The 113,678-nt window shown below is 58.6% G+C and carries 104 protein-coding genes and 5 tRNA genes (2 of these 109 cut by a window edge); 54 read left to right on the top strand and 55 right to left on the bottom strand.

The genetic code is table 11. The features are described from left to right. The 9 genes from AB4N74_RS02985 to AB4N74_RS03025 all read left to right on the top strand — a co-directional run. Window positions 1-195, top strand: partial view of a cobyric acid synthase gene (locus tag AB4N74_RS02985; protein ID WP_460098151.1) — the end only. It extends 1,257 nt beyond the left edge of the window; only the last 195 of its 1,452 coding nucleotides appear in the window; its start codon lies beyond the left edge, outside the window; it ends in the stop codon at window positions 193-195. 149 nt (window positions 196-344) lie between these two features. Continuing rightward, a complete protein-coding gene (cobU, locus tag AB4N74_RS02990) occupies window positions 345-866 on the top strand; it encodes a bifunctional adenosylcobinamide kinase/adenosylcobinamide-phosphate guanylyltransferase (protein WP_460098153.1) in 522 nt (173 codons plus the stop codon). Beyond that, window positions 863-1,918, top strand: a complete 1,056-nt coding sequence (cobT, locus tag AB4N74_RS02995) for a nicotinate-nucleotide--dimethylbenzimidazole phosphoribosyltransferase (RefSeq protein ID WP_460098155.1) — start codon at window positions 863-865, stop codon at window positions 1,916-1,918. The genes cobU and cobT overlap by 4 nt, the downstream gene beginning before the upstream one ends. Then, on the top strand, window positions 1,915-2,490 hold the full coding sequence (gene cobC, locus AB4N74_RS03000) for an alpha-ribazole phosphatase family protein (RefSeq protein WP_460098158.1): 576 nt from the start codon (window positions 1,915-1,917) through the stop codon (window positions 2,488-2,490). Before cobT ends, cobC begins: the two co-directional genes overlap by 4 nt. Window position 2,491: 1 nt before the next feature. Continuing rightward, window positions 2,492-3,223, top strand: a complete 732-nt coding sequence (locus AB4N74_RS03005) for an adenosylcobinamide-GDP ribazoletransferase (RefSeq protein ID WP_460098160.1) — start codon at window positions 2,492-2,494, stop codon at window positions 3,221-3,223. Between the two features lie 175 nt (window positions 3,224-3,398). Continuing rightward, window positions 3,399-3,803, top strand: a complete 405-nt coding sequence (locus AB4N74_RS03010; RefSeq protein WP_007919794.1) for a MarR family winged helix-turn-helix transcriptional regulator — start codon at window positions 3,399-3,401, stop codon at window positions 3,801-3,803. Window positions 3,804-3,856: 53 nt separating this feature from the next. Then, complete coding sequence (locus tag AB4N74_RS03015) at window positions 3,857-5,065, top strand: MFS transporter (protein ID WP_093440060.1); 1,209 nt, start codon at window positions 3,857-3,859, stop codon at window positions 5,063-5,065. Beyond that, window positions 5,062-5,184 carry a hypothetical protein gene (locus tag AB4N74_RS03020; protein WP_256573964.1) on the top strand — a complete coding sequence of 41 codons (123 nt, stop codon included), beginning with the start codon at window positions 5,062-5,064 and terminating at the stop codon, window positions 5,182-5,184. The genes AB4N74_RS03015 and AB4N74_RS03020 overlap by 4 nt, the downstream gene beginning before the upstream one ends. Before the next feature lie 55 nt (window positions 5,185-5,239). Further along, window positions 5,240-5,800, top strand: coding sequence for a glutathione peroxidase (locus AB4N74_RS03025; RefSeq protein ID WP_460098163.1), 561 nt, complete (start codon window positions 5,240-5,242; stop codon window positions 5,798-5,800). A 149-nt stretch (window positions 5,801-5,949) separates the two neighbouring features. Here AB4N74_RS03025 and AB4N74_RS03030 read toward each other — a convergent pair whose 3' ends face one another. The 3 genes from AB4N74_RS03030 to AB4N74_RS03040 all read right to left on the bottom strand — a co-directional run bounded on the left by AB4N74_RS03030 (window position 5,950) and on the right by AB4N74_RS03040 (window position 8,349). Further along, complete coding sequence (locus AB4N74_RS03030) at window positions 5,950-7,221, bottom strand: OmpP1/FadL family transporter (protein ID WP_257357776.1); 1,272 nt, start codon at window positions 7,219-7,221, stop codon at window positions 5,950-5,952. 147 nt (window positions 7,222-7,368) lie between these two features. Then, window positions 7,369-7,851 carry a hypothetical protein gene (locus tag AB4N74_RS03035; protein ID WP_093440074.1) on the bottom strand — a complete coding sequence of 161 codons (483 nt, stop codon included), beginning with the start codon at window positions 7,849-7,851 and terminating at the stop codon, window positions 7,369-7,371. Between the two features lie 273 nt (window positions 7,852-8,124). Further along, entirely contained in the window at window positions 8,125-8,349 is a 225-nt protein-coding gene (locus AB4N74_RS03040) for a hypothetical protein (protein WP_003214941.1), read from the bottom strand. 962 nt (window positions 8,350-9,311) lie between these two features. Here AB4N74_RS03040 and AB4N74_RS03045 point away from each other — a divergent pair. Together AB4N74_RS03045 and AB4N74_RS03050 are read left to right on the top strand one after the other, a co-directional pair. After that, window positions 9,312-9,635, top strand: a complete 324-nt coding sequence (locus tag AB4N74_RS03045; protein ID WP_093440078.1) for an SEL1-like repeat protein — start codon at window positions 9,312-9,314, stop codon at window positions 9,633-9,635. A gap of 175 nt (window positions 9,636-9,810) precedes the next feature. Continuing rightward, window positions 9,811-11,175, top strand: coding sequence for a DNA recombination protein RmuC (locus tag AB4N74_RS03050; RefSeq protein WP_460101046.1), 1,365 nt, complete (start codon window positions 9,811-9,813; stop codon window positions 11,173-11,175). Between the two features lie 84 nt (window positions 11,176-11,259). On the opposite strand, the gene AB4N74_RS03055 is transcribed toward AB4N74_RS03050, so the two are convergent. Continuing rightward, complete coding sequence (locus tag AB4N74_RS03055) at window positions 11,260-14,730, bottom strand: hybrid sensor histidine kinase/response regulator (RefSeq protein ID WP_460098166.1); 3,471 nt, start codon at window positions 14,728-14,730, stop codon at window positions 11,260-11,262. 222 nt (window positions 14,731-14,952) lie between these two features. Continuing rightward, window positions 14,953-15,495: a TetR/AcrR family transcriptional regulator gene (locus AB4N74_RS03060; RefSeq protein WP_095119972.1), complete on the bottom strand. Its 543-nt coding sequence runs from the start codon at window positions 15,493-15,495 to the stop codon at window positions 14,953-14,955. 91 nt (window positions 15,496-15,586) lie between these two features. Between AB4N74_RS03060 and AB4N74_RS03065 the strand changes: the two genes are divergently transcribed. The 4 genes from AB4N74_RS03065 (at window position 15,587) to AB4N74_RS03080 (ending at window position 20,368) form a co-directional block, all read left to right on the top strand. Then, window positions 15,587-16,774: an MFS transporter gene (locus AB4N74_RS03065; RefSeq protein WP_257357786.1), complete on the top strand. Its 1,188-nt coding sequence runs from the start codon at window positions 15,587-15,589 to the stop codon at window positions 16,772-16,774. 51 nt (window positions 16,775-16,825) lie between these two features. Continuing rightward, complete coding sequence (locus AB4N74_RS03070; RefSeq protein ID WP_116256504.1) at window positions 16,826-17,137, top strand: cupin domain-containing protein; 312 nt, start codon at window positions 16,826-16,828, stop codon at window positions 17,135-17,137. A 105-nt stretch (window positions 17,138-17,242) separates the two neighbouring features. Then, window positions 17,243-18,394 carry a TDT family transporter gene (locus AB4N74_RS03075; protein WP_460101049.1) on the top strand — a complete coding sequence of 384 codons (1,152 nt, stop codon included), beginning with the start codon at window positions 17,243-17,245 and terminating at the stop codon, window positions 18,392-18,394. 99 nt (window positions 18,395-18,493) lie between these two features. Further along, entirely contained in the window at window positions 18,494-20,368 is a 1,875-nt protein-coding gene (locus tag AB4N74_RS03080) for an MFS transporter (RefSeq protein WP_116256503.1), read from the top strand. Between the two features lie 112 nt (window positions 20,369-20,480). Here the strand turns inward: AB4N74_RS03080 and sugE are convergent, their stop codons facing one another. From sugE to rdgC, 3 genes are all read right to left on the bottom strand, one after another. After that, the gene (gene sugE, locus AB4N74_RS03085; RefSeq protein WP_003223093.1) at window positions 20,481-20,795 is read right to left on the bottom strand and encodes a quaternary ammonium compound efflux SMR transporter SugE; all 315 of its coding nucleotides are present in this window, start codon (window positions 20,793-20,795) and stop codon (window positions 20,481-20,483) included. Window positions 20,796-20,914: 119 nt separating this feature from the next. Next, on the bottom strand, window positions 20,915-21,880 hold the full coding sequence (locus tag AB4N74_RS03090; protein ID WP_116256502.1) for a bile acid:sodium symporter family protein: 966 nt from the start codon (window positions 21,878-21,880) through the stop codon (window positions 20,915-20,917). A gap of 148 nt (window positions 21,881-22,028) precedes the next feature. After that, complete coding sequence (gene rdgC, locus AB4N74_RS03095) at window positions 22,029-22,949, bottom strand: recombination-associated protein RdgC (protein ID WP_064390914.1); 921 nt, start codon at window positions 22,947-22,949, stop codon at window positions 22,029-22,031. Between the two features lie 159 nt (window positions 22,950-23,108). On the opposite strand from rdgC, the gene AB4N74_RS03100 reads away from it, so the two are divergent. The 4 genes from AB4N74_RS03100 to AB4N74_RS03115 all read left to right on the top strand — a co-directional run bounded on the left by AB4N74_RS03100 (window position 23,109) and on the right by AB4N74_RS03115 (window position 23,643). Next, window positions 23,109-23,184, top strand: a tRNA-Val gene (locus AB4N74_RS03100). A 19-nt stretch (window positions 23,185-23,203) separates the two neighbouring features. Then, window positions 23,204-23,280: transfer RNA gene (locus tag AB4N74_RS03105), tRNA-Asp, on the top strand. Window positions 23,281-23,471: 191 nt separating this feature from the next. Further along, window positions 23,472-23,547: transfer RNA gene (locus AB4N74_RS03110), tRNA-Val, on the top strand. Between the two features lie 19 nt (window positions 23,548-23,566). Then, window positions 23,567-23,643 (top strand) — tRNA-Asp (locus AB4N74_RS03115). Window positions 23,644-23,757: 114 nt separating this feature from the next. Here the strand turns inward: AB4N74_RS03115 and AB4N74_RS03120 are convergent. Beyond that, entirely contained in the window at window positions 23,758-24,924 is a 1,167-nt protein-coding gene (locus tag AB4N74_RS03120; protein ID WP_460098170.1) for a catalase family protein, read from the bottom strand. Further along, the gene (locus AB4N74_RS03125; RefSeq protein WP_460098172.1) at window positions 24,921-26,729 is read right to left on the bottom strand and encodes a di-heme-cytochrome C peroxidase; all 1,809 of its coding nucleotides are present in this window, start codon (window positions 26,727-26,729) and stop codon (window positions 24,921-24,923) included. Before AB4N74_RS03125 ends, AB4N74_RS03120 begins: the two co-directional genes overlap by 4 nt. Window positions 26,730-26,999: 270 nt before the next feature. On the opposite strand from AB4N74_RS03125, the gene AB4N74_RS03130 reads away from it, so the two are divergent. The 7 genes from AB4N74_RS03130 (at window position 27,000) to AB4N74_RS03160 (ending at window position 34,887) form a co-directional block, all read left to right on the top strand. After that, on the top strand, window positions 27,000-27,716 hold the full coding sequence (locus AB4N74_RS03130) for an FKBP-type peptidyl-prolyl cis-trans isomerase (RefSeq protein WP_007919751.1): 717 nt from the start codon (window positions 27,000-27,002) through the stop codon (window positions 27,714-27,716). Between the two features lie 294 nt (window positions 27,717-28,010). Continuing rightward, window positions 28,011-28,508, top strand: a complete 498-nt coding sequence (locus tag AB4N74_RS03135) for a YkvA family protein (protein ID WP_460098174.1) — start codon at window positions 28,011-28,013, stop codon at window positions 28,506-28,508. Window positions 28,509-28,577: 69 nt separating this feature from the next. Continuing rightward, window positions 28,578-28,919 carry a helix-turn-helix domain-containing protein gene (locus AB4N74_RS03140; RefSeq protein WP_093440125.1) on the top strand — a complete coding sequence of 114 codons (342 nt, stop codon included), beginning with the start codon at window positions 28,578-28,580 and terminating at the stop codon, window positions 28,917-28,919. After that, window positions 28,916-29,287: a hypothetical protein gene (locus tag AB4N74_RS03145; RefSeq protein WP_003223109.1), complete on the top strand. Its 372-nt coding sequence runs from the start codon at window positions 28,916-28,918 to the stop codon at window positions 29,285-29,287. The genes AB4N74_RS03140 and AB4N74_RS03145 overlap by 4 nt, the downstream gene beginning before the upstream one ends. Continuing rightward, on the top strand, window positions 29,288-29,695 hold the full coding sequence (locus AB4N74_RS03150) for an SEL1-like repeat protein (protein ID WP_414926789.1): 408 nt from the start codon (window positions 29,288-29,290) through the stop codon (window positions 29,693-29,695). 241 nt (window positions 29,696-29,936) lie between these two features. Further along, complete coding sequence (locus tag AB4N74_RS03155) at window positions 29,937-34,583, top strand: RHS repeat-associated core domain-containing protein (RefSeq protein ID WP_460098176.1); 4,647 nt, start codon at window positions 29,937-29,939, stop codon at window positions 34,581-34,583. Beyond that, window positions 34,573-34,887, top strand: a complete 315-nt coding sequence (locus tag AB4N74_RS03160) for a contact-dependent growth inhibition system immunity protein (RefSeq protein WP_099758414.1) — start codon at window positions 34,573-34,575, stop codon at window positions 34,885-34,887. The genes AB4N74_RS03155 and AB4N74_RS03160 overlap by 11 nt, the downstream gene beginning before the upstream one ends. A gap of 95 nt (window positions 34,888-34,982) precedes the next feature. Here AB4N74_RS03160 and AB4N74_RS03165 read toward each other — a convergent pair whose 3' ends face one another. Beyond that, window positions 34,983-36,773, bottom strand: a complete 1,791-nt coding sequence (locus AB4N74_RS03165; RefSeq protein ID WP_320337251.1) for a bifunctional diguanylate cyclase/phosphodiesterase — start codon at window positions 36,771-36,773, stop codon at window positions 34,983-34,985. 134 nt (window positions 36,774-36,907) lie between these two features. After that, window positions 36,908-38,992, bottom strand: a complete 2,085-nt coding sequence (locus AB4N74_RS03170; protein ID WP_257357807.1) for a carboxy terminal-processing peptidase — start codon at window positions 38,990-38,992, stop codon at window positions 36,908-36,910. Between the two features lie 138 nt (window positions 38,993-39,130). On the opposite strand from AB4N74_RS03170, the gene AB4N74_RS03175 reads away from it, so the two are divergent. Continuing rightward, complete coding sequence (locus tag AB4N74_RS03175; protein ID WP_460098179.1) at window positions 39,131-40,093, top strand: zinc-binding dehydrogenase; 963 nt, start codon at window positions 39,131-39,133, stop codon at window positions 40,091-40,093. A gap of 145 nt (window positions 40,094-40,238) precedes the next feature. On the opposite strand, the gene AB4N74_RS03180 is transcribed toward AB4N74_RS03175, so the two are convergent. The 6 genes from AB4N74_RS03180 to AB4N74_RS03205 all read right to left on the bottom strand — a co-directional run bounded on the left by AB4N74_RS03180 (window position 40,239) and on the right by AB4N74_RS03205 (window position 45,596). Then, window positions 40,239-40,892: an HAD family hydrolase gene (locus AB4N74_RS03180; protein ID WP_460098181.1), complete on the bottom strand. Its 654-nt coding sequence runs from the start codon at window positions 40,890-40,892 to the stop codon at window positions 40,239-40,241. Between the two features lie 34 nt (window positions 40,893-40,926). Beyond that, complete coding sequence (locus AB4N74_RS03185) at window positions 40,927-41,916, bottom strand: ABC transporter ATP-binding protein (RefSeq protein ID WP_099758418.1); 990 nt, start codon at window positions 41,914-41,916, stop codon at window positions 40,927-40,929. Next, window positions 41,913-42,713, bottom strand: a complete 801-nt coding sequence (locus AB4N74_RS03190) for an ABC transporter permease (protein ID WP_007916333.1) — start codon at window positions 42,711-42,713, stop codon at window positions 41,913-41,915. Before AB4N74_RS03190 ends, AB4N74_RS03185 begins: the two co-directional genes overlap by 4 nt. Then, the gene (locus AB4N74_RS03195; RefSeq protein ID WP_177413149.1) at window positions 42,700-43,536 is read right to left on the bottom strand and encodes an ABC transporter permease; all 837 of its coding nucleotides are present in this window, start codon (window positions 43,534-43,536) and stop codon (window positions 42,700-42,702) included. Before AB4N74_RS03195 ends, AB4N74_RS03190 begins: the two co-directional genes overlap by 14 nt. Before the next feature lie 5 nt (window positions 43,537-43,541). Beyond that, complete coding sequence (locus tag AB4N74_RS03200; protein WP_093441617.1) at window positions 43,542-44,348, bottom strand: alkaline phosphatase family protein; 807 nt, start codon at window positions 44,346-44,348, stop codon at window positions 43,542-43,544. Window positions 44,349-44,528: 180 nt separating this feature from the next. Next, complete coding sequence (locus tag AB4N74_RS03205; RefSeq protein WP_093441622.1) at window positions 44,529-45,596, bottom strand: ABC transporter substrate-binding protein; 1,068 nt, start codon at window positions 45,594-45,596, stop codon at window positions 44,529-44,531. Between the two features lie 351 nt (window positions 45,597-45,947). Between AB4N74_RS03205 and AB4N74_RS03210 the strand changes: the two genes are divergently transcribed. After that, window positions 45,948-46,661 carry a UTRA domain-containing protein gene (locus tag AB4N74_RS03210; RefSeq protein WP_064121017.1) on the top strand — a complete coding sequence of 238 codons (714 nt, stop codon included), beginning with the start codon at window positions 45,948-45,950 and terminating at the stop codon, window positions 46,659-46,661. A 509-nt stretch (window positions 46,662-47,170) separates the two neighbouring features. On the opposite strand, the gene AB4N74_RS03215 is transcribed toward AB4N74_RS03210, so the two are convergent. From AB4N74_RS03215 to minC, 8 genes are all read right to left on the bottom strand, one after another. Further along, window positions 47,171-48,505 (bottom strand): amidohydrolase, encoded by a 1,335-nt coding sequence (locus AB4N74_RS03215; RefSeq protein WP_116256617.1) that lies wholly within the window; start codon window positions 48,503-48,505, stop codon window positions 47,171-47,173. 64 nt (window positions 48,506-48,569) lie between these two features. After that, window positions 48,570-50,723, bottom strand: a complete 2,154-nt coding sequence (locus tag AB4N74_RS03220; protein WP_116256618.1) for a mechanosensitive ion channel family protein — start codon at window positions 50,721-50,723, stop codon at window positions 48,570-48,572. A gap of 77 nt (window positions 50,724-50,800) precedes the next feature. Then, window positions 50,801-50,977 carry a hypothetical protein gene (locus tag AB4N74_RS03225; RefSeq protein ID WP_175559679.1) on the bottom strand — a complete coding sequence of 59 codons (177 nt, stop codon included), beginning with the start codon at window positions 50,975-50,977 and terminating at the stop codon, window positions 50,801-50,803. Between the two features lie 204 nt (window positions 50,978-51,181). Next, window positions 51,182-52,471, bottom strand: a complete 1,290-nt coding sequence (locus tag AB4N74_RS03230) for a M18 family aminopeptidase (RefSeq protein ID WP_007919200.1) — start codon at window positions 52,469-52,471, stop codon at window positions 51,182-51,184. Between the two features lie 116 nt (window positions 52,472-52,587). Next, on the bottom strand, window positions 52,588-53,223 hold the full coding sequence (locus AB4N74_RS03235) for an RluA family pseudouridine synthase (RefSeq protein ID WP_007960625.1): 636 nt from the start codon (window positions 53,221-53,223) through the stop codon (window positions 52,588-52,590). Window positions 53,224-53,313: 90 nt separating this feature from the next. Next, a complete protein-coding gene (gene minE, locus AB4N74_RS03240) occupies window positions 53,314-53,568 on the bottom strand; it encodes a cell division topological specificity factor MinE (protein WP_003223146.1) in 255 nt (84 codons plus the stop codon). Further along, window positions 53,568-54,380 (bottom strand): septum site-determining protein MinD, encoded by an 813-nt coding sequence (gene minD, locus AB4N74_RS03245; protein WP_007913953.1) that lies wholly within the window; start codon window positions 54,378-54,380, stop codon window positions 53,568-53,570. Before minD ends, minE begins: the two co-directional genes overlap by 1 nt. Window positions 54,381-54,549: 169 nt before the next feature. Beyond that, entirely contained in the window at window positions 54,550-55,287 is a 738-nt protein-coding gene (minC, locus tag AB4N74_RS03250; RefSeq protein WP_026000431.1) for a septum site-determining protein MinC, read from the bottom strand. A 117-nt stretch (window positions 55,288-55,404) separates the two neighbouring features. Between minC and AB4N74_RS03255 the strand changes: the two genes are divergently transcribed. Both AB4N74_RS03255 and AB4N74_RS03260 read left to right on the top strand, forming a co-directional pair. After that, window positions 55,405-56,337, top strand: a complete 933-nt coding sequence (locus AB4N74_RS03255; protein ID WP_093441635.1) for a lipid A biosynthesis lauroyl acyltransferase — start codon at window positions 55,405-55,407, stop codon at window positions 56,335-56,337. A gap of 35 nt (window positions 56,338-56,372) precedes the next feature. Then, entirely contained in the window at window positions 56,373-57,557 is a 1,185-nt protein-coding gene (locus AB4N74_RS03260) for a patatin-like phospholipase family protein (protein WP_093441640.1), read from the top strand. Window positions 57,558-57,678: 121 nt separating this feature from the next. Here the strand turns inward: AB4N74_RS03260 and AB4N74_RS03265 are convergent, their stop codons facing one another. From AB4N74_RS03265 to puuE, 8 genes are all read right to left on the bottom strand, one after another. Beyond that, entirely contained in the window at window positions 57,679-58,464 is a 786-nt protein-coding gene (locus tag AB4N74_RS03265) for an outer membrane protein OmpK (RefSeq protein WP_093441644.1), read from the bottom strand. A gap of 373 nt (window positions 58,465-58,837) precedes the next feature. After that, window positions 58,838-59,623: an outer membrane protein OmpK gene (locus AB4N74_RS03270; RefSeq protein WP_064118622.1), complete on the bottom strand. Its 786-nt coding sequence runs from the start codon at window positions 59,621-59,623 to the stop codon at window positions 58,838-58,840. Between the two features lie 160 nt (window positions 59,624-59,783). After that, entirely contained in the window at window positions 59,784-61,136 is a 1,353-nt protein-coding gene (locus AB4N74_RS03275) for a nucleobase:cation symporter-2 family protein (protein ID WP_099758423.1), read from the bottom strand. Between the two features lie 167 nt (window positions 61,137-61,303). Beyond that, the gene (locus AB4N74_RS03280) at window positions 61,304-62,617 is read right to left on the bottom strand and encodes a urate hydroxylase PuuD (RefSeq protein WP_116256621.1); all 1,314 of its coding nucleotides are present in this window, start codon (window positions 62,615-62,617) and stop codon (window positions 61,304-61,306) included. 51 nt (window positions 62,618-62,668) lie between these two features. Then, the gene (locus AB4N74_RS03285) at window positions 62,669-63,172 is read right to left on the bottom strand and encodes an ureidoglycolate lyase (protein ID WP_034151759.1); all 504 of its coding nucleotides are present in this window, start codon (window positions 63,170-63,172) and stop codon (window positions 62,669-62,671) included. 119 nt (window positions 63,173-63,291) lie between these two features. Next, complete coding sequence (gene alc / locus AB4N74_RS03290; RefSeq protein WP_007913974.1) at window positions 63,292-64,287, bottom strand: allantoicase; 996 nt, start codon at window positions 64,285-64,287, stop codon at window positions 63,292-63,294. An 87-nt stretch (window positions 64,288-64,374) separates the two neighbouring features. Continuing rightward, window positions 64,375-64,890: a 2-oxo-4-hydroxy-4-carboxy-5-ureidoimidazoline decarboxylase gene (uraD, locus tag AB4N74_RS03295; protein ID WP_064391195.1), complete on the bottom strand. Its 516-nt coding sequence runs from the start codon at window positions 64,888-64,890 to the stop codon at window positions 64,375-64,377. Then, a complete protein-coding gene (gene puuE, locus AB4N74_RS03300; RefSeq protein ID WP_099758426.1) occupies window positions 64,887-65,813 on the bottom strand; it encodes an allantoinase PuuE in 927 nt (308 codons plus the stop codon). The genes uraD and puuE overlap by 4 nt, the downstream gene beginning before the upstream one ends. Before the next feature lie 421 nt (window positions 65,814-66,234). Between puuE and uraH the strand changes: the two genes are divergently transcribed. After that, window positions 66,235-66,588: a hydroxyisourate hydrolase gene (gene uraH / locus AB4N74_RS03305; RefSeq protein ID WP_003223171.1), complete on the top strand. Its 354-nt coding sequence runs from the start codon at window positions 66,235-66,237 to the stop codon at window positions 66,586-66,588. 133 nt (window positions 66,589-66,721) lie between these two features. Here the strand turns inward: uraH and AB4N74_RS03310 are convergent, their stop codons facing one another. The 8 genes from AB4N74_RS03310 to AB4N74_RS03345 all read right to left on the bottom strand — a co-directional run bounded on the left by AB4N74_RS03310 (window position 66,722) and on the right by AB4N74_RS03345 (window position 81,087). Then, complete coding sequence (locus AB4N74_RS03310; RefSeq protein ID WP_093441811.1) at window positions 66,722-68,608, bottom strand: hypothetical protein; 1,887 nt, start codon at window positions 68,606-68,608, stop codon at window positions 66,722-66,724. A 50-nt stretch (window positions 68,609-68,658) separates the two neighbouring features. After that, window positions 68,659-70,503, bottom strand: a complete 1,845-nt coding sequence (locus AB4N74_RS03315) for a response regulator (protein ID WP_460098190.1) — start codon at window positions 70,501-70,503, stop codon at window positions 68,659-68,661. A gap of 80 nt (window positions 70,504-70,583) precedes the next feature. Next, on the bottom strand, window positions 70,584-72,257 hold the full coding sequence (locus tag AB4N74_RS03320) for a hypothetical protein (RefSeq protein ID WP_460098192.1): 1,674 nt from the start codon (window positions 72,255-72,257) through the stop codon (window positions 70,584-70,586). Between the two features lie 247 nt (window positions 72,258-72,504). Then, a complete protein-coding gene (locus AB4N74_RS03325) occupies window positions 72,505-74,349 on the bottom strand; it encodes a hypothetical protein (protein ID WP_460098194.1) in 1,845 nt (614 codons plus the stop codon). A gap of 150 nt (window positions 74,350-74,499) precedes the next feature. Further along, complete coding sequence (locus AB4N74_RS03330; protein ID WP_460098196.1) at window positions 74,500-78,045, bottom strand: calcium-binding protein; 3,546 nt, start codon at window positions 78,043-78,045, stop codon at window positions 74,500-74,502. A 234-nt stretch (window positions 78,046-78,279) separates the two neighbouring features. Further along, a complete protein-coding gene (locus AB4N74_RS03335; protein ID WP_038366975.1) occupies window positions 78,280-78,909 on the bottom strand; it encodes a LysE family translocator in 630 nt (209 codons plus the stop codon). 90 nt (window positions 78,910-78,999) lie between these two features. Further along, complete coding sequence (locus AB4N74_RS03340; RefSeq protein WP_007914003.1) at window positions 79,000-80,349, bottom strand: NCS2 family permease; 1,350 nt, start codon at window positions 80,347-80,349, stop codon at window positions 79,000-79,002. A gap of 291 nt (window positions 80,350-80,640) precedes the next feature. Further along, window positions 80,641-81,087 (bottom strand): MarR family winged helix-turn-helix transcriptional regulator, encoded by a 447-nt coding sequence (locus AB4N74_RS03345; RefSeq protein WP_093441687.1) that lies wholly within the window; start codon window positions 81,085-81,087, stop codon window positions 80,641-80,643. A gap of 82 nt (window positions 81,088-81,169) precedes the next feature. On the opposite strand from AB4N74_RS03345, the gene AB4N74_RS03350 reads away from it, so the two are divergent. After that, a complete protein-coding gene (locus AB4N74_RS03350; RefSeq protein WP_093441692.1) occupies window positions 81,170-82,336 on the top strand; it encodes an aminotransferase-like domain-containing protein in 1,167 nt (388 codons plus the stop codon). A gap of 161 nt (window positions 82,337-82,497) precedes the next feature. Here AB4N74_RS03350 and AB4N74_RS03355 read toward each other — a convergent pair whose 3' ends face one another. The 5 genes from AB4N74_RS03355 to AB4N74_RS03375 form a co-directional block, all read right to left on the bottom strand. Then, window positions 82,498-82,869, bottom strand: coding sequence for a glutathione S-transferase N-terminal domain-containing protein (locus AB4N74_RS03355; protein WP_093441696.1), 372 nt, complete (start codon window positions 82,867-82,869; stop codon window positions 82,498-82,500). A 104-nt stretch (window positions 82,870-82,973) separates the two neighbouring features. After that, the gene (gene folE, locus AB4N74_RS03360) at window positions 82,974-83,519 is read right to left on the bottom strand and encodes a GTP cyclohydrolase I FolE (RefSeq protein WP_003442011.1); all 546 of its coding nucleotides are present in this window, start codon (window positions 83,517-83,519) and stop codon (window positions 82,974-82,976) included. Window positions 83,520-83,596: 77 nt separating this feature from the next. Beyond that, on the bottom strand, window positions 83,597-84,154 hold the full coding sequence (locus AB4N74_RS03365; protein WP_064118637.1) for a Smr/MutS family protein: 558 nt from the start codon (window positions 84,152-84,154) through the stop codon (window positions 83,597-83,599). Window positions 84,155-84,228: 74 nt separating this feature from the next. Next, window positions 84,229-84,549: a hypothetical protein gene (locus AB4N74_RS03370; RefSeq protein WP_007914024.1), complete on the bottom strand. Its 321-nt coding sequence runs from the start codon at window positions 84,547-84,549 to the stop codon at window positions 84,229-84,231. A 130-nt stretch (window positions 84,550-84,679) separates the two neighbouring features. Further along, entirely contained in the window at window positions 84,680-85,270 is a 591-nt protein-coding gene (locus tag AB4N74_RS03375) for a cysteine hydrolase family protein (protein WP_007914026.1), read from the bottom strand. 239 nt (window positions 85,271-85,509) lie between these two features. On the opposite strand from AB4N74_RS03375, the gene prmB reads away from it, so the two are divergent. After that, a complete protein-coding gene (gene prmB, locus AB4N74_RS03380) occupies window positions 85,510-86,418 on the top strand; it encodes a 50S ribosomal protein L3 N(5)-glutamine methyltransferase (RefSeq protein ID WP_186624382.1) in 909 nt (302 codons plus the stop codon). Between the two features lie 137 nt (window positions 86,419-86,555). Here prmB and AB4N74_RS03385 read toward each other — a convergent pair whose 3' ends face one another. Both AB4N74_RS03385 and AB4N74_RS03390 read right to left on the bottom strand, forming a co-directional pair. Continuing rightward, on the bottom strand, window positions 86,556-87,347 hold the full coding sequence (locus AB4N74_RS03385) for a hypothetical protein (RefSeq protein WP_093441710.1): 792 nt from the start codon (window positions 87,345-87,347) through the stop codon (window positions 86,556-86,558). Window positions 87,348-87,446: 99 nt separating this feature from the next. Next, a complete protein-coding gene (locus tag AB4N74_RS03390) occupies window positions 87,447-88,400 on the bottom strand; it encodes an alpha/beta hydrolase (RefSeq protein WP_320337260.1) in 954 nt (317 codons plus the stop codon). 130 nt (window positions 88,401-88,530) lie between these two features. Between AB4N74_RS03390 and aroC the strand changes: the two genes are divergently transcribed. The 5 genes from aroC to mtnC all read left to right on the top strand — a co-directional run bounded on the left by aroC (window position 88,531) and on the right by mtnC (window position 92,753). Continuing rightward, window positions 88,531-89,622: a chorismate synthase gene (gene aroC / locus AB4N74_RS03395; protein WP_099758435.1), complete on the top strand. Its 1,092-nt coding sequence runs from the start codon at window positions 88,531-88,533 to the stop codon at window positions 89,620-89,622. 34 nt (window positions 89,623-89,656) lie between these two features. Beyond that, window positions 89,657-90,802, top strand: coding sequence for an MFS transporter (locus AB4N74_RS03400; protein WP_093441720.1), 1,146 nt, complete (start codon window positions 89,657-89,659; stop codon window positions 90,800-90,802). Beyond that, complete coding sequence (locus AB4N74_RS03405; protein ID WP_099758436.1) at window positions 90,799-91,425, top strand: methylthioribulose 1-phosphate dehydratase; 627 nt, start codon at window positions 90,799-90,801, stop codon at window positions 91,423-91,425. The genes AB4N74_RS03400 and AB4N74_RS03405 overlap by 4 nt, the downstream gene beginning before the upstream one ends. A 94-nt stretch (window positions 91,426-91,519) precedes the next feature. After that, window positions 91,520-92,065, top strand: coding sequence for a 1,2-dihydroxy-3-keto-5-methylthiopentene dioxygenase (locus AB4N74_RS03410; protein WP_460098204.1), 546 nt, complete (start codon window positions 91,520-91,522; stop codon window positions 92,063-92,065). A 4-nt stretch (window positions 92,066-92,069) separates the two neighbouring features. Further along, window positions 92,070-92,753 carry an acireductone synthase gene (gene mtnC / locus AB4N74_RS03415; protein WP_460098206.1) on the top strand — a complete coding sequence of 228 codons (684 nt, stop codon included), beginning with the start codon at window positions 92,070-92,072 and terminating at the stop codon, window positions 92,751-92,753. Between the two features lie 183 nt (window positions 92,754-92,936). Here mtnC and AB4N74_RS03420 read toward each other — a convergent pair whose 3' ends face one another. After that, window positions 92,937-93,215, bottom strand: coding sequence for a DUF3509 domain-containing protein (locus tag AB4N74_RS03420; protein WP_008080936.1), 279 nt, complete (start codon window positions 93,213-93,215; stop codon window positions 92,937-92,939). Between the two features lie 390 nt (window positions 93,216-93,605). On the opposite strand from AB4N74_RS03420, the gene AB4N74_RS03425 reads away from it, so the two are divergent. From AB4N74_RS03425 to AB4N74_RS03470, 10 genes are all read left to right on the top strand, one after another. Further along, complete coding sequence (locus AB4N74_RS03425) at window positions 93,606-95,444, top strand: long-chain-acyl-CoA synthetase (protein WP_460098209.1); 1,839 nt, start codon at window positions 93,606-93,608, stop codon at window positions 95,442-95,444. A gap of 97 nt (window positions 95,445-95,541) precedes the next feature. After that, window positions 95,542-96,060, top strand: coding sequence for an ankyrin repeat domain-containing protein (locus AB4N74_RS03430; protein ID WP_095050929.1), 519 nt, complete (start codon window positions 95,542-95,544; stop codon window positions 96,058-96,060). Between the two features lie 165 nt (window positions 96,061-96,225). After that, on the top strand, window positions 96,226-96,756 hold the full coding sequence (locus tag AB4N74_RS03435; protein ID WP_093441747.1) for a hypothetical protein: 531 nt from the start codon (window positions 96,226-96,228) through the stop codon (window positions 96,754-96,756). 77 nt (window positions 96,757-96,833) lie between these two features. Then, window positions 96,834-97,025, top strand: coding sequence for a PLDc N-terminal domain-containing protein (locus tag AB4N74_RS03440; protein ID WP_007914053.1), 192 nt, complete (start codon window positions 96,834-96,836; stop codon window positions 97,023-97,025). A 240-nt stretch (window positions 97,026-97,265) separates the two neighbouring features. Continuing rightward, window positions 97,266-98,141 carry a polyamine aminopropyltransferase gene (speE, locus tag AB4N74_RS03445; protein ID WP_093441751.1) on the top strand — a complete coding sequence of 292 codons (876 nt, stop codon included), beginning with the start codon at window positions 97,266-97,268 and terminating at the stop codon, window positions 98,139-98,141. 238 nt (window positions 98,142-98,379) lie between these two features. Next, entirely contained in the window at window positions 98,380-98,613 is a 234-nt protein-coding gene (locus AB4N74_RS03450; RefSeq protein ID WP_093441755.1) for a hypothetical protein, read from the top strand. A gap of 208 nt (window positions 98,614-98,821) precedes the next feature. Continuing rightward, a complete protein-coding gene (locus AB4N74_RS03455) occupies window positions 98,822-99,169 on the top strand; it encodes a ribonuclease E inhibitor RraB (RefSeq protein WP_093441760.1) in 348 nt (115 codons plus the stop codon). Between the two features lie 487 nt (window positions 99,170-99,656). Next, window positions 99,657-101,066 carry a circularly permuted type 2 ATP-grasp protein gene (locus tag AB4N74_RS03460; RefSeq protein WP_007914061.1) on the top strand — a complete coding sequence of 470 codons (1,410 nt, stop codon included), beginning with the start codon at window positions 99,657-99,659 and terminating at the stop codon, window positions 101,064-101,066. A gap of 12 nt (window positions 101,067-101,078) precedes the next feature. After that, window positions 101,079-102,029: an alpha-E domain-containing protein gene (locus tag AB4N74_RS03465; RefSeq protein WP_016982907.1), complete on the top strand. Its 951-nt coding sequence runs from the start codon at window positions 101,079-101,081 to the stop codon at window positions 102,027-102,029. Continuing rightward, window positions 102,026-102,829, top strand: coding sequence for a transglutaminase family protein (locus tag AB4N74_RS03470; protein WP_007914065.1), 804 nt, complete (start codon window positions 102,026-102,028; stop codon window positions 102,827-102,829). The genes AB4N74_RS03465 and AB4N74_RS03470 overlap by 4 nt, the downstream gene beginning before the upstream one ends. A gap of 113 nt (window positions 102,830-102,942) precedes the next feature. Here AB4N74_RS03470 and AB4N74_RS03475 read toward each other — a convergent pair whose 3' ends face one another. Both AB4N74_RS03475 and AB4N74_RS03480 read right to left on the bottom strand, forming a co-directional pair. After that, the gene (locus tag AB4N74_RS03475) at window positions 102,943-103,764 is read right to left on the bottom strand and encodes a c-type cytochrome (RefSeq protein WP_093441765.1); all 822 of its coding nucleotides are present in this window, start codon (window positions 103,762-103,764) and stop codon (window positions 102,943-102,945) included. Window positions 103,765-104,093: 329 nt separating this feature from the next. Next, window positions 104,094-104,288 carry a hypothetical protein gene (locus AB4N74_RS03480; protein WP_099758441.1) on the bottom strand — a complete coding sequence of 65 codons (195 nt, stop codon included), beginning with the start codon at window positions 104,286-104,288 and terminating at the stop codon, window positions 104,094-104,096. Between the two features lie 61 nt (window positions 104,289-104,349). Here AB4N74_RS03480 and AB4N74_RS03485 point away from each other — a divergent pair, with 61 nt between their 5' ends. The 3 genes from AB4N74_RS03485 (at window position 104,350) to AB4N74_RS03495 (ending at window position 108,539) form a co-directional block, all read left to right on the top strand. Continuing rightward, entirely contained in the window at window positions 104,350-105,555 is a 1,206-nt protein-coding gene (locus AB4N74_RS03485) for an acetyl-CoA C-acetyltransferase (RefSeq protein WP_093441775.1), read from the top strand. A 24-nt stretch (window positions 105,556-105,579) separates the two neighbouring features. Then, window positions 105,580-107,724, top strand: coding sequence for a 3-hydroxyacyl-CoA dehydrogenase NAD-binding domain-containing protein (locus AB4N74_RS03490; RefSeq protein ID WP_460098216.1), 2,145 nt, complete (start codon window positions 105,580-105,582; stop codon window positions 107,722-107,724). 92 nt (window positions 107,725-107,816) lie between these two features. After that, window positions 107,817-108,539 (top strand): amidotransferase, encoded by a 723-nt coding sequence (locus AB4N74_RS03495; RefSeq protein ID WP_093441785.1) that lies wholly within the window; start codon window positions 107,817-107,819, stop codon window positions 108,537-108,539. 108 nt (window positions 108,540-108,647) lie between these two features. Here the strand turns inward: AB4N74_RS03495 and AB4N74_RS03500 are convergent, their stop codons facing one another. The 3 genes from AB4N74_RS03500 to AB4N74_RS03510 form a co-directional block, all read right to left on the bottom strand. Then, window positions 108,648-109,619, bottom strand: coding sequence for a magnesium and cobalt transport protein CorA (locus AB4N74_RS03500; protein WP_093441790.1), 972 nt, complete (start codon window positions 109,617-109,619; stop codon window positions 108,648-108,650). A 134-nt stretch (window positions 109,620-109,753) separates the two neighbouring features. Next, a complete protein-coding gene (locus tag AB4N74_RS03505; protein ID WP_077571798.1) occupies window positions 109,754-110,476 on the bottom strand; it encodes a lysophospholipid acyltransferase family protein in 723 nt (240 codons plus the stop codon). A gap of 214 nt (window positions 110,477-110,690) precedes the next feature. Then, window positions 110,691-111,380 (bottom strand): crotonase/enoyl-CoA hydratase family protein, encoded by a 690-nt coding sequence (locus AB4N74_RS03510; RefSeq protein WP_034151725.1) that lies wholly within the window; start codon window positions 111,378-111,380, stop codon window positions 110,691-110,693. A gap of 295 nt (window positions 111,381-111,675) precedes the next feature. Between AB4N74_RS03510 and AB4N74_RS03515 the strand changes: the two genes are divergently transcribed. The 3 genes from AB4N74_RS03515 to AB4N74_RS03525 all read left to right on the top strand — a co-directional run. After that, a tRNA-Ser gene (locus tag AB4N74_RS03515) sits at window positions 111,676-111,765 on the top strand. A gap of 205 nt (window positions 111,766-111,970) precedes the next feature. Beyond that, window positions 111,971-112,189 (top strand): hypothetical protein, encoded by a 219-nt coding sequence (locus AB4N74_RS03520; RefSeq protein WP_460098220.1) that lies wholly within the window; start codon window positions 111,971-111,973, stop codon window positions 112,187-112,189. Between the two features lie 173 nt (window positions 112,190-112,362). After that, window positions 112,363-113,678 carry the 5' portion of an NACHT domain-containing protein gene (locus tag AB4N74_RS03525; RefSeq protein ID WP_460098223.1) on the top strand. The gene runs 493 nt beyond the window's last position, so only the first 1,316 of its 1,809 coding nucleotides appear in the window; its start codon is at window positions 112,363-112,365; the stop codon falls past the right edge of the window.

Genomic DNA, 113,678 nt, shown 5'->3' on the forward strand with positions numbered 1-113,678 from the left:
CAGGTGTTTGGCACGTATCTACATGGCTTGTTTGAATCGCCGACGGCGAGTGCAGCGTTGCTGCGCTGGGCCGGGTTGAGCGATGTGCAGCAGGTGGATTATCACGGCTTGCGCGAGCGTGATATCGAGCGCTTGGCGGATCTGGTGGAGAAGCATCTGGATACCGGCTTGTTGCGTCAGCTCTGTGGGATTTGAGGGGAATTTAATGGCCTCATCGCGAGCAGGCTCACTCCCACAGTGAATGCGGTTAACCATACATTTTGAGTACAACTCATAACCCTGTGGGAGCGAGCTTGCTCGCGAAGGGGCCAGTTGCCTCAACCCATAATTCTGTGGATAAAACCATGCTCCAACTGATCCTCGGCGGCGCCCGCTCCGGCAAAAGTCGTCTGGCCGAAAAACTCGCCAGCGATAGCGGCCTGGCGGTGACCTATATCGCCACCAGCCAGCCCCTCGATGGCGAGATGAGCGACCGCGTCGCCCACCACCGCGCGCGCCGTCCCGTCGAATGGGCGCTGATCGAAGAGCCGCTCGAATTGGCCCGCGTCCTGCGCGAATCCGCCAGCGCCGAGCGTTGCCTGTTGGTCGATTGCCTGACCCTGTGGCTGACCAATCTGCTGATGCTCGATGAAGCCGAACGTCTCGCCGCTGAGCGCGAAGCCCTGCTCGACTGCCTGGCCTTGCTGCCGGGGGAAATCATTTTTGTCAGCAACGAGACCGGAATGGGTGTCGTGCCGCTGGGCGAATTGACTCGCCGCTACGTCGATGAAGCCGGTTGGCTGCATCAAGCTCTGGCTGAGCGCTGTCAGCGTGTTGTCCTGACCGTCGCCGGCCTGCCCCTGACTCTGAAAGGACCTGCGTTATGACTCAAACCTGGTGGCTGAACCCGTGCAAACCGGTCGATCTGAACGTCGTTGAACAAGCGACGGCGCGGCAACAGCAACTGACCAAACCGGCAGGTTCGCTGGGGCGTCTGGAATCGGTTGCGGTGCAACTGGCCGGTCTGCAAGGCCAGGTCAAACCGACGCTCTCGCAAGTGTGGATCGCGATTTTTGCCGGTGATCACGGCGTAGTCGCTGAAGGTGTTTCGGCGTTCCCGCAGGAAGTCACCGGGCAGATGTTGCTCAACTTTGTCAGCGGCGGTGCGGCGATCAGTGTGTTGGCGCGGCAGCTCGGTGCGCAGCTGGAAGTGGTTGATCTGGGCACGGTGAATCCAGCGCTGAACCTGGCGGGTGTGCGCCACTTGAATATCGGCCGGGGCACGGCCAACTTCGTGCGGGGCGCGGCGATGACTCAGGCTCAAGGCGAGCTGGCGTTGCAGGCCGGTCGCGACAGTCTGCTGCGGGCGAAAGCCGCAGGCGCACAGTTGTTCATCGGTGGCGAAATGGGCATCGGCAACACCACCGCCGCCAGCGCCTTGGCCTGTGCCTTGCTCGATTGCCCGGTGGCACATCTGACCGGTCCCGGCACCGGGCTGAATGCCGAAGGTGTCAGCCATAAAGCGCAAGTGATCGAGCGCGCATTGGCGTTGCACGTCGCGCAACGTGGCGATGCCTTGCAGACCCTGTTCAATCTTGGTGGTTTTGAAATTGCGGCGCTGGTCGGCGCGTATCTGGCGGCGGCTCAAGAAGGCGTTGCAGTATTGGTCGACGGCTTTATCTGCACGGTCGCTGCGCTGGTTGCGGTGCGCTTGAATCCGGACTGCCGCGAGTGGTTGTTGTTCGGTCACCGGGGCGCCGAGCCGGGCCATCGCCATGTGCTGGAAACGCTGAAAGCTGAGCCGTTGCTTGAACTCGGTCTGCGTCTGGGTGAGGGCAGTGGCGCCGCGTTGGCGGTGCCGTTGTTGCGTCTTGCCTGCGATCTGCACGGGCAGATGGCGACGTTCGCCGAAGCGGCGGTGGCGGATCGTCCGGCATGACCCTGCAACTGGATCTGTTGCGTCATGGTGAAACTGAACTCGGCGGCGGTTTGCGCGGCAGCCTCGACGATGCGCTGACCGAACAGGGTTGGGCGCAGATGCGTGCGGCGGTAGTCGAAGGCGGGCCGTGGCAGCGGATTGTCAGTTCGCCGTTGCAGCGTTGTGCGCGCTTCGCCGCCGAACTGGGCGAACAGCTGAGTCTTCCGGTGCAGTTGGACCAGGATCTGCAGGAGCTGCATTTCGGCGCATGGGAAGGGCAGAGCGCAGCGGCGTTGATGGAAACGGACGCCGAGGCCTTAGGGCTGTTCTGGGCTGATCCGTATTCCTTTACGCCACCGCAAGGTGAGCCGGTCAGCGCGTTTGCGGCTCGGGTGTTGGCAGCGGTTGCGCACCTGCACACTGCATACGCCGGGAAGCGGATTTTGCTGATCAGTCATGGCGGCGTGATGCGTCTGCTGTTGGCGCAAGCGCGAGGGTTGCCACGCGAACAACTGCTCAATGTCGAGGTCGGGCATGGCGCAATGTTTGCGCTGACGGTCGAGGTTGACGGTTCACTCAAGGAAGGTCACTGACATGTTGCCGCTGTGGATCGCCCTGCAATTTCTCAGCAGCCTGCCGATTCGCCTGTCGGGGATGCCCGAGCCGGAACAGCTTGGGCGATCGTTGCTGTTTTATCCGCTGGTGGGGCTGTTGTTCGGGCTGATCCTGTGGGTGCTGAATCTTGCCTTGAGCGGCGCGCCGTTGCTGCTGCATGCGGCGTTGCTGCTGACGGTTTGGGTGGTGCTCAGCGGCGCACTTCACCTGGATGGTCTGGCCGACAGCGCTGATGCCTGGCTCGGTGGTTTTGGTGATCGCGAGCGTACGTTGACGATCATGAAAGACCCGCGCAGCGGGCCGATTGCGGTAGTGACGCTGGTGCTGGTGTTGCTGCTCAAGTTTGCTGCACTGCTGGCGCTGATCGAGCAAGGGCATGGGCTGATGTTGATCATTGTGCCGCTGCTCGGGCGGGCGGCGCTGTTGGGGTTGTTTCTGACGACGCCGTATGTGCGTGCGGGCGGGTTGGGGCAGGCGTTGGCGGATCATCTGCCGCGCAAGGCCGGGTGGCGGGTACTGGGCTTGAGTGCGCTGGGCTGCGTGTTGATCGCCGGGTTTGGCGCCGTTGTTGCGTTGGTGATTTCGGTCGTTGTGTTTGTCTGGCTGCGGCAAGTGATGATGCGGCGGTTGGGCGGGGCGACGGGCGATACGGCGGGGGCGTTGCTGGAATTGCTGGAGATGGTGGTGTTGGTTGGATTGGTTTTGATCTGACAGTTTTGGATTGTCTGTGCTGGCCTCTTCGCGAGCAGGCTCGCTCCCACAGGGGATCGCATTGCAAATGTAGGAGTGAGCCTGCTCGCGAAGGCGGTTTGTCAGGCAGCACAAATGTTATGGGTAAACTCATCTGTAACTTGATTTAACATAGTCGCGGGTATATACACGCATCATGCTTCCTTCTCAGTGTTTGTGCACCAACCTGCGTCGCGCCGCTCGTGGCGTCAGCAGGCATTACGACGGCGCTCTCGACGGCTTCGGGATCAACGTTGCCCAGTATTCTTTGCTGTGCAATCTGCAGCGTCTGGATCAACCGAGCATTTCCGAACTTGCCGAGGCGATGGGTCTGGACCGCAGCACCCTCGGGCGCAATCTGCGGGTATTGGAAGGCGAGGGGCTGGTGGCGCTGGCCGAAGGCGAGGACATGCGCAACCGCATCGTCAAACTCACCGAGACCGGCGTGCAACGCCTGGCAGCGGCACTGCCGGCCTGGGAAGCAGCGCAGCAGCGGTTGATCGACCGACTGGGCGCCGAGAAGCGTGAAACCTTGCTCAGATTGCTGGATGAACTGGCCTGAGGCCGGTTTTTTCCAAACTCAAGCGGGTATATACCCGCAAGCGGAGAATAACAATGACATCGATGTGGCGTACGTGCGGTTGGGTGTTGCTGGGGAGTGCGCTGATCCTGGCGTTGTCATTGGGCGTGCGGCACGGCTTCGGGTTGTTTCTGTCACCGATGAGCGCTCAGTTCGGCTGGGGGAGAGAGGTGTTCGCCTTCGCCATTGCCTTGCAGAATTTGATCTGGGGCCTGGCGCAACCGTTTACCGGTGCATTGGCTGACCGCTTCGGCGCGGCAAAAGTGGTGCTCGTCGGCGGCGTGCTCTACGCGGTGGGTCTGGTGTGCATGGGCCTGTCTGATTCGGCGGTAACGCTATCACTGAGCGCCGGCCTGCTGATCGGCATTGGTCTGTCCGGCACCTCGTTCTCGGTGATCCTCGGCGTCGTCGGCCGCGCGGTGCCGCCGGAAAAACGCAGCATGGGCATGGGTATCGCCAGCGCCGCCGGTTCTTTCGGCCAGTTCGCCATGTTGCCGGGTACCCTCGGCTTGATTGGCTGGCTCGGCTGGTCGGCGGCGTTGTTGGTATTGGGCTTGCTGGTGGCGCTGATCGTGCCGCTGGTGAGCATGCTCAAGGACAAGCCGTTGCCGGTGCTCGGCCATGAACAAACCCTGTCCGAAGCGTTGCGCGAAGCTTGCTCGCATTCCGGGTTCTGGCTGCTGGCGTTTGGTTTTTTCGTTTGCGGTTTTCAGGTGGTGTTCATTGGTGTGCACTTGCCGGCCTATCTGGTCGATCAGCATCTGCCGGCCAGTGTCGGCACCACGGTGCTGGCGTTGATCGGGCTGTTCAATATCTTCGGCACCTACACCGCCGGCTGGCTCGGCGGACGCATGTCCAAGCCGCGCTTGCTCACCGCGTTGTATCTGCTGCGCGCAGTGGTGATCGTGTTGTTCCTGTGGCTGCCGGTGACGACCACGTCGGCGTACCTGTTTGGCATGGCCATGGGTTTCCTGTGGCTGTCGACGGTGCCGTTGACCAACGGTACGGTGGCGACCTTGTTCGGGGTGCGAAACCTGTCCATGCTCGGTGGCATCGTGTTCCTCTTCCATCAGTTGGGATCGTTTCTTGGCGGCTGGCTGGGCGGGGTGGTGTATGACCGAACCGGGAGTTATGACTTGATCTGGCAAGTGGCGGTTCTGCTGAGCCTGCTGGCAGCCGCGCTGAACTGGCCGGTGCGTGAGCGTCCGGTCGCACGCCTGCAAGCCGCAGCGAGCGCCGCATGAGCCGATTCTGGCGACGATTGGCCATCACAGCACTCGGCGCCGCTGTGCTGGCGCTGGTGTGGTGGGGCTGGCAGCAGGGCGGCCTGGCCTTGATGCAGTTGGGCATGAGCATTTGCTAGAAGCGGGCATGACGAGTAACGTCGAATCCTGAACGACTGCTTAAGGATGCTCGACATGCTGATGCGCTGGTGTGCTGTTCCCACGTTGCTGATGGCGTTGACTGGTCTGGCCCAGGCTGCCGACTGTCCCGAATTGCTGCAAGGCTCGCTACCCAAGTTGCGAGCCAAGGAATCCATTGATCTGTGCCAGCAATACGCCGACAAGCCGCTGGTGGTGGTCAACACTGCCAGTTTCTGCGGTTTTGCGCCGCAGTTCGAAGGTCTTGAGGCGCTGAATAAGCGCTACGAAGGGCAAGGTTTGCAAATGCTCGGGGTGCCTTCCAACGACTTCAAACAGGAGTCCAAAGACAGCGCCGAGACTGCCAAGGTCTGCTACGCCAACTATGGCGTGACGTTCAATATGACCGAGCCACAAAAGGTTCGTGGTGATGACGCTACGCATCTGTTCCAGATATTGGCGGCACAGAGCAGCGCGCCGAAATGGAATTTCTATAAATATGTGGTTGATCGCCAAGGCAAGGTGATCGCCAATTTTTCCAGTCTGACCAAGCCGGATGATCCGGAGTTTATCGCCGCGATCGAGAAGGCTATCGCCTCGAAACCGCTGAAGCCATAGCGCTGTTTTTTTGTGGGAGCGAGTCTGCTCGCTCCCACGCGGGAAGTGTGTTGTGGTGGTGAGCAAAATCAAGGCATCAAAAAAGCCCCGCCTCTGCAAAGAGAGCGGGGCTTTTTTTGTCGGCGAGGGGTTAGCCTCGCTGTGCAGCATCAGAAGCGGTAAGTAGCGCCGACACCGAAACCGTTTGCCGAGTTTTCATACTTGGCATCGTAGGTCTGACCACGGTTGTTTTCGTTGCGGATCTTGACCGACTCTTCCTTCAGGTACGAGTAGGCGACATCGATGGTCAGGTCGTCGGTCGGGCTCCAGCCGGCACCGATACTGAAGATGGTGCGGTCGCCAGTCGGGATACGTGGCGAACGGTCTTCGTTATTGGTCGGCGACTGGTCGAACGTCAGGCCGGTACGCAATACCCATTCCTTGTTCAACTGATACGACGTACCCACGGCGTAGGCCCAGGAGTCATGCCAGTTCTGATCTTCGTTGATCGAACCGAACTGACCGGCCAGCAACGGCTGTACCCCGGAGTTCTTGACGGTGATTTTTTCCAGCTGGCTCCAGCGGGTCCAGGTGGTACCGGCATAGACGTTCCAGCGATCGTTGATTGCCTGGGTGACCGAGAAGTCGATGGATTCAGGCGTGGTGATCTTTAGCGAAGCATCGTACTTCTGGTTGGCGCCCAGACCGATCGCACCGAGCACACCGTAGTTGACCTTGGTGTTGCCTTCGAGCTTGTAGTCGACTTTCGAGTGGTAAGTCAGACCCAGACGCGTGGTGTCAGTGGCTTGTACCAGCACACCGATGTTGTAGCCCAGCGCGGTGTCGTCACCCTTGATCTTGACCTTGCCGTCCGGGAACGCCGGAGAAATCGACAGATTGGACTCCAGCGAGCCGTCGATGCGGTTGATGGTCGGACCGAAACCGATCGATACCTTGTCGTTGAAGGCGTAGCTGACAGTTGGCTGGAATGTGATCACTTGTACTTCGGACTTGCTGCCGAAGTAACGGCCGGCAAAGCCTTTTTCGTAGTCGGTAATCAGACCGAACGGCACGTAGACGCCGAGGCCGAATGCCCAGTGCTCATCAATTGGTTTGACGTAGAAGCCCATAGGTACAGCGGTGAAGGGCACCATGTCGCCTTTGTTGCTGCCGCCATTGGGGCTGGAACTGGCATTGCTGATATCGGTATGAGCATCGACAACCGCTACACCACCGGTAACTTGTTCACGCTTGAGGCGCGACATACCGGCAGGGTTGCCATAAACAGTGCTTGCGTCGTCGGCAGAAGAAGATCGCCCGGCAAAACCAGTCCCCATCCCACTGATGCTTTGTTCGTTTAGGGCAAAGCCGGCCGCAAAAATTTGAGTGGAAGCAAGGGTAACGGCGAGGCTAAGGGTGGTTTTGAGCATGACTTTTTTCATTATTAGAACTCCTGATGATCACCGGGGCGAAAATTACCAACATTTTCGTCCCAGCGCTATAGTCCGTATGCCTTGAGTTAGAGTGGTTTTGTAGGACAATCCGACCAGATTCGCGACCTGTTGGCCGATCTTCTGAAACCGGACGGATTAGCAAGCGATCTGATTCACCGTTGAAACACAGGTGTGCCAGGCGTAAGTGAAGTCGCGCAGACGACCTTGGGGTTGAAAGGTCTGACGCCAGATACGCGCCATTCCCAGCAAATCGTTGGAGTCGGGGAGAGTGGGGTTTTGTTCTTCTACCAGCAACCAGGCAATGGCTGTGGCGTAGCGCAGATTGACCGTCAGTTCCAGGTGCGGACCGGTCAGGAAGGCATGCTGACTGGCGAGGCCGCGAACCAGGCTGGCACGTTCCGGATCGAGCGCCAGATAATCATCCCAAAGGGCCTGGTGGCGATGCTCGGCGATACGGTAGAGGCCGTGGCCACGGCGGTCATGGAGGGCGGAACCCAGGGCAGACTGGCTGGCGGCGATGCCCAGCAGGAGAGATTCGGCGGTCGCGCTGTGGCGTCCCAGATAAATCAGCGTAGGACGGATCACGTAGCGGCACAGTTCGCTGGCAGCGATACCCATAAAACCCTCGGTTCTTGTTATTAATGGCGAGTCCTGAAGGGGGCTTGGCAGCTATGGATCGGTTCAGGCTCGCCGCAAGCGGATCATGCCGCTTGAGTTGAAGTGTAGTGTCATATTCGCGACGTAAAGGACTGTTTTTAAAATATTTCCCGCTGCGGGGAATATCCGTTATATCCGATGGTGCTTAGCCGCTGAGGGGTAAAAGCGAAACATCAGGCAATAAAAAGCCCCGCATTGTGTGCGGGGCTTTTGCTTTTGCAGCCTTTTCGGCTCTCAGGCAACCAGTGCCTGACGGGTACGATCGATCACGGCCTGCAGCGGTTCAGCGCTGGAGTACTGATCGGGGTACAGACGCTCGCTGTGGCGGGCGATACCGTGTTCGTTGACCAGTGTGAAGCTGAAGCAGCCTTTGCGAGCGGCCATGATCAGGCAGTTCATTGGTGCAAAAGCGTTGGTTAGGGTGCGAATGGCATCCTGAGTATGGATTTGAGTAGACATAGTTATTAGGTGTTCCTACAAATGACACGGATAAGAACCGTGCAACGTTAAAACGTTCCAGTAACGTCGACCACCATTGGTCGAACGAAGAACCCGACTGGAACAAAGCAGCCAGTTTGAAGCGCTATTAAGTTGGCGCGCTTGGGCTGGCAGGTAGGTACTTAGGAGGGCAGGCATCACAACGAGGGCAAAGGTTCTGGGCCCGGGGTGAAGATCCTGATCAATTTGCAGGTTGGTTCGGTCAGAGTAAGTGTTCTTCGCAACACCCTTCACGTCATTGGAAGGCTGTGTTGTCGCAAGATTTACCTGGAAACCATCGAGGGGTCGTTCCCGCTTTTTTCGGTAGGGCTTCTTGGAAGAAGGCAGACCGTGGGGATGTGTTCGACCGGAATTGACTTTCAGCTTGGTACTAACGCCGCGGATACTAACGGATCGAAACGGGTAAAGCAAACTTCGAGTAGAAAAACATTGCAGAGGCCGATTGAGTCTGCTTTGGGGGGCGCAGAATTGCCCGCATTTGGCGCAGCGCTTGACCGTCGGTCGGTGAAGATTTGTTCATCAAGCCGCGTGCCAGGCCGGTTTATCCCCAGACCGGTTAGCAAAACGACCCGAAAAAGCGCATCGATATAACCGGGTAACAGGTACTTGTGCACATTAGTTGCGCAAGCTGTAACGGCACTGTCATACCAATCCTGACTCCACTGGCTGCCTGCATCGAAAGTTTAAGTCAATGAAAAACATCGCTTTTTTTTGTTGGTGAAAAAATCGTCAGTTTGACTGCGAGCCCCATTCCATAAGGCTTTGCGGCGGTTGAAGGGCGGTTGTCCACTGAGTTATCCACAGCTTCTGTGGATTGTCCCGAGCGCTTGCTCTAGGACGGGCGTGCCGGGTTGTTTTTCGACTTTACCTGTAAGAAAAAGAGAGTAGAGTGGCGCGCCTTCCGATTCGTCCCACAGTGCTTTATGAAGTTTCGCTCAGTATCAGACTCTGTTACCTCACAACCTTCTCCTGTTACCCCGCCCAAGCGATTTTCCGTTCGCGTCGCAGAATGGCTGCTCGACAGCCCGCGCCTGAGCGACAGTCATAATGCCAAGCACATCGCAGGGCGCCTGCTCAAACAACCGGCGCGTGAAGGCGTGGTGGCTGCGCAAAGCCGTCTCGGTCAGTTGATGTGCCGTGAGTGCGGTAACGCCCGGGATCGTCGCATCGGTCAGGATCTGCTGCGCCAGGCCGCTCGTGCCGGTGACCGTCGTGCGCAACAGGAACTCGGTCTGCTCGAAGACTGAGCTGTCCAAGACCTGACACCTTGGTTAACCTTCAGGCTTTATAAGATCGGCGGGAGTGGCTATGGCGATGGACTTGACCAGCGTATTGCTGGGGCTTGCAGGGGCGGGATTGCCACTGCTGGCGCTGGCCTGGCAACTGCAACGCCGGGCGAGTAACGGCCAGGCCGAGGTCGCCTTGCTCGAAGAGCGGCTGGCCATGGCGCAACTGGCGCAGGACGGACTCAACGCGCAGCTCGACGCCAGTCGCGATGAAGTCGCCGATCTCGGCCAGGCCAACGCCGCCAAGCAAGCTGATCTGGCAGCGCTGCGCCGGGAAGTCGAGCTGCTGCAGATCGAGCGTGATGACGCCCGCGATGCTTCCCACGCCTGGAACCTCGAGCGCGCGAACAAGGAAGCTGAGCTGCGCCGCCTCGACGCACAAGCCGCTTCGCTGAACGCCGAACTGCGCGAGCAACAGGAAAGCCACCAGCAACGCCTCAACGACCTGCAAGGCTCGCGCGATGAACTGCGTGCGCAGTTTGCCGAACTGGCCGGGAAGATCTTCGATGAGCGCGAGCAGCGCTTTGCCGAGACCAGTCAGCAGCGGCTCGGGCAGTTGCTTGATCCGCTCAAGGAGCGCATCCAGTCCTTCGAAAAACGGGTGGAAGAAAGTTATCAGGCCGAGGCCCGCGAGCGCTTCTCGCTGGCCAAGGAACTGGAACGCTTGCAGGCGCTCAATCTGCGCCTGAGCGACGAAGCCACCAACCTCACCCGCGCCCTCAAAGGCCAGAAAACCCAAGGCAACTGGGGCGAGCTGATTCTTGAGCGTGTGCTCGAACACGCCGGTCTGGAGAAGGGCCGCGAGTATCAGACCCAGGTCAACCTCAAAGGCCCGGATGGCGAGCGCTTCCAGCCTGACGTGATCATTTACCTGCCGGGCGACAAGCAAGTGGTGGTGGACTCCAAGGTGAGTCTCACCGCCTATCAGCAGTACGTTGCAGCCGACGACGACAGCCTCGAGCAGATCGCGATCAAGCAGCATGTATTGTCGTTGCGCAATCACGTCAAAGGCCTGGCCGGCAAGGATTACAAACGTCTTGAAGGCCTGCACAGCCTCGATTTCGTTTTGCTCTTCGTGCCGATCGAGGCCGCATTTTCGGCAGCCTTGCAGGCTGAGCCATCGCTGTTTCAGGAAGCCTTCGACCGCAACATCGTGATCGTCAGCCCGACCACCTTGTTGGCGACGTTGCGGGTGATTGACAGTCTGTGGAAGCAGGAGCGCCAGAGCCAGAACGCCCGGGAAATCGCCGAGCGCGCCGGGTGGCTGTACGACAAGTTCGTGCTGTTCATTCAGGATCTGGATGAGGTCGGCAATCGCCTGCAGCAGCTGGACAAAGCCTACAGCTCAGCGCGCAACAAGCTGACAGAAGGACGCGGTAATCTGGTCAGTCGCAGTGAGCAACTGAAATTGCTCGGCGCCCGGGCGAGCAAGAGCTTGCCGGCGGATTTGCTGGAGCGGGCGATGACCGATGTCGATGGTCTCGTCGAACTCCCTGAATAAAGATCAAAAGATCGCAGCCTCCGGCAGCTCCCACAGGATGTACGCCATACCAATGCAGGAGCCGGAGGCTGCGATTTTTTGCTTCTACAGCGGTAAATACCGACTCAACAACGCCCGCAACGCCGCCGGCTTCACCGGTTTGGCCAGATAATCCAGCCCCGCCGCATGCACCTGGGCGACCATCTCCGGTCGCCCGTCAGCGCTGATCACCACCCCCGGCACCGGCTCACCCAGGCTCGTGCGCAACCACGCCATCAGCTCAGTGCCGGTATCGCCGTGGTCAAGGTGATAGTCGACCAACGCCAGTTGCGGTCGCACGCCGTCATTTAACAGTGCTGCACATTCTTCGCGATTGCGCGCTGTCCACACCTGACATCCCCAGCGACTGAGCAGGCTGTTCATGCCGATCAGAATGCTGTCTTCATTGTCGATGCACAGCACCCGCGCGCCGCTTGGCAACTTGCCATTCATTTCGGCTGCAGCGCTTGCCGGTTGGGCCTGCGAGCGGGCAAGCGGCACGCTGACGCTGAACACACTGCCGCGACCCGGCCACGAGCGCACCCGCAAGGTGTGACCGAGCACCCGGCACAAACCATCGGCAATTGCCAAACCCAGGCCGAGGCCTTTTTCAGCGCGGGTCTGATGACTGTCGAGGCGTTTGAACTCTTCGAAAATCACTTGCTGTTTATCTTCCGGAATCCCCGGCCCGCGATCCCACACCTCCAGACACAATTCGCCGCCGCGCCGCCGCACGCCCAGCAGCACCGGGCCTTTGGCGTAGCGGAAAGCGTTAGTCAGGAAGTTCTGCAAAATGCGCCGCAGCAATTTGATGTCGCTGTCGATGCGCAGATGGCTGCCGCGCACCCGGAACTTCAAACCCTGTTCCTGCGCCAGTGCCTTGAATTCCGCGCCGAGCGTGTCAAACAGTTCATTGACCGCAAACGCCTTGCGGTCCGGGTTGATCTTGCCGTTTTCCAGGCGGGAAATATCCAGTAGATCGCTGATCAAGTCCTCAGCCGAACGCAGTGAGCTGTCGAGGTGCTGCACCAGTTTCTGCGCCTCGCTGCTCAAGCCGTCGTCCTGATGGGAGAGGGCGGCGGAGAACAGCCGAGCGGCGTTCAGCGGTTGCATCAAGTCATGGCTGACCGCTGCGAGAAAGCGGGTTTTCGACTGATTGGCGGCTTCGGCGGTGCCCTTCGCCTCGGTCAGCGCGACGTTGAGTTGCGACAGTTCCTGAGTGCGTTCGCTGACCCGTTGTTCCAGCCCTTCATTGGCTTCGGTGAGTGCCTGCTCGGCTTCGCGGAACGCGGTGATGTCGGTGAAACTCATGACGAAACCGCCCCCCGGCATCGGGTTGCCGATCAGCTCGATCACTCGGCCGTTGGGGAACAGCCGTTCAGAGGTGTGCGCGCGGCCCTGACGCATCCAGTGCAAACGCCGGGCAACGTGGACTTCCGCTTCGCCGGGGCCGCACAGGCCGCGCTCGGCGTTGTAGCGAATGATGTCGGCAATCGGCCGGCCGACGCTGATCAGACCATCCGGGTAATTGAACAACTCCAGATAGCGCCGGTTCCAGGCCACCAGTTTCAGTGACTGGTCGACCACGCTGATGCCTTGGGTGATGTTCTCGATCGCACCCTGCAGCAAGGCACGGTTGAACTGCAGCACCTCGGAGGCTTCGTCGGCGATGCGCACGACGTCCTCCAGCTGCATTTCCCTACCTTCGATGGCGGCTTTTACCACTGCGCGCGTCGACGAAGCGCCGAGTACACCGGCCAGCAAGCGCTCGGTATGGGCGATCCATTCGCCGTCGGCATTCTGGTTGGGGTTGAAGCCTTTGCCTTGGCGATAGGCGAAGCGAATGAAGCTCTGGCGCGCACGTTCCTCACCGACAAAACGCGCGGCCAATTGCAGCAAGTCGTCGATTTGCACCGCCAGCATCGAGCGTGCGCTCGGCCGCGCACTGATCTCCTGACCGATGAAACGTCCGGCCTGCCAGTGTTCCGATACGCGGGTACGCGACAGCACCGAAACCCAGGCGAACAGGGTGAAGTTGCCGGCCAGCGACAGCACTACGCCTTGGGTCAGCGGGCTAATCGGCAGGTTCAGCGGATTGCTGTGCAACCACGCCAGCCCTGGAAAACTGCTTAACGACCAGCCGAGGCTGTGCGCGGCGATCGGCAAAATCAAGGTGTAGAACCACAGGAAAGTACCGGCCGCCAAACCGGCGAAAACGCCGCGCCGGTTGGCCTGTTTCCAGTACAGCGCACCAAGCATGGCGGGCGCCAGTTGAGTCACGGCGGCGAACGCGATCTGGCCGATGGTCGCCAGGCTTGCGGTCGAGCCGAGCAAGCGATAGCTGACGTAGGCCAGCAACAGAATCACCACGATGCTGACGCGGCGTACCGAGAGCATCCATTGGCGGAACACTTCGAACGGGCGCTCGGCGTTATTGCGCCGCAGCAACCACGGCAACAGCATGTCGTTGGACACCATGGTCGACAACGCCACACTGGCGACAATCACCATGCCGGTCGCCGCCGACGCGCCACCGATAAAGGCCAGCACCGCCAAAGCCGGGTGCGCCTGGGCCAACGGCAGGCTGATCACGAACGAGTCGGGCAAGACGTCGCTCGGCAGCAGCATCTGTCCGGCCAGCGCGATCGGCACGACGAACAGTGCGGCCAACGCCAGATAAGCGGGAAACACCCATTTGGCCAGCCGCAGATCCTGCGGATCGATGTTCTCCACCACCGTCACGTGGAACTGCCGTGGCAGGCAAATGATCGCCATCATCGCCACGCCGGTCTGCACCACCATCGACGGCCAGTTAATGGTTTCTTTCCAGTATTCCTCAAGCCGCGGGGCGAGCATCGCCTGGTTGAACAGATCATCGAAACCGTCATACAGGCCATAAGTGACGAAGGCGCCGACGGCGAGAAAGGCGAACAGTTTGACCAGCGATTCGAAGGCAATCGCCAACACCATGCCACGGTGGTGCTCGGTGGCGTCGAGGTTGCGTGTGCCGAAGACGATGGTGAACAGCGCCAGCACCAGCGACACGATCAGCGCGGTGTCCTGGGCGCGGGTGCCCATGGCGTCGGCACCGGCGCCGATCAGCAGGTTCACGCCGAGGACGATGCCTTTGAGTTGCAGGGCGATGTAGGGGAGGACGCCGACCAGACAGATCAGCGCGACGACCACCGCCAGCGATTGCGATTTGCCGTAGCGCGCGGCGATAAAGTCAGCGATGGAGGTGATGTTCTCCTGTTTGCTGATCATCACCATTTTCTGCAGGACCCACGGCGCGCCGACAAGAAGCAGGATCGGCCCGAGGTAAATCGGCAGGAATGACCACAATTGCTCGGCGGCTTGACCGACAGCGCCGAAGAACGTCCAACTGGTGCAATAAACTGCCAGCGACAGGCTGTACACCCAGGCACGCACGCGCGGCGGCAACGGCGCGCTGCGGCGGTCGCCGTAGAAGGCGATGGCGAACATGATGGCCATATAGGCCAGGGCGACGGCGGCGATCAGCCCGGTGGACAGCGACATGCAACACTCCCGACAAAAGACTCCCCGGCACTCCTGCCCGGGCGGACAGTCTCGCATGCGCGGGGCGGTTAGTCAGTGTCGACCAAGGTCGTGGCGTGGTGGGGTGTCGCAGGCGGGGAACCCCTCGGTTTCTGGGGTGATCGGGTGGGCCCCTTCGCGAGCAGGCTCGCTCCCATATTTGCGATGCATTCCACTGTGGGAGCGAGCCTGCTCGCGAAGGCGTCAGTCCTGACGCAGCGCAATATCGATCAGCCGATGCAGTTCATCCACCTCCAGCGCCGCTGCCGAAAACAGGATGCGGAACACCACCGGCGCCACCACCAGATTGATCAACCGATCAACACTCGGCGCCGCCTCATCGGGATGTCGCGCGATGATCGTCTGCAACTGCGCGCCAATGATCGTCACGCAATACCCCGGCGTAGCGCTCGCCTGCACGTCGCGCATCATGTTGCGCCCAGGCTCCGAACTCATCTCGTCGAGATATTGCTCGGCCCACGCACGAATATCACTGCGCAAGCTGCCGGTTTGCGCCGGTTCGCTGTCCGGACGCATGCGGGCGAGGGCGACGTCGGCCAACAATGCCGACAGGTCACCCCAGCGCCGGTAAATCGTCGACGGTGTAACGCCTGCCCGCGCGGCGATCTGCGGGACGGTCACGCTCGAGCGCTCCTGTTCTTGCAGGAGCGCACGGACTGCCGAATGAATTGCATCTTGCACCCGGGCACTGCGGCCGCCGGGGCGTAAACCTTCTTTAATAGCCATGCGGCAGACCTTAACACAAAGAATTTGCTTTAAGCGCAAGGCAGTAGCACACTCCGCAAAAGCAAAAAATTAGCTTTTGCGGAGTGTGCCCATGACCAGCCTTGCTTCCAATCGATCCAGCCTGTGGTTTCTGGCGATTACTTTACTGAGTTTTCTCGCAGCATCCACGGCGCCAACGCCGCTGTATCACCTGTATCAGGATCAGCTGCACTTCTCGGCAACCATGCTGACGCTGATCTTCGGCGTTTATGCGCTCAGCCTGTTGGCGGCGCTATTAACAGTCGGTTCGCTATCCGACCACTTGGGACGCAAACCGGTGATCTTCGCCGCCGTGCTGCTCAACGCGTTGGCGATGTTGCTGTTTATCTACGCCGACAGCGTGGCGTGGCTGATCAGCGCGCGTGTTCTGCAAGGATTTGCCACCGGCATGGCCACCGCTGTTTTAAGCGCGACCCTGCTCGACACGGATCGTCAGCAGGGGCCATTGATCAACAGTGTCGCGCCGTTGCTCGGCATGGCCTTGGGCGGCATGGGTTGCGGTTTGCTGGCGGAGTTTGCGCCGGCACCGTTGCAACTGACCTACTGGCTGCTGCTCGCGCTGTTTGTGTTGCAGGGCCTTTATGTCTGGCGCTTACCGGAAAGCGTCACTCCGCAAGCCGGGGCGTGGGCCTCGTTGCGGCCGACCTTGCACGTGCCGATTCAAGCGCGAGCCACTTTGTGGCGAGTGTTGCCGCTGAACACGGCAACCTGGGCGCTCGGCGGCTTTTATGCATCGCTGGCACCGTCATTGGTGCGCACCGCCACTGGCTCGGACTCGAATCTGATCGGCGGCGCCACCGTTGCGGCCCTGACCGTGACTGGTGCGCTGATGATTTTCACGATGCGCAATCGTCCTGCCGTCCGGGCCTTGCAGTTGGGCGCGAGCCTGCTGCCGATCGGTCTGGTATTGATTCTGCTGGGCGTGCACAGCGCCAGCCTGTCGCTGTTTTTCCTCGGCACGCTGGTGGCCGGTTGCGGCTTTGGCTCGGGATTCCTCGGCGCCGTGCGCAGCCTGGTGCCGCTGGCCTTGCCCCATGAGCGGGCAGGATTGATGGCGGCCTATTACGTGCTCAGTTATCTGGCGTTCTGCCTGCCGGCATTGCTCGCCGGGCACTTGTCGCGTAGCTACGGTTTGCTGGCAACCACCGATGGTTACGGGGTGGTGTTGATCGTGTTGGCCATTGGCGCGCTGCTGCTCAGCCTGCGCCCAGCCGCAGCCAAAGTGTGCCGCGCTCCATAACCCCCTCTATTTCGGTTAGCCTTGCCCAGCCTTCTTCTCACGGATCGACTCATGAAGATTATTCGCAGCAAGACCTTCACCGCCGAGCGCGCCTGGGGCGCTCTGGACATTGCCAACATGAACGGCATCACCACGCGCCTGCACTGGACGGATCAGCCGTACAAATGGCACATCAACGACGGCGAGGAAGTGTTTGTGGTGCTGGATGGTCAAGTGCTGATGCATTACCGCGATCTGGGCGAAGAAAAACAGGTGCAGCTTGATGTCGGTGACATCTTCTATGCGAGTGTCGGCACCGAGCACGTCGCCCATCCGCAAGGCGCAGCGCGGATTCTGGTGATCGAGAGCGAAGGCAGCGTCTGACGGCTTATTGGTAAAACAGATAACAGTTAGAGAAAATACCCGTTATATAGATATTCGATTCGGTTCTACCATGGACTCAACCTCACCAGAGGAGAGGACTCCATGATGACTTGCCCCAACAGCGCCAAACCCGGCATCAAACCGTTCCGCCAGCTTCAGCACCCGCGTGAAGTGATCCGCCAATTCACCCCGAACTGGTTCGCCGCGACCATGGGCACCGGGGTGCTGGCGTTGGCGCTCGCACAATTGCCGCTGGCCATTCCAGGCCTGCACGCCATTGCTGAAGGTGTGTGGTTGTTCAACATTCTGTTATTCAGCCTGTTTACCCTTGCCTACGCCGCACGCTGGATGCTGTTCTTTGATGAAGCGCGGCGGATTTTCGGCCACTCCACTGTATCGATGTTCTTCGGCACGATTCCCATGGGCCTGGCGACGATCATCAACGGCTTTCTGCTGTTTGGCCTGCCGCGCTGGGGTGACGGCGTGATTCACCTCGCCGAAGTGCTGTGGTGGATCGATGTGGCCATGTCGCTGGCTTGCGGCGTGTTGATCCCTTACATGATGTTTACCCGTCAGGAACACAGCATTGATCAGATGACCGCCGTCTGGTTGCTGCCGGTCGTGGCGGCAGAGGTGGCGGCGGCCAGCGGTGGTTTGCTCGCGCCGCATCTCACCGATGCCCACTCACAATTGGTGGTACTGACGACAAGCTACGTGCTCTGGGCCTTTTCGCTACCGGTAGCATTCAGCATTCTGACCATCCTGCTGCTGCGCATGGCCCTGCACAAACTGCCCCACGAAAATATGGCGGCGTCGAGCTGGCTGGCCCTCGGCCCGATCGGCACCGGTGCGCTGGGCATGTTGCTGTTGGGTGGTGATGCGCCGGCGATATTCGCGGCGAACGGTCTGCCCGGTATCGGTGAAATCGCCTCGGGTGTGGGGCTTATTGCCGGGATAACCCTGTGGGGCTTCGGGCTGTGGTGGATGCTGATAGCGCTGCTGATCACCGTGCGTTACTTGCGTGACGGCATCCCGTTCAACCTCGGCTGGTGGGGCTTCACCTTCCCGTTGGGCGTGTATTCGCTGGCAACTCTGAAACTGGCGAGCAGCCTGAACCTGACGTTTTTCAGCGTCTTCGGTACCGCGCTGGTGCTGTTGCTGGCGGTGATGTGGCTGATTGTCGGTAAACGCACCGTGCAAGGTGCGTGGCGTGGCGAGCTGTTTGTCTCGCCATGCATTGCAGGTTTGAAGAAATAACCGGAAAAGTTTAGGTAAGGTGTGGCCTGGATCGCTGTTCGAGAATCCAATAAGCAGTACCCAGGCCTCTCTACCTTAAACATCAGGGAAACACGGAAGATGAGTCACCCCTCACAGTTCAACCTGCTGCGCACCCGGCGCTTCTTGCCGTTCTTCATCACGCAGTCGCTCGGCGCGTTCAACGACAACGTGTTCAAACAGTCGCTGATCCTCGCCATTCTCTATCGGCTGACCATCGAGGGTGACCGTTCGATCTGGGTCAACCTGTGTGCTTTGCTGTTTATCCTGCCGTTTTTCCTGTTCTCGGCACTGGCCGGGCAGTTCGGGGAAAAATTCGCCAAGGACGCGCTGATCCGTCTGATCAAGCTCGCGGAAATCGCGATCATGGCCGTAGGATCGATCGGTTTTCTCTTCGATCACTTGTCGCTGATGCTGGTGGCGCTGTTCGCCATGGGGACCCATTCGGCGCTGTTCGGGCCGGTGAAGTATTCGATCCTGCCGCAGGCCTTGCGCGAGGATGAGCTGGTGGGCGGCAACGGCCTGGTGGAGATGGGCACGTTTCTGGCGATTCTCGCCGGGACGATTGGTGCCGGGGTCATCATGTCCTCTTCGCACTACGCACCGTTGGTGTCCTGCGCCATCGTCGGGATCGCCGTGCTGGGTTATCTGGCCAGTCGCAGCATTCCGCGCGCGGCGGCATCCTCCCCGGAGATGCGCCTGAACTGGAACATCTTCAGTCAATCCTGGGCCACGCTGAAGCTCGGTCTGGGCCAGACGCCAGCGGTGTCGCGCTCGATTGTCGGCAATTCGTGGTTCTGGTTTGTCGGGGCGATTTACCTGACGCAGATTCCCGCCTACGCCAAGGAATGGATGCACGGCGATGAGACCGTGGTCACCCTGATTCTTACCGTGTTCTCGGTCGGGATTGCGCTGGGTTCGATGCTTTGCGAGAAGCTGTCCGGGCGCAAGGTGGAGATCGGTCTGGTGCCGTTCGGTTCGTTCGGTCTGACCGTATTCGGTTTGCTGCTGTGGTGGCATTCCGGCGGGATTCCCGACAGCGTCAGCGGCCACAGCTGGATTGAAGTGCTGGGCTTCGTGCACACCTGGGCGGTGTTGGTCGACATCCTCGGTCTCGGCATTTTCGGTGGTTTCTACATCGTGCCGTTGTATGCCTTGATCCAGTCGCGCACCGCCGAGAACGAGCGGGCAAGGGTGATTGCTGCCAACAACATTCTCAACGCACTGTTTATGGTGGTCTCGGCCATCGTCTCGATTGTGCTGCTGAGCGTGGTCAAACTGTCGATCCCGCAGTTGTTCCTGGTGGTGTCGCTGCTGAACATCGGGGTCAACGCCTACATCTTCAAAATCGTCCCCGAGTTCAGCATGCGCTTCATGATCTGGCTGCTCAGCCATTCCATGTACCGCGTCGAACACCGCAACCTTGAGGCGATTCCGGATGAAGGCGCGGCACTGCTGGTGTGCAACCACGTGTCGTTTGTCGATGCCTTGCTGATTGGTGGCGCAGTGCGTCGGCCGATTCGCTTTGTCATGTACTACAAGATCTACAACCTGCCGGTGCTGAACTTTATCTTCCGCACGGCGGGGGCGATTCCGATTGCCGGACGGAATGAAGACATCCAGATTTACGAAAAGGCCTTCACGCGAATTGCTCACTATTTGAAGGACGGTGAGCTGGTGTGCATTTTCCCGGAAGGCAAGCTGACGGCGGATGGCGAGATGAATGAGTTCCGGGGCGGGCTCACGCGGATTCTCGAAGAGACACCGGTGCCGGTGATTCCGCTGGCGTTGCAAGGGCTGTGGGGGAGTTTCTTCAGCCGCGATCCGAACAAAGGGTTTTTTCACCGGTTGTGGTCGCGGGTGACACTGGTGGCAGGAGCGCCAGTGGGCGTTGATGCTGCTGAGCCGGCGAAGTTGCAGGTGTTGGTCGGGGAGTTGCGCGGGGCAGTCAGATAGCCGGCGATTTTAAGGGCCTCTTCGCGAGCAGGCTCGCACACATTCGATCGCGTTCCGTCAGAGGAATACGATCAACTGTGGGAGCGAGCCTGCTCGCGAAAGCGGTAGTGGCCTAAGCGCTGACCTTGAGGCCAATCAGCCCGGTAATGATCAACGCCACACTCGCCAGGCGAATCAACGCCATCGACTCGCCAAACAGGATGATTCCGGCAATCACCGTGCCCACCGCACCGACGCCGGTCCAGATCGCATAGGCGGTGCCCAACGGTAATTCCTTCATCGCAAGGCCGAGCAGGCCAAGGCTGATGGCCATGGCCGCAACGGTCAGAACGGTGGGGAGCGGGCGGGTGAAACCGTCGGTGTATTTCAGGCCGACGGCCCAGCCGACTTCAAACAGGCCGGCGAAAAACAGAATGATCCAGGACATGAAAGACCTCCATCGATAGACGGGGTCGTCCCCAGATTAATAACTCGATCGAGCCGCAGGGTCGTCCCCGCGTTGCGCAATAGTGTGACGAGCATTAACCCGGGGATCAAGTTTTCGCCTCAGTCTGCCGCTTGTTGCGCCAGCGACTCGCGATCTTCCTTTTCACTCATGCGCCGGAAGTACGTCGACAGCAGTGCCCCGGAAATATTGTGCCAAACGCTGAACAGCGCGCTCGGCACCGCCGCCAATGGCGAAAAATGCGCACTGGCCAATGCCGCGCCCAATCCGGAGTTCTGCATGCCGACTTCCAGCGCCAATGATTTACGCTGGGCCAACGGCAACTTGAACAAACGCCCAGTGAAATAGCCCAGCAGATAACCGAAGCTGTTGTGCAGCATCACCACGGCCATGATCAACAGGCCGGATTCGGCGATTTTCGCCTGACTGGCGGCCACCACGGCGGTGACAATGATCACGATGCTGACCACCGATACCAGCGGCAACACGTCCACCGCATGACGAACCTTGTCACCGAGCATGCGTTGGGCAACCACGCCGAGAATGATCGGCAGCAGCACCACTTGCAGGATCGACCAGAACAGCTCCATGAACGACACCGGCAACCACGCCGAAGCCAGCAGCCAGATCAGTGCCGGGGTCAGCAGCGGGGCGAGGAGGGTGGTCACGGCAGCAATGGCCACCGACAATGCCAGATCACCTCGGGCCAGCCAGGTCATCACGTTGGACGAGGTGCCGCTCGGGCAGCAACCGACCAGAATCACTCCGACAGCGATTTCCGGCGGCAGGTGAAATATCTGGCAGAGCAACCACGCCACACCGGGCATGATCACGAAATGTGCAACCACGCCCAGCGCTACGCGCCATGGATGGCGGGCGACAGCAGCGAAGTCGTCGAGTTTGAGGGTCAGGCCCATGCCGAACATCACCAGCCCGAGCAGCGGCACGATCGCGCTTTTCAGGCCGAGGAACCACGCCGGTTGCAGGAACGCAATCACCGCGAAAAGCAGAACCCAGTAAGCGAAGGTATTGCCGACAAAGCGGCTGAGTGCAGCCAGTGCGCGCATGGCCTGTTCCTTATTATTAAATGAACACCACAAAACAAATGTAGGAGTGAGCCTGCTCGCGATAGCGGTCTTTCAATCAACACATTAGTTGAATGTCAGTCCCTCATCGCGAGCAGGCTCACTCCTACAGTTTTGACATCACAAGGCTTTAGATGCCTTGAGGAGTCTCTTCCCCACCCAACGCTTCAACCAGCGCTGGCAGGAAATCACCGAAGGTCAGCATCATCAGCGTGAAGCTGGCATCCAGCTGACCCAGTGCCTCGTCGCCACCGTCCTGCTCCGCCTGATCCTGCAACAGATCTTCGAACTTCAGACGTTTGACCGTCATCTTGTCGTCGAGCATGAACGACAGTTTGTCCTGCCAGGCCAACGACAATTGAGTGACGACTTTGCCAGTGCTCAGGTGCAGCTGGATTTCTTCGCTGGTCAGATCCTGACGCTTGCAACGCACGATACCGCCATCTTCGTGGGTGTCGCGCAGTTCGCACTCGTCCAGTACATAGAAGTCATCAGCGGCTTTTTGCGTGGTGACCCAGTCAGTCATGACCGCAGTCGGTGCCATTTTCACGGTCAACGGACGGACGGGCAGGGTGCCGATCACTTCACGCAGGGTCGACAGCAGGTCTTCGGCACGTTTCGGGCTGGCCGAGTTGACCAGGATCAGGCCCTGTTTCGGCGCGATAGCGGCAAAGGTCGACGAGCGACGGATGAAGGCGCGCGGCAGGAACGCCTGGATGATTTCATCCTTGATCTGATCGCGTTCCTTCTTATAGACCTTGCGCATCTGTTCGGCTTCGATCTCTTCGACCTTTTCCTTGACCGCGTCGCGCACGACGCTGCCCGGCAGAATGCGTTCCTCTTTACGCGCGGAAATCAGCAGGAAGTCACCGCTGACGTGCACCAGTGGAGCATCTTCGCCTTTGCCGAACGGCGCGACGAAACCGTAGGTGGTCAACTCCTGGCTTGCACATGGACGCGCCAGTTTGGTGGCCAGTGCAGTTTCCAGCGCCTCGGCATCGACAGGCAGGTCTTGGGTCAGGCGATAGATAAGCAGGTTTTTGAACCACATGGGGTGAGTCTCTCCTTTATACAAAGGGGGGCATTATTGTCTTCGCCGTCCCATAGGCCAACCCTTCTCTAAGCCTTTGGAAGGCCTGAGAAAATTATTTAAAAAAGTGCTTGCCAGAGGTTGGGTCGCTCCGTAGAATGCGCGCCACACCGAAGCGAAGGGTGATTAGCTCAGCTGGGAGAGCGTCTGCCTTACAAGCAGAATGTCGGCGGTTCGATCCCGTCATCACCCACCATTCGTTTCAAGTGTTTAGCGCAGCGGTAGTTCAGTCGGTTAGAATACCGGCCTGTCACGCCGGGGGTCGCGGGTTCGAGTCCCGTCCGCTGCGCCATATTCGGTAACCTGGACCACTGAACGCCAGGTCACCACGGAAAAACCCGCCAAGGCGGGTTTTTTTCTGCTCCAAGGTTGTACCCGCGGGATGTGTCGTTTTATTGGTTTTCGGATTTATTTGAAAAAAACTTCAATTAAATCAACACTTTACGAAAACTTGTGGCATAATGCGTCCCGTAACGAAGCGAAGGGTGATTAGCTCAGCTGGGAGAGCGTCTGCCTTACAAGCAGAATGTCGGCGGTTCGATCCCGTCATCACCCACCATTCGTTTCAAGCGTTTCGCGCAGCGGTAGTTCAGTCGGTTAGAATACCGGCCTGTCACGCCGGGGGTCGCGGGTTCGAGTCCCGTCCGCTGCGCCATATTCGGAATCTGGAACACTGAACGCCAGATTTCACAGAAAGCCCGCCTTGTGCGGGCTTTTTTTTGTCCGGGATTTATTGATCCCATGTCCTCAAAGGTGCTTTGACACCGTTCTACTGCGCGGCATTCTGGCGATGCCGATAGTCGCTCACCGCCTCATACACCGCTTTACGCAAACGGTTGATCCCGCCAATCGGCCGATGCGCCTCAAGCCCGAACCACGGATTGAACGAAAGATTGTCACACGCCAGATTCAGCGCCGGTGTATCGAAGTCCTGCGGTGGCAGAGTGATCCGTGCCACGGTTTCAAACGGCGAATCCTGCTCGCGCCATTCGATGCTGGTGTCTTCGATCGGCATGTACTTGTTGGCATCCTGACGCTGGATCTGCAGGACGAAACACGCCGGTATCCGGTCCGTCGACAGTTGCTGGTTTAAGGCGCTGCGCAAGAAGTTCGGTAAATCATGATTCTGTTTTGGCAGTGTGTAGTCCGGGCAGTTGTCCGGGGCGGGCGCCACCCGAAACTTTGCATTGGCTTCACCAAATTTGTACGGCGATACCGAAAAATAAGTGGTCGCGGTCGGACTGTCCGGCGGCGGTGACAGGGTTGCCAGTGCAATAAACAAATGGCGGACCTGCCATGTGCGCGGGTCCCATCCCGGAAAAAATGCCATGACCTTTTTGCCGTCAGCCTGCGCCGACACGTTCTGACGATACTCGGCGACGTCACTGACAAAAAAGTTCGGGTGGCTGAACATCACAAAATCCTGCTCGCGCTGCTCCTGGCGGTCACGCAGCAAGGATTTTCCCGGCACATCGAGCAGTTTGATCGCCATCCCCCGGGCGTCGCGCAGACTGTCGAACTGTGGATAGGCATTGCCATTGGACAGGCGAATCATCGCTTGCCAGGTTTTTCCGGGCTCACTGAACACGCCCTGTCGCAGCGGTTGCGCCAGTTCCGGCAGCACTTGCACCTGCGCCTTCACGCAGCCATGGGCCTTGGCATGGGCGTCGCGCAGATAACGGGTGCTTTCTCGGTGTTGATCGACGATGCGTACGGCGGTCTGGATCACGTCCTGGGTCATCGCCGCTTCGCCGCTGGGAATCTGCTCCTGCGCCGACACCGGGCCACGGTGTTGCCAGGCAAACCAGACCGTAGCGATGGCCCAGCCGAACAGGCCGATGACGAGCGCTATCAACAGAACCTTGCCCAGTACACGACCCAGCCACAACCAGATTCTGGCCAGCAGCGACTGTTCTTTCTTGAAGGTTGAGATCATGGCAGTTGCGCCTCCAGTGGGCCGCCGAGGACTTTCAGGTACTCAAGAAGTGCCCAGCGTTCTTCGGGCTGTAATAGCCGGCCAATAACGCCGTTGCCACGTTCGCCGGCACGGAATTCATGGCCGCTGTTGTGGTTGCCGGTGATGCGCGTGTCGAACAGGAAGCCATTGGTAAACGCTTCGGTGCGATACCCCAAATGTCGCGGATCGTATTCGAAGGTGCCTTTGAAAAAGGTCGTGACGCGTTCATCCTGCGGCGACAACAACTCATAAATACTCGGCACTGAACCGTTGTGCAAAAACGGCGCGGTGGCCCAGACACCCGCCAGTGGGCGCGCCTTGTAAGCGACTTTTTCGCGTACGCCGATGGGTAGGGCGAAACCGTCCAGGCGTGGTTTTTCCTGCGGCGTGACGTTGGCTTCGCGATAGGCGCGGTCTTCGACGAAGGCGGTGACGTAAGCCAAGCCCTTGGCCACCGACATTTGGCTCAGATCCAGTGGCGCCTTGGGTGTCGGATGCAGTTTGACGTCCATTTTTTCCAGCTCTTTCAGATCCCACTGCAGGGCTGTCAGGTCGAAACGGTGGCTGGCGATATTGTTGGCGGCGGTCGGGTCGGTGCCGATGACAGCGGCCGGCAGCATGTGCAAAAGCTGCACCCGGCGCTCACCTTCCTGGGTCTGGCGCGGGACATGGCAACCGGCGCAATTCTCGGTAAACAGCGTGCGCCCCTTGGCTGCCAGGGGGGTGTCGATGGCGCCAAACAGATCCTCTGGCCAAGTGGGGGGCTTGAGCTTTTGCAGGGTTTCTTCGATTTTGTGCAGATCACGCACGCGCACGCTGGAGGCATAGCGTGCTTCGCCTTGCAGTGGCTGGCCGTTGTCATCGAAAAAATTCAGGGTGGCGCCGACGCCCAACGCTTCACCGATATTGCGTGCCATCGGCTGCTGCGCCGAGCCGTTCCACTGCACCCAGTCGAATGACCACATATCCCAGAGCTGTGGATAATCCACCGGGGCATTGGCCACGCGGTAGTTGGCGGGGGAAATCGCATCGCCAAACGTCGCGTTGGCAATGCGTCCGAAGGCATCGGCGCGGCCGGGGCCTTCTTCGGTCGGGTAGAGGCCGCGATGGGTATCGTTCCAGGCGACTTTGAGGAATGTATTCAGTGAGGTTTTGAAGTCTTTGCGCAATTGCTCGTGACGCGCGTCGTATTCGTCGCCCAGCACGGTTCTGGCGAAACGTTCGAATTTCCATGGGTTGTAGTAAGTCGCGGTCAGACTTGCCACCAATGCCTGTCCGAAACTGCCGCCGCGCAAAGTAGGCACACTGGACGGCAGCACATGTTGCGCGGTACCCCCGTCAATTCGCACGGCCTGACCTTTGAAACGCAATTCGCCGGTGTGGCAAGCGGCGCAAGTGATGTCCAGATATTGTTCGGTGCTGCCGGGGTTCTGATGTCGGGCAAAACCGACGGGGAGGTTGCCGGGGTTGGTCGTCGTGGCTTTCTGCTGCGGGTCGATCAGAAAACCGAAACGCGCCAGGTAATCAGGCGAGGCGAAACGTTGCGCCGAGAAGGGCAGTTCCAGCGCCTGGAACCACTCATAGCGCAGGCCTTTGACCTGCGTACCCTGGGGCGTGAAATAGTAGGTTTGCCGGTCTTCGTCACTCCACTGATTGAGGTAATGCACCTGCTCGGCGGGGGTGTAGAAGGGCAGTTTCGGATTGGCGACGTAATACAGGACCACGGCGAGAACCAGTCCCAGCAGCACGACGATCAGGGTCAGCACACGGAATAAGAGGCGCAAGATAAACATCCTTGTCGATTTGTTCCGCTGTTATGCCTGAGCCTGGCCCTGTGCGGCAAGTGGCCATTACGCCAGATGATGCAAGAAGAAACGACGCCGATTGCCGGGACGAGATGACAGAAGCTTCATCGTCGCTTCGCGCCAATGCGTTTTAATCCCTGAACTTATCGGAAGATTCCTGCTCTCATGCCGGTAGCCATTGGTCGTGGCGGCCTGATAAGCTCGCGGCTTTACTCGATTGCCCTTTCGGCGCATGAACAAGGAAATAGCATGAAACAGCATCGGTTGGCGGCGGCGGTTGCCCTGGTTAGCCTGGTCCTCGCGGGTTGTGATTCGCAGACCAGCGTAGAGCTGAAAACCCCGGCGCAAAAAGCTTCCTACGGTATCGGCCTGAACATGGGCAAGAGCCTGGCTCAGGAAGGCATGGATGATCTGGACTCCAAAGCGGTAGCCCAGGGCATCGAAGATGCCGTCGGCAAGAAAGAACAGAAGCTGAAAGATGAAGAACTGGTCGAAGCCTTCGCCGCGCTGCAGAAGCGTGCTGAAGAGCGTATGGCCAAGATGAGCGAAGAGTCGGCAGCCGCCGGCAAGAAATTCCTCGAAGAAAATGGCAAGAAAGCTGGTGTGACAACCACCGCTTCCGGCCTGCAGTATGAAGTCGTCAAGAAAGCTGATGGCCCACAGCCTAAGCCGACTGACGTAGTGACCGTTCACTACACCGGTAAGCTGACCAACGGCACCGTCTTCGACAGCTCCGTCGAGCGCGGCAGCCCGATCGATCTGCCGGTGAGCGGCGTGATCCCGGGTTGGGTTGAAGGTCTGCAACTGATGCACGTTGGCGAGAAGTACAAACTGTACATCCCTAGCGATCTGGCTTACGGCGCACAGTCGCCAAGCCCGGCAATCCCGGCCAACTCGGTTCTGGTCTTCGACCTGGAACTGCTGGCCATCAAGGATCCAGCCAAAGAAGCCGCTGCTGCCAAGTAATCGGTAACGGGTCTGTCAACAACGCCTCGCTTATGCGGGGCGTTGTTGCATCTGGACCTTGGCAAGGGTAAACAGAGCGAACCGATGGCGGTCGGGAGAGTCATAGCCAATGAGACTGCCATCGCTAGCCGCCCTGAGCAGCCAAGTCAATGAAATATTGGGGTTTTTTATGTGAGTAAAAAACGCCCGATCTGAGCGCAGCCCTTATGAAACGGGGCTTTCAGCGCTGAAATGCAGCTCTGTTCACAAGGTTATCCACAATTTGTGTGGATAACATTTCAACGGGAGGAATAGATGAAAGCTCCGTGGAATTTCGCTCGATTCCTGCCCTTGGCCGGCCGTCTGCTGGCGCGTGGCCGTTTACCGACCTTACTGTTTGCGGTTGCCAGCAAAGGCGCCGCGCAAGGCAATCGTCTCGGTAAACTCAAGGACGATTTACGCTTGCTTCAGGCATTGTGCCTGGCCTACTGGCGCGGCGAGTACCGCGCTATCAGTGGCAAAGCCCTGGTGTCGGTGGTGGCGGGTTTGATGTACTTCCTCAGCCCGGTGGACGCGATTCCGGATTTCATTCCCGTATTTGGCATGCTCGACGACATCGCCGTCCTCGCCTGGCTGATGAAAACCCTCGACGATGAACTCAATGCGTTTCGCCTGTGGCGCAACCGTCAGCAACCGGAAAAACTGGCAGTCGTCGAACGCCTGCCGGATACCCCCGAGCAACTGCAACTGCAGGGGCCGAAAAAACCTGATTCTCAGCACCCACCTACAGATAGATACCCCCCGCGACCTTAGCCGCTGTTAGGATTACACTTCTAGGGAAAAGTGCCGACTCGCTAAGTGTTGTTGTCCTACGGGGTAGTCATGGATATTCAGATAATTGCACGCGATGGCGAACCCGAATACGCGGTTCTGCCGTGGGCTCAGTATCAGGCTCTACTAAAAGCAGCAGGCATCAACGAAACACCGTCGCGTCCGGCAGCCACGCCGCTCGCGGCCTCACCAGACGCGATTCTTCCAGGTCTGGATCAACTACGCAGTTTGCGCGAAGGGAAGGGCATCGCCATTGAGGCGCTGGCCCGCACGGTAGGCATCAGCCCGTCTTATCTGGCCATGATCGAAAGTGGCGAGCGTCAGCCCGACGCCGCGATTCGCCGCAGCCTGGCCTGGGAATTGACGGTGCCAGGGTGGAGGGATGAATCGTGAGCGTACGCATCAGTCGTCAACATTGGGACGGATTGCTCGGGGAACTTGATCAGGCGCGTCGCCAGCGCCATCTGCTGACTTATCGGGCCTTGCTCGAGCGGTTGCAATTGCCGACGCCGGCCATGCAAACCCTGACGGCCGCGCTTGAACATCTGGCCGCGCTGGATGCCAAGGCCGAACAACCGTTGCGCAGTTCGCTGGTGATCAGCCAGGGCGCGAGTCGCCTGCCGCGCACGGGTTTCTTTGAATGCGTTGAACGTCTGGGGCGTTTTTCCGGGCCATCCGACGGCGTTGCCGCGGCTTCCTGGCATGCCTCGGAAGTGGTCAGGGTCTTCGAGTACGAGTACCCGGAATCGGCAGAGGCCTGAGTGTTTTTACGACTCAAGGCGCGGGCCAGTTACTGGCTGGCGCGCAGGCTGTTTCACTGGTCGTGGTTTGTCCGCCAACCGCGAGGTTGGCGCTGGCTCGAAGGTCAGTTTGCGCGCATGGCTAACCTTGGCGATGTCGGTGCACAAAGCTTCTACGGGCACATCCTGACCTTTCGTGGTGTCGGCCTGGGTGCACGTCAAGAAGGAGTGCGCCTGTTGCGGCTGGCCGCGCTCGCGGGTGATGGCAAAGCGGCTTATCAGGTCGGCGTGATCAGTTTGGCCGGAACGCCGAGCAAACCGCCGGATCCTGCCGAAGCCGCACGCTGGTGGGGCATGGCGGCCAAAGCCGGCCACCCGTTGGCGGAGCTCAAATTGAAAGAGCTGAGTACTCGCGACTCAACACTGTAAATCCATTTATGTCTGCCCGAACAAACGCGGCGTGAGGTTTTCCTCACGCCGCGTTTGCGTTTTTGCGCGGTTGTTTATCTGTGAGTTGTTTTTTACAGACAAGTCCTACAGTCATCGCCTACTTGCCTGACTTCTTTCCCGATTGATCCCCCGCACAGTTCCCGCGCCTAATTTTTTTGCGCGAGGGAACGCCCATGTTTGATCCGCTTATCCAGCCCACTTCGCCCACCCGCGTGCGTTGATGGACGCCCTCACCCGCATCGAGCAAGCACTCGACAGCTTTCCCGACACCCTCAGCGTTTACCGCGAACAGCTCAAGCATTGGGCCAGTCGCGCGGCGGACGAGGTCAGCCACGCGGCGGATCTGCCGTCACTGGTGGGCATGGAGCGGATCATTCGCTTCGGCTCCGATAGCACTGCCGTCAGCAGCACCGACAACGCGTTTTTCTCCGGTGTCGTCCAGTGCCCGAAGAGTGGCCCGATGCTGATCGAAAGCAAATTCGAGTCGGTCTACGACATTCCGCTGGGCAATATCGTGGTCGATGTGATCGCCATGGACAGTGGCGAAACCACCCCCATCACCCTTGATGCGCAAGGCAAGGGCTCATTCAAAGGAATACCTGGCAAATTCTACCGGGTGCAGGTGCACAGCGCTGTCACTTCGGGTCAGGTCGAGGACCTGTTCAAAGCCTATGACGGCCTGACTGCTGAGCTGGATGGCTGGCTGCGCAGTGAATGGCAGGGTTTAAAGCCGCAATGGTCGCAGTCGGTGGCGACGGCGGCGGGCAACGGCATGCTGGCCGGGAGTTGGGCGGCGATCGAGGGCGTGTGGGACAGCATTGGCTTGCTCTCGGACATTCTCAAGGATCCCGGTCAGTTTGCTGAGCGCTTGGGCAGTGGTGCGGCGGATCTGATCGAGCTGGCGAAAACCGCGCCCGAGGTCATGGAGAAGCTGCAACTGCTGGTCAGTGACGAGGCGGCGCTGTGTCTATTGCTGCGCACTGCCAGCCTTTGGCTGGAGATGCTGCCACCCAGTGAAATCGCCGGCAAAACTGCTGAAGCGGCGTCGATGATGATGGTGCAGTTGCTCATCGATGTGCTGATCAGCGTCGTCTTGACGTTCGTCAGTGGTGGCGCAGGCATCGCTTATCTGACGCTGCGTCTGGCGGACCGCGCCGTGCAATTGCTGTCGGCGGTAAAGCGTTTGGTGAAGGCGATGTTTGGCATCGTCGAAGGGTTCATCAAATACGTCGATCAATACAAAACCGTTGCCGCCCGTGGCATCGCCGCCGGGGTGAAAAAAGGCCGGATGCAATTGCGCTGGAATGCGCAGCGCAACACCTTGTTGAAGAAAGACGAGCATCACGACGACTCACCGGACCAGGCGAAAAACCCCAACGGCGACAGCGCCGATTGCGTGCCCTTTACCTGTACCAATGGCTGCCCGGTATCGATGGTCACCGGTGAAGAACTGCTGACCCTGAACGATGCGGTGCTCGATGGCGTGTTGCCGTTTGAGTTCACGCGCTTGTATCGCTCCAGCGCCGCCGAAATCGATGTTGGGTTGGGCTTTGGCTGGAGTCATTCGCTGGCGCATCGGCTGGCGTTTGAAGGCGAATTTGTGGTCTGGGTCGACCACGAAAACCGCCGCACCCGTTTTCCGTTGCCGAGCGTTGAACGACCGGCAATTCACAACAGCCTGTCGCGGGCGGCGATTTTCCTTGGCGATGAACCGGAGGAACTGATCCTGGCGCTGGCCGGCGACACGGCGCGCTTTTATCACTTTCGTGCAGGACGGCTGACGGCGATCAGCGATGCCTATGGCAATCGTCTGACGGTGCAGCGCGATCGGTCTGACCGGGTGCAGCGCCTGGACAATGGCGCCGGGCGTTCGCTGCTGTTGCGCTATGACCCCGCGCAGTTGCTGGGTGTTGATTATCAGGTGTTTCGCGAGGGTGCCTGGAGTACCGAACAGGCGCTGGTCAGTTACCGCTACGACGCTTATCGGCACCTGATCGAAGCGAGCAACGCCGTCGGTGACAGCGAGCGTTACGACTACGACGACGCTCACGTGATTCTGCAGCGGCAACTGGCCGGCGGCGCGAGCTTCTTCTGGGAGTGGGAGCGGTCGGGGAAAGCCGCGCGCTGCGTGCGTCACTGGGCATCGTTCTCGCAGATGGACACGCGCTACGTCTGGAACGATGACGGCAGTGTCGCGGTGCATTATGTCGATGGCACCGAAGAGACCTACGTCCACGACGAGCGTGCGCGGCTGGTGCGTCAAGTCTCGGCGGATGGTGGCGAGCAACTCAAGGCCTATGACGATGCCGGGCGCTTGATCGCCGAGCAGGATGCCTTGGGCGCTGTCACCGAATACCGCTACGACGAGGTCGGACGGCTGATCGCGCTGATTCCGCCGGACGAGGCGCCCACGTCCTACGAGTATCGCAACGGTTTCCTGTACCTGCGTTCACGCGGCGAGGCGGTGTGGATCTACCGGCGCAATGCCGAGGGTGACGTCACCGAAGCGGTCGACCCCGACGGTCAGGTCACCCATTACTACTACGACACCCGGGGGCAATTGCTGTCGATCCGCTACCCGGACAGCAGCCGGCATCGTTTGGTCTGGAACAGCCTCGGCCAGTTGACCGAAGAGACCTTGCCCGACGGTGGCGTGCGGCGCTTTTCCTACGATGCACTGGGGCGGCGGACCACAACTGCGGACGAACACGGTGCGGTCACCCGGCAACATTGGGATGCCGTCGGCCGGCTGGTCCAGACGACATTTCCTGGCGGCAGCACCCGCGCTTACAGCTACGGCGCCTACGGTCAGGTCACCGCCGAGCGCGATGAACAGGGGCACATCACCCGTTATGAGTATGACGACGATCTGCACCTGGTTTCGCGGCGGATCAACCCCGACGGCACGCGGGTGCAATACCGCTATGACCATGCGCAACTGCTGCTCACCGAGATTGAAAACGAATCCGGGGAAAAGTACCGACTGGACTACACGCCGACCGGGCTGATTCGTCAGGAAAGCGGTTTTGATGGTCAGCGCACCGCGTATGCCTACGACCTCAACGGGCATCTGCTGGAGAAGACCGAGTTCGGTGATGACGGTTCACAGTTAGTCACTGCTTATGAGCGCGATGCTGCCGGCCGCCTGCTGGTCAAAACCCTGCCCGACGGGATCAAGGTCACCTACCAATACGACCGACTCGGTCGTTTGATCAATGTCGACGACGGCCAGCAACATCCTTTGGCCTTCGAGTACGACCGTCAGGACCGGCTGATCACCGAGCATCAGGGCTGGGGCACCCTGCGTTACCGCTACGACGCCTGCGGCCAGCTCAAACGCATGCGCCTGCCGGACAACAGCGTGCTCGACTACCGCCACGCCAAGGGCGGCGCGCTGAACGGGATTGACCTCAACGGCGCGCCGCTGACCCGCCATGTCTACCAGTCCGGTCGCGAACTGCAACGCCAACAAGGTCTGCTGCTCAGCGAATATTCCTACGACGATCAGGGACGATTACTCGCCCACGCCGTAGGCCATCAGCGCGATGCGCTGTACCGCCGCGATTATGCCTACAGCGCCAACGGCAATCTCGCGCACATCGCCGACAGCCGCCACGGCCAGCGCACCTACGGCTACGACGCCCTCGACCGGCTGATCCGCGTCCGTCACTCACGCGACGAACTGCCGGAATCCTTCGCCCACGACCCGGCCGGCAACCTGCTGATGCAGGACCGTCCCGGCCCCAGCCAGATCCAGGGCAATCGCTTGCTGATGCAAGGCGATCGTCATTACGACTACGACGCCTTCGGCAACCTGATCCGCGAACGTCGCGGCCGCGCACAGACACTCGTCACTGAATACCGCTACGACTGCCAGCACCGCCTGATCGGCCTGACCCGCCCGGACGGCCAGACCGCCAGTTACCAATACGACGCCTTTGGCCGACGCATCAGCAAAACCGTCAACGGCGAGACCACCGAGTTCTTCTGGCAAGGCGACCACCTCGTCGCCGAAAGCAGCGAAAGCGAATACCGCAGCTACGTCTACGAACCCGGCACCTTCCGCCCCATCGCGCTGCTCGACGGCAAAGGCCCGAAAAAAGCCTGCCCGTTTTATTACCAACTCGACCACCTCGGCACCCCGCAGGAACTCACCGACTACAGCGGCGACATCGTTTGGTCCGCGCAATACGACGCCTACGGCAAAGTCGCCGCACTGACCCTCGCCGGCGACGACTACCTGAACCAGCCGCTGCGTTTTCAGGGGCAGTACTTCGACGGGGAAAGCGGGCTGCATTACAACCGGCATCGGTATTACGACCCGAGGCTGGGGCGGTATCTGACGCCGGATCCGATCAAGTTGGCGGGTGGGTTGAATCAGTACCAGTACGTGCCGAATCCGACGGGGTGGGTGGATCCGTTGGGGTTAGCTTGCACTCCGTGCCCTGGAGCGATACAGGCAGATGGGCCCTATAGTGAAATTGTTCCAGGTGGGGGATTAGAGGCCCACGAGTCTCGAGGTGGACATGCTATTGCAAGACATGTCAATAGATCGGAGGCTCAACTGAGAGCTAGACTAATGGCTGAGCCGAACATACCTATTGCGTCAACATTTCTTAATAGGGCAGAGGCTGAAGCTGCACTCTCGAATGTTATCAGGAACAACAAAGTCGATATTGATAATTTTCTAGCAGGTAACGCAAGTAAATTTGTGATCAATGAGCGAGTGTCTGCTCCTGCTGGTGTGGGTGTTCTGAGACAGAGTGGAACACTAGAACCGTTGTTTAGTATTAGATTAGTGCTGCGACGGGATGCAACTTCACCACTTGGTTACTTTATTTTGACGGGTTTTGTAAATGACAACTGAAGATTTTCCTAGCCTTTTCCAGTTTCTCGGAGCCTATTTTCATGAGGATTGGATGTGTGAGTTTGCCTTCGCAGATGATGTTGTCAGATCTTTCTTAGCCGATTCAGACTGTAGCGCAGTGGAGAGAGTGATAACGGAAATCGATGCCTTGCTGGCGATGAATATGACAGAAAATAAGTTTCGAGATTTCTTACTGAAGGAAATTGGATGTTGTTACTGCTATTGGCATGACTGGCAAGACGGAAATGCGTGGTTAAAGCACATTTCTGTACTTTTCAGAGAAGCTTCACGCAGTAACATTTAGGTGTTCCTGGATGAGCCTTCATCATTTTTGATCTACAGAGATATTGGTTTGTAAGTTGTCACTTCGCTAGCAAGTCCGCTCCCACAGGGCGCAAGTCAACGTTGTCCGATTAACTGTGGTGAATGGACGTCGGGAGTGGCAAGACTATCAATCACATGCACGCTATACCCCGGAATATTCTTCGCATGATGCTTCGCCTGCGATGCCATCTCGGCAAGTTGACTGGCATCAAGTTGTGCGCAGGCTTCGGGGTGTAGGTGCACCACACCGATGGACAGTGACAACAGCGGAAACTCCTGCCGCACCCCTTGGCGATTCGGCGCAATAAAACATCCCGCCTCAAGGTGTTCAGGGCGATAGAAGCGTCGGCACTGGCTCTGGAAGTCATCAAGCAGTTGATTGACACGTTTGCGCCAGTCTTCCGGACCGAGGACGAGCAGGAAGTCGTCGCCGCCAATATGGCCCACGAAGTCGCGGCTCGGGTCGACGCGCTCGTTGAGGCATTGCGCCAGACACAGCAGGACTTCGTCGCCGCGCCCGTAGCCATAAATGTCGTTGAAGGGTTTGAAACTGTCGATGTCGACGTAGCAGATGACCGACTCGCGACCCTGCTGTAACAGGCGAGTCAGGCATTGTTGAATCGGCACATTACCCGGCAGCAAGGTCAGTGGATTGGCATAACGCGCCTGTTGAATCTTCAGTTCGGTGATCAGTTTGAGTACGTCGATCACCCGGCCAAGACCCAGGTAGCCGCCGTTAAGAGTAATGATGAAGTCTTCTTCGATGCGTTGCCGCGCGCGGCTAGTGATCAGGCGGCTGACCTGTTGCAGCGACTGGCTCATTTCCACGGCGAGGAAATCGTCGTTCATCAGGCGGCTGATCGGTTTACGCGCGAACAGGTCGGTGGCGAACGGTTTGAGCAGGGCATCCGACAACGAGTGGCGGTGGACGATGCCGCAGGGTTGGCCTTGTTCGTCGAGTACCGCCAGTGAGTTGAGGTTGGCCTGGCGGCGGAAGGCCTCCAGCACGTTGGCGGTGGGTGTGTCGCGGTGCACGGCCGGTTGGTCGTTGAGCAGGGCGCTGAGGTCGCTGCCTTCGTCGTTCAGCGCAACGCTGTTGCTGTCGTGTTTGGGCATCAAGGCGCGGGCGTCGCGGGGCGGATGTTCCTGAGGACGACCGAGCAAGTAACCCTGCACCAGATCGACACCCATTTCCGTCAGCACCGCGAGCTCTTCCGGCAGCTCGATGCCTTCGGCGATGACTTGTGCGCGAGAGGCTTTGGCGATTTGCAGGATAGAGCCGACGAACTCTCTCTTCAGCGCGTCCTGATGAATGCCATCGATGAAGTGTCTATCGATCTTCACGTAGTCCGGGCGCAGCTCCGACCACAGACGCAGGCTTGAATAGCCGGCACCGAGATCATCCAGTGCAATGGAAAAACCCATGGCCCGGTAGTGATGCAAGGCGGTTTGCAGCAACTGGAAATCGTCGATGGGCGTCTGTTCGGTCAGTTCGATGACTACCTGACTCGGCGGAATGCCGAAATCCTGCAGCAGCTGTAACGTGCGCCCCGGTTGGTGGGCGGCTTCAAGCAAGGATTCCGGCGAGACGTTGAGGAACAGTTTGCCCGGCAGTTGTTGCTCGTTGAAGCGACGGCAAGCGCTTTGGCGGCAGGCGATTTCCAGCTCGCTCAAACGCCCGGCCTGACGGGCCACGGCGAACAGTGCGATCGGCGAGTGAAGAGGGCTGTTGGAAGGGCCGCGCGTGAGCGCTTCGTAGCCGAGAATGCGCCGTTCCGAGAGACAAATGATCGGTTGGAACAGGCTGTGTAAACCGCTTTGAGTCAGGATCGAGCTCAAGGCACTCAGCTGTTCGGTCGTGGTCATGGCAATCTCTGGCGATAAAAAAAGGACTGGGAGCGTTCTCGATGAAGAGAATGGCTCCCAGTCCTTTATTGCACGACAGAATGATGACTGTTTGATGACGATCCGGGGATCGTCAGCACTAAATTGCCATCACCTTACTTCTTGGCCACCTGATTGCTCAGCTTCAGGTAATCCAGCAGCACGCGCCCGGTTTCGCTCAGGTAGGCATCGTCTTCCGGTTTGACCTTGTCCGGGTCAGCAGCCGCAAGGGCGTCTTCGTCTTCCTTCTTCAACTCTTTGAGCGGCTCTTCGCCTTTGGCCTTGCGACGGATGTTTTCCATCGTCAGTTGCTTGGCATCGATGTCGTTGTGCTGGGCACGGCGCTCGGCTTCGTTGAGGCTGACGGTTTTTTCTTCCATCAGTTTCTGCGCCAGAGCCAGCTTGTCACGGATGAACACGAACTCGGCATCCTTGGCGGTGCGCGTGTCATGCTCGGACTTGAGCTGCGCCAGGAACGGCTTGAACGGATCGGCCGCCGGTTTGATCGCTGCGCGGATGGTGTCCCACGGCATGGCTTCCGGCAGAGCGCTCTCGCCGATTTCCTTGGTGTCGATCAGCGACGGGTAGTCGATGTCCGGCAACACGCCCTGATGCTGGGTGCTCTGACCGGAAACCCGGTAGAACTTGGCCAGAGTCAGCTTCAGTTCGCCATGGTTCAGCGGCTGAATGGTCTGCACGGTGCCTTTACCGAAGGTCTGGCCGCCGATGATCAGCGCGCGGTGGTAGTCCTGCATGGCGCCGGCGAAGATCTCCGAAGCCGAGGCGGACAAGCGGTTGACCAGCAACGCCATCGGGCCTTTGTAGAACGCGCCCGGGTTTTCATCTTCGAGTACGTCGACACGGCCATCGGCATTACGCACGAGGACGGTCGGACCCTTGTCGATAAACAGACTGGTCAGCTCGGTGGCTTCCTGCAGGGAACCGCCGCCGTTGTTGCGCAGGTCGATGACCACGCCGTCGACTTTGTCTTTCTGCAGTTCGGTCAGCAGTTTCTTGACGTCGCGAGTGGTGCTCTTGTAGTCCGGATCACCAGCGCGGAACGCCTTGAAGTCGAGGTAGAAGGCTGGAATCTCGATCACGCCGAGTTTGTAGTCCTTGCCGTCCTGTTTCAGGTTGAGCACGGATTTCTTCACGGCCTGGTCTTCAAGCTTCACTGCTTCACGGGTGATCGGCACGATCTTGGTGGTCTGGTCGTTCGGCGCATTGCTCGCCGGAATCACTTCCAGACGCACCACGGTGCCTTTCGGACCACGGATCAGTTTGACCACTTCGTCCAGACGCCAGCCGACCACGTCGACCATCTCTTTGTTGCCTTGGGCAACACCGATGATCTTGTCGGCCGGGGCAACCTGTTTGGTCTTGTCAGCCGGGCCTGCCGGCACCAGACGCACGACTTTCACCTGGTCGTTGTCGCTTTGCAACACGGCACCGATGCCCTCGAGGGACAGGCTCATGTTGATGTCGAAGTTTTCCGCGTTATCCGGCGACAGATAGTTGGTGTGCGGGTCGTACGACATGGCGAAGGTGTTGATGTACGCCTGGAAGATGTCTTCCGGACGGGTCTGGTCCAGGCGCGCCAACTGGTTCTTGTAGCGCTTGGTCAGGGTTTCCTGGATCTGCTTCGGCTCTTTGCCGGCAATCTTCATCCGCAGCACTTCGTCCTTGACGCGTTTGCGCCACAGGTCGTCGAGTTCAGCGGTGGATTTGAGCCAAGGTGCGTCCTTGCGATCGATCAGCAAGGTCTCCTTGGTGGTGAAGTCCATCTTGTCGACGCCTTTGTTCAGCTCGGCAAGGGCGAAGTCCAGACGCGCCTTGACGCGGTCCAGATAGCGCTTGTAGATGGTGAACCCGGCGTTGAGGTCGCCGCTTTTGAGGAAGTCGTCGAACTGGGTCTTCCACTTGTCGAATTCGGTGATGTCGCTGGCCATGAAGTAGCTGCGCGACGGATCCAGCAGCTTGAGGTAGCTGTCGTAGATGATCACCGAGCGCGCATCGTCGAGCGGCGGCTTGCTGTAGTGGTGACGCTTGAGCAACTCGACGACGTTCAGGCTGGCGATGACTTCATCGCGATCAGGCTGCAACTTGTCCCAGCTGTTGGCTGCGAATGTAGTGCCCGACACCGGCAACAAACCGATACCGATGAAAAGAGCTAGGGCGGTGCTGGGGAGCAAATGCTTCATGCTGATTCGACGCGGGGACAATTGATAACGCATATTAGGCCGTCTTTGAAGTCGCCGGTTCTACGAGAGCCGGTCGCATAATGCAAAAAGCCCGGCGCTACAGCTTCGGGCTCAGTCCAGACTCACTATGGAGGCACTGTGAAGGCATTGCAAGGCGTTGACGGTCAAGTGGCATGGGTTGAAGAGCCGAGTCCTACGTGCGATGTAGGACAAGTCCGCATCCGAGTGGCGGCAGCGGGCCTCAATCGCGCCGATTTATTACAGAAAGCAGGGCTTTATCCGCCCCCACCAGGTGCCAGCCAAGTGCTTGGGCTTGAGTGCTCCGGGGTGATCAGTGAGGTCGGCGCGGGGAGTGCGTGGCAGGTCGGTGATCGGGTTTGCGCCTTGCTGGCCGGGGGCGGGATGGCCGAAGAGGTGGTCGTCGACGGGCGGCACGTGCTGCCGGTTCCCGAAGGCGTCTCGCTGATCGAGGCCGCCGCATTGCCTGAGGTTTATGCAACAGTCTGGCTGAATGTGTTTCAACTTGCGGCGCTCAAACCGGGTGAGAAAGTTCTCCTGCATGCCGGCGCAAGTGGAATCGGTTCAGCCGCCATTCAGTTGTGCAAGGCGTTCGGCAATCCGTGCTGGGTCAGCGTCGGTTCGGTCGAGCGTCTGGCTTACTGCGAAGCACTCGGCGCGCAGGGCGGGGTGGTGCGCACCGATGATCTGGAGAGCCTGCGTGATTTCGGGCCGTTCAATGTGATTCTCGATCCGGTCGGCGGCAATTATTCGGCACTGAACCTCAAACTGATGGCGCTCGATGGGCGCTGGGTGTTGATCGGTTTGATGGGCGGCCGTGAGGCCAAACTGGATCTGGCGCAGGTCTTGGCCAAGCGAGTGCAACTGCTGGGCTCGACGTTGCGCAGTCGCGATGATCAGTTCAAGGCGGATCTGTTGAGTGATCTGGGTCAGCAGGTGTGGCCGTTGTTTGCGGAAGGGCGCTTGAGTCCGCAGTTGGCCAAGGCTTTTGCGGTGAAGGATGCCGAGGCGGCGTTTGCGGAGCTGGCGAGCAACAAGGTGGCTGGCAAACTGGTGTTGGTGATTGACGAAAGTCTGAGCTGAGACTAAGGCAAAAAGCCCCTCACCCTAACCCTCTCCCAAAGGGAGAGGGGACTGACTGAGTTGTTCTGTCGAGCTACATCGACCTGACACATGGAGTCGAACTCAGGTTCGGGGTGTCAGCCTGCAATTGCAGATTAAATCTTTGTCATTTCCAGAGGTGGATTGGCCAGTTGGCCTTTTCGGCGTGTTCCAGCAGTACTGGGTCCGGATTCACCACGTGTGGGAAATCCACCTTCAGCAACAGCGGCAGATCATTGCGCGAGTCGGAATAGAAACTCGCGCCCTCAAGGTTCTCCTCTTCGGCATCCAGCCATTCCAGCAAGCGTGTGATCTTGCCTTCGCGGTAGGTCAGGGTGCCGACGGTATGGCCGCTGTAAACGCCATGGGCGACTTCCAGTTCGATCCCCAGAATTTCATCGATGCCCAGTCGATCGGCAATCGGTTTGACCAGATGCGTGCCCGACGCCGAGATCACCAGAATCCGGTCGCCTGCCTTGCGGTGGGCGGCGATGGTCTTGGTCGCGTCGCTGAAGATGATCGGTTCGATAAAGTCTTCAACCCATGGCCCGACCAAGTGCTCGACTTCTTCCGGCGTGCGCCCGATGAGCGGTTCGAGGCTGAACTCCATGTACTCTTCCATGCGCAATTTGCCATGGCTGTAGGCGTCCATCAGCTCGTTGTTCTTGCGCATGAACGACTCGGGATCGACCCAGCCCAGGCGCCCCATCTGCTCGCTCCAGAGGGTGGCGCAGTCGCCGTGGATCAACGTTTCGTCCAGATCAAAAATTGCCAGGGCCATCAGTGCAGTTCTCTCTTCAACGTCAGCAAAGTCATCAGGCTACCTCACACAGGGCCGTTGGATCGATGGAAAGTGCCAGACGCTGACCGTCGGGATGCAGATCGGCGGCCGAGCGGTTGAGCACATCCACCACCAGTTCCACGCCGCGGGCTTCGATGCGATAGCGGATCACGTTGCCAAGCAGGCTGTGGCTGCGGATCTGCGCGTCGAGTTCGCCGTCAAGGCTCAGTTCGATGGCTTCCGGGCGAATGGCGATGCGGTGGTTGATCGGGCGCTGCAACAGCTTTGATGCGTCGTCGGCATCAAGCAGGTTGTAGTTGCCGATGAAGCCGGCGGCGAACACATCGACCGGTGCGGTGTAGAGGGTTTCGGCATCGCCGCTCTGGACGATTTTTCCCTGATTCATCAGGAAAATCCGGTCAGACATGGTCAGCGCTTCTTCCTGATCATGGGTGACGAAAATCGTCGTCAGGCCGAGTTCGCGTTGAATCTGCCGGATCTGTTCACGCAAGTGTTTACGAATTCGTGCATCAAGGGCCGACAGCGGCTCATCCAGCAGCAGCAATCGCGGACGCGTCACCAGCGAACGGGCAAGGGCAACACGCTGACATTGGCCGCCGGACAACTGATGCGGATAGCGGCTGGCGAAGTCGTTCAGTTCAACCAGTTTCAACACTTCCGAAACGCGTTTATGGCTGTCGTCGGCATTGACCTTTTGCATGCGCAAACCGAAGGCGACGTTTTGCTCGACGGTCATGTTGGGGAACAGCGCGTAGCTCTGGAACACCATGCCGATCCCGCGTTTCTGCGGACTCAACGGCACGATATCGACACCATCGAGCAGGATCTTGCCGCCATCGACTGGCGTCAGTCCGGCGATGCAACGTAGCAGGGTGGACTTGCCGCAACCGGACGGGCCGAGCAGGGTGACGAACTCGCCCTTGTTGATCTCGCAATTGATGTCGCTGAACACGGTCGTGCCAGCGTAGTTTTTCTGCAGGTGTTGGACGCTGACATAGCTCATTCGCTTTTGTCCTTGTTCAAGATGTTGGCGATCCAGGTCAGGACCAGCACGAAAAAGAAATATGAGATAACCAGGGCACTGGTGAAGTGGCCGCTGCTGTTGCGCATGTTGTTCAGGTACACCTGCAGGGTTTCGTAGCGCGTGCCGACCAGAATGTTGGCAAACACGAACTCACCGAACAGGAACGAGAACGACAGCAGCAACGCGACCATCAGGCCTTTGCGCAGGTTCGGCAGCACCACCAGAAACGCCGCCTGAAAGGTGCTGGCGCCGAGCAGTTGTGCGGCGTCCATCAGGTCGCGCAGGTTGATCGCTTGCAGGTTGTTGGTGATTGCCCGGTACATGAACGGCAGTGCCACGGTGAAGTAGCAGCCAATCAGGATCCACGGTGTACCGACCATGGCCATCGGCCCGGAACCGTAAAGTTGCAACAGTCCCACCGACGACACCACCGGCGGCACCGCGAAGGGCAGCAGGATGAGGATGTTCATCAGCGCATCGAGTTTCGGAAAGTGGTAATGCACCACGAACAGCAGCGGCAGGATCAGCACCACTGAAAGCACCAGTGCGCCGACGCAGACCAGCAACGATTGACCGAAGGCGTGCAGGAAACGTGGATCGCTCCACAACTGGATGTACCACTTGAAGGTGAAACCGCTGGGTAGGATGGTCGCTGACCAACTGCTGGCGATCGAATAAACCAGCGTGCCCACGAGTGGCAGCAAGAGGATGGCGAACAACAGATAAACCACGACGCGGTGGTAGAGGCCGGCCGGGCCGGATTCAGCGCGAGACATGGTAGCTCCTCTTCAACAGCAGTTGATGCACGACGGTGACGATGGTCATCAGCGCCACCAGCACCACGGCCAACGCGCTGGCCAGATTTGGATCGAGGGAAATATCGCCGGAGACCATCGCAGCAATACGGATCGGCAGGACGTTGAAGTTGCCCGTCGTCAGCGCATACACCGTGGCGTACGCACCGAGGGCGTTGGCCAGCAGGATCACGAACGTACCGAGCAGCGCCGGGGTCAGCACCGGCAAGCCGATATGCCGCCAGAATTGCCAGCCATTGGCGCCGAGCAATGCGGCGGACTCGCGCCAGTCTTCACGCAGCGCGTCGAAGGCCGGGTAGAGCAGCAACACGCCGAGGGGGATCTGGAAGTAGGTGTAAAGGATGATCAGGCCGGTTTTTGAATACAGGTTGAAATCCTGAATGATCCCCGACTGCTTCAACATGATGGTGATGCTGCCGTTGAAACCGAGCAGGATGATGAACGCGAACGCCAAAGGCACACCGGCGAAGTTGCTGGTCATGTTGGCAAAGGCATTCACGAAGTTGCGCAGTTTCGAATCGACCCGACGCAGGGAGTAGGCACCGAGAACGGCGATGACGATGCCGAACACGCTCGACCAGAAACTGATTTCGAGGCTGTACTGGATCGCCTGCAAATAGAACTTCGAGCTGAAGATCTTGCTGAAGTTGGCCAAACCCCAGCCGAACTCTTCCGATTGCAAGCTGTTGATCATCACCCAGACCAGCGGGGCGATTTCAAAGACGATAAAGAACAGCGCGAAGGGCACCAGGCACAGCGCCGCCAGCCATTTGCCGCGATTCATCGAGTTCACTTGAGCAACTCCCGGCACACAGGTTTGTCGTGGGGCACGCCGAGCAATTCGCAGACGGTGCCGCAGATTTCGGTCTGCTTGGGTGCGGCGCCAGCGTCGAGGCTGAACGCGTCACCGAGGACAAACAGCGGCACCTGGCGTTCTTCCGGCAACAGGCCGTTGTGCGAGCGATCGTTGTTCATGCCGTGATCGGCGGTCACCAATACCTGATAGCCAGCGTCGAGCCAACTCTGCAAGTAGTCGGCGAGGATAATGTCGGCCGAGCGGGCGCTGTTGCGGTATTGCGAGCTGTCGAGGCCGTGCTTGTGCCCGGCGTCGTCGATGTTCATCGGGTGGATCAGCAGGAAATTCGGATCGTGGCGCAGGCGCAGGTTTTCGGCGTCGGCGAACAGGTGCGAATCCGGGTAGTGATCGCTCCAGTAGAAATGCCCGTGCTGGATCGGCAGCGACAGATTGTCGGTGTGGCGGTCGCGGGCGGCGACGAAGGGCGAGCGGTTGTACAACTCGCTGACCCAGTGATACGCCGCCGCAGCGGTTTTCAGACCGGCGTCGCGCGCGTAGTGATAAATGCTGCGCTGGTTGGACAAGCGCGAGACGTTGTTGTGGACGATGCCGCTGTCGATCGGCGGCACGCCGGTGAGGATGCATTCATAAAGCGGTCGGGACAGGGCCGGCAGTTCGCACTCCAACTGATAGAGCGCGGCGCGTCCTGCGCCAACATAAGCCTGCAGATGCCCCATGGCGTGACGTGCGACCTCGTAGTTGAGACCGTCGAGCACGACAAGGATGACGTTGTGCTTCATAGGGGCAAAAACTCCGCGAAATTCAAATATTCCGAAATCAACTCAATCCCTTGTGGGAGCGAGCTTGCTCGCGAAGGCGTCATGTCAGCCAACATCAATGCTGAATGAATAACCGCATTCGCGAGCAAGCTCGCTCCCACATTTGGAACTCCAGCGGATCCCGAAGAGGGATCTACAGGCTTATTTCATCTCGACGATGACTTCTTCGTTCCACGCCTGTGGCAGGGCTTTCGAAGTCTTTTCCCACGCATCGGCGTCTTTGATCGGGGTGACCTTTTTGTACTGCTCGTTCGGCAGCAGCTTGGCCTTCACGTCTTCCGGCAGTTGCAGGTGTTCGGCGCGGATCGGACGGGCGTTGCCGCGGGCGAGGTTGGTCTGGCCGGCGTCGCTGAAGATGTATTCGCGGGTCAGCTTGGCGGCGTTCGGGTTTTTCGCGTACTTGTTGATGATCGTGGTGTAGCCGGAAATCACCGAACCGTCGGACGGGATCAGCACCACGTAGTCATCCGGGTTGGCCATTTTGGCTTTGTAGCTGAGGCCGTTGAAGTCCCAGACCACGCCGACTTCGATCTCGCCTTTTTCCATGGTGGCGATGGTCGGGTTGGCCATCGACAGGCGACCCTGTTTGGCGATGTCGGCGAACAGCAGCAGCGCAGGCTTGATGTTTTTCTCGTCGCCACCGTTGGCCAGTGCCGCAGCCAGAACGCCGTTGGCGGCTTGGGCGGCGGTGCTCACGTCACCAATGGAGACCTTGTATTTGCCGCCCTTGAGGTCAGCCCATTTGGTTGGCACTTCGGAGCCGTGCAGCAGCTTCTTGTTAACGATAAACGCGATGGTGCCCGTGTAGGCCAGTGCCCAGTTGCCGTCCTTGTCCTTGGCCCAGTCCGGAACCTGATCCCAGGTGCTTGGCTTGTACGGTTGCACCACGCCTTGCTTGACCGCGATCGGGCCGAAGGCCGCACCGACGTCGCCGATATCGGCAGTGGCGTTGTCTTTTTCGGCGGCGAACTTGGCGATTTCCTGGGCCGAGCTCATGTCGGTGTCGATGTGCTTCAGGCCATAGGTTTTGGCCAGGTCTTCCCAGGTGCCTTTCCAGTTGGCCCAGTCATCGGGCATGCCGACGCTGTTGACGGCGCCTTCCGCTTTCGCAGCGGCTTCGAGGGTTTTCAGATCGGTGCCGGCCGCCATGGCGGAGGTGCACATTGCAATGGTCGAGCCTAACAGTGTTGCCAGGAAAAGCTGTTTCATTCCGAAGCTCCTTGGTCGTGTTCAACGCTGCGATTGCGGTGTGTGTTGGTCTAGGTCAGCAATACCTGAGCCAATTTAAGGGGGCTGGATGACACTTTGATGTCGGTGGCCTTGTGTCAGGCCTTTTATTTGCCCGGTATTGGCGGCTGCCAGATAAGCGTAGACCATGCCCAAAGGCCCGGAGAGCAAGGGACTTGGCCGATGTATTGCAAGTCGTGAAGACGACCGTTCGGTAGTTTTGTCATCTCTTGGTCATCTGCACTGCCTAGGCTTGCAACATCAGGAAACGGCTTGATCGCCGTGCAGTTTTGCCCCGAAACAGTGCTGGTCTAGTCCAGATAGGTAACGTTGATGCGCGATGAGGCAACAAAAGCGGTGACAGCGATTGGCCAGGTGCTGCAAGAGCAGCTCGATCACGGGTTGCTGGCGGCGGGCAGCAAGTTGCCGGCCGAGCGCAAGCTCAGTGAGTTGTTCGGTACGACGCGGATTACTGTGCGAGAGGCGTTGCTGCAACTGGAGGCGCAGGGGCAGATTTATCGTGAGGAGCGCCGTGGCTGGTTCGTCTCGCCGCCGCGTCTGGCCTATAACCTGATGCAGCGCAGTCACTTTCACGCGATGGTCAGTGCGCAAGGGCGGGTGCCGTCGACCGAGGTGATTTCGGCGCGTTTGCAGCCGGCTTCGGCGGCGGTGTGTGCGTGGTTGCAGTTGCCGGCGTTGTCGAGCGTGATTCAGATTTGCCGGTCGCGGCGCATTGATGGGCGGTTGGTGTTGTATGTGGAGCATTATTTGAATCCGCAGTTTTTTCCGGGGATTCTTGAGTTTGATTTGAATCAGTCGATCACCGAGTTGTATGCGCGGCATTACGATTTGCACTATGGGCGGGTGCGCTTTGAGATTGTGCCTACGTCATTGTCGGTGGATGCGGCGGCGGCTTTGCGGGTGTCGGTGGGGAGCCCCGGGTTACGGATTGCTCGGGTTAATTATGATCAGCATGAGCGGTTGATTGATTGTGATCTGGAGTTTTGGCGGCATGATGCGATTCACGTTGGGGTTGATGTTGTTTGATCGTTTTGGGGGCATATCCGTTGCTGCGGTAACGGCGGCTTAGGGTTTCGCCCTTACGGCGACTCACTTTTTTTACAAACGCCTAAAAAAAGTAAGCAAAAAAACGCTTGCTCCTGCGTGCGGCCCGCTCGCTGGGGCTCGGGGTTCCTTCGCTGCGGGATTGATCCGGGCGCAGCGTCTACGGTTTGCTTCGCTGCACCTCCTCTCGCTGTGTTTGGCTGCGCCAAACGGTCGCTGCGCTCCCACGCCCGGATCAATCCCTCCACTCAGCCTTCCGACGTCGCCCGTGGATCAAGATCAAAAGCGGTACTCGAGCTAACGCTCATTGTGTTGAGTGGGGCGGCTTTGCCGCATGGGTGTTCGCAAATTAAAACTGTGGGCGCTGCGGTGCGACGGTTCGACCTGCCAGCGATGACGCCCTGACAGCCGACCTGTTTCTGGCAGGCTGTACACGGTCCAAATGTGGGAGCGAGCTTGCTCGCGAAGACGCCCCCACAGTCACCTCATTCCTACTTGCCCGCCCCCGCATTGGCATACAGATAATCCGTCGCCAACGAGGCCAATGTTCTCACGCCTACCACCAGCGCCGACTCATCGACAAAGAACCCCGGATTGTGATTCGGCGCTGCCTTGCTCATGTCCTGGTCTCTTGGCGTCACGCCGAGAAACACAAACAGTCCCGGCACTTCCTTGGCAAAGAACGAGAAGTCTTCCGCGCCACCCACCAGCGGTGCATTCACCACATCATCCTTGGCCGCCCACTTCAACGTCGGCAGCATTTTTTCCGTCAGTGCCGGGTTGTTGATGGTCGGGTCGTATTTTTCGATGATGGTGACGTCGGCTTTGGCGCCGCCGCTTTCGGCGATTTTTTCCACGGTCTGGCGGACGTCGGCATGCAGTTTCTGGCGGATGCCGTAGTCGTAGGAGCGGATCGTGCCGGTCATGTCGACGGATTCGGGAATGATGTTGTAGCGCGTCCCGCCGTTGATGGTGCCGATGCTGACCACTGACGGATAAGACGAGATATCGGTGCGGCGGCTGACCACGGTTTGCAGGCCGACGATGGTTTGCGCGCCGACGGTGATCGGGTCGATGCCGTCCCATGGGCGGCCGGCGTGGGTCTGTTTGCCGAGGATTTTGATGCGCAGGTCGTCGGAGCTGGCCAGGGTGGCGCCTGGGCGGAAGGCGATCTGGCCGGCGGGAACGCCGGCCCAGACGTGCAGGCCGAAGACCGCATCGGGTTTTGGTGATTTCATCACGCCTTCCTCGACCATCATTTTTGCGCCCCAGGTGTTTTTGCCGTCGGGGATGAAGTCGCTGGGGCCTTCTTCGGCGGGTTGGAAGTAGAACACCACGGTGCCGGGCAGGGTGTCGCGCATACCGGTGAGAATTTTCGCTGTGCTCAGCAGGATGGCGGTGTGCGCATCGTGGCCGCAGGCATGCATGACGTCGACTTCTTTGTCGAGGTAGGTGCCTTTGGCTTTTGAGGCGAACGGCAGGTCGGCGACTTCCTTGACCGGCAGCGCGTCCATGTCGGCGCGCAGAGCCACGGTCGGGCCGGGCAGGGCGCCTTTGAGGACGGCGACTACACCGGTGCGGGCGACGCCGGTTTTGACGTCCAGGCCCAGGGCTTTGAGTTGATTGGCGACCAGCTCGGCGGTGCGTTTTTCCGTGTTGCCGAGTTCCGGGTGGGCGTGGATGTCGCGGCGGGTTTCCAGCAGTTCGGGCTCGAGCTTTTGCGCTTGTTCGGCGATCGTTGTGCGGGTGCTTTCCAGCGTCGCGGCGCCAGCGTTGCTGGCGAACAGGCTGAGTAGAACGGCTTGGGCAATGCGCGTCAGTTGCATCGGGTTCTCCTTGCTTATTGTTGTCGGGCTTCCCTGCCTGTGACTGCAACCGCGTGCCTGAGTGCTATTCCTTCGGCTGGCCGCCACCGGCAGTGATCACTTGCACGCTCATGCGCGGCGTCGCCAGATCGAGTCCGGCTTCGTCGAGATGGCGTTTGAGCGACAGGTTGAAGGCTCGAGACACTTCCCATTGTTTGATCGGCGCGGTCTTGAACCGCGCGCGCAGAATCGCGCTGCCGGATTCGAAACTTTCGACGCCCTGAATCTCCAGCGGCGACCAGATGTTGCGCCGTTGCAGCGGATCGGTGCGCATCTTCTGGCCGACTTCGCGCATCAGTTTGATCGCGTCGTCGATTTCCATGTTGTACGGCACCGCGACACGGAAGATCGCGTAACCGAACTCCCGCGAGTAGTTCTTGATGCTTTTGATTTCGCTGAACGGGATGGTGTGGACGATGCCGTCGATATCGCGCAGGCGCACGGTGCGGATGGTCAGGCCTTCGACAGTGCCGAGGTGGCCGCCGACGTCGACGTAGTCATCGATGGCCAGCGAGTCTTCGATGATGATGAACAGGCCGGTGATCAGGTCCGCTACCAGCGACTGCGCACCGAAACCGATGGCCAGACCGATCACACCGGCACCGGCCAGCAGTGGCGTGACGTTCATGCCCATGTTGGCCAGCGCGACGATCAACGCAATGATGAAAATCGCCACGAACAGCACGTTGCGGATCAGCGGCATCATCGTTTGCGCGCGGGCATTCGCCAGACCTTTGCGCGAGCGGGTGAGGGCGTGGTGCACGGCCGTGTCGGCGAGGATCCAGATCAGCCAGGAGAAAATCAGTGTGCCGATCAGGCTGAACAGTTTGACGCTGACATCATGCCCCTCACCTTCGGCAAAACCGATCAGCGACTGGCCCCAGACGCGCAGGCCGAGTTCGATAAAGACCAGCCAGACCAGCAGGTGCGCGAGGGTATAAAAGAAGTTTTTCAGACGCTCGGAATACAGCGCGTGACGTTTCGGCCCGCGTTGCGGTTTCAGTGAGTGGCGGCGCACGAGGCCGTTGATCACCATGCACAACACCAGCAGCACGGTGCAGATCAGCGACTGACGCAGTGCGGTGCTGGTGTCGCCGGCGGAGACGAACGTGGCGAACAGCGAGATGCCGACCAGCACCAGCGCCGGCACGTACCAGAAGGTACCGAGGATTTCGATGGTATCGCTGAGGGCGCGGCGGGTCAGGCGTCGTGACAGCGGCTGGTTGCGAATCAAGTGCGCGATCGGCCGGCGGAAACGCAGGATAAACAGGCCGGTGGAGATTGCCGCGAGGACATTGGCGATGGTCGCGGCCGTGTGGGCCAGATGCACGCCGAGGCTTTCGATCAGGCGCGGATCGTTCAACGCTTCACCGAACGCGGCGAAGCTGCCGATCAGCCACAGCGGCCGGAACGCCTGATGACGCAGGATGTACAGCGCACGATGGCGGTGCGGGCCGTCGAGCAGGGAAAACGCGATCACGCAGATCGCCGAGAAACAGGTGCCGACCACCAGCGCATAGGCCAGCACCATCGCCAGGCTTTTGCCTAGCGACGACGGTAGCGCGTAGCTCATGTAGACGGTCATTACCAACGCGATCAGCCATGGCCCGAGCTTGCGTAATGCAAAGCGCAGCATGTCGAGGGCTTTGGGGTGTTGCGGCAGTTCTTCGGTGAGGCCGAAGCGCATGCGTACCCGGTGACTGAGCCAGATCAGCGCGGCGGCGAGCAGGCTCCAGACCATCAGGATCATGGCGAAACCGAAAATGATCGGCAGCCACTCGTTGGCCGGTAGCAGCATCGCGCTCAGTTCGTCCTTGGCCAGGTCGAACTCGTTGCCCCAGCGGTTGAGCGGGCTGTCGGCACCGGTGAATTGCTTTTCGAAGTTGGCGAGGGTCCCGCCGATCAGGCCGAGTACGCCTTCTTCGGGGCTGGCCTGGGCCTTTTTGGTGGCGTCGCGCAGCTTTTTCAGGTCGGTCAGCAGTTGCGCGCGTTGCTTGTCGTTTTCCAGCGACTTGATGACTTCGTCGAGGGACTGGCCGAGCGGTTCCTGGGCTTCTGGCTGGGCCTTGTTGGTGTTGAGCAGACCAGGCAAGCCGACCGCGTGGGCGGGCGCCATCGGCAGCAGTGTCATCAGGCAGACAAGGAACAGACTGGGCAAAGCAAAAAGACGAGCGAACACTAGGCGGTCAACCTCGCAAGGGGCGGATTCGCTGGAGTGTACGAGGCCCACCCATTCAATGCGAGCCGGGCGCGGATTTATTCGTTGAGTTTGGCGAGTATCTTGTAGACCACCGTGGCGAGGATCGTCAGCATGCCGACCCACATGGCAAATACCCCGGCGTTCTTGTCACGGAAGTTGAAACCGATCGCCAGCAGGATCATCCCGCTCAGAATCGGAATGAGCATGGCGTGGAACGAAGACATCGAGATCATGGAGACTGCCTTGTCGAAATGAATGATGTAAGTCTAGGTCGGTTTTGCTTGAGCTGTTCTGATGTGTATCAGAGTTGAGCCGGTTTCAAGATGAAATTTGTGCTGCCTGAACTGACGCTTTCGCGAGCAGGCTCGCTCCCACATTGGAATGCATTTCAAACTGTGGGAGCGACGGTGCGACGATTCGACCTGCTCGCGAAGCTTTTAGGGCAATTCGCGGCAGGCGTAGAACGCGCTGAGTACTTTGACCAGATGTGCCAGGTCATGGCTGCCGCACAGTTCGCGGATCGAGTGCATGGCGAAGGTCGGCAGGCCGATGTCGACAGTGCGCACACCGAGGTGGCTGGCGGTGATCGGGCCGATGGTCGAGCCGCAACCCATGTCGCTGCGCACCACGAAGCTCTGTACCGGCACTTCTTCGGCCATGCACAGATGACGGAAGAACCCGGCGGTTTCGCTGTTGGTGGCGTAGCGCTGGTTGCTGTTGACCTTGATCACCGGGCCGGCGTTGAGTTTCGGGCCGTGGTTGGCATCGTGCTTTTCCGCGTAGTTGGGGTGCACGCCGTGGGCGTTGTCGGCCGAGACCAGCAGGGACTTCTGGATGGTGCGGACGAACTCGTCACCTTCCGGCAGCAGACGACGCAGGGTTTGTTCGAGCATCGGGCCATCGGCGCCGCAGGCCGAGCAGGAACCGACTTCTTCGTGGTCGTTGCACACCAGCACGCAGGTTTCGTCGGTTTCGGCGGTCAGCAAGGCTTGCAGGCCGGCGTAGCACGACAGCAGGTTATCGAGGCGCGCGCCGGCTATGAAGTCGCCGTTGAGGCCGATCACTGCAGCGCTTTGCGTGTCGTAGAAACTCAACTCGTAATCGAGCACGACGTCGGCGTTCAAGCCATGTTCGCGGGCCAGTTGATCGGTGAGCACGGCGCGGAAGTCGACGCGCTCGTCACCGGCGAATTGCGCGAGGATCGGTGGCAGTTCGGTCTGCGCGTTGATCGCCCAGCCCTGATTGGCTTCACGGTTGAGGTGAATGGCCAGGTTGGGAATGATCGCGATTGGCGCCTTGAAGTCGATCAACTGGCTTTCGACTTTGCCGTCGCGGCGGAAGGTCACGCGGCCGGCCAGCGACAGATCACGGTCGAACCACGGCGCCAGGAGGGCACCGCCGTAGACTTCAACACCGAGTTGCCAGAAGCCCTGACGCTGCAGTTCCGGCTGCGGTTTGACCCGCAGGCACGGGCTGTCAGTGTGTGCGCCGACCAGGCGGATGCCGCCGTGCAGTGGCGAAGTGCGGCCCATTTTGATCGCGACAATCGAAGAGTCGTTACGGGTGACGTAATAGCGGCCGTTCGGCTCGGTGGTCCAGGGCTCGCGCTCGTCGAGGCGCACGAAACCGGCAGCCTCCAGACGCTGCACCAGACTGGCGGTGGCGTGGAACGGGGTAGGGGAGGCCTTGAGAAAGTCGATCAGGCCTTGGTTCAACTCTTCGCGCATAAGAAACTCCAGACAGCAGTGGGCGGGAGTTTAACGCATCGGCCGGGGAATTGAATCTGCACCGAACCCATGTGGGAGCGAGCCTGCTCGCTCCCACATGGGTTCGGTGGTGCTTGTCAGAACGGCGCAGGGCACTCGAAACGCAGGCGTTCGCCGGTTTGCGGATGGGTGAAGCTGAGCATGCTCGCGTGCAGGCACAGGCGTGGCCATGCCGCCAGCGCCTGCTCGTGGGCGTAGAGGCCATCACCGAGCAGCGGATGCCCGATCGACAGCATGTGCACGCGCAACTGATGCGAGCGGCCGGTGATCGGTGTCAGCTCAACGCGGCACCAGTCGCCGCAACGCTCCAGCACACGCCAGAAGGTCAGCGCATGCTTGCCGAATTCGTGGTCGACGACATGGCGCGGTTTGGTCGGCGGGTCGTAACGCAAGGGCAAATCGATGCTGCCACTGTCCAGTTCCGGCTGACCCCAGGCCAGTGCGGTGTAGGCCTTTTCAGTTTCGCGGTCATGAAACTGCCGGGACAGTTCGCGATGCGTATCGGCATCACGCGCCAGCAAAATGATGCCGGAGGTTTCCCAGTCCAGGCGATGGACGATGCGCGCTTCGGGGTAGCCGTTTTCCTGCAGGCGGGTAATCAGGCAATCCTTGTTGTCGTCGGCCCGACCGGGCACCGAGAGCAGCAACGTCGGTTTGTCGACCACCAGCACGGCGGCGTCCTGATGGATGATGCGGATGTTGGACAGCGGCATTAAAACAGCCTCGTAACAAATGCCAACGGCGGTTCAGGGCCATCCCGCATGGGGATGGCCCTGAACCGCCGTCGTACCTGCCGGATCGACTCAGCGATCAGGCAGGGTGATGTTGAGTTCCAGAATCGAGCAACTGCCCTGGCTTTCCAGTGCAACATGTACGTCGTCGTTGCCGATGTTGACGTACTTGCGGATCACGTCGACCAGTTCCTTCTGCAAGGCTGGCAAGTAATCCGGCGTGCTGCGCTGGCCGCGCTCATGCGCCACGATGATCTGTAGACGCTCTTTCGCTACCGAGGCGGTACTTGGCTTTTTGTTGGCACGAAAGAAGTCAAAAAGGTTCATTACCTACCTCCAAACAGGCGCTCGAAGAATCCCTTCTTCTCGACATCGAGGAAACGGTGGGCTTTTTCTTTGCCCAGCAAACGGTCGACGGTATCGCTGTAGGCCTGACCGGCATCGCTCTGGTCGTCGAGAATCACCGGGACGCCCTGGTTGGATGCCTTGAGCACCGCCTGGGATTCCGGGATCACGCCGAGCAGGGTTACCGAGAGGATTTCCTTGACGTCTTCAACGCCCAGCATTTCGCCCTTTTCAACACGCTCTGGATGGTAGCGAGTGATCAGCAAGTGTTCCTTGATCGGGTCTTCGCCACGTTCGGCGCGGCGCGATTTGCTGGCCAGCAGGCCCAGCATGCGGTCCGAATCTCGTACCGAGGACACTTCCGGGTTGGTCACGACGATCGCTTCATCAGCGAAGTACATGGCCAGGTGAGCACCTTTCTCGATGCCCGCCGGGGAGTCGCAGACGACGAACTCGAATTGTTCCTTGAGCTCCATCAGGACTTTTTCCACGCCTTCGACAGTCAGCGCGTCTTTGTCGCGGGTCTGACTGGCGGCCAGTACGTAGAGGTTTTCCAGGCGCTTGTCTTTGATCAGCGCTTGTTGCAGGTTGGCTTCGCCGTTGACCACGTTGACGAAGTCATACACCACGCGGCGCTCGCAACCCATGATCAGGTCAAGGTTACGCAAGCCCACGTCGAAGTCGACGATCACTGTTTTGTGGCCGCGCAGAGCGAGGCCGGTACCGATAGCGGCGCTGGTGGTGGTCTTACCCACACCACCCTTGCCGGATGTAACCACGAGAATCTTGGCCAAGGTGTTTCACCCCTAAGGAAGAAGGACTTTTTAGCCCCTGAAAAACATCTCTTGAAAACTACTGCAGTCGGACAGCCTTGGCTGGAATTCGGCATTGAGCCTTTTTCCTACTTCGTTTGAGCCGTTTTCGCTACGTTTTAGAGATGCTTGGAAAATGCGGCAGTATCCGTTAAAGCCGAATGATGTTCAACACGTCGCCCGACAGGCTGACCTGTACGCCCGAGCCCCACATAGGGTCGCGGCGCAAATCTTCGGAAACCTTGTAATGACCGGCGATGGAGATCAGTTCAGCGCTCAATTGCTGACAGAAAATCCGTGCCTTGGTGTCACCCTTCACGCCGGCCAGCGCCCGACCACGCATCGGGCCGTATACATGGATGTTGCCATCGGCGAGAAGTTCCGCCCCCGGACTGACCGAGGACACCACGACCAAATCGCCACCCTGGGCATATATCTGTTGGCCACCACGTACTGGCGTGGTGATGACGCGGGTCGGTTTGACCGTTGGCTCCGGCGGTTTTTCCGGCTTCTTTTTGACCTCGGCTTCGGGTGTTTCCAGCGGTCGTTCACGGGCGCCCGACGGCGGCAGCACCGGAATGTCGATAGCGATGGCGGCGGCGATGTCTTCGATACGGCTGGCGCGAATCGCCAGGGTGCGCAGGCCATGTTGACGGCAGACGCGCATCAGGCCTGGCAGATCGACGGCGCCTTCGCTTGGCGGCAGTTTGTCCAGCGCCAGAACCAGCGGCGCGTTGCTGAAGAAGTTCGGCGCCTGGGCAACTTTGGCGGCCAATTGCCGATCGAGGCTTTCGAGGTCGTTACGGGCCAGTTCCAGCACAGTAATGGCCAGCATGCTGCCCTTGAGCTGGAATACGGGATCTTGGTCTAACGGTTCGGTTTGGCTCATGTCGGCATACAACGGCTTGTCACTAAAAGTGCCGAGACTTATAACGAGAACGCCCGCAGGCCGCAAGCCGGGTCGAACGATGTAGAATGCGCGGCCACTGCATTTACGGAAGCTTTAATGGATCGCCCGCGTTTTCGAACAGCCTTTTTATCGCCACGCTTCTGGCCGCTCTGGTGCGGTCTGGGGCTTTTGTGGCTGATCGTCCAGTTGCCGTATCCGGTCTTGCTGACCATCGGTCGTGTTTTGGGTGCGTTGATGTATCGCGTGGCCGGCGACCGGCGGCGCATCGCCAAGCGCAATCTTGAACTGTGCTTCCCGGAAAAATCCGCCGCTGAGCGCAAACGCCTGCTCAAGGAAAATTTCGCCTCCACCGGTATCGCCTTTTTTGAAATGGCCATGAGCTGGTGGTGGTCGCGCGAGCGTCTGGCCAAGCTGGCCCACGTTGAAGGCCTGGAGCATTTGCAAAAGGCCCAGCGCGAAGGCAAAGGCGTGATTCTGATGGCCGCGCATTTCACCACGCTGGAAATCGGCGCGGCGTTGCTCGGTCAGCAGCACACGATTGATGGCATGTACCGCGAACACAAAAACCCGCTGTTCGACTTCGTCCAGCGTCGCGGTCGCGAGCGGCACAATCTCGACTCGCTGGCCGTGGAGCGTGACGACGTGCGCGGCATGCTCAAGCTGCTGCGTTCCGGTCGCGCGATCTGGTATGCGCCGGATCAGGACTATGGCGCCAAGCAGAGCATTTTCGTGCCGCTGTTCGGCATTCAGGCGGCGACTGTGACAGCGACGACGAAATTTGCGCGTCTGGGCAAGGCGCTGGTCGTGCCGTTCACCCAGGAGCGTCTGGCCGACGGCAGCGGTTATCGCTTGGTGATTCATCCGCCGCTGGAAGATTTCCCCGGCGAAACCGAAGAAGCCGACTGCATCCGCATCAATCAGTGGGTCGAGAGTGCGTTGCGTGCCTGCCCCGAGCAGTACCTGTGGGCGCATCGGCGCTTCAAGAGCCGTCCACCGGGCGAGCCGAAGCTGTACGCCAAACGCGGTTGATTCTCCCATCCTTTCAAGCACCATGGAGTGTTGCGATGAGCCCAGCTGAACCGGTCACAGGTTTGATTCTTTCCGGCGGCGGGGCTCGGGCGGCGTATCAGGTGGGCGTGTTGGCGGCGATTGCCGAATTGCTGCCGCTGGGTGCGGACAATCCGTTTCCGGTGATCGTCGGCACCTCGGCCGGGGCGATCAACGCCGTCAGCCTCGCCAGTGGCGCTAGCGACTTTCGCGCCGCCATCGAACGCCTGACCTTGTTCTGGCAGGGCTTTCGCAGCGATCGCGTGCTGCGCAGTGACTGGCCCGGGGTTATCCGTCAGGCCAGCCGTTTTGTCAGCCACAGCCTGCTCGGCCTCGGTCGGCAACTGCCGGTGGCGCTACTCAACAGTTCGCCGCTGCGCGCTCTGCTAAATGAAAAACTGCACATGCCCGGTATCGCCGAATCGATCGCGCGCAAGCAATTGCATGCGGTGGCGGTGACGGCGTTCGGCTACGAATCCGGGCAAGCGGTGACGTTCTATCAGGGCGGCGGCAAGATCGATTCATGGCTGCGGCATCGGCGCATTGGCGTGCCGACGGAGCTGACGGTGGAGCACCTGCTGGCCAGTTCGGCGATCCCGTTGCTGTTCGCGCCGGTCAAACTCGGCGATGAATATTTTGGCGACGGCGCGGTGCGGCAATCCGCACCGATCAGCCCGGCACTGCACCTGGGCGCGAGCCGAGTGCTGGTGGTGGGCGTCAGTGGCAACCCGCGCGGCTTTGATCCGCAGCAGCCGCTGGAACGCGCCTACACCGGGCAACAGCCTACGCTGGCGCAGATTGGCGGGCACATGCTCAACAGCACGTTCATTGACAGCCTGGAGAGCGACATTGAGTTACTTCAGCGTCTCAACCAGTTCAGCCATTTGATGCCCGCCGGCACGCCGACCCGCGAGTTGGGTGTGGCGCCGGTGGAGGTGCTGGTGATCTCGCCGAGCCAGCCGATCGATGAAATCGCGGCACGGCATCGCCAGGAGTTGCCGGCGGCGTTGCGCTTGTTCTTGCGCGGACCGGGCGCGACCAAGACGAGTGGGGCAGGGGTGTTGAGTTATCTGTTGTTCGAGGCGGGGTATTGCAGCGAGTTGATTGATCTGGGGCGGCGGGATGCGTTGGCCAAGCGCGAGGAGCTGTGCCGGTTTCTCGGGATATCCGAAACGGTGGCGTCCGCCTCGAATCTTGTTTGAACCCATTCGCGAGCAAGCTCGCTCCCACAGGGTTCGGCGTCGTATGCGGAATTCGCCTTCAACATAGAACCACTGTGGGAGCGAGCTTGCTCGCGAAGGCGTCCTTTCGGACGCCGCCGGATCAGAAGTGGTACTTCACCAGGAAGCTGGTGTTGCTCTGATTGGTCTTGAATGCACCGGTGTCGTCGATGCCGTACTTGTCTTTCCAGTAGTCGTATTCCACACCGACGTACAACTGCTTCTCGCCGAGACGCAGCGCTTTGCCCAGGTCATATTTGATCTGTGGGTTGAAGTGCAGGTTGGCGTGGTACTCGCCCTTTTTGTTGACGTCGTTGTCGCTGACCCAGTCCATGAAACCGTCGATCAGGATGTTCGAGTTGCCAACCGGAATGGTGTACGACCACACCGGGGTGATCTGCCAGACGTTGTCGCCCGCACGTGGGCCTTCGGTGTGGCGCTGATAGAAGTTCAACTGGAAGTAGTCGAAGCCCGGGATGGCCAGGTCGAAACCAGGGCCGATCAGGTAAGACTCGACATCACCTTCACCGAACTCGTAGGTCATCGCCAGCAGTACGTCTTTGATCGGGCCGAATTCGATCTTCTGGTCGAGGATCTTGCCCAGCGACAGGCGCGGGCTGAACTCGCCGTAATACGTGTTGTTGCCGACGCCGCTGTCAGGCTTGCCGTTGTAGAAGATCTTGTCGACGAACAGGAAGTTGTCCCCGTACTTCCACGCATCGGCGTGCTCGAAGGTGACGGTCTGCTGGATGCGCGGGTTGACCTGGAAGTCCTTGCCATAGAGGTAGGTCAGGCTGTTGTTCTGCCACTGCAGCAGGCCTTCGGCCATGGCCTGGCCGCCGGCCAACATCGATCCCGCGAGCATCAGGCTGGTGCACATACGTTTCATTCGGTTGCTCCCAAAGTAGGTGTTCCACGTTATTTTTTTAAGATCGGCGCTCTGGTGTGGCGCCTTTTTTCGTTGCTGCAAAAACTCATCCGATCGGTCAGCTTCGTTGCTGTTAGCAAGAGCTGAGCCAAGGCTTTCGAAAAGCAAAAAAACACCCGCTCGGCTGCTGAAAAACAGTCGATTGAGTGTGTTTTCGGGATGCCTCGGTACTGACCGGGGCCGGGATATGTTGGCTTTTCGGTCAGGAATTAAATCCGGGCTTTTTTTTAGACCGAATTCAGGAGGCCGCGGAGAATACTGACTCCTCGGCCAGCTCTCAAGTGCCCCGCAACAGAGCACCGACGACAGGTATGGGGCACGGTTGCGGGCCATCTTAGAAATGCACCTTCACCAGCAGGCTGGCGGTGTTCTGATTGGTGTCGAAGTTGTGCGTGTTTTCAACGCCGTATTTATTTTTCCAATAGCTGTATTCGGTACCGACATACAGTTGCTTCTGGCTCCAGCCCAAAGCTTTGCCCAGGTCATATTTGATCTGCGGATTGATGTGCAGGTTGGCGTGGTAGGTGCCGCGTGAGTTCTCATCGTTGTCGACTACCCAATCGAGGTAGCCGTCGATCAGCACATCGGAATTGCCCAGGGGAAAGCTGTAGGACCAGCCGGGGGTGATCTGCCATACGCCGTCGCCGGGGCGTGGGCCTTCGGTCTGGCGGCGAAAGATGTTCAGGGTGACGTAGTTGAAACCGGGCACCTTGAGGTCGAAACCTGGGCCGATCAGGTAGGCCTCGCTGTCGCCTTCGCCATATTCGTAGGTCATGGCCAGCAGGACGTCTTTGATCGGGCCGAACTCGAGCTTCTGGTCGAAGATCTTGCCGAACGAGAAGCGCGGGGTGAATTCACCGTAGAAGGCGTGCGGGCCTTTGTTCGCGTCTTCCTTGCCGTTGTAGAAGATTTTGTCGACAAACAGGAAGTTGTCGCCGTACTTCCATTTGTCGGCGTGCTCAAAGGTCAGCGTCTGCTGGATCGATGGGTTGATTGCGAAATTCTTGCCGTACAGATAGCTCAGGCTGTTGGTCTGCCACAGCAGTAAATCGCCGGCCATGGCCTGACTCGCGGCCAGCAGGCCGCCACTCAACAGAACGTTGGTTTGCGTGCGAATCATCTGTTGCTCCCTCTTGTTTTTATTGTTTGAGGCAGGGTGTTGCACAGTCCCTGTGGGAGCGAGCTTGCTCGCGAAAGCGGTGTGTCATTCAACAGTGATGTTGACTGACATGGCCTCTTCGCGAGCAAGCTCGCTCCCACAGGGATAATCAGTAATGCTGTTAATGCGCGTGGCAGTCATTGATCGCCGCGCGCTCTTTGCCGCCGAGAATGTTGAACAGCAGGTTCAGCGTCAGCGCGCTGAGCGTTGCCATGGCGATGCCGCTGTGGGTAATCGGGCTCATCCACATCGGCAAATGCGCAAAAAACTCCGGACGCACCACCGGGATCAGGCCCATGCCAATGCTCACCGCGACCAGCAACTGGTTGCGCCGGTCACCGATGTCGGCTTCCTGGAGAATCTTGATCCCGGTCGCGGCGACCATGCCGAACATTGCAATCGCTGCGCCGCCGAGTACCGCCGGCGGAATCGACGCCACCAGAAACGCTGCTTTCGGCAGCAGGCTCAACACGATCAGCAAGCCACCGGCAACGATGGTCACCGAGCGGCAGCGCACGCCGGTCATCTGCACCAGGCCGATGTTCTGCGCGAACGAGGAGTGGGTGAAGGTGTTGAAGAAACCAGCGACAAACGACGCGCCGGCATCACACAGCAAGCCGCGACGCAGCATGCGCGGGCAGACTTCCTGGCCGGTGATCTTGCCCAGCGCAAGGAACATCCCGGTGGATTCAACAAAGATGATCACCACTACCAGGCACATCGACAGAATCGGTGCCAGTTCGAATTTCGGCATGCCGAAATGCAGCGGAGTGACGAACTGAACCCATGGCGCGCTGGCCATGCCGCTCAGGTCGACCATGCCAATTGCACCGCACAACAAATAGCCAAAGCACATGCCGATCAGGACTGAGATGTTGACCCAGAAACCGCGCATAAAGCGGTGGATCAACAGAATGGTGCCCAACACCAGAGCGGCGATGGCCAGATAAATCGGTGAGCCGAATTGCGCAGCAGCGGCGCCGCCACCGGCCCAGTTCACGGCCACGGGGAACAGCGACAAACCGATCGAGGTGATGACCGTGCCGGTCACCAGCGGCGGGAAAAAGCGCACGACCTTGGACATGAACGGTGCGATGAGCATGCCGAAGAAGCCGGCAGCGATCGTCGCACCGAAGATGCCTTGCAGACCGATACCGGGCATGCCGGCCATGGCGACCATGCTGCCGACTGCAGCAAAACTGGCGCCCATCATCACCGGCATGCGAATGCCCATCGGGCCTATGCCCATGGATTGCACGATGGTGGCGATACCGGCGACCAGCAGGTCGGCGTTGATCAGGAAGGCAATTTCTTCACGACTCAGGCCAGCGGCCTGTCCAATGATCAGCGGCACCGCGATGGCACCGCCGTACATCAGCAGAACATGTTGCAAACCGACCAGGATCAGTTGCAAAAGGGGCAATCGCTGAATGGCGGGTGCGTCGGGGATGCGCGCTTTGGACAGCTCGGACATGCAACACCTCGGATCTTTTTATTCTTGTGATTGAACAGCTGCCGGGTTGCTCACAGCTGTTTCTTTGCATCAGGTAAAACCGCGTTAAGGCGATTCGCGAGCAGGCTCGCTCCCACAGGAAATGCGCGATCTCTGTGGGAGCGAGCTTGCTCGCGAAGCTTTGTTGCTTAGTTGGTCTGTGCTCCCTGGGCGATCCATGCACCGATCAGGTCACGTTCTTGCTGGGTCATCTGCGTGATGTTGCCCAGCGGCATGATCTGCGTGGTGATGGCTTGCGCCTGGATGCGCGCCGCGTTCTGGCGAATTTGCTCTGGGGTGTCGAACATCACACCGGCAGGCGCCGCACTGAACAACGGGCTGGTCGGTTTGGCCGAGTGGCAAACCGCGCAACGTTCCTGAATCACGTTGTGCACTTTGTCGAAGGCCGGACCTGCGTTGGAGGCTTGCGCCGGTGCTGCTGCAGGGGCTGCGGGTGCAGCAGGTGCCGCCGCTTCAGCCGGTTTCGCGCCACCGCCCAGTGCCGTTTCCGGCAGCGGTTGGTACTCGATTTTGGCTGGTGCCTTGGCCACTTCCGGTGCGGTCGACATCGGCGTTGGACCGGTGACGTACGCCAGGGTGATCATGCCCACCGCTGCAACCGGCAGAGTCCAGGCAAACTTGTGGCTGTCGTGACGGGTGTTGAAGTAGTGACGCACCAACACCGCCAACACCGCGATCCCGGCCAGGATCAACCAGTTGTACTGGCTGCCATAAGTGCTCGGGAAGTGGTTGCTGATCATGATGAACAGCACCGGCAAGGTGAAGTAGTTGTTGTGACGCGAACGCAGCAAGCCTTTGGCTGGCAGCGCCGGATCCGGCGTGCGGTTCTCGGCAATTGCGGCAACCAGTGCACGCTGCGCCGGCATGATGATGCGGAACACGTTACCGACCATGATGGTGCCGATGATCGCGCCGACGTGCAGGTACGCACCACGACCGCTGAACACTTTGCTGAAGCCATACGCTGCGCCGATGATCAGCACGAACAGAATGAAGCCGAGCAGAGCAGGGCGTTTGCCCAGTGCCGAGTCGCACAGGAAGGAGTAGATGAACCAGCCGATAAACAGCGAGCCAATACCGATGGCCACGCCTTCAGGGCCGCTCAGGGTGCTGCCCGGAGCCAGCAGGTAGAGCGTTGGGTTGGAGTAGAACACCACGCACAGCAGCGCGATACCCGACATCCAGGTGAAGTAGGCTTCCCATTTGAACCAGTGCAGGTTCTCCGGCATCGCCGGCGGGGCCAGTTTGTATTTTTCCAGGTGATAGATACCGCCACCGTGGATCGCCCACAGGTCACCGGCCAGGCCGGTTTTCGGGTTGACCCGGTTGAGGTTGTTCTCCAGCCAGACGAAGTAGAACGACGCGCCGATCCAGGCCACGCCAGTAATCATGTGAACCCAGCGCACGCTCAGGTTCAGCCATTCCAACAGATGTGCTTCCACAGTCTTTACCTCTCGCCTGTCACTCTTGTTGTCGAGTGATCAGACCTTCTCTTATTGGTGGGGGGCGAGGATCAAACGCTCATCCTCTTTGAAAAAATGCTCATCGCAGTTATTGCCTGTGCCACTGCGATCAACCACCAGGAAGTCATCCCGCTTTTCGATCGTCAGCACCGGATGGTGCCAAACGCCGCGATGGTAATTAATGCCCTGCCTGCCGTTGGTGACGAAGGCGCGGACCAAGCCTGATACAGGTTCATCGCCAACTGGCGCGACCACGATCAGAAAGGGATTGCCGAGCAGCGGAATGAAAGCCTGGCTGCCCAGCGGATGGCGTTCCAGCATGCAAACGGTCAGCGGCATGTCCTGCGCGTCGGCGCGGAAGATGCTGATGATCGCGTTGTCCTCAGGCTGAGCGGTTTCGACCGTCGCCAGTTTATGGAAGCGCATGGTCGAACCGTTGTTGATCATGAAGTGATCGCTGCCGTCGGTTTCGATCACGTCACCGAAAGGGGCGAAGGCTTCTTTGCTCAGCGGTTCAATCGTTAGTGTGCGCATGCTGTTCTTCTTATCCGAATTCTGTGTTGACTGTTCTGACGCCTTCGCGAGCAGGTTCGCTCCCACCTGTGGAATGCAATCCCTTGTGGGAGCGAGCTTGCTCGCGAATGGGTTCAACCTTATTTAGCGACCTTGCCCAAAACGCGCAGGCGACTCACACCACCATCCGGGAACACGTTCAGGCGAATGTGGGTGATCGGGCCCAGCGCCTTGATCTGCTCGACGAAGGTGTGTTCGGCGTGCATTTCCAGCTTCTGGCTTGGCAGCAGTTCACGCCAGAACAGCGACTGGGTTTCGATCTGGCTGTCAGTACCACCTTTGACGAACGCGCCCTGGATCGAGCAAGTGTCCGGGTAGTTGCCTTTGAAGTGCAGGGTGTCGACGACGATCTTCTCGATCTCGCCCGGGTGACCCAGCGCGACGATGACCCAGTCATTGCCTGGCGTACGACGGCGTGCAGTTTCCCAGCCGTCGCCCATGTTGATGCCACGGCCCGGGTTGAGGATGTTGCTCATGCGGCCGAAGTGTTCGTCGGAGCAGGCGAGGGCGCGGCCACCATTGAGGGCTGCTGCCAGATCGACTTGCTCGTTGTCACCCACAGCGGACCAATCGCGGAACGGAATGCCGTACACGCGCAGACGGGCAACACCTCCGTCCGGGTAGATGTTGAAGCGCAGGTGGCTGAACGCTTGGTCGTTGCTGATTTCGTGGTAGTGATGGCTGTTGCCCTGCAGCTCGACGGCCGACAGCACTTCAGTCCACTGGGTGTTTTCATCAGGCTCGCCCGACGCCAGGAAGCACGCTTCCAGAGAGGCCGATGGCGGGAAGTTGCCGGTGAAGAATGAAGTATCGATGTCCACGCCTTTGATCGAGCCCGGTACGCCCAGACGGATTACGGCGCTGTCGAAGCCTTCGAAGCGCTTGCGGCGTGATTCCCAGCCGTCCATCCACTTGCCGTTGTCATCGAACACGCCCTCCTTCCATACGGCCGGGGTCGGTTGGAACAGACGATTGGCGTCTGCGAACCAGTCATCGGTGACCGAAATGATTTTGGTGCCCAGACGGGCATCGGCCAGGTTGACGAATTTTTCGAAAGGTACGGCGTAAGCTTTCATTCTTCTTGTCTGCCTTTAAAAAAGTGGCTGGGGATGCTTGCAGGACCCTGGGTACTCTCCGCGTTTGATGTACTCGGGTCAGGCTTGCTAAAGAGTCAGTAAACGGAACAGGGCGATCTTGTTGATCTCCGCCAGCGCGCATTTGAACTCGGTGTCTTGCGAGTTGTGAATGCGCGTTTCGAACGCCGCGAGGATCTGATGCCGGTTGCTGCCTTTTACCGCCATGATGAAGGGAAACTTGAACTTGGCTTTGTAGGCGTCGTTCAGCTCGGTGAAGCGCTGGAACTCTTCGGCCGTGCATTGGTGAATACCGGCGCCAGCCTGTTCATTGGTGCTGGCTTCGGTCAGTTGGCCCTGGACGGCCGCTTTGCCGGCCAGGTCCGGGTGAGCGTTGATCAGTGCCAGCTGACTGGCGTGATCAGCGCTCAACAGGATGTCGCTCATGCGCTGGTGCAGGGTTTCGATCTCGTCGATCGAAGCGTCCGCACCCAGGTCGTAGGCCTTCTCGGCCACCCATGGCGAATGTTCGTAGATGTCGGCGAAGGCGTTGACGAAAGCGTCGCGGCTCAGGGTCGACGGTTGCAGGGTTTGAAAGCGGCTCATTTCGCGGCCTCTTGGTACGGGTGGGTTTCGTGCCAGTGACGCGCGATGTCGACGCGACGGCTGAACCACACCTGTTCATGACTTTTGGCGTATTCGATAAAGCGTTTGAGCGAAGCGAGGCGACCCGGACGGCCGATCAGGCGGCAGTGCAGACCGATCGAGAGCATCTTCGGCGCTTCGGCACCTTCGGCGTAAAGCACGTCGAACGCGTCTTTGAGGTATTCGAAGAAGTCGTCACCCTTGTTGAAACCCTGCACTTGGGTGAAGCGCATGTCGTTGGTGTCGAGGGTGTACGGGATCACCAGATGCGGCTTGCCGGTCGGGTTGTTCGGTTCCCAGTAGGGCAGGTCATCGTCGTAAGTGTCGCAGTCGTAGAGGAAACCACCTTCTTCCATGACCAGGCGACGGGTATTCGGGCCAGTGCGGCCGGTGTACCAGCCCAGTGGGCGCTCGCCGGTGATTTCGGTGAGGACGCGGATCGCTTCGAGCATGTGCTCGCGTTCCTGCGCTTCATCCATGTACTGATAGTCGATCCAGCGGTAGCCATGGCTGCAGATCTCGTGGCCGGCCTCGACCATCGCACGGATCACATCCGGGTGGCGCTGAGCGGCCATGGCCACGGCGAAGATGGTCAACGGAATGTCGAATTCCTTGAACAGTTTCAGAATCCGCCAGACGCCGGCGCGGCTGCCATACTCGTAAAGCGATTCCATGCTCATGTTACGCGCGCCTTGCAGCGGCTGAGCGGCAACCATTTCGGAGAGGAAGGCTTCGGATTCTTTGTCGCCGTGCAGGATATTGCGCTCGCCGCCTTCTTCGTAATTGAGTACGAACGACAGAGCGATGCGGGCATTGCCCGGCCAGTGTGGGTGAGGAGGGTTACTGCCGTAACCGATCAGGTCGCGTGGGTAGTCAGCGCTCACTGCAGTCTTCCTTCTTATTCGTTGACAGATGGGTGTGGCGGCCTGGCAGGCTGGCGTCACAGCGATGGGCTGATTGTATACAACTTTATTCGCAATTTGTAAGCCTGAATTTTCGCATTTTTCGCCGACTGTCATCTTTTCCTGGTATTGGCGTGAGCCTGCAAGAAACCTGCCTGACCAGTCAGTTAATGGATAGGAGGTGCAATGTATAGGCGTGTTGCTGGCAGAACGCGGGGAAAGCCCCGATTGGCGGGGGTGGTGTGAAAAATGTCGTTTTTATTGTGTACAATTTTTTTGAAAAGTGTCTTAATCAGTCGCTCGCCGCAGCTTTTCGTGCTCCGAATCGGTGCGGTCTCCTTTTTATCTGACTTCGGGAGGCGCGAGGTCTGACTGCTTCCACGCAGGCAGGCGCGCAGAATCAATGGGACGTTTGACAACACACGTTTTGGACGCTGCACACGGTTGCCCGGGCAGTTCGATCAAGGTCGAGCTGTACCGCGTTGAAGGTTCGCACCTGGAATTGGTCGCCAGTGCGATAACCAACAGCGATGGCCGGGTCGATGCGCCGCTGCTGCAAGGCGATGATTATCGTACCGGGGTTTATCAGGTTCAGTTCCACGCTGGCGATTACTACCGCGCCCGCGGCGTTCAGTTGCCGGAGCCGGCATTTCTGGACGTGGTTGTACTGCGCTTCGGCATCTCTGCCGAACAGGATCACTACCACGTGCCATTGCTGATTTCGCCTTACAGCTATTCCACGTACCGGGGCAGCTGACCCCCAAGCAGCTGCCCCCCACCGGGAAGCGACTGCGCATATAGCTTCTTTGGTCTTTCGCCCGCTCACACTGCGGGCTTTTTTATGCCTGAGTAATCTGCCCGCCTGTGCTGCAGAGAACTCCGGAGCTCATTCAGCTGTGTCGGGTGACAATAAGGTTATGTTCGTGAGTGGGGAGAGGCTCGTTGGTGCCCAGCAAAAAAACGATTCTGTTGGTGTGCAAATGCACCATCAACTCGTCTTTGACCTGTACGTCCATGTTGTCGACAAAGACTCTTTTCTTCAGCCAGGCAACTGGATCAGGGAGAAAAACAGTGTTGTTTTGAATCCTGTCCATGAACAGGATGAAAACAGGATCAACCCCCGTTCGCTTGATCAATAAGGCATTTCCCTGGTTGGCGCCGAAATCATGGGCAATGGAGTAGCCGTGCGCGCTAAGAAGATCTTTGAACAGTGTTCGCGTTGTTCGGCGACCCCTTTGGTGTTGCGAGCCGGAGAACAGTTTCGGGTTGAAGTCGATTCTTCGCAGACCTTCAGCGGAAGGTAGCGGCATACGCATGTAGCCATTTACGTCAGTCGCAAGCGGCGAGAGGAGCATCAGCGGGTCGCTCAAGTCTTGACGAGCGACTCTGTTATCGCCCGTGAAAATAGAGCGATTTTCCCAGTACTTGAACGTCTCGAACAATGCACTGATCCCGGACCCTGTCATTTTCTCGGAGTGATTAGCTCGATTGAACATCTCCCGTGCGGCTTTACTTGCAGAGTGATCGGAAAGATAGGGGAACTGATCGCTGACATATTGAGTCAGGCTTTTCTCAAATGGCCGACTCTCCACGATTCTCCATGCCTGACTGCCATGCCCCGTATTGCCCTCCCACTTCACCGCCGCCCTGGGTTGCAACTCAGGATTGCTCAGCAGCAACTGTTCGAAAGCATCGAAACGAGTAGCAGAAAACTGTGGCGGCTTGATGAAGGCAAAGGCGTCAATGGCGTGGCTCGGCTGGTCAAGTATCGCAAAGTGCTTGCCGCCGATTTCGATGGAGTCGCCGGCTGACGGTTTCGTCGTGGTTCCCCAGCCTTTCCATAATTCACTGATGCCCATGAGTACGAAGGGATTGAGAGGATCACTGTCTTCCGGCAGTCGAGGGCGTTTACTTGGGCTCGGGCCGGGCTTTTCTGACCGGGGCAGGGCACGGGAACTGCCTGCTTGTGGAGCTTGTTGTGTATCTGTAGTCGTCTGCAATTTACGGCGCCAGACGAATTGCCCGGGAATCTGCTCGAACGCTATATCCGGCACATTGATCGTTGTTGCTGAAGCCAGTTTGTATTCGCCTTGTTCGTTCCTGCGAACCAGGACGGTTCCTTCGGCGATATCGACATAGGTTTTCCCACGCGGCCCTTTACGAATACCGTCCAGGGACTCCCGCGCGGCAGGGAGAAGGGTCGCCAGGTGCGGGTCGACGAGGATGATTGCTTGTAGTGGTTCGGCAGTCCGTGGCTGCGCAGACAGACTCCTCTGTCTGGAGTGAGCCGCGTACCACTGTGCCTCGATGCGCCAACGTGACTGGCCGTGGATTTTTTTCAGAATGGGTGGTGTCACGCCCGGAGCCGCGGGCCAGGGAATCTGGTAGTGACCGGCGGTGTTGAGTTCAACCCGGTAATGCCGGCCGTCTTCCAGGTGCGCGTAAATCTGGCCGCCCGGGGCCACGAATAACCCGTCGACGGAATTGTGCGGCTGTAGAAGAGCGGCTTGTAATACCGGCAGGGATATCTCGGCCAGTCTGGCATTGGTTTCGGTGAGCAGCGGATCCGTTATGTAACTCACCACCACGCGTGGGGCGCCTGCCATTTCACTGCCAGACGTACCGGCAGTGGAAGTGTCGGGCAGTTGTTTCGTACCTGGCGCAAAAATGTCAGAACCCTGGGTGTTTTTGAGGCTGCCATTGCCAGCGGCAGATCTGTTGATCGCCGAGGTGTCGGGCGAAGCAGGGCGGACTGTAGTCTTTGTGGGTTTGGTCATTTGAAGTATCTCTAAGCTGTTCATGTTTTTTGGTTGACTGTCCTGCGCGGTCATTGGTCTTTGAAAATGAACAGCGTTGTCTGCCCCAGAACATCTGTCTGGGTGCCGCCGAGCAGGTAGCTGATCTTTTTTTCTGTGCGGTAAGTCGACAAAGGCTTTGATTCGCTGCTGGATGTTTGCAGCACGACTTCATTGTTCTCAAAACGCTCAGGCCGAAATCGCTGCAGGCGCCCGTCGTTAAGAGGTGGCAGTTTCAGTACGAACACGTGATCGATTTTCTCGCGGTGAAACAACAATTCGTTTTCCGCAAGCGTGTTTGTCGGGTTGCTCACCACGTAATCGTCATCCTCCAGAATCTGCCTGAACAGCCTGCGCAGATTGGCCGCAGTGGGCATCGTGGCGTACTCGTTCCAGTGGCGAGAGAAGCGCCCGGGATCAAAATCCAGGCGCATCAGGCCTTCACCCAGCGAAGCAGGAATCGCCAGGGTGGGTTCCGGTCCGGACAGAGGGCGCAACATGAGGAGCGGGTCGGCCAGCTCTCGATTCGGTGCTCTGCGCCGATCCCTGTTGGCCCAGTAACCAAACACCTGGTTCATCAGCGCCAGACCAGGGGCAATGATGATTTCCGATCGGTTTGCCTGATTGAACATGGCCCGGGCGAGTGAATTGACGGATTGATCCGACAAGTACTTGAAGGTTCTGGCGATGTACCGGGTGATCGGCATCTCGAAGGGCACGACACTGTCGAGGACCGTCCATTGGTGGTTTTGTTTAACCGCCCACTTGGGCTGCAGCGACGGGTTGTCCCGCAGCATGTATTCGAAAGCGTCATACAGGGCGGGCGAGAACAACGGATGCTGCAGGTAGACCAGTCGCGGGTTGGCATTCAGGTCTTGTTGCATCACCCGGTAATACTGCCCGTCGATCTCGATATGCTGACCCAACGCTGGTCGGACACGGTGTCCCCAGTTTCGCCATAAACCGAAACTCAAGTTGATCGCGTCAGGGTTGTCCGAGAGCAGGCTTTCGGTCAGCGCCCGGGTGGCGTCTGTCCCTTCTTCCTGATGCGGGCGTTTGCTGGGGCCGGCCATGGGGTCCGACGTCTCGGTCGAGGTTTTGCGTTTTTCCTGCGGCGGGCGTTGCGCAGGCAAATCGGTTAGCCCGGTCTTGCGGCGCCACAGTCGCGTCCCGGGAATCTGTTCGAACAATAGAGCGGATACTTCGCGCGCCGTCGCGGAGGTCTGCTGATAGTGACCGTTGGCGTTTTTACGCACCATGACGGTTCCTTCTGCGGTATCGATATAGGTTTTTCGGTGCTTGTCGTAGCGAACGCCGTCCGGTGTTTGCAGGCGGGGGGAGAGCAGGGCGGCGGCATCGGGGGCGAGGTAGATCGGCTGTTCCCCGGGGTTACGTTCAGCGGCTGCAGCTGGCCCGTCATTGTCTGGGTTGTGCGCCAGCCAACTGGGTCGTTCGAAGGTCCAGACTGGCTGGCGCTCGGTTTTGATCAGGAAAGGACCCGCCAGATGCGGAGTGAAGTTGAAGGGAGTCCGGAAGCGGCCATCGTGATGGATTTCGACCAGCAGATGCCCCGCATTTTCAACATGGGCGTACAGTTTTCCCTCCGGGCTGGTGAACAATCTGCTGTCGGGATCCAGCCGTTGTAGCAGGTGCACTTGATCGGCAGGCCAGCTGATGGCGCGCAGAGCGGCCGCTACCGACACGGGGTAGACGGCAGATGCCTCGTGGACCTGCACTGGCTGTTGACGCCCGGAATTGCTCGGCAGGTCTGCAGAGGATTGCGTGGTTTCGCCGGGGATTCTGGGGACAATGCCAGCGGCATTTGGGCGTGTGTCAGGCGCAATAACACCGGCCACACGCTTTGGTGGTTTGACCATTAACTGAATCTCTTGATTTGGATTGTGGGTGTGCAGGTGTCCGGACTTGCGGACGTACCGTTCAGGCGTTCAGCAGCGGCTCAGCCCTCTCTCACAATGAACAGCGTCGGGTAATCAGCGGATATGGGTTGTATACCCCCCACCAGATGGATGACTTCGGTGTGAGCCAACTGGCCCTCCAGCATCTGTTTTTGCGACACGCTGAGCCTCGTCAGATAGGCGGGGTCGATGAGTTCGGTACCTGCGGGTGTGGTGCGAGTAACCTGATTGCCAGCGATGGGTGGCAGCTTCAACACGAATAGAGCGGCAACGCCCGGGCGGTAAAAAATCAACGCACCTTCACTGAGTCGGTGCGTGGTCGGATTAATGCTGTAGCCGTTGTGTTGCAGGATGGTCGCCATCAATCCGCGCAGGTTTCCTGGCGTCGGCGCTGCTGCATAGGAGGCCCACTCCTGAGGAAACCGTTGTGGGTCGAAATCCAGGCGCTGTAATACGGCTGAGTTGTGCGCAGGCAGTGTGAGCAAGCGGCCGCCTGCCAGATGGCCGGGCGATGTCGGCAGTTTTGGCAGCATCATCAAAGGGTCCGCCAGTCCGTGTAGCGGGGGCTCGTGATTCACCCTGTCCAGCCAGTGGCGGAAGGTCAGCGCCATCGCCGAAAGTCCATGGGCGTTGATGCCCTGAGGCAGTGAAAGCCGATCGAATACCGCCCGCGCGAGGTTGCTGGTCGCCTGTTCGGACAGATAGTTGCAGGCGGCGGAAACATATTGAGTGGCGGACATTTCGAACGGTGGAGCGTTGTCCAGAACCCTCCATTGGCCTTCGCGTTTCAGTGCCCATTTCGGTTGGCGCGAAGGCTCGTGACGCAGCATGTTTTCGAACGCGTCATAGCGGTCCGGTGCAAATCCCGGGTGTTGCAAATAGACCAGTTCGGTATCGGCACTGACACCTTGCGTGACGATCCGAAAGTGTTGCCCGTCGATCTCTATCGACTCGCCTGAATCGGGTTTTGTGGACTTCCCCCAGTTTCTCCACTGACCGGCGGAAAGATCCAGGGCAACGCCCGGCTGGGCTAACAGATGTTCGACCAGCGTGCTGGTACCGGTCGCAACATGGCTCTGTTCGTCCAGGCGTTGGCGCTTGCTCGGGCCGGGTACGGCATCGGGCCTTTCGGTGGACAGTGGATTGATTACGGCTGGGTCGCCTTGCTGCGGCGTGTCGATTTCACGCCAGAGTTTTGTCCCCGGAATCTGTTCCACTCTTTGTCCCGTCGGGGTTGATTCCCCGGCATGTGTCTGTCGCCAGCCTTCCGCAGTTTTGCTCACCATGACCATGCCGCCGAGCATTTCGACGTAGGGTTTCTTGCGTTTGTCGTAGCGAAACCCTTCTTCAGAGCCTGGTTGCAGCTTCAGTCGGGTTGCCGACTCGGGGTCGATATAGACCGGATGTGCTGGTCTTTCGCTGCTGGAAGCACCGGCCAGCGCAGACGGTCCGGTCTCGATGGATTGCTGCCTCACCCAGTCAGAGGTTCGCGCTTCGCTCAATTGGCGATGCCGGGTGAACGGACGACCGACGATGACGCTGGGGCGGTCGGCGGGTGCTTCTGGCAACGCGTGTGATGAAGTGGCTTCGGTGTGCGGAGTGGAATGACCCGGTTCACCGGGAAGTGCTGCCAGTGGAACAGGTAAAGGATTGGTTGCTCGGCCAGACGGCTCCGGTGACGCCGTGCGAGGAATTTTCCTGGGTGGTTTTGCCATGGACTTGCTCCGATGAATCGCTGATCAGTGATGCGGCCGGATATTCGGGAAGCGGATTCGATGTGCAATTGCGCGGCATCGTGTTTGCCCGACCCATTGGCTTCAAAGGCGTGATGTTCGGCAAAAACTCGCCACGGCGTGCGGTATATATGTATGGCGATGAGGGTAAGTGCTGCAGGGTGTTTCGAGGCGTTCGAAAGTCATGCCGACTCGCGCCGGCAGGGCCGGTGCGAGTCGTAGCGGGATCTCAGCGCTCCCTGAGCACGAACACCGAATCCGGAGTCGACTCAACCTTCAATACGCCCCCGATGAGCCAGACCACTTTGTTTTCCATGGTCGCGGTGGCCAGGGCGTGAAACGCCTCGTTGCCTATCCTGGCCGGCAGGCTGGGTTCTGCCAGTTCATTGCCCGGGGTGTGGGACAGGCCGACATGATCCACCACACCCAGTTTCATGAAATAAATCCGCTCACTGGTTCCGCGCCTGAATACCAGCGTTGGCATGCGGTGTTCGTATGTCAGGGGAAATATGTCATAGCCGCTGCGAACCAACAGGGCGCCAAGCAGGCGTCTGAGGTTCAGATCGGTCGGGTAGGTTTTGTAGTGGTTCCACTCGACGGGAAAATGCTTGGGATCGAAGCTGAGTCGTTGCAGTTCGCCGTCGACCTGGGAGGGTATGCGGATGAGTTTTTTTCCGTTGAAATCGATGGCGGGTGCCACTGCCAGCATGTTCAGCGGGTCGGCATACGCAGGTGCGGTGGGAAATGGCCGTTGTTTCCACTGATGCAGGACTGCCTGAATGTTGACCAGCCCGGTGCCGGTAATCGTCGGTGTGTTGTCCGCGAGTTCGAACAGCCTTCTGGCGACGGCCCGTGCCGTGTCATCAGAGAAATCAGGGAATGTCTTGGCTACCGACTGCGAGATCGGTTCATCGAAGAAACGTTTTCCAGGGTGTATTTCTCCCGGATCGTTACCGATGCGAAATGTTGCAACAGGCTGCATCGAGGGCGCCGTACGGAGCATTTGTTCAAACGCATCGAAGTGTGTTGGCACAAAGTCAGGATGTTGCACAAAGAAGACTTTGGGGTTAGGGGTGGAACCCTTCGGCACCACCGGATAATGAAACCAGCCGAGCTGCACCGACTCCACCTGCGCGGGTTTGTTCAGATGGCCCCAGGGTAGCCAGAAAAACGGTGTCTGCTCGGCTGGAGCGCTGGCGTCGAAGGTTATTGGTGCTAGTGGTTGTTCGGGGACGTTGACCCGCGCGCGTTTGCTTGGGCCGGGTTGCGGTTCGTCTGCTTCGGCCATTGGCCGCGACCTGCCTGCAGCGGGATGGTCGGGGGTTGGCAAGTGCGGATGCTTGCGGCGCCAGAGCACCGTTCCGGGAATCTGTTGAAAATATACATCGGGCAAGTCTCTGTTTGTAGTCGAGGTCAGTTGATATTCACCTTGCTGGTTTTTCCGAACCATGACTGTGCCGTCTGCGGTATCGACGAAGGTATGTTTGAGTTTGTTGTATCGGAGTCCCCCCGTTGAGAGTTCTGCTCTGGTCAGTGTTTTTGCGTCATCGGGCGCAAGGTAGGAGAGGGACGGTGGCGTGGCAGGGGTGTCAGGGCGAGACTGTATTGATTGCCAGCCGGGGCGCTGGATGTGCCAGCTGGCCTGGCCTTCAATCCTTGTCAGTACCGGGCCGGGAACACCCGGTGCAAAGGTCAGCGGAACGTAATAGTTGCCTTGCAGATCCCGTTCGACGACAAACCGGCCTTCGTTGCCGATTTGCGCGTAGGTTCGTTGATCCGGGCCGGTGAACAGACCCGTGTTTTCTCCGCTTGGTATCAGCTCGTGCAATCGATCCTGTGGCCAGGCGATTGCACTGCGGGCGGCACGGTAGGTATCGGGCATATCACTGACGATGACGGCGGGCGGGCGAGTGGTGGCGATACCGGGAGGTCCCGTGGTCGCGTCGACGCCCGGCAGCGCTGGGTCAGGCAGGTTTGCAGTGACGCGAGTCCCCGAGCCTGGCTGTGCAGGTCTGGTTGTAACAGGGGTATCTGCTGCCACTGTCACAGGAACTTTTTTGGGTGGTTTGGCCATGTGAAGTTACTCGTTGAGTGATGATGCGCGGGCACGTAAGTGCCTCAGCGCATTTTTCAGGCGCACTCGTCCGCATCCCCGTGGAGATGTTCGGTTACTGCACTTCGGAGTGCGCACGCGGTTATCGGTTTTTGACGGGTGTGTGGCGCGTCAAGCAGGGGGAACAGTCATCAACGGCGGCTGTGCAAAGAGGGTGAGGTCTTGATGGCTGCACCGATTGACCACTTGCAGTGCTGAGTATTCAACGCGAGATTTGTCTCTGCGCAGGATCCAGCCGTGTGCGGGAAAGTTGTAGCTCAGCGCCTCGGGACGATTGTCGGCGAGCACGATGTTTCTCACTTTGATCTCTTGATTGGCCATTGCTGCAAGGGCCTCGGGCAAGTCTTTTGCCGAGTCGGGGTCTTCAAAGAAGCGGGCATCGAGACCATCCAGGTAAACCCTGTCGAAAGAAAGATCGACGGTATGGACAACCCCTTTCTCGGTAATGACACGGACCTGATCGATCAGGTCTTCGCTTTCGTACTCGGGCAAATGAATAATGCAGGTGCCGATGTGCAGCTGGTTATTTTCCAGCCTGATCTCGACCTTGCCGAGTTTCGTCGCGTCGAGGTCCCAGGTGGAAGAGTAAGGCAGTCTGGCAGGGGCGTTCGCGAGTGCTCCCGGGGTAGACAATCTGATCGCTATATCGGCAACCAGATGAATCAGGTAGGTGGAACCAGTACCTTCAAGATTCTGGATCGAGGTTTGCTCGGGGTAGGAAAAAAGCGAACCGCATCCCGCCCTGTCGAATTTGAAGGGTTTGGTTTCAGGTAACTCAAAAGGCGTCTGATCTGTGCGCCGTGGCAGTGGTAGTGAGAGCTGCGTCGTCCAAGTATCAAAATCATTCGGATTATGGCTTTCAAGGGGGCAAACATCGGTTTCCGGTGTCAGCTGCAAATTGACCGTGACGCCACCTTTAAAAATGAGCACGACCCGGTAGTTGGGACGTGCGGCCATGATTCGCAAGATCCTGATCATGTTTCTGGGGTCAAATCCACCTTCCGCATAGGCGAACAAGCCAAATTTCAGTGTGTTTTGGCCGAAGTGATAAATCAGGTCGCATCCCGCAAAAAGTTCTCCATTTGACTTCTTCTCTCCCGAGGTAAAGTGCGCTTCAACCTGTGTCAGTTCGCTGATGTCGTAATCAAGATGCAGACGAACCACCGCTTCAGCACGTTTCACCAACCGGAGTGTCGTGTTTTTCCTGGACCTTGGCAGGTAGTAACTCGCATCACGCTGATGATCGATCAGGCACTCGGGAGCGTGGAGGATAAGGGGGCTTTCGGGTGTTCCTTTTTTTACAACGACGACTTCGATTTCGAGGTTGTGGCCATTTTCGATGCTGTCGGGCAGGTCGGGGGCGTCAGGCAGTTTTAACGAGTAGCCGTCGCCGGTCATGAACGTGAATTTATTATTCTGCAATACGAAGTTGTTTGCGTCTTTCTTATACAGGCCTTGAATGATCACGACACTTTTCGGGTCGTCCGCAAATGCGAATCGGGAACTGATGATCAGCGCGCCATTCTCGATTGCCCAGCTTTCGATCAGTTCGTATTTCCAGTTGAGCAGAACAATACTTTCTTCTGTGCCGTCTTCGATGATGGCAATACGGCCTGGTTTGTGGTCAATGATGTATTCGTCAATGCCAGCCTCACCCGAGGCTGTTGCTCCGGGATACGTCAGATGGATTTGATCATTTCCGGGCCCCGCATTGATGGTGTCCTGGCCGCGCGAATTAATGATGTTGCGTTTATCCGAACCGGTCACAACACTGATGGCCCCGCTGACCGTTTCAACATTCTCGATACTTTCCAGAAGGCTGTGGAGAGTATATTTTTCACCCTCTTCGGCAGACGGATCGGTTGCGATTACCTGCAGGGTTTGGGCCAGCAGATCGACGTCATAGCCTTTTCTATCGGTGCGGCGGGTGTAATTGCTTCCAGCCAGAACAAGCGTGTCGTTGCCTGCGCCGCCTTTCAGTGTTGAATACTCAGAAATCTGGGCATCCTGTACAAGCAGATCCCCTGCACCCTCGAACACGAAGCGGTCGTCTTTCTCACCCCCGGTCAGCTGTTTTTTTCCCGATCGGTAGTGAAAGCTGTTGGGTTTGTTTTCAACGCCCTTGATTGAGTCCTGGCCCTCGCTGATGAACCAGAGAATGCCCTTGTTTTCGCCAACCGTACCCAACTCTGCACCAGGCGTATCCTTGGAAACCCCGTTGCGGGCGTCAATGATGTCATCGCCTCCCTTGATCTCGGGAACCTGGATCGTTTCCCAACTGTCTCGTTTGGTCCACCAGTTACGCTTGCGCACTCGGGAGGGTTTGAGGTGGACTTCAAACTTGCCATTAACGATGGCTTCAGTTGTGTCCTTTAGTTGCCCATCCAACAGTTTTCTGGCTGTTTCTTTCAATTGTTTCGCGTGTTGGAGCCTGGTTTTTGCCAGCAGATAGCGATTTTGCACGGCCTGGTCAGGGTCCATCATGCAGAACGAAAACCAGCCTGTGCGCCAGCGCTCGTCCAGCGTCAGTTCGATGTAGTCATCAATGTCGTCGACCACGCGTACCGCGCCATAAATTTGCGATCCGATGGCCAGGATTGCTCCAGCTGCAAGCCCGACCGGGCCTGCAAATGAAAAGCCTGCCAACGCTGCCGCACCGAGGATGACCGTCATGGCGGCGCTGGTAATACTCAATCCAGCGCTCACGTAATGGTCCATGGCTTCTTTTCCGACGGCATTTTCAGCGGCATTGATCGATCTGACAGCAGTGAAGATATCGAACGGCAATGTCAGTGCGCCGCCGATCAAACCGCCGGAGCGACCCAGCCTCAGGGCAAACCGGGTTTTGGCAAAATCCATCAGGGCGCCTTGCCCGGCCGAGAGCATATTCGACGCAATTTTGCTGACGGCGATGTCAACAACAATGGAACCCACTTCCGTACCAATACCCAAGCTGTTGATGGCGACTTCGGTGGTGTTGTTTGCTTTGATAGCATCCACCACACCGCGTAAACCCATGAATATGCCGAAAGCTTGAATGCCGACACTCGAACCGAGCGCGGCGTAACTTTTCGCCAGGGACACCCAGCGAGGATTATGTTTGGGCAGGTTTGCGTGATACAGATCCAGTTTCTGTGCAGAATCCAGCAGTTTTACCAATTTGCTACGGTAGTTACCTTCGTCTGTAGAGACTTGCGAACTTTCTCTTATCAGATGAGGGGCCGTCAGTGGGCGTTCGCTGGCCATTTCGAAAAGCAGTGTCGTCAACAAATAACTGTCCTTGCCTGTTGACGATTTCATATGGTGTTCAATGTCGATAGCACTGAACTGCAACGCGTTGATGAAAGATCGCTTGGGTACCCGGAAAAAGGTGCTTTTGCCACTCAGTGGCTGGCCGTCAAACGTGGCGCCCAAGGCATAAAGTGACACTCGTGTTATTGAAATACTGCCGATTTGCAGCGGGCCGAATACGGAGTCGACTATTTTCAATTGATCGACTTTGCTTTTTACTTTGATGCTGGTTGTTTCATCAGTTTCGGGTTTGAAATCAATGGTCGAAAGATGATGTTCATTGCTCTCGAAACGCATGTCGGCGATGACGACGGCGTCGGTGATTTCTGCAGTTTCCAATGACGCTTTACGTATCAGGGTAGCCATGTGAACTTCCTTGTTCTGGCGGGTTGTTATTTATTTGAGTCGTGATAGTACGGTCGTCTTTTGAACGATGTACATCAACGGGTTGTTGCTGTGTATTGCGCTTGAGGGATGCAGTTGTGGCGGCGGGGAGATGTCGCGAGCAACACGAGCGGTCGCTGCGAATGCCATCCCTGACTTGAGTTTTTCAAGTCAGGGATGGCTACAGATAAATAAAAAGTTTGTGATCCAAATGTCTCAGTGACTGCTGAGCAACGATGCTGCGCCGGCGCCTCCGAACAAGCCGGCACTGATCCGGTTGAACCAGCTCTGTCCTTTGCCACTGCGCAAGTAACGCGCTGCGCCGTGGGCTCCGAGTCCGTAGGCCAGCTTGCACAGCAGATCCAGCAGGGTCCAGGTGGCGATCATCACCAGCAACTGCGGCAGGAAGGGCTGTTCGGCGCTGAGGAATTGCGGCAGGAAAGCGGCGAAGAACAGGATGTCTTTCGGGTTGCTGGCGCCCAGTACAAAGGCGCGCCCGAACAACGCGCGAAACCGTGGAACGGCGGCAGCTTGTGGCACGACGGCGCCGACCGATGGCTGGCGCGATTGCTGCCAGCTCTGCCAGGCCAGATAGAACAGATAGAGTCCGCCGACGATTTTCAGGGCGCTGAACAGTTGCTCCGATGCCAGCAACAAGGCACCCAGCCCCAACGCCGAGGCACTGAGCAGGCAGATAGAGGCGAATACGCCACCGAGAAATGCCGGATAAGAACGGCGCAACCCATAATTCAGACTGTTGCTGATCATCAACAACGACAGTGGCCCCGGAATCAGGATCACCACCAATGCAGCGCCGCTGAACAGCAGCCAGGTTTCCAGACTCATCACTTTCCTCCTTTTTTTGTTGTACTCAAGAATGTGCAAAAGCCCCACCCGATTGGGTGAGGCTGTGTTGAAGCTTGAACCGCGTGACGCTTACAAGAAGATGAACTTGGCGATGAAGATCGCGCAGAGCACCCACAGGCTCACGGAAATTTCCTTGTACTTGCCGGTACCGGCCTTCAACGCCACGTAGGTGATGAAGCCCAGCGCGATGCCGTCGGCGACCGAAAAGGTCAGTGGCATCATGATCGCGGTGACGATGGCCGGGATGGCGTCAGTGGCTTCGTCCCATTCGATGTGGGCCATGCCGCCCATCATCAGCATCGCCACATAGATCAGTGCACCGGCGGTGGCGTAAGCGGGAATCATGCCGGCCAGCGGTGCGAAGAACATCGCCGCTATAAATAGCACACCTACGGTGACTGCGGTAAGACCAGTCCGACCACCAGCGGCTACACCAGCGGCACTTTCTACATAACTGGTGACTGGCGGAACACCGACCACAGCGCCGAAGACGCTGGACGCACTGTCGGCTTTCATCGCGCGGGAGAGGTTTTCGATACGGCCGTCAGCATTCACCAGGTTGGCGCGCTGGGCGACGCCCATCAGCGTGCCAGCGGTGTCGAACATGTGCACAAAGAGAAAGGCCAGTACCACGCTGATCATGCTGACGTTAAACACGCCGGCGACGTTCATGGCCATGAAGGTCGGAGCCAGACTTGGCGGGGTCGACATGATCCCTTCGTAGTGCACGATGCCCAGGCCCCAACCGGCCAGGGTCACGGTGATGATGCTGATGAGGATTGCGCCGAAAACTCGGTGGTAGCTGAGGATCGCGATCATCAGAAAGCAGATGGCCGCGAGCAGTGGGCCGGGTTCGCGCAGGGAGCCGAGTTTGATCAGTGTGGCCGGGCTATCGACGACGATACCCGCGGTTTTCAAGCCGATCAGGCCAAGGAACAGACCGACGCCGGCACCCATCGCAAAGCGCAGGCTGACTGGAATGCTGTTCAGCAGCCACTCGCGAATCCGCGAGAAAGTCAGGATCATGAACAGCACACCGGAGACGAACACCGCACCCAGTGCAGTTTCCCAGTTGTAGCCCATGGTGCCGACCACGGTGTAAGTGAAGAACGCGTTGAGGCCCATGCCCGGTGCCAGCCCCACTGGCCAGTTGGCGTACAGCCCCATCAACAGGCAGCCCAGCGCGGCGGCGATACAGGTGGCGACGAAGGCTGCACCATGGTCGATCCCGGCATCGGCCATGATGTTCGGGTTGACGAAGATGATGTAAGCCATGGTGATGAAGGTTGTCAGACCGGCAATCAGCTCGGTCTTCACCGTGGTGCCATGCAAGCTGAGTTTAAACAGACGTTCCAGCAAGCCACTGCGTAATGGCGGCGAGAGGTCCAGCGTCGATGCTTCGGATTTGCGGCTTTCCACAGCGAGTACTCCTCAAGAGTTTTATTGTTATTTCCAGGGCCGGACCCATGAGGGGTGGCAGCGGCCCTTTGAGGCATACGCGAATTTGTTGACCATGCGGTCAGGAACTCGCACGCTGTGGATTATGCTTTTGTGTACAAATAAAGCAAATATTGTTTTTGGTTTTGTTTACGAAAGTTCCGTCGATAGCGATATATCGCCTGCACTGGCCCCTTTGCGAGCAGGCTCGCTCCCACGTTTGGAATGCGTTCCCCTGTGGGAGCGAGCTTGCCCGCGAAGAGGCAGTCCCATTCAATCGAGAGCCGTCTGACTTTTCCCCAGTGCCATATTCACCGCCAACCAGCCATTCACCGCCGCCTCGCCAGCCTCGGCAAACACTCGCTCCAGTAATTTCACCTGCTCACGCCGCAGCGCCTGTTCAAACTTCGCGCCTTCGGCCGTCAATTCCAGCAGACGCTTTCGCTTGTCGGCCTCGGACGCCACGCTGTCGACCAGATGCATTTCCTGTAACTGCCGCAACGGCATGTTCAAGGCCTGCTTGCTCACGCCAAGCAATCCCAGCAATTCCTTCACGCTCAAATTCGGGTACCGAGCGATGAAAAACACAATTCGCTGATGTACCCGCGACAGCCCGCGGCGCTCGAGCATTTCATCAGCCTTGGCGGTGAAGGCTTGATAGCCGAAGAAAAACGCTTCCATCGCCTGTTGTTGGCTCGCGGGGTTTTTAAGGTCAAGCATATTGACGTACTCGCTCAAGCTGTCGTAATTTCAGTCAACCAGTTTGACTCATTTTTCCCATGCCTCGCTACCGGTGACTTCCATGGCTTTTTCCGAACGTGTCGTGCGCCTTAAAAGTTCTTTGATCCGTGAAATCCTTGCCGCCGCCCAGCGTCCGGAGGTCATGTCGTTCGCTGGCGGCTTACCGGCCGAAGCGATGCTGCCGAAGGTCGAGTGGGCTGACATGCCGCTGTCGCTCGGCCAATACGGCATGAGCGAAGGCGAACCGGCATTGCGCGAAGCCTTGGCAGCGGAGGCGAGGGCGCTGGGCCTGGAGTGCACCGCAAGTCAGGTACTGGTGGTCAGCGGCTCGCAGCAAACCCTCGATCTGGCGGCCAAGCTGTACATCGACAAGGGCACGGAAATTCTGCTTGAAGCGCCGACCTATCTCGCTGCATTGCAGATTTTCCAGCTGTTCGGCGCCGATTGCCTGACCGTGCCGCAAGAAGCCGACGGCCCGAATCTGGCGCAATTGCGCAGTCGTCTCGAACAGCACCGGCCAGCGTTCATCTACCTGATCCCGACGTTCCAGAATCCGTCCGCCGTGCGTTACAGCGAAGCCAAGCGTGCAGCCGTAGCGGCATTGCTCGACGAATTCGGCGTCACCCTGATCGAGGACGAACCCTACCGCGAGCTGACTTTCGATGGCGGCAGCGCCAAGCCGATTGCCGGGCGTCTGCAGAAGGCGAGCTGGATCTACACCGGCACCGTGTCGAAAACCTTGTTGCCCGGTTTACGCGTCGGTTACTTGATCGCCAGCCCGGACCTGTTCCCGCATCTGCTCAAACTCAAGCAATCGGCAGATCTGCATACCAACCGCATCGGTCAGTGGCAGGCCCTGCAATGGATCGGCAGCGACAAGTATCAGCAGCATCTGAGCGAGTTGCGCGGCTTCTATCGGCAACGGCGCGATGCCTTCCAGGCGGCGCTGGAAACGCACTTTGCTGATCTGGCCGACTGGAACATGCCGCAGGGCGGGCTGTTTTTCTGGCTGACGTTGAAGCAGCCGCTGGATACGCGAACGTTGCTCAATGAGGCGTTGGCCAATGACGTGGCGTTTATGCCGGGGGAGCCGTTCTTTCCGGATCCGGATAACAACCTTGGGCATTTGCGCTTGAACTTCAGCCACATCGATCCGGCACGACTGGATGAAGGGCTCAAGCGATTGGCGGCGGTGGTGCACCAGGCGCTGCTAGAGAAAGCGGCCTGAAAACAAATAAACCGGCTCGAGGGCCGGTTTATTTTTGTCTGGGATTTGCGGTAGCTGAGAGGGCCCCTTCGCGAGCAGGCTCGCTCCCACAGTGGAAATGCATTCCAAAGGGTGGGAGCGAGCCTGCTTGCGAAAGCGTCAATCAACCCACCACATAATCATCAGACCGCCGCAAACCGCTTATCCAGATAATCAATAATCACCTTGGACTCATACATCCAGGTTGTCTGGCCATTCTCTTCAATGCGCAGGCAAGGCACCTTGATCCGGCCGCCCTGATCCAGCAGCGTCTGACGATCCTGTTCGTTGTTCTTCGCATCCTTCAGCGCCACCGGCACATTCAGGCGACGCAGCGTGCGGCGGGTTTTCACGCAAAACGGGCAGGCATGGAACTGATACAGGGTCAGGCCTTGCGCGGCGGCATTGACCTGGGCCTGAGTTTCGGCAGGACGCTGTTTCTTGCCCGGGCGGGTGATGAAGTCGATGAAGATAACCAGTTGGCCGAGGCCGACACGAAGCGCTTTGACGAACACGTTTAAAGCCTCACGGTGCAAATTGAGAAAGGCGCGCAGCTTACCCGATTTTTCACGGACGAAAAAAAACCGGCGATGAATGCCGGTTTTCTTCGGGCAACGAATTACTTGATAAGGCTAAGGAATTCGCTGCGGGTCGCTGCGTTTTCGCGGAACTCACCGAGCATCACCGAAGTGATCATCGACGAATTCTGCTTCTCGACACCGCGCATCATCATGCACATGTGCTTGGCCTCGATCACCACGGCTACGCCCAGCGCGCCGGTGACTTGCATCACTGCATCGGCGATCTGGCGGCTGAGGTTTTCCTGGATCTGCAGGCGACGGGCGTACATGTCGACGATCCGCGCGACCTTCGACAGGCCCAGCACTTTGCCGCTCGGGATGTACGCAACATGCGCCTTGCCGATGAACGGCAGCAGGTGGTGTTCGCACAACGAGTACAACTCGATGTCCTTGACCAGCACCATTTCGCTGTTGTCGGAGCTGAACAGGGCACCGTTGGTGACCTCTTCGAGCGTCTGTTCATAACCGCGGCAGAGGTACTGCATGGCTTTGGCGGCACGCTTTGGCGTGTCGAGCAGGCCCTCGCGGGACACGTCCTCGCCCAATTGGCCGAGAATCGCGGTGTAATTCTGTTCCAGGGACATGAAACTACCTGTGGGGATTTTCGCAAAGGGCAAGGGTACGGTGGCGGACACAACCCTGCAAGTTCGGTGTAACGGGATTATTCGTCGCGGCCTTCCATCATGGTGCGTTTGAGCATCACGTAAACCGCGCCGGCACCGCCGTGTTTCGCCTGACACGAGCAGAAACCCAGCACTTGGGCATGCTGGCGCAACCAGGTGTTGACGTGGCTTTTGATCATTGGCCGCTTGCCGTCCAGACGCACAGCCTTGCCGTGGGTGACGCGTACGCAACGGATTTCGAATTTAGTCGCTTCGGCAAGAAAGGCCCAGAGGGTTTCGCGGGCTTTTTCCACGCTCATGCCATGCAGGTCGAGGCTGCCTTCGAACGGGATCTGGCCGACCTTGAGCTTGCGCATCTGACTTTCCTGCACGCCGTCACGGGACCACATCAACTCGTCTTCCGGGCCGACGTCGATCACGAACTGGTCGGACAGACCGTCAACGGTGGTGGCATCGGTGCGCACGGTGGCGGACTGGCGCAGCTTGGCGATCTGTGCGCGGTCAGCCTTGGGTTTGCCGGTGTCGGCGCGGTCGTGCTTGATCGGCTTGACGCCTTGGATCGCACTTTTGAACAGGGAAAAATCGTCGTCTTGCATGTCAGCCTCCGCGAAGGGCGGCCAGTTTACCCAAGTCGAAACAAAACGGCCCGGCAAAAAGCCAGGCCGGTGATTCAGTCGTGTTTTTTCATCAGGTGCGGGGACATGTTCAGTTCCCGCGATTGCCGGGCGCGACGCCGGCAACGACGCCACAGCGCCACGCCGAAATACAGAAACAGCAAGCCGACAGCCAGAATGATCGCCGAACCCATCGGCGTGGCATTCAAATCACCGAGCGCTGGCGGGCGCCCGAGCAGGCTGGCGGCCCCGGCCATCGCCAGCAGCACACCGAACGTCGCCAGAATGGCGGCAATCGCCGCGCCGAATCGAAAACGCCAGTTGCTTTGGCCTTTGGGCCGCAAGCGGCGTGCGTCAAATCCATCGGATAACTTCATTCCGACCTTCCTCAATGGGTATCGGCCCTTCGACCGGGAGTTGACCGGGTTGTTCCTGAGGCTATGGCATTTGCGGCAAATGAGAGGATTTTGCGGATGAGCGGCGCCGTGAGCCGCTCATCAGGGTCGATCAGATCAGGTCTTGCGTCAGCGCGAGGGTGGCGAAGTTGTCCGCCATGATCGCCATTTCGGCTTCCTGTACCACAGCGGCGCTGAGCACGCGGCCCTTGAACGGCAGGTCGCGGGTGGCGCAGGCGTCTTCGACCAGGGTGCAGCGGAAACCCAGATTCTTCGCCGCACGTACGGTGGTGCTGACACTGGAGTGGCTCATGAAACCGCAGACGATCAGGTCCAGTGAGCCAAGGTTTTGCAAACGGTCCAGCAACTCGGTGCCGTGGAACGCGCTCGGCAGCAGTTTGCCGATAATGGTTTCATCGCCCTGTGGCTCGAGGCCAGGGATGAATTCGCCGCGTTCGCCCTGCGGGTCGAACAGGCCGCCGACGGTGCCGAGGTGACGCACGTGCACGATCGGCCGACCGGCTGCACGGGCTGCGGCAACCACTTGCTTGATGTTTGCGACGGCCGCGTCCATGCCGCTCAGGGCCAGCGGGCCACTGAGATATTCTTTCTGGGCATCGATGATGACCACGGTGGCATGGCTCAGTGTGGCCGCTGCGTAACCGCGACCGCTGAGTTGAAACATCGTTTTTGGAACGGACATTCTGGGGCTCCTTGGGGTGGGGCTTTTGCGACATTGTCCTCTGGCTGAGCGGTTCTGTGAATCGCTACCATCGTAGGCACCGTCGTTATTGGCCTGCAGCCTTGTCAAGTTACACGTTCTGTTCAATAGCCGATGCAAAAAACAGAAAACTCCTACCGTCGGTGCGATGTTTTTCCTGCGTCGTCGTCGCGCGTTTTGGCTGCTAGAATCGCCAGTCGTTTTTTCTGGAGTTCTGCGCCGTGATCACTTCCCGCCTTCGTACCCTGCGTGACCATATCCGTTGGGCCGTCAGCCGCTTCCATGGGGAGGATCTGTTTTTCGGCCATGGCACCGACAATGCCTGGGACGAAGCCCGGCAACTCGTACTCGGCGCGTTGCACCTGCCGTGGGAAATCGCCGACAGCTACCTCGATTGCGCGCTGGAAGACGACGAGTTGGTTAACCTGCAACGCCTGCTCAAGCGCCGTATCGAAGAACGCATTCCCACCGCTTACCTGTTGGGTGAGGCATGGTTCTGCGGCATGTCGTTCATCGTCGATGAGCGCGTGTTGATCCCGCGCTCGCCGATTGGCGAACTGATCGAAAACCGTTTCGCCCCGTGGATCGGCAACGAGCCTGCGCGGATTCTCGACCTGTGCACCGGTTCCGGTTGCATCGGTATCGCCTGCGGCTACGAGTTTCAGAACGCCGAAGTGGTGCTGGCCGATCTGTCGTTCGAAGCGCTGGAAGTGGCCAACCAGAACATCGAGCGCCATGGCGTCGATGAGCGCGTCTATACCGTGCAGGGCGATGGGTTTGATGGCTTGCCGGGCCAGCGTTTCGACCTGATCGTGTCGAACCCGCCTTACGTTGATGCGGAGGATTTCGCCGACATGCCGGACGAATATCAGCATGAACCGGAGCTGGGTCTGGCTTGCGGTGATGATGGGTTGAACCTGGTGCGACGCATGCTCGCTGAAGCGGCGGATCACCTGACCGAGAAGGGCTTGCTGATCGTTGAAGTGGGCAACAGTCAGGTGCACGTTGACGCGCTGTACCCGGAAGTCGATTTCGCCTGGCTCGAATTCGAGCGCGGCGGGCATGGTGTGTTCATGCTGACGGCGGAGCAGTGCCGCGATCATCAGGCGCTGTTCGCTTCCCGCGTCTAATCGGGCTGCATTCCGACGCGGAGCGTGGGAACGATCAAAAGCTTCGCGAGCAAGCTCGCTCCCACAGGTTCGGTGTACGACACAAATCCTGTGGGAGCGAGCTTGCTCGCGAATGGCCGCGACGCGGTTTCAAGCGATCAGCGGTGCGTGGCAATCCAGATCAACAACCCCGCCTGAAACACCGCAAACGCCACCAGACAGGTGATGGTGAAACGCAGCCCGGCGTCTTCACGCTTGAACTTGCTGACCTTCTCTTCCTGTTTCTTCAGCTTCACTTCCTGCTCGGCCAGATTCTGTTCGGCCTGCTGAAGCATCTGCGCCGCTTCAAGAATCTCGACGATCTGCAGCTTCTCGCTGTTCCAGTCGCCGAGCAAATCGCCGACCAACACATCCTTGACGCTGCCCTTCAAGTGCTGGGCATCGGCGTACACCACATCAAAACCATGCACCCGCAGGAAATGATCGCGACGCAGGCGCGTGTCTTCGTTCAGCGCGTCCTTGTTGTTCAAGTCCATGCCGTCAACGGTGTAGGTCGGCCAGCGCTTTTTCGCCCAATTGATGCCTTGCGCGGCCATGTAACGGCCGATGCCACGGTTCATTGGTTCGATCTGCAAGCCGCTGTCGGGGCCGAAGTGCACACGTTTGGTCGTGTGATCAACCCACACGTCCAGCTGATTCTGCTCTTTGCGCACTCGCTGGCCGGGCAGCTTGATCGTCATGCGCATCAGGCTTTTTTCTTTGCTGTTGCGTTCGGCATAGCCGAATTCGACGAAGCGCAAGGGGCGGCCGCCAGTGTTGCGGTCGGTCTGCAGCGGGGCCAGGCGGAGCATCTTGTGGTGCTCGACGTGGACATCCGCCCACGGCAGCTCGACCGCTGGCGGTGCGTCTTTTTCAGCGGTGGTGTCGGGTGAAGTCGGGGTATCAGTCATAACGGCGAGATCCTGTCCAAGCCCTGCTTGTCGCCAGCCGTTGCGCTGGCGACAAAGGCTTATCGGCCGTTTTTTGCAGGACTAGAGGGCAAACAACCGTTAACGGGTGCGAAGTCCGTCAATAAACTCGATGATCTTCGCGCCAAGTTCCGCCGCCAGTGGCAAATTCGGATCCTTGTACGAAGCCAATTGCCGCTTCATATCGTTGTGGACGATGCGCATGACGTGGTTCATGCCGTCGATCACCGCCAGTTCGGCGTCGGGTTTGGCGGCTTTCAGCGCCTGCGCATCGCCAACGCCGACCTGCATGTCGTTGCTGCCCTGGACGATCAGCGCCGGCATCTTCAATTGCGCGAAGGCTTTCGCGGGATCCTGACGGAACAGCGAAATCAGATACGGCTGCACGCTCGGGCGGAAAATCACCTGCAACGGTTGCGGCACATTGTCGTCAGTGTGGCCGGCCTTGAGGCTGTCGAGCAATTCATTGCTGCGTAGCATCAACGGAGGTGGGAGGCTGCGAGCCAATTGCTCGCGGATCACCTGATCGACCGGGCGCGCGCTGCCGGACAGGGAAATCACCGCAGCGGCATCCACTTTCGGCGCGGCGAGGCTGGCAATCAGCGCGCCTTCACTGTGGCCGAGCAGGATCAATCTGCCGAAACGCGGATCGGCCTTGAGCTTCTGCCCCCACGCCACTGCGTCCGCCGCATAGGCCTCCACCGATAAATTGCGCTCATCCGGCGTTGCCGCCAGACTCGCCGCAACACCGCGTTTGTCGTAACGCACACTGGCAATGTTGTGTTTGGCCAGCACCCACGCCAGGCGCTTGAGGCTGTCGTTGCGCCCGCCGTCGGGGTTGTTTCCGTCGCGATCCGTAGGACCGGAGCCAGAAATAATCAGGACAACCGGCACCGGATTGTCGGACTTTGGCAGCAGCAGCGAACCGAAAAGTTCGCCGGTGCCGGTATCCAGAGTGACCGGGCGTTGTAGGACCGTCGCTTGGGCAAAGCCCGTAAAGAGGGTAAGACTCAAGATCAAAACTCGCAGCATCATCACGCCATCATTCGCCAAGGTGCCGGTTGGACTCGCCAGCACCACTAAGGTTCGAGGATGAACTACTCGGTTAGCCTGCGTATACTGGCGCGCATCACGAATTTGGGTTTGATTTCACGGAGCGTCCTGCATGTCCGGCAATACCTACGGCAAGTTGTTCACTGTCACCACCGCTGGCGAAAGCCATGGTCCGGCGTTGGTCGCCATTGTCGACGGCTGCCCGCCGGGCCTGGAGATCTCCCTCGAAGACCTGCAGCGCGACCTCGATCGCCGCAAGCCAGGCACCAGCCGCCACACCACCCAGCGTCAGGAAGCCGACGAAGTCGAAATCCTCTCTGGCGTATTCGAAGGGCGCACCACCGGTTGCTCGATCGGCCTGCTGATCCGCAACACCGACCAGAAGTCCAAGGACTACTCGGCGATCAAGGATCTGTTCCGCCCGGCCCACGCCGACTACACCTACCACCACAAATACGGTGAGCGCGACTACCGTGGCGGTGGTCGCAGCTCGGCGCGCGAGACCGCAATGCGCGTAGCGGCCGGTGCGATCGCGAAGAAATACCTGGCCACCCAAGGCATCGTCATTCGTGGCTACATGAGCCAGCTCGGCCCGATCGAAATCCCGTTCAAGACCTGGGATTCGGTGGAAGACAACGCTTTCTTCAGCCCCGATCCGGACAAAGTCCCGGAGCTGGAAGCCTACATGGATCAATTGCGCCGCGATCAGGACTCGGTCGGGGCGAAGATCACCGTCGTTGCCGAAGGCGTGATGCCGGGTCTGGGCGAGCCGATTTTCGACCGTCTCGACGCTGAGCTGGCGCATGCGCTGATGAGCATCAACGCAGTCAAAGGCGTGGAAATCGGTGCCGGTTTTGCCTCGGTCGCCCAGCGCGGCACCGAACACCGCGATGAAATGACCCCGGAAGGTTTCCTCAGCAACAACGCGGGCGGCATCCTCGGTGGTATTTCGTCCGGTCAGCCGATCGTTGCGCATCTGGCCTTGAAGCCGACGTCGAGCATCACCACCCCGGGCCGTTCGATCGATATCCACGGCAACCCTGTGGACGTCATCACCAAGGGCCGTCACGACCCGTGCGTCGGCATCCGCGCCACGCCGATTGCCGAAGCGATGATGGCCATTGTGCTGATGGATCACTTGCTGCGTCACCGTGGCCAGAATGCCGATGTGCGCGTGAGCACGCCGGTGCTGGGTCAGCTTTGATGGCAGGCCTTAAAGCCGTCGCGGCATAACCGGCGTGGCGGCGCTCCCTTACTGGCGGCTGTCCAGTTTCTATCTGTTCTATTTCGCCTTGCTCGGGTCGACAGCGCCGTTTCTGGCGCTGTACTTCGACCACCTCGGCTTCAGTCCTGCGCGGATCGGTGAGCTGGTCGCGATCCCGATGCTGATGCGCTGTGTGGCGCCGAACATCTGGGGCTGGCTCGGTGATTACACCGGCAAACGCCTGGCTATCGTGCGTTTCGGCGCGGTGTGTACGCTGCTGACGTTTTCACTGATCTTCGTCAGCAAGACCTACGCCTGGTTGGCGATGGTCATGGCCTTGCACGCGTTCTTCTGGCACGCGGTGCTGCCGCAGTTCGAAGTCATCACCCTGGCGCATTTGCAGGGGCAGACCTCGCGCTACAGCCAAATCCGCTTATGGGGCTCGATCGGTTTCATCATCACCGTGGTCGCGCTTGGCCGATTGTTCGAATGGCTCAGCCTCGACATCTACCCGGCGGCGCTGGTGTTGATCATGGCCGGCATCGTCCTCAGCAGTCTGTGGGTGCCGAATGCGCAGCCGCCGCAAGGCAATCGGCCGAGCGGTGAGGGCTTTCTCACACAACTGCGCAATCCCGGCGTGCTGGCGTTTTACGGCTGCGTCGCGCTGATGCAAATGAGCCACGGCCCGTATTACACCTTTCTGACCTTGCACCTTGAACGACTCGGTTACACACGTGGCACCATCGGCATGCTCTGGGCCGTGGGTGTCGTTGCCGAAGTGCTGATGTTCATGGCAATGAGCCGGATTCTCGCGCGGTTTTCCCTGCGCCGGGTGCTGATGGCAAGTTTTCTGCTGGCGGCGCTGCGCTGGTTGTTACTAGGTTCGTTCGCCGAGTTCCTGTGGGTGCTGTTGTTTGCGCAGGTGCTTCACGCGGCGACCTTCGGCAGTTTTCACGCCGCTGCCATCGCTTTCGTGCAACGTAGCTTCGGCGCGCGCCAGCAAGGGCAGGGCCAGGCGTTGTACGCCGCACTGGCCGGCACCGGCGGCGCCATGGGCGCGTTGTATTCCGGCTACAGCTGGAATGCCCTCGGCGCGACATTGACCTTTAGTATTGCCAGTCTCGCGGCGCTCGCTGCTGCCGTTATCATTGCCACACGTATGCAAGAGGACCGGCCATGAGCCTTACGCGTGAACAACTCGCCCAGCAAATCGTCGATGCCGGGCGCTTTCTTTATGGTCGCGGCTGGTCGCCGGCCACCAGCAGCAATTACTCGACACGCCTGTCGCCGAGCGAAGCGCTGTTGACCGTTTCGGGCAAGCACAAGGGCCAGTTGAGTGTGGACGATGTGCTCGCCACCGACCTCTCCGGCACTAGCCTGGAGCCGGGCAAAAAGCCGTCCGCCGAAACCCTGCTGCACACCCAGCTGTATAGCTGGCGGCCGGAGATCGGCGCAGTGCTGCACACCCATTCGGTCAACGCCACGGTGCTGTCGCGCCTGACTCCGCAGGACTTTATCGAGTTCGAAGACTACGAGTTGCAAAAAGCCTTCAGCGGCATCTCGACCCATGAATCGCGGGTGCGCGTGCCGATTTTCGACAACGATCAGGACATTGCGCGCCTCGCCGCCAAGGTGCAGCCTTGGCTCGACGCCCATCCTGATTGTGTCGGTTACCTGATTCGCGGCCACGGCCTCTACACCTGGGGCGCGCAGATGAGCGACGCGCTGCGGCAGATCGAGGCCTTTGAATTTCTGTTTGAATGCGAGTTGAAAACCCGCAGCGTCATGAACCGCCAAGGCTGACTTCACCAGAAGTAGCCCATTTGCCTGATGAAATGCTGTGCCCGACCGGTCTGCAAGAACCGGACGGCAAGGCCGATACCGAGGAATTGCCCCAATGAGCAGCCTGTCCGTCTATCACGTCTCAAGCCCTGAGATTCCGAACAAGGTGCTGACCCACTTTGAAGACATCGCCTCGACCCTGGCCGAGCAGGGCGTGCGCTTCGACCGCTGGCAAGCCGCCGCGAAGATCCAGCCCGGCGCCACCCAGGAAGAGGTGATCAGTGCTTATAAAGAGCAGATCGATAAGCTGATGACCGAGCGCGGTTACATTACTGTCGACGTCATCAGCCTGAACAGCGATCACCCGCAAAAAGCCGAGCTGCGCGCCAAGTTTCTCGAAGAGCATCGCCATGGCGAAGACGAAGTCAGATTTTTCGTCGCCGGCCGTGGGTTGTTTACCCTGCACATCGACGATTACGTTTATGCCGTGCTTTGTGAGAAGAACGACCTGATCTCGGTACCGGCCGGCACCAAGCACTGGTTCGACATGGGCGAGCATCCGCATTTCGTCGCGATCCGTCTGTTCAACAACCCGGAAGGCTGGGTTGCCAATTTCACCGGTGAAGACATCGCCAGCAGCTTCCCGCGTCTGGAGGACTGATTCGATGTCGATCAAAGCCATAGTTACGGACATCGAAGGCACCACCAGCGCGGTAAGTTTCGTGTTTGACGTGCTGTTTCCGTACGCGGCCAAACATTTACCGGATTTCGTGCGGCAGAACGCCGAACGCGCCGATGTGGCCGAACAACTCGAAGCTGTGCGCCGTGACAGCAATGCGCCGCAGGCTGATGTTGAGCGGGTTGTCGAGATTCTCTTGAGCTGGATTGAGGAAGATCGCAAAGCCACTCCACTCAAGGCCTTGCAAGGCATGGTCTGGGCGCAGGGTTATCACGCCGGGCAGTTGAAGGGGCATGTTTACCCGGATGCCGTTGAAGCGCTGCAGCGCTGGCATGCTGCCGGTTATCAACTGTTTGTGTACTCGTCGGGATCGATTCAGGCGCAGAAACTGATTTTCGGCTGCTCGGAGGCGGGGGATCTGACGCCGTTGTTCAGTGGTTATTTCGACACGACGTCGGGGCCTAAGCGTGAAGTGCAGTCGTACACCAATATCCAGCAAGCCATCGGTGTTGAAGCGGGGGAGATCCTGTTTCTCTCGGACGTTGTTGAAGAACTCGACGCCGCGCAAGAGGCTGGCCTGCAAACCTGCGGCCTGGCCCGCGAAGGCGGGGAGTTGGGCAGCCACATCACCGTCGACACGTTCACCGGCATAGAACCGGAAGCCTTCTGACCACACAAAAAAACCCTGTGGGAGCGAGCTTGCTCGCGAAGGTGGAGTATCAGACGAAAAATTTATCTCTGACACACCGCTTTCGCGAGCAAGCTCGCTCCCACAGGGGTATGCGTCAGGCATAAAAAAACAGGCCGTGAAGCGGAAGCTCCACGGCCTGTTTTGTTTAATGCGTTTGAAAAATTACAGCGAGTGATATGTCGGCAGAGCAAAACGCTGCTGGCTCTGCAGCATGGCAATTTGCGGCAACTCACTGGCTTGTTCTGCCAGGTCACGACGAATTGCACTGATCGCCCACGACAGTTGGTCGCCGGCATGCAGTTGTTGATAAGTCAGTGCGCGTTTGAACACTTTACCGTCGCTGCTGCGCAGGGTCAGCAGGATCCCGCCATCGGGACGTGGCGCAGTGGTGACGTCGAAGTTGGAGAACAGGGAGGTAAATTTTTCTTGGATCAGGCTCATGTCTTTCAGCTCCGTATGCACTTGAATGGCAAGCATGCAGAGGAGGTTGCAGCGATTGTGCCAGCATTTGAAAATAAAAAAATCGTTATAAATCAATGATTTAAAAATGATGAAAATTCAGGTGGTCGTGCAAACTGCATGAATGGCCATCGTGCATCCTGCATTTTGCGGGATCGATCTCGATTCGATGGAACCAATCGCTGAACCGCGGATCACCTGCGCTCGCTAAAGAGCAGCGGATACAAAACATTGCAAAAACCGCGTGTACAGCCCGAGAAGCGCTGACGTATTTTCGACCTCGACCCGTGCTCGAATGCGCCGGTTGGTTCAAGTCAAAGCCCGAAAAATAAAAACATCGACCTGCACGTCAAGGTTGAACGGGGAGCTTCCATGAGTCACGCGCCAAGCGACACGATTACCTGGGGCATGATGCTCCGCAAACTGCCGATGATTGCCAAAGCCATCCCGCGGGTGGTCAAGGGCATGAAGGTGGCCAACGTCACGGATCCGACCCAAAGCTGTGGCCTTGGCTGGACATTCGAGCAAGCGACGCTGCGCAATCCCGAGGGGCCGGCGTTATTGCACGGCGATGTGCGGCTGACCTATGCGCAGGTCAACCAGTGGGCCAACCGCATCGCTCACTATCTGAACGGGCAGGGCATCGGCAAGGGCGACGTGGTCGCAGTGTTCATCGAAAACCGCCCGGAACTGCTGGTGACCATTCTGGCGCTGGCCAAGGTCGGCGCGGTCAGCGCGCTGCTCAACACCTCGCAGACGCGTGACACACTTGTCCACAGCGTGAATCTGGTGGCGCCGGTGGCGATCATTGTGGGCGAAGAACTGCTTGCGGCGTATGCGGCGATTCGCGATCAAGTAGCGATCACTGCACCGCGCACCTGGTTTGTCGCCGATCAGGACACCTACAGCCATCCGGGCATTGCGCCCGACGGGTACGTCAATCTGATCAGCGCCAGTGCCGACGCCTCCAGCGAGAATCCGCCGAGCAGCCAGCAGATCTTCTTCGACGATCCGTGTTTCTACATTTATACCTCCGGCACCACCGGCCTGCCCAAGGCCGGGGTGTTCAAGCACGGTCGCTGGATGCGCAGCTCCGCCAGTTTCGGCATGATCGCTCTCAATATGAGCCCCGACGACGTCGTCTATTGCACCTTGCCGCTGTACCACGCCACCGGTCTTTGCGTGTGCTGGGGTTCGGCGGTGAACGGTGCTTCGGGTTTCGCGATCCGCCGCAAGTTCAGCGCCAGTCAGTTCTGGAGCGACGTGCGCCGCTACCGCGCGACGACCATCGGTTACGTCGGCGAGCTATGCCGTTATCTGGTCGATCAACCGGCCAGCGCCGATGATAGCCGTCACGATGTGCGCAAGATGATTGGCAACGGCTTGCGCCCCGGCGCCTGGGCCGAGTTCAAGACACGTTTCGCCGTCGAGCACATCTGTGAGCTGTACGCGGCGAGCGACGGCAACATCGGATTCACCAACATTCTCAATTTCGACAACACCATCGGTTTCTCCCTGATGGCCTGGGAATTGGTCGCCTACGACCATCACAGCGGTGAGCCAATCCGCAGTCCTGACGGATTCATGCGCAAGGTCGGCAAAGGCGAGCAGGGTCTACTGTTGGCGCGGATCGACGAAAAAGCCCCACTGGACGGCTACACCGATCCACAGAAAACCGCCAAGGTCGTGTTGCACGACGTGTTTAGCAAAGGTGATCGTTTTTTCAACACCGGCGACCTGCTGCGCAACATCGGCTTCGGTCATGCTCAATTTGTCGATCGCCTCGGCGACACCTATCGCTGGAAGGGCGAAAACGTCTCGACCACCGAAGTCGAAAATCTTCTGCTGCAACACCCGCATATTTCCGAGGCGGTGGCTTATGGCGTGGAGATCTGCAATACCAACGGCCGCGCCGGTATGGCGGCGATCACGCCAGCGGAATCCCTTGCGACGCTGGATTTCGCCGAGTTGCTGACTTTTGCCCGGGAGCGCATGCCAGCCTATGCCGTGCCATTGTTCCTGCGAGTGAAGGTCAAGATGGAGACCACCGGCACCTTCAAATACCAGAAAACCCGACTCAAGAACGAAGGTTTCGACCCCGGCCAGACGGGGGATGACCCGATCTTCGCATGGCTGCCCGGCACGCAGACTTACGTTCGGGTCACCGATGAAGTGTTGGCAGAAATTCATCAGGGCAAGCATCGTTATTGAATCTGGCTATGGCTCGACTTGAGAAAAAGGGGGTGACAGCCAGCGCCTCGCTCGGGAAACTGTCGGCTTTCCGATTGACCGAAAGTGGAGTTGCCCCATGTCCGACCAAAGCCGCCAGATGACCCCTGAAGAAGCTGCCGAATTCACCGAGCAGGTTTTCAACAAGGCGCGCGACGGTGATGCCGAGATGCTTGATCGCCTGGTCACGGCCGGTTTGCCGGTCAACCTGAAGAACAGCAAGGGTGACACGTTGTTGATGTTGGCCAGCTATTACGGCCATCTGGATGCGGTGCAGGTGTTGCTCAAACACAAGGCCGATCCGGAAATGCGCAATGGCAACGGCCAGAGCCCGATTGCCGGCGCCGCGTTCAAAGGCGATCTGCCGGTGGTCAAGGCGCTGGTCGAAGCGGGCGCAGAGATTGAAGGCTCGTCGTTTGATGGTCGTACGGCGCTGATGATGGCGGCGATGTTCAACCGCGTTGAAATCGTTGATTACCTGATCAGCAAGGGGGCCAATGCGCAAGCCAAGGACGCCAATGGCGTGACGGCGCTGGATGCGGCCCGCACGATGGGGGCGGTTGATACCACCGCTCAGTTGGAAAAACTGCTGGCCTGACGGGCGTCAAAAGATCGCAGCCTGCGCTAGCTCCTCCATTGAACGCGTTGGCCTGCCATTCCGTGGATGAGCGCTGAGCGTAGGCGCTGCCGAGGCTGCGATCTTTTGCTTTGTGCGCTATCCTCCGCGCCCTCGAAATTCACCTTCGCCACAGGATCCGCCCTCATGAAAGCCGCACTCGTCGAACTCATCAGCAAAATCAGCTCCGGCTGCATGGGCGAGGACGAGATCCTGAAAGTGGCTGACGAAGCCGCGCAAGCTTACGCCGATGCGGGTGCCTTTCTGGCAGCCAACCCGGACATCAACTACGACGACACATTCCCGATTGCGTTGGGCGAATGGGTCGTGGTCGGCAGCCTGCCGGAAACCGTGCTGTTCCAGGCCGACACCTACGTTGACCTGTTTGCGCAGATCGTTGCCTCGTTTGGCCCGGGCGTGGATTTCAACCTCAAGCCCAAGCAACTGGCCAAGACCGAAGCACTGACTGCCCTTAACCGCATCCAGGTGCAGATGAGCAGCCTGAACAAGGAAAACGGCGGTTACACACTGATGAACTTCAGCCAGTTGCTCGACGACGAACTGCAGGTGGTGCTGGTCTACGGCAATGACGTGCCACGGGTGCTGGAGCTGTGCGCCGAAGTCGGTATCGCCGCTGCGCCATCGCTCGAAGCGCTGAAGATCGCTGTGCACGTCTGAGCGAGATAGCAATAAAAGGGAACCCTGCGCGCGACCGTCTATCCTAAAAGTGCATGCCACTATTCTGGAGCGACACCATGGGTTCCACGTTCAACGGTCTGATCGGTCTGATCATCCTCGCCCTCGACATCTGGGCCATCATCAATGTGCTGAAAAGCGGCGCCACCACCGGGATGAAAATCGTCTGGGTGCTGCTGATCATCCTCCTGCCAGTGCTGGGCCTGATCATCTGGGCGATTGCCGGACCGCGGGGCAACGTGCGGATCTGACGCTGATCCCGAGAACACCGCAATACCCTGTAGGAGTGAGCCTGCTCGCGATAGCTATCCTCCAGTCAATGAGTCAGTGACTGAAAAACCGCTATCGCGAGCAGGCTCACTCCTACAAGGGATTGCGATTTGCTGATGAAGGGAGGTTCTACCTGTCATCTTCGGCAACGTAGAATGCGCGCCTTTCCCGGGTAATCGCCCCCACGATTGGCGCCCGCGCATTCATCGGAGCACTTGACCATGACCGTCACCAAAACCAGCGAGTACCTGGAAACCCTCTACGAGGGCTACGGTCAGCGCTTTCGCATGGAAAAACTGCTGCACGAAGTGCGCACCGAACACCAGCACCTGGTGATTTTCCAGAACCCGCGCATGGGCCGGGTCATGGCGCTGGACGGCGTGATCCAGACCACCGAAGCCGACGAATTCATCTACCACGAAATGCTCACCCATGTGCCAATCCTCGCCCACGGCAGCGTCAAGCGCGTGCTGATCATTGGTGGCGGTGACGGCGGCATGCTCCGTGAAGTGACCAAGCACGCCGGTGTCGAGCACATCACCATGGTCGAGATCGACGGCACCGTGGTCGATATGTGCAAAGAGTTCCTGCCGAACCACTCCAGCGGCGCCTACGACGATCCACGCCTGAACCTGGTGATTGACGACGGCATGCGTTTCGTCGCCACCACCACGGAAAAATTCGACGTGATCATCTCCGATTCCACCGACCCGATCGGCCCGGGCGAAGTGTTGTTCTCGGAGAACTTCTATCAGGCGTGCCATCGCTGCCTGAACGAGGGCGGCATCCTCGTGACCCAGAACGGCACGCCGTTCATGCAGATCGACGAAGTGAAAACCACCGCCGGGCGCCTCAACAGCCTGTTCCCGGACTGGCACTTCTATCAGGCGGCCGTACCGACCTACATCGGCGGCTCGATGACTTTCGCCTGGGGCTCGACCAATCCGGCCTACCGCAAGCTCAGCCGTGAAACCCTGCAACAGCGCTTCATCGGCAGCGGCATCGTCACCCGCTACTACAACCCTGAAATCCATATCGGCGCGTTCGCCTTGCCGCAATACGTGCTGCAGGCGATCAACAAGCCAAGCAACGACTAAAAGAACACTGCAACTCCCCTGTGGGAGCGAGCTTGCTCGCGAAGGCGTCAGGTCAGTCAAAAAATATGTCGACTGGACAGGCCCTTTCGCGAGCAGGCTCGCTCCCACATTTGTTTGCTCCACACGATAGATGTCGTTTTTTTCATGTTCGCGCGCTGTAATCCTTTTGAACCAACTCTCTGCGTCTAAAGTCGAGATAGGTGTAAGCCCATTTGCGGGTTTGATCGAGGAGGCACCGATGCAAAAGTGGAAAGTCACTTTCGTGGACGATCATGGTGAAATTGTCGATGAGGTGTTCGAGCGCGCGGAATGCCCCAGCGACGATGAGGCCGCTCGATTGATCAAGGCACGGCTTCTGCCCGTCGCCGCCGAACTGGATCTCAACGATCTGGAAGGGCGCACCGCCGATGCGGGCGTGAAAAACCTGAAAACCCAGAACAGCATCGAAATCCGCAGCATCACACCCGTCTGACAGTTCCTGTCATCTCTTGAAACCAGGCCTTGGCAGCAGCTCTATCTTGGGGCTACTCTGCAAGCGAGATCAGCGAACGGATCGCTAAGGTCTGGTCTTGTCAGCTACATGCTTGTTCCCGCGTGCAACCACGTTGCCGTCGTACTTTGGCCAAAGGCCCGGGGCGGGAATACGGAAAGTCTATCCATCTATGCGAGGGGGACGATTCATGAGCACAGCCTATCAAGAAGACATCAGCAGCAATGTTCTGCGCCGCATGAAAGAAGGCGGTTTCGATTTTTCCCGATTCCATCCCATCGAGTTCTACGCGATTTTCCCGGACGAGGAGCGGGCGCGCAGGGCGGCAGGCAAATTTCGCGGTGAATCCATCAATGCCCAGGTCAGCCTGCGTGATGACGGTGCGTGGGCGCTGGAATTGAGCAAAGTGATGTACGCGACATATGACGATATCGGCGACTTCGAGCAGGGATTCTCTGCCGTGGTTGAACCTCTGGGTGGCATTATCGAAGGCTGGGGTGTGAAACAGGAGGTGCGCAACCGCCACCGTTTGAATTGATCTCTGGTTTCATTTGTTGAGCAACGGCTGACCTTCGGGTTGGCCGTTGTCATTTCCGGCATAAGCAAAACGCTGTGGCAAAACCCTGAAACAAGAAACCGAGGCAAAAAAAAGCCACCGGAGAGGGTGGCTAAAAGGGAAGACCGATAAGGAGAGGAAACCGGTCAGGGTTACAGCGGGGCGGGCCGCCGAGGCGATCCCAATCAGTTGAGCTGGCCGCTTCATGGCGCCGGGGCCGGTGAAGATTTGCAGCGAATGTGCGGATTATCCGCAGGCAGCGCCGGGCAGTGAAATCAACTCTGACTATGCTGGTGATAGGCGATGCAGTGCGTCGCAATGAAGCGGGGGCAATCCGGTTGGAGCATTTGCCGCACAGGAATGGTGCGGTGCTTGCGGCGTGTATTTCCAACCGATTGAAATCAAAGCGTTTATGCCGATGGCACGGGCCTTGCGAAGGCCTGTATGTCCGGGTGACAAGGAGTACGGCATGATCCGCACCTATTTTGATGAGATGTACGATGCCGGCGGCCAGGTTCGCCCGCATTATCGGGAGTTCGCCCGATGGCTGGCCGATACGCCGGATGAGCTGTTGGCCCAGCGGCGACGCGAGGCCGATCTGCTGTTCCATCGCGCCGGCATCACGTTCACGCTCTATGGCGACGAGCAGGGCACCGAGCGCCTGATTCCTTTCGACACCATCCCGCGCAGCATTCCTGCCAGTGAATGGCGAATCGTTGAGCGCGGCTGCATCCAGCGGGTCAAGGCGTTGAACATGTTCCTCGCCGACCTTTATCACGAGCAGCGCATTATCAAGGCCGGGATCATTCCCGCCGAACAGGTGCTGGCCAACGAGCAATATCAGTTGGCGATGCAAGGCCTGGATCTGCACCGCGATATCTATTCGCACATCTCCGGCGTCGATCTGGTGCGCGACGGCGACGGCACTTATTACGTGCTCGAAGACAACCTGCGAACACCGAGCGGCGTCAGCTACATGCTCGAAGACCGCAAGATGATGATGCGCCTGTTCCCGGAGCTGTTCGCCGCCCAGCGTATTGCCCCTATCGATCACTACCCGAACCTGCTGCTCGACACCCTGAAAAGCTCAAGTCCGATCGATGACCCGAGCGTGGTGGTGCTGACGCCGGGGCGCTTCAACAGTGCGTTCTTCGAGCACGCATTCCTGGCGCGGGAAATGGGCGTTGAACTGGTCGAGGGCGCGGATCTGTTCGTTCGCGACGACAAAGTCTTCATGCGCACTACGGACGGCCCGAAAGCGGTGGACGTTATCTACCGTCGGCTCGACGACGCGTTTCTCGATCCACTGGCGTTCAACCCCGACTCGATGCTCGGTGTGCCGGGGCTGCTGTCCTCTTATCGCTCGGGCAACGTGGTGCTGGCCAACGCCATCGGCACCGGCGTAGCGGACGACAAATCGGTGTATCCGTTCGTTACTGACATGATCCGGTTCTACCTCGACGAAGAGCCGATTTTGAAGAACGTACCGACCTGGCAATGCCGCAACCCGTCTGAACTTTCTCACGTGCTGGCCAATCTTCCAGATCTGGTGGTCAAGGAAACCCAAGGCTCAGGCGGTTACGGAATGTTGGTCGGGCCGGCATCGACGAAAGCGGAAATCGATGCTTTCCGCGAACGGATCAAAGCCAAACCCCACGCGTACATCGCGCAACCGACGCTGTCGCTGTCGACCTGTCCGACCTTTGTCGAAAACGGCATCGCGCCGCGCCATATCGACTTGCGTCCGTTTGTCTTGTCCGGGCGCGAAACCCGGGTGGTTCCCGGCGGTTTGACCCGTGTGGCGCTGCGCGAAGGCTCCTTGGTGGTGAATTCCTCCCAGGGTGGCGGAACCAAGGACACCTGGGTGGTCGAGGATTGAAGGAAGCTTGCCATGTTAAGTAGAACTGCCTCGGATCTGTATTGGATGTCGCGTTACCTGGAGCGGGCGGAAAACCTCGCCCGGATGCTCGACATCAGTTATTCGCTGTCGCTGATGCCGCAGGACGGTCGCGGCGACGGTTTGCACGAATTGGCCATGCCGCTGCTGATCACCGGTACCCTCGACGATTACCTCGAGCGCCATGGCGCGCTGCATGCTGAGCGTCTCCTGCACTTTTTTGCCCTCGATGCGGCTAACCCGGCGAGCATTTACAGCTGCCTCGGCGCGGCGCGGGCCAGCGCCCATGCGGTGCGTGGGCGGATCACGGCGGACATGTGGGAGAACATCAATTCGACGTGGCTGGAGATTCGTGGAATCGCCGAGCAGGGCCTCAGTCGCTATGGCATGAGCCGTTTCTGCGAATGGATCAAGGAACGTTCGCACCTGTTCCGTGGTGCGTCGTACGGCACGATCATGCGTAATGATGCGTTTCGTTTCATTCGCCTCGGTACGTTCATCGAACGCGCGGACAACACCCTGCGATTGCTCGATGCCCGCTATGAAATGGCCGGCGATCAGGCTGAAGCAGTCAGCGACGGTACGGCCCACGCCTACTACCAGTGGAGCGCCTTACTGCGCGCGCTATCGTCATTCGAGGCCTACACCGAAATCTACCGCGATGCGCCCGGCGCCCGGCATGTTGCCGAGTTGTTGCTGTTGCGTGCCGATGTACCGCGTTCACTGCGTGCCTGCACCGAGGAGATCGATCAGATTCTTGCGCAGTTGCCCGGTGCCAACGGTCGACCGGCACAACGTCTGGCGGCAGAAATGGACGCGCGCCTGCGCTACACCGGCATCAACGAAATTCTCGAGGAAGGCCTGCACGCCTGGCTGACCGAATTCATCCCGCTGGTGCGCCAGTTGGGCAACGCCATTCACAGTTCCTACCTGGAGGCTGCATGAGACTTTCCATAAGCCACGAGACCACCTATCACTACGAAGATCAGGTGCGGGCGAGCATCCAGTACCTGCGACTGACCCCACACGATAGCGAACGTCAACACGTGTTGAGCTGGCAGCTCGACCTGCCGCGCCCGGTGCGTGCGCAACTCGATCCGTTCGGCAATATCCTGCACGTGCTGACCATGGATGAACCGCACGAAGCGATCATCATTGGTGCGCGCGGGCAGGTCGATATCGACGAACTACGCGAGGCCGAGCATGAGAGCCAGTCGGCGCTGCCGTTCCTGCGCTTTACCCGTTTGACCGAGGCGGATGAGGCGTTACGCGCGTTCGCCGAGAAATCCTGCAAGCAGCGGCGTGATCGCACGGCGCTGATCGATCTGATGCACGGCTTGAATCAGCACATGACCTACACGCCGGGGTCCACCGAGGTCGATACCAGCGCCGCTGAGGCCTTCGCCGGGCGTGCGGGTGTTTGCCAGGATCATGCTCACGCGTTTCTGGCTTGCGCACGCAGTCTCGGGATTCCGTCGCGTTATGTGTCGGGGTATCTGTACAGCGAGGATTGCGAGCATCTAGCCAGCCATGCATGGGCTGAAGCGTGGCTGGATGACGCCTGGTACAGCTTTGATGTGACCAATGAGCTGGCGCGGCCGGAGCGTCATCTGAAACTGGCGGTGGGTCTGGATTATCTGGATGCCTGCCCGGTGCGCGGCATGCGCCGTGGCGGTGGGTGTGAGCAGATGCATGCGAAAGTGTTCGTCTCGCCAACTCCGATCATCTCGGTGCAACAGCAGTAAACGCCGTACCCCTGTGGGAGCGAGCCTGCTCGCGATAGCGGTCTGTCAGTTACAAATGTGCTGACTGATACACCGCTATCGCGAGCAGGCTCGCTCCCACAAGGGAAATGGCGTTACGGCTTAACCTTGCGTCCGGCCATGTGCTTGAGATACCCCACCAGCATTTCCAGATCCCCCTCTGGTAACACCTCCACCGAAAACCCCGGCATCTTCGCCTGCGGCCACTGACGCAAACTCTGCGGATCCCGAATGTAGCGCTTGAGGAAATCCGCGCCGAAATACTCGGTCGGGCTGTAAGGAATATTCAGGTCCGGCCCGAATTGCGCATCCCCCGCACCGTTCAACCGGTGACACGCCAGACAGTTTTTCTGAAACAGCGCAAACCCTTGATTCACCGGGTCATCTGCTTTCAACGCAGGATCCGGCAGCAGGGCAGGGAAACGCTCCGCCACTGGCGCCATGCGCTTGATGCTCGCGACTTCGAACGGCCATTGCTCCGGACTGATATTGCCGGCCTGCGGATCGGTCCAGACCAGATAAAACGGCCCGGCGCTGTGCTTGCCTTCCGACAGCGGTGGCCACGGCTGCGCCGGATCTTCGATGGCCAGCCATGCTCGCGCACCTGTTGTATTAAGCAACGGCGCAGCTGACAACTCGGCGGCAAAGCCGTCCAGTGCCACCGCTTGCAGGTGATCCTGCGGTTTGATCCCTGTCAGCAATGCGGCCACAGGCACGGCGCGATAGGTCATGTCCTTCTTGTAGGACACATCGTTTTTGATCGTCAGGGTTTGCACTTGAGGATGCTTGAGCAATTCCTCGGTCTGCCAGGTGCGGCTGCTTGCACCCAGTTGCAGATCCAACTGTGCGGCAGACAAGGGCATGCTCAGCAGCATGGCCCCGAACACAATGAGCGCTTTCAAATGATCGCCGTCCATGTCGTGGGAGTGCGCCAAGGTTGGCACAGCCACGCTGGCCCGGGTAGCGGGCCAGTCACATTTTCAGTGGCGATGAGCAGCGCCCGGCGCTCGACTCAGCCGATGACCTTGGTCAGATTCGGCAAAATCAACAACAGCGTCGTGGCGAAAAGAATGAGCCCTGCTTGACGAACTTTCGGTTGTTTGAACATGGCTTGACCGCCTTTATTGTTATTTCCTGATGCCTGCCTGCATATCCATGACGGCAAGCGCTGCACTTCCTGTTGAAGAACGTCTGCCCCGGCAAAACCCGACGACCCTGACGTACATGTTCTACATTAGGGGCCACGTCACGCTTGGCTTAGATCCATTTCATATGGAGTACTTGCCAGATGCGATAAAAAAAGCATGAGGCTTATTGCCAGCTTCTTTGCCGCCCGCTGGCTAGACAACTCGCCGACCTGAACCGGTTCACCCAGCCGCCGATGACCGTCCGTCTGAGCGTGTGCGTCAACCGCATTGAGCGCTGTGGTCATTGAATCCATGGCCGCTCGGGTCAAGAGTGGAGGTACAAGCAATCTCTCCCCGCACAGGTTCGAGGACGTCATGACCCAAGCTTTGATATTCGATGCGTTACGCACGCCCCGTGGCAAAGGCAAGGCCGATGGCGCCCTGCACAGCGTCAAACCGGTGAATCTGGTCGCTGGTCTGCTCAACGCGCTGCAAGAACGCTCCTCGCTGGACACCAGTCAGGTCGATGACGTAGTGCTCGGCTGCGTGACGCCGATTGGCGATCAAGGCTCGGACATCGCCAAAACCGCCGTGCAAGTGGCCGATTGGGATGTCAGCGTTGCCGGTGTGCAGATCAATCGTTTCTGCGCCTCGGGTCTGGAAGCGGTCAACCTCGGCGCGATGAAAGTGCGCTCGGGTTTCGAAGATCTTGTAGTGGTCGGCGGTGTCGAGTCGATGTCGCGGGTGCCCATGGGCAGCGACGGCGGCGCCTGGGCGCTCGATCCGCAGACTAATCTGCACAGTCATTTCACTCCGCAAGGCGTCGGTGCCGATCTGATCGCTACGCTTGAGGGCTTCAGTCGTCACGACGTCGATGCCTACGCGCTGCACTCGCAGCAGAAAGCCGCGCGGGCGCGGGCCGATGGCTCGTTTAACAAGTCGTTGGTGTCGGTGCGGGATCAGAACGGCATCATTCTGCTCGATCACGATGAGTTCATTCGCGCCGAATCGACCCTGGAAGGCTTGGGCAAGCTCAAACCGAGTTTCGAAATGATAGGGCAGATGGGTTTTGACGCCACCGCGCTGCGGGTCTACAGCCATGTCGAGCGGATCAATCACGTGCACACACCGGGTAACAGTTCCGGGATCGTCGACGGTGCAGCACTGATGCTGATCGGCTCCGAATCCAAGGGGCGTGCGCTGGGCCTGCAACCTCGGGCGCGGATTGTCGCCACGGCGGTCACCAGCACCGATCCGACCATCATGCTCACCGGCCCGGCGCCGGCAACGCGAAAGGCACTGGCCAAGGCCGGGCTGCGCGTTGAAGACATCGACCTGTTCGAGGTCAACGAAGCGTTTGCCTCGGTGGTGCTGAAGTTCATCAAGGACATGGCAGTCGACCCGGACAAGGTCAACGTCAACGGCGGTTCCATCGCTATGGGCCACCCGCTGGGCGCGACCGGTTGCGCGATCCTCGGCACCTTGCTCGATGAGCTGGAAGCGCGGCGCCTGCGCTATGGCTTGGCGACGCTGTGCGTCGGCGGCGGCATGGGCATTGCCACCATCATCGAACGCCTCTGAGCCCCGAATTCAAGGAACCTTGTTATGAGCGAAGCCATTCGTTACGAAAAAGGCCAGGACGCGATCGTCGTGCTGACCATCGACATGCCGGGCCAGAGCGCCAACACCATGAACGCTGTGTACCGCGAGGCCATGGCCGCGTGCGTCGCCCGGCTGGTGGCGGAAAAAGACGACATTGCCGGGGTGATCATTACGTCGGCAAAGAAAACCTTCTTTGCCGGCGGTGACCTTAATGAGCTGATCAAGGTCGGCAAGCCCGAAGCCAAAGCCTTCTACGACATGGTGCTGACCCTCAAAGCGCAGTTACGCACCCTGGAAACCCTCGGCAAACCGGTGGTCGCGGCGATCAACGGCGCGGCGCTGGGCGGCGGCTGGGAAATCTGCCTGGCCTGTCACCACCGTGTGGCATTGGACGACGCGTCGGTACAGCTCGGTCTGCCGGAAGTGTCCCTCGGCTTGTTGCCGGGCGGCGGCGGGGTGGTACGCATGGTGCGCATGCTCGGTCTCGAAAAAGCGCTGCCCTATCTGCTAGAGGGCAAGAAGGTGCGTCCACAGCAGGCATTGCAGGCCGGTTTGATTGATGAGCTGGCGGCGAATCGCGATGAATTGCTGGCCAAGGCGCGCGCCTGGATCGTCGCCAATCCGACGGCGGTACAACGTTGGGATGTGAAGGGTTATCAGATTCCGGGCGGCACGCCGTCGAATCCGAAAGTGGCGCAGATGCTGGCGATTGCGCCGTCGATTCTGCGTAGCAAGACCCATGGGACAATGCCGGCGCCGGAGAAAGTCCTCTGCGCGGCAGTCGAGGGCGCTCAGGTCGATTTCGACACCGCGCACTTGATCGAAACCCGTTACTTCACCGAACTGACTACCGGGCAGATCTCGAAAAACCTGATCGGCACGTTCTGGTTTCAACTCAATGAGATCAATGCTGGTGGTTCGCGGCCGCAGGGTTTTGCGCCGTATGTCACGCGTAAGGTCGGCGTGCTTGGCGCAGGGATGATGGGCGCGGGGATTGCCTTTGTCAGCGCTTCGGCGGTTATTGAGGTGGTGCTCAAGGATGTCAATCTGGCTGCCGCCGAGAAAGGCAAAGCACATTCTGCGGCGTTGCTGGACAAGAAAGTCGCCCGTGGGCAGATGGATGCTTTGAAGCGTGATGAGGTGTTGGCGCGGATCACCCCATCCGAAAGTGATGCCGACCTCGCGGGTTGCGATCTGATCATCGAAGCGGTGTTTGAGGATCGCGATCTCAAGGTCAGGGTTTCCTCTGCCGCCCAGCAAGTTGTCGGCGCCGAAGCGGTCATCGCTTCGAATACATCGACGTTGCCTATTACCGGGCTGGCAAAGGCTGTGCCTGATCCTGGCAAATTCATCGGCCTGCATTTCTTCAGTCCGGTGGAAAAAATGCCGCTGGTGGAAATCATCAAAGGTGCACAGACCAGCGATGAAACCCTCGCGCGCGGTTTTGACTTCGTGCTGCAAATCAAGAAAACCCCGATCGTCGTCAACGACAGTCGCGGCTTCTTTACTTCACGCGTCTTCGGCACCTTCACCAACGAAGGCATCGCCATGCTCGGTGAAGGCGTGAGCGCGCCGATGATCGAGACCGAAGCGCGCAAGGCCGGGATGCCGGTCGGGCCTCTGGCGATCTCTGACGAAGTTTCCCTCAGCCTGATGAGCCATATCCGTCAGCAAACCGCCAAGGACCTACAGTCAGAAGGGAAACCGCTGATTGAGCACCCGGCCTTCGCCGTGATTGACTTACTGCTTAACGAATACAAGCGTCCGGGCAAAGCGGCCGGTGGCGGTTTTTACGATTACCCGGCTGGTGGGCAGAAACATCTGTGGCCCGAGTTGAAGGTGCGTTTCGAAAAGGCTGACGGACAGATTTCGCCCAAAGACGTGCGTGATCGGCTGCTGTTTGTACAAGCCATTGAAACCGTCCGTTGTGTGGAGGAGGGTGTGCTGACCTCGACGGCGGACGCCAACGTTGGCTCGATCTTCGGTATCGGTTTTGCAGCGTGGACTGGCGGCGCATTGCAGTTCATCAACCAATACGGGGTGAAGGATTTCGTCGCCCGTGCGCAGTATCTGGCCGAGCAGTATGGCGAGCGTTTCGCGCCGCCAGCGTTGCTGCTGGATAAAGCGGCAAAAGGTGAAATGTTCTAAGGGCAACGAGCATTCCGGGGCTTGCCTTGCCAGGGTGTTTCAAGGCAGGCTCTGGGGTGTTCATTATTCCCATCACGTGTCAGGTATTTTTTATGTCGCTACGCATCTGCATTCTGGAAACCGACATCCTGCGTCCGGAACTGGTCGATCAATATCAGGGTTACGGGCAGATGTTCCAGCGCCTGTTCTCACAGCAACCGATTGCCGCCGAGTTCACCGTCTACAACGTGATGCAGGGCGAATACCCAAGCGACGACCAAACCTTCGACGCATACCTGGTCACCGGCAGCAAGGCTGACTCGTTTGGTACTGATCCGTGGATCCAGACCCTGAAGGAATACCTGCTGACTCGTTACGAGCGTGGCGACAAACTGCTCGGCGTGTGCTTCGGCCATCAACTGCTGGCGCTGCTACTCGGTGGCAAGAGCGAGCGCGCCACGCAAGGTTGGGGTGTTGGCACCCATAACTACAAACTGGCGGCGAAGGCGCCTTGGATGAGCCCGGTGCGTGAGGAATTGACGCTGCTGATCAGCCATCAGGACCAGGTCACAGCGCTGCCGGAAAACGCCACGGTGATTGCTTCCAGCGATTTCTGCCCGTTCGCGGCCTATCACATCAACGATCAGGTGTTGTGCTTCCAGGGCCACCCGGAGTTCATTCACGATTACTCGCGGGCGCTGCTCGATCTGCGTCAGGAAGCGTTGGGTTCACAGATCTACAGCAAAGGTGTGGCCAGTCTCGAGCAGGAACACCATGGTGCGACAGTCGCGGAATGGATGATGCGTTTTGTGGCGCATAAGCCAGAAACTGTCTAAGGACAAAAGCTTCGCGAGCAGGCTCGCTCCCACATTGGATTTCCGGTGCGCCACCGATCAATGTGGGAGTGAGCCTGCTCGCGAATGTTCCAGACAATTCTGTCTGCTCTACAACCACCCAGACCTCTTGAAACTTGCCCACAAACTCACACACCCCACCGTAATAAACCCCAGCACACCGAAATAGCCGTAGTGCCAGCTCAACTCCGGCATGTTCTGGAAATTCATCCCGTAAATCCCCGCAACCGCCGTCGGAAACGCCAGAATCGCCGCCCAGGCAGCAAACTTGCGTTGCACCACGCTTTGCCGTGATGCCTCGAGCAACACACCAATCTCGATGGTCTGGCTGGCAATGTCGGCCAAGGTGGTCAGGTCTTCCATTTGTCGCGTGACGTGAATCTGCACATCACGGAAGTACGGCCGCATGTTCTTGTCGATAAACGGGAAACTCAGCTTCTGCAGTTCCTCGCCAATCTCCACCATCGGTGCCGCGTACCGACGCAGGCGTACGACATCGCGGCGCAAGCCATGCAGCTTCTGAATGTCATGCTCATTCAACGCGCTGCACAACACGTTGCGCTCCAGCTCATCGATCTCGGCATGGATCGCTTCGCCGACTGGCTGATAGTTCTCGATGACAAAATCGAGCAACGCATAAAGTACGAAATCTTCCCCGTGCTCCAGCAACAGCGGACGCGCCTCACAACGTTGGCGAACATGGGCGTAGGACGCCGAGTGGCCATTACGCGCGGTGATGATGTAGCCCTTGCCCGCAAAGATATGCGTCTCGATAAATTGCAGAACGCCGTTCTCGCGGATGGGTGAGTAGGTGACGATAAACAAAGCGTCGCCAAAGGTTTCGAGCTTCGGTCGACTGTGTTTTTCCAGGGCGTCTTCAATGGCCAGTTCGTGCAGGTTGAACTGACGTTGCAGGTTGGACAGCTCTTGAGCGTCCGGCTCTTCCAGGCCGATCCACACGAAGTGGCCGGTTTTCGCAGCCCAGGCAGCGCCTTCGTCGAGGGTAATATTGGTGACTTTCTTGCCTGCGCTGTACACCGCAGCAGCAACAACTCGACCCATGGTGGTGATTCACTTCTTCTTGGCAGGTGGCAGGGAATTCAAGGCTTCAGCTTAGCCGTGTCGCTGCTTGAGAGTCAGTGAAATCTGTACAGTTCACCGGGCAAAAGAAAACCCGCACAGGGCGGGTTGTCTTTTCAGGCAGCTTGCAGTTGCCGATCCATCGATTCAATGCACTCGCGCATCTGCTCGCGACACTGATTGATGAGCATGGGCATGTCGTCCATGGTCAATCCGGCTGTAGGAATCGCCGGCAACGAGCGTATGAGGATTTTCCCGCTGCGCCAGCGATTCAGACGCATGTGCTTGATGTAACTGCTGACGCAAACCGGAACGATCGGTACACCAGCGGCAATTGCCATCTGGAACGCACCTTTCTTGAATGGCAGCAATTCTTCGCCGAGGTTGCGCGTGCCTTCCGGGAACACCCAGATCGAGGTGTCTTCGTTCTGCAAGGTATTGGTGGTGGTCAGCATCGACTGGCGTGCCTTGTGCGCATTGCCACGGTCGATCAACACATTGCCGGCCAGCCAGAACAGTTGCCCGAACAGTGGCACCCACTTGAGGCTCTTCTTGCCGATGCACACGGTACGGCGCGGCACGACGTTGCCGAACACGAACAGATCATAATTGGACTGATGGTTGGCGATGATCACGCAGCTGTCGGGTTTGTTCAGCAAACCGCTGACGTCGGATTTCACTCTTAAACGCAAAATACACATCGCCGGCAGCGCGTAGAGACGGGCGCACAGACGGCTGTTGTCCGGATTGAACGGGCGGCAGATCCCGAGAATCACCCCGAGCACGCCGGCGAGAATAAAGTGCAGGCCCATCAATAACATACGAAACACGAACAGCATTTTCAGGCCCCACCGGGACAAAAGGTGGCGCAGTGTACGGATGTGCACTGTTTTCGGCAATTGCCGCTATAGAGTGCGGAGATAGCCGATGTTTAAGCGCATGTTTCAGAATGGAGGGTCAGACCTGTCCTAGAGCGGTCGCGGACTTTTAAACCATGCGTGCAAGAAAAAGCCCGACACGACGGTCGGGCTTCTTTTTGCGCAGCAGCCGGGCTTAGCCCAGATGCTCCTGATCCTGGATGATCGCGTTATCCAGAGCTTCCAGCAGTGCTTTACGCACCTTCAACTTGGTGTTCTTGTGCGCGAGCATGTTGATCTTCTTCAACTGACGCGCAGCGGCGAGGGCGGCACCTTGCAGCTCTTCGGCGGCAACCACCTTGTCGAGGAAACCGGCATCCACGGCGCTTTTTGGATCGAACATCTCGCCGTTGATCACCGAGCGGTGGAACGCCGAGCGACGCAGGCGATCGCGAGCCAGTTCGATACCCGCGTGGTGCATGGTCATGCCGATCTGCACTTCGTTCAGACCGATGCTGAACGGGCCGTCGACGCCGATGCGGTAATCAGCAGACAACAGAATGAAAGCGCCTTTCGCCACCGCGTGACCTGGGCATGCGACGATGACCGGGAACGGGTGAGAGAGCAGGCGCCGGGCCAAGGTCGACCCCGCGGTTACCAGCGATACGGCTTCCTTAGGGCCGGCGGTCATGACTTTCAGGTCATAGCCGCCGGACAGAATCCCTGGCTGACCGGTGATGATCACGATGGCACGATCAGTCACCGCCTGATCCAGCGCCGCGTTGAATGCCGCAATCACGTCCGGAGAAATGGCATTGACCTTGCCGTTGCTCAAGGTCAGGGTCGCGATACCGTCTTCGAGGTGGTAGGAAATCAACTCACTCATGACGCTATTCCTTGTAAGAAAGATGGGCAGACGTTACCCACCGCCGCAGGCCAGGTAAAGCGCCATGACTGACCCGCCAGTCACCGTTTCCCGACCCACCCTGCATGGCTAGGCGTTCAGCTTCTATATAGAAGGGCCGCGCCCACCGAAGATTGGCCGGTTTGCCATGGCCTGCTAGCGGGCAAAACGACTTTTTCTCTTAACCGCATGAAAATTCTGAAAAAAAGTTTGCCATCGGAAAAGCTTTCGACTACATTAGCGCGCCTCGACAGACAGAACATGTTTGAAGAGATACGGTGAAGTGTCCGAGTGGCTTAAGGAGCACGCCTGGAAAGTGTGTATACAGGAAACTGTATCGAGAGTTCGAATCTCTCCTTCACCGCCACATTCAGTAAACACAAACCCCTGATTTTCCTAGAGAAAGTCGGGGGTTTGTGGTTTTTTGCGTCTGAAAAAAGGCCATATGGGACTGAGATGGGACTGGCGCGTCATTTTGGTGCGAAAAATGATGGGCAGCAAATGAGCCTTTCCGTGATGATCCAAGTGCGCTGAACTAGCCTCTACCAAGTCCCTCACTCAAGGATGGTTCCATGCAAAATAATTCAGACTCCCACGTCGCCACAGCTGATGCGTTGACGTTACTCCTACACAATCAGCACGCTTTGGGTGCGGCAATTGAGGAGGTAACTAAATGGCTTTCAGAAAATGGTATAGAAGCTGTTGCAGAAAACGCAGCTGCGGCGATGGAAACCATAGACACGAATGCTGAAGCGATCACAAAGGCGATTCTGCGATTACGGCAATCCTAGGGTGTCCGCCGATAGACAGCAATCAGTCAAAATCAGATGATCGAAAACTGCCAATGCACCGGTTTCACTGGCAGGTTCAGGTGCCTTGGGGAAAAATGGAAACTGGCACGGTTCACACAATATAAATAGATAATGGCAAAATATATTTTTGCTTTTTAAGAGCGGAGCGAAGCATGGCAGCAGAAATTCTTACAGCAGGGACAGTGGTTAAAGCTTTTGCTCCAGTCCTCAATGATATTTACAATTCCAGCAAGTCTGCATTGAATAAGAGGATTGAAAGTTGGAAGCTCGGTAATGACCTGGAAAGGTTTGAGAAATATTATTCACGCCTGTCAATGATTAAAACAATCTGGGCTCGTGATGAGGCTGTTTCGATAGACTCGTTCTATTATCCATCGCGCTTGCAACAAGGTACCAAACATTCCAATGTTATCAACGACGTTGATGATCTTGGCGCTGATAACGTGATTGTTGAAGGAATTGTAGGGCAAGGAAAGTCTGTTTTTATGCGCCATTTAGCAATGGCGGAGCTAAAAAAAGCAGATTCAAAAGTCATTCCATTATTTGTAGAGCTTAGATACGTCTCAGAAAAAACAAGTTTGAGGCAGTTGTTGATAAATACACTTGTTGGTTTGGGGGCAAGTTCTGATCCAGTTGTTCTGGAGTACTTGCTAGCAAAAAAACAGTTAATGCTATTTTTGGATGGTTATGATGAGATTGAACCAGAGCTCGTAAAAGAAACGACTCAGGAGATTATAAATATTCAGGTGAATCATTCGGGGTTGAGGATAGTTATATCTTCAAGGCCTTCTAATGATATTCAGAACGTTGCAGGTTTCAAAGTAAAGTCGCTCGCGTCACTAAAACCCAAAGATCATCTACCTTTTCTCAAGAAGCTAGGGGTAGAAACTAATCGTATTTTAGAAATTATTGAGGCTATTAAGAATAGTCCAGTCGAGATCAGAGAGTCAATTAGCACTCCACTTATGCTGTCAATAGTTGTGCTTGTTTACAAAAGCGCAAATCAAATTCCGTTATATTTGGCAGAATTTTTTTCAGTTCTTTTTCACGTGGTCTTCACGCAGCATGACGGCCGTAAAGATTCATTTCGCCGGCATCATAACTCAGGGCTTTCTGAATCTGAGCTTCAGGAGGTCTTCGAAGCATTTTGTTTTTCAGTGACAAAAAATCGCTACGGGCGAACTTTAACAGCCCTACAGTTTAATGAGTGCTTTCAAAATGCGCAGGTTTTGACGCAGCAATCAAACGTGACCGCATGTAAATTTAAGGATGATATAGCGGGTGTTGCATGCTTGTTACTGGAAGAAGGAATAGGTGAATTAACTTTTCTACATAAGGGAATACTTGATTTCTTTACGGCATCCTTTGTGTCTAAGTTGAAGAAGCCGGCTTCAGCTGAGAAGTTTTATTCTACGGCAGCTCGGGGCTTTAATGCTTGGAGAGGTGCTTTGCAGTTTCTAAGTAAAAT

It is taken from the genome of Pseudomonas sp. H3_C08 (genome assembly GCF_054669455.1).

What these genes read in the sequence shown, in the direction of transcription:
- cobC (WP_460098158.1), top strand. Translation starts at nt 1,915, where the DNA reads ATGACCCTGCAACTGGATCTGTTGCGTCATGGTGAAACTGAACTCGGC.
- AB4N74_RS03210 (WP_064121017.1), top strand. Translation starts at nt 45,948, where the DNA reads ATGCGCGATGAGGCAACAAAAGCGGTGACAGCGATTGGCCAGGTGCTG.
- AB4N74_RS03350 (WP_093441692.1), top strand. Translation starts at nt 81,170, where the DNA reads ATGGCTTTTTCCGAACGTGTCGTGCGCCTTAAAAGTTCTTTGATCCGT.
- AB4N74_RS03265 (WP_093441644.1), bottom strand. Translation starts at nt 58,464, where the DNA reads ATGAAACGTATGTGCACCAGCCTGATGCTCGCGGGATCGATGTTGGCC.
- AB4N74_RS03170 (WP_257357807.1), bottom strand. Translation starts at nt 38,992, where the DNA reads ATGAAGCATTTGCTCCCCAGCACCGCCCTAGCTCTTTTCATCGGTATC.
- AB4N74_RS03185 (WP_099758418.1), bottom strand. Translation starts at nt 41,916, where the DNA reads ATGAGCTATGTCAGCGTCCAACACCTGCAGAAAAACTACGCTGGCACG.
- AB4N74_RS03430 (WP_095050929.1), top strand. Translation starts at nt 95,542, where the DNA reads ATGTCCGACCAAAGCCGCCAGATGACCCCTGAAGAAGCTGCCGAATTC.
- AB4N74_RS03055 (WP_460098166.1), bottom strand. Translation starts at nt 14,730, where the DNA reads ATGTCGCTGTCCACCGGGCTGATCGCCGCCGTCGCCCTGGCCTATATG.
- AB4N74_RS03410 (WP_460098204.1), top strand. Translation starts at nt 91,520, where the DNA reads ATGAGCAGCCTGTCCGTCTATCACGTCTCAAGCCCTGAGATTCCGAAC.
- cobT (WP_460098155.1), top strand. Translation starts at nt 863, where the DNA reads ATGACTCAAACCTGGTGGCTGAACCCGTGCAAACCGGTCGATCTGAAC.
- AB4N74_RS03090 (WP_116256502.1), bottom strand. Translation starts at nt 21,880, where the DNA reads ATGCGCGCACTGGCTGCACTCAGCCGCTTTGTCGGCAATACCTTCGCT.
- sugE (WP_003223093.1), bottom strand. Translation starts at nt 20,795, where the DNA reads ATGTCCTGGATCATTCTGTTTTTCGCCGGCCTGTTTGAAGTCGGCTGG.
- speE (WP_093441751.1), top strand. Translation starts at nt 97,266, where the DNA reads ATGACCGTCACCAAAACCAGCGAGTACCTGGAAACCCTCTACGAGGGC.
- AB4N74_RS03510 (WP_034151725.1), bottom strand. Translation starts at nt 111,380, where the DNA reads ATGAGTGAGTTGATTTCCTACCACCTCGAAGACGGTATCGCGACCCTG.
- AB4N74_RS03155 (WP_460098176.1), top strand. Translation starts at nt 29,937, where the DNA reads ATGGACGCCCTCACCCGCATCGAGCAAGCACTCGACAGCTTTCCCGAC.
- AB4N74_RS03275 (WP_099758423.1), bottom strand. Translation starts at nt 61,136, where the DNA reads ATGTCCGAGCTGTCCAAAGCGCGCATCCCCGACGCACCCGCCATTCAG.
- AB4N74_RS03495 (WP_093441785.1), top strand. Translation starts at nt 107,817, where the DNA reads ATGTCGCTACGCATCTGCATTCTGGAAACCGACATCCTGCGTCCGGAA.
- AB4N74_RS03260 (WP_093441640.1), top strand. Translation starts at nt 56,373, where the DNA reads ATGAGCCCAGCTGAACCGGTCACAGGTTTGATTCTTTCCGGCGGCGGG.
- AB4N74_RS03130 (WP_007919751.1), top strand. Translation starts at nt 27,000, where the DNA reads ATGAAACAGCATCGGTTGGCGGCGGCGGTTGCCCTGGTTAGCCTGGTC.
- AB4N74_RS03475 (WP_093441765.1), bottom strand. Translation starts at nt 103,764, where the DNA reads ATGGACGGCGATCATTTGAAAGCGCTCATTGTGTTCGGGGCCATGCTG.
- AB4N74_RS03425 (WP_460098209.1), top strand. Translation starts at nt 93,606, where the DNA reads ATGAGTCACGCGCCAAGCGACACGATTACCTGGGGCATGATGCTCCGC.
- AB4N74_RS03040 (WP_003214941.1), bottom strand. Translation starts at nt 8,349, where the DNA reads ATGTCTACTCAAATCCATACTCAGGATGCCATTCGCACCCTAACCAAC.
- AB4N74_RS03365 (WP_064118637.1), bottom strand. Translation starts at nt 84,154, where the DNA reads ATGCAAGACGACGATTTTTCCCTGTTCAAAAGTGCGATCCAAGGCGTC.
- minC (WP_026000431.1), bottom strand. Translation starts at nt 55,287, where the DNA reads ATGAGCCAAACCGAACCGTTAGACCAAGATCCCGTATTCCAGCTCAAG.
- AB4N74_RS03315 (WP_460098190.1), bottom strand. Translation starts at nt 70,503, where the DNA reads ATGGTCAAACCACCAAAGCGTGTGGCCGGTGTTATTGCGCCTGACACA.
- AB4N74_RS03455 (WP_093441760.1), top strand. Translation starts at nt 98,822, where the DNA reads ATGAGCACAGCCTATCAAGAAGACATCAGCAGCAATGTTCTGCGCCGC.
- AB4N74_RS03485 (WP_093441775.1), top strand. Translation starts at nt 104,350, where the DNA reads ATGACCCAAGCTTTGATATTCGATGCGTTACGCACGCCCCGTGGCAAA.
- AB4N74_RS03270 (WP_064118622.1), bottom strand. Translation starts at nt 59,623, where the DNA reads ATGATTCGCACGCAAACCAACGTTCTGTTGAGTGGCGGCCTGCTGGCC.
- AB4N74_RS03070 (WP_116256504.1), top strand. Translation starts at nt 16,826, where the DNA reads ATGAAGATTATTCGCAGCAAGACCTTCACCGCCGAGCGCGCCTGGGGC.
- AB4N74_RS03330 (WP_460098196.1), bottom strand. Translation starts at nt 78,045, where the DNA reads ATGGCTACCCTGATACGTAAAGCGTCATTGGAAACTGCAGAAATCACC.
- AB4N74_RS03235 (WP_007960625.1), bottom strand. Translation starts at nt 53,223, where the DNA reads ATGCCGCTGTCCAACATCCGCATCATCCATCAGGACGCCGCCGTGCTG.
- folE (WP_003442011.1), bottom strand. Translation starts at nt 83,519, where the DNA reads ATGTCCCTGGAACAGAATTACACCGCGATTCTCGGCCAATTGGGCGAG.
- AB4N74_RS03505 (WP_077571798.1), bottom strand. Translation starts at nt 110,476, where the DNA reads ATGCTGTTCGTGTTTCGTATGTTATTGATGGGCCTGCACTTTATTCTC.
- AB4N74_RS03165 (WP_320337251.1), bottom strand. Translation starts at nt 36,773, where the DNA reads ATGACCACGACCGAACAGCTGAGTGCCTTGAGCTCGATCCTGACTCAA.
- uraH (WP_003223171.1), top strand. Translation starts at nt 66,235, where the DNA reads ATGGGACGTTTGACAACACACGTTTTGGACGCTGCACACGGTTGCCCG.
- alc (WP_007913974.1), bottom strand. Translation starts at nt 64,287, where the DNA reads ATGAAAGCTTACGCCGTACCTTTCGAAAAATTCGTCAACCTGGCCGAT.
- AB4N74_RS03045 (WP_093440078.1), top strand. Translation starts at nt 9,312, where the DNA reads ATGAAGTTTCGCTCAGTATCAGACTCTGTTACCTCACAACCTTCTCCT.
- AB4N74_RS03065 (WP_257357786.1), top strand. Translation starts at nt 15,587, where the DNA reads ATGACCAGCCTTGCTTCCAATCGATCCAGCCTGTGGTTTCTGGCGATT.
- AB4N74_RS03460 (WP_007914061.1), top strand. Translation starts at nt 99,657, where the DNA reads ATGATCCGCACCTATTTTGATGAGATGTACGATGCCGGCGGCCAGGTT.
- AB4N74_RS03230 (WP_007919200.1), bottom strand. Translation starts at nt 52,471, where the DNA reads ATGCGCGAAGAGTTGAACCAAGGCCTGATCGACTTTCTCAAGGCCTCC.
- AB4N74_RS03190 (WP_007916333.1), bottom strand. Translation starts at nt 42,713, where the DNA reads ATGTCTCGCGCTGAATCCGGCCCGGCCGGCCTCTACCACCGCGTCGTG.
- cobU (WP_460098153.1), top strand. Translation starts at nt 345, where the DNA reads ATGCTCCAACTGATCCTCGGCGGCGCCCGCTCCGGCAAAAGTCGTCTG.
- AB4N74_RS03490 (WP_460098216.1), top strand. Translation starts at nt 105,580, where the DNA reads ATGAGCGAAGCCATTCGTTACGAAAAAGGCCAGGACGCGATCGTCGTG.
- aroC (WP_099758435.1), top strand. Translation starts at nt 88,531, where the DNA reads ATGTCCGGCAATACCTACGGCAAGTTGTTCACTGTCACCACCGCTGGC.
- AB4N74_RS03385 (WP_093441710.1), bottom strand. Translation starts at nt 87,347, where the DNA reads ATGACTGATACCCCGACTTCACCCGACACCACCGCTGAAAAAGACGCA.
- AB4N74_RS03405 (WP_099758436.1), top strand. Translation starts at nt 90,799, where the DNA reads ATGAGCCTTACGCGTGAACAACTCGCCCAGCAAATCGTCGATGCCGGG.
- AB4N74_RS03470 (WP_007914065.1), top strand. Translation starts at nt 102,026, where the DNA reads ATGAGACTTTCCATAAGCCACGAGACCACCTATCACTACGAAGATCAG.
- AB4N74_RS03060 (WP_095119972.1), bottom strand. Translation starts at nt 15,495, where the DNA reads ATGGCTATTAAAGAAGGTTTACGCCCCGGCGGCCGCAGTGCCCGGGTG.
- AB4N74_RS03020 (WP_256573964.1), top strand. Translation starts at nt 5,062, where the DNA reads ATGAGCCGATTCTGGCGACGATTGGCCATCACAGCACTCGGCGCCGCT.
- AB4N74_RS03325 (WP_460098194.1), bottom strand. Translation starts at nt 74,349, where the DNA reads ATGGCCAAACCACCCAAAAAAGTTCCTGTGACAGTGGCAGCAGATACC.
- AB4N74_RS03010 (WP_007919794.1), top strand. Translation starts at nt 3,399, where the DNA reads ATGCTTCCTTCTCAGTGTTTGTGCACCAACCTGCGTCGCGCCGCTCGT.
- AB4N74_RS03440 (WP_007914053.1), top strand. Translation starts at nt 96,834, where the DNA reads ATGGGTTCCACGTTCAACGGTCTGATCGGTCTGATCATCCTCGCCCTC.
- AB4N74_RS03345 (WP_093441687.1), bottom strand. Translation starts at nt 81,087, where the DNA reads ATGCTTGACCTTAAAAACCCCGCGAGCCAACAACAGGCGATGGAAGCG.
- AB4N74_RS03195 (WP_177413149.1), bottom strand. Translation starts at nt 43,536, where the DNA reads ATGAATCGCGGCAAATGGCTGGCGGCGCTGTGCCTGGTGCCCTTCGCG.
- AB4N74_RS03465 (WP_016982907.1), top strand. Translation starts at nt 101,079, where the DNA reads ATGTTAAGTAGAACTGCCTCGGATCTGTATTGGATGTCGCGTTACCTG.
- AB4N74_RS03075 (WP_460101049.1), top strand. Translation starts at nt 17,243, where the DNA reads ATGACTTGCCCCAACAGCGCCAAACCCGGCATCAAACCGTTCCGCCAG.
- rdgC (WP_064390914.1), bottom strand. Translation starts at nt 22,949, where the DNA reads ATGTGGTTCAAAAACCTGCTTATCTATCGCCTGACCCAAGACCTGCCT.
- mtnC (WP_460098206.1), top strand. Translation starts at nt 92,070, where the DNA reads ATGTCGATCAAAGCCATAGTTACGGACATCGAAGGCACCACCAGCGCG.
- AB4N74_RS03200 (WP_093441617.1), bottom strand. Translation starts at nt 44,348, where the DNA reads ATGAAGCACAACGTCATCCTTGTCGTGCTCGACGGTCTCAACTACGAG.
- uraD (WP_064391195.1), bottom strand. Translation starts at nt 64,890, where the DNA reads ATGAGCCGCTTTCAAACCCTGCAACCGTCGACCCTGAGCCGCGACGCT.
- AB4N74_RS03035 (WP_093440074.1), bottom strand. Translation starts at nt 7,851, where the DNA reads ATGGGTATCGCTGCCAGCGAACTGTGCCGCTACGTGATCCGTCCTACG.
- AB4N74_RS03450 (WP_093441755.1), top strand. Translation starts at nt 98,380, where the DNA reads ATGCAAAAGTGGAAAGTCACTTTCGTGGACGATCATGGTGAAATTGTC.
- AB4N74_RS03030 (WP_257357776.1), bottom strand. Translation starts at nt 7,221, where the DNA reads ATGAAAAAAGTCATGCTCAAAACCACCCTTAGCCTCGCCGTTACCCTT.
- AB4N74_RS03160 (WP_099758414.1), top strand. Translation starts at nt 34,573, where the DNA reads ATGACAACTGAAGATTTTCCTAGCCTTTTCCAGTTTCTCGGAGCCTAT.
- AB4N74_RS03420 (WP_008080936.1), bottom strand. Translation starts at nt 93,215, where the DNA reads ATGAGCCTGATCCAAGAAAAATTTACCTCCCTGTTCTCCAACTTCGAC.
- AB4N74_RS03005 (WP_460098160.1), top strand. Translation starts at nt 2,492, where the DNA reads ATGTTGCCGCTGTGGATCGCCCTGCAATTTCTCAGCAGCCTGCCGATT.
- AB4N74_RS03320 (WP_460098192.1), bottom strand. Translation starts at nt 72,257, where the DNA reads ATGGCAAAACCACCCAGGAAAATTCCTCGCACGGCGTCACCGGAGCCG.
- AB4N74_RS03135 (WP_460098174.1), top strand. Translation starts at nt 28,011, where the DNA reads ATGAAAGCTCCGTGGAATTTCGCTCGATTCCTGCCCTTGGCCGGCCGT.
- AB4N74_RS03140 (WP_093440125.1), top strand. Translation starts at nt 28,578, where the DNA reads ATGGATATTCAGATAATTGCACGCGATGGCGAACCCGAATACGCGGTT.
- minE (WP_003223146.1), bottom strand. Translation starts at nt 53,568, where the DNA reads ATGAACCTTTTTGACTTCTTTCGTGCCAACAAAAAGCCAAGTACCGCC.
- AB4N74_RS03435 (WP_093441747.1), top strand. Translation starts at nt 96,226, where the DNA reads ATGAAAGCCGCACTCGTCGAACTCATCAGCAAAATCAGCTCCGGCTGC.
- AB4N74_RS03310 (WP_093441811.1), bottom strand. Translation starts at nt 68,608, where the DNA reads ATGACCAAACCCACAAAGACTACAGTCCGCCCTGCTTCGCCCGACACC.
- AB4N74_RS03180 (WP_460098181.1), bottom strand. Translation starts at nt 40,892, where the DNA reads ATGGCCCTGGCAATTTTTGATCTGGACGAAACGTTGATCCACGGCGAC.
- AB4N74_RS03215 (WP_116256617.1), bottom strand. Translation starts at nt 48,505, where the DNA reads ATGCAACTGACGCGCATTGCCCAAGCCGTTCTACTCAGCCTGTTCGCC.
- AB4N74_RS03370 (WP_007914024.1), bottom strand. Translation starts at nt 84,549, where the DNA reads ATGAAGTTATCCGATGGATTTGACGCACGCCGCTTGCGGCCCAAAGGC.
- AB4N74_RS03025 (WP_460098163.1), top strand. Translation starts at nt 5,240, where the DNA reads ATGCTGATGCGCTGGTGTGCTGTTCCCACGTTGCTGATGGCGTTGACT.
- AB4N74_RS03390 (WP_320337260.1), bottom strand. Translation starts at nt 88,400, where the DNA reads ATGATGCTGCGAGTTTTGATCTTGAGTCTTACCCTCTTTACGGGCTTT.
- AB4N74_RS03375 (WP_007914026.1), bottom strand. Translation starts at nt 85,270, where the DNA reads ATGTCCGTTCCAAAAACGATGTTTCAACTCAGCGGTCGCGGTTACGCA.
- AB4N74_RS03015 (WP_093440060.1), top strand. Translation starts at nt 3,857, where the DNA reads ATGACATCGATGTGGCGTACGTGCGGTTGGGTGTTGCTGGGGAGTGCG.
- AB4N74_RS03205 (WP_093441622.1), bottom strand. Translation starts at nt 45,596, where the DNA reads ATGAAACAGCTTTTCCTGGCAACACTGTTAGGCTCGACCATTGCAATG.
- AB4N74_RS03520 (WP_460098220.1), top strand. Translation starts at nt 111,971, where the DNA reads ATGCAAAATAATTCAGACTCCCACGTCGCCACAGCTGATGCGTTGACG.
- AB4N74_RS03120 (WP_460098170.1), bottom strand. Translation starts at nt 24,924, where the DNA reads ATGATCTCAACCTTCAAGAAAGAACAGTCGCTGCTGGCCAGAATCTGG.
- AB4N74_RS03335 (WP_038366975.1), bottom strand. Translation starts at nt 78,909, where the DNA reads ATGAGTCTGGAAACCTGGCTGCTGTTCAGCGGCGCTGCATTGGTGGTG.
- AB4N74_RS03285 (WP_034151759.1), bottom strand. Translation starts at nt 63,172, where the DNA reads ATGCGCACACTAACGATTGAACCGCTGAGCAAAGAAGCCTTCGCCCCT.
- AB4N74_RS03500 (WP_093441790.1), bottom strand. Translation starts at nt 109,619, where the DNA reads ATGGGTCGAGTTGTTGCTGCTGCGGTGTACAGCGCAGGCAAGAAAGTC.
- AB4N74_RS03080 (WP_116256503.1), top strand. Translation starts at nt 18,494, where the DNA reads ATGAGTCACCCCTCACAGTTCAACCTGCTGCGCACCCGGCGCTTCTTG.
- AB4N74_RS03255 (WP_093441635.1), top strand. Translation starts at nt 55,405, where the DNA reads ATGGATCGCCCGCGTTTTCGAACAGCCTTTTTATCGCCACGCTTCTGG.
- AB4N74_RS03225 (WP_175559679.1), bottom strand. Translation starts at nt 50,977, where the DNA reads ATGATCTCGATGTCTTCGTTCCACGCCATGCTCATTCCGATTCTGAGC.
- AB4N74_RS03480 (WP_099758441.1), bottom strand. Translation starts at nt 104,288, where the DNA reads ATGGATTCAATGACCACAGCGCTCAATGCGGTTGACGCACACGCTCAG.